The sequence below is a fragment of the Enterococcus durans NBRC 100479 = LMG 10746 genome, from assembly GCF_001544215.1.
In the GTDB taxonomy this organism is placed as follows: Bacteria; Bacillota; Bacilli; order Lactobacillales; family Enterococcaceae; genus Enterococcus_B; species Enterococcus_B durans.
In genome coordinates this window covers 1-103,156 of record NZ_BCQB01000004.1, presented here as the reverse complement: position 1 = coordinate 103,156, position 103,156 = coordinate 1, and the positions used below count along the sequence as shown (strand labels likewise).

The window sequence follows — 103,156 nt, the reverse complement described above, 5'->3', positions numbered from 1 at the left end:
GAAATTTCCGAAAAACCTGACTTTTGGTCGCCGTTTATTTGAGAGAGGCTGGGACAGAAGTGTTTAACTCCGAGAAATAAGAAGAAATGAACGAAAATTGCTTTTCAAATTTTTGTGAATTTCGGCTTATTTCCGAAGGAGTTGCTTTTTGCTCCCGCCGTTTATTCGAGCGTCTGTAGCAAAACTGTTTGTAGATTTGTCCTACATTCTTTATTTTGATTTAGAACATGCAATAAAAGTTTTTCTAACTTATCTCATCCTTTTCAAGGAGTCGATCATTTCACATCGCTTTATTTTCTCGGATTTTTGAACGGTGTTTTAACTGGATCGTGAGGCGATCACTCTTATTGTCTTTTTCTTGCCTCAACGTACCAGCGTATCGTTCAGCGATATCTTTGATCATCGTGAGATCAAACTGTTCTTTTTCTTGCAATTCTTCTGTGATACCGTGAGAAAATAAGTTCGTTTCATAATGAGCGCTGTGTTCACAGTGGATCAGTAATTCATCCTCTTTTTCTTTTAAGTGTAATGAAATTTTTCGTTGCATAGGGTCCTCGATAGCGTGAGTTTCCCGAAAAGAATGCTCTAGTACATGAATCAATAACTGCGTTAGATCATTGTCACTAACAGCCGGTTTTTCTGGAAGATCCGCTTTGAATTCTACTTGGATATTACGCTTAGAAGCAATATCTTGATAGCGAGCTAGAATCAGATTTGTCAGTTGGTGTGCAGAATAAGAGAAGATAAATTTAAAGTTTTGTGCCTCATTCAAGATGCCTCTAATTTCATTTTGTGCTTCTAAAGATTTATTTTCTAAAATTAGATCTTCAATGTTTTCCATATTTTGAATAAATTCGTGTCTTAATGAACTGATTTCTTGGATATGCTCTCGTAGTTGGTCATAGTGCTGTTCTAATAAATCGGACTTCACTTCAAGAAAGCCTACTGCCCTTTGGTGTTGGTCGAAACTGACGATATATTCGATGATATTATAAACAACGATCACAATCAAAATGAGCACGAATAAAATAGTTGACCAATTGATATCTGCTTGATAGATCCCTAATGCAGATTGGATATAAATCATGCAATGGAAAATCGCGATCAGGACGATCCATGGCGTACAAGCCACAAAAAAGCGATTGTTCTTATATGCCTCTCCTATGGAAGCTAATGAGGTAACTAAGGTGCTAATAACACTTACAACGTTGACGATAGGCATCAGTTCCGGAAGTTCATTTGGTGTCATTAAAGAATAAACGAGCACACCTAGTTGTATCGAAATTTGAACGATACAAAATAAACCATATATTTTTTTATAATAGATCATTCGTGTCAGATAGTAAGAGATAATAAGTATTGAAGTTAGAATAATAAAAACATGCGATAAAATCGGATGCACGATCGGTTCGAAGAGAACGCCACTCAAGATGTCTTCTGAAACGGATTGGAATCCAAGAACTAATGCAAAACAACTAAGGATCAGTAAAGAAACATCGAGCTTTCTCTTCTTGTAGAGAATAAATGTCGAGTAGGACAAGGTTCCTATAGCTAAAAATACAGCAATGATCATCGTGACAACTTGGGGAATGGACTGTGAGAAAATAAAGCTGATCATCGGTCCAGTTGTTCCGATATAGACTTTAGGAGGAAACCCAGCATAATTACGATAGGGAGAAGCAACTTCGATTTTTAATATTTTCCCAGCGTAGTCTGTAGGTAGATCGATCACAGCTAAAGAAAGTCCTGGGTTATTTTCTTCTAAAATATGAGAGCGATCATATAAGAGTTGTTTGTCTAGGTATACTCTGATCCATTGATGGTTTCCTTTGATCAATAGATTTGAATCATTTACTTGTTCTTTTAGGGTGGTTTCCATGACAAATGTTTCATTTCGATCGATTTTCGGAAGGTGTGTCACGTAGCGGCTATCAAAATGAAAATCAGGATCACTTTTCGAGTAATAACTCCAAGAATCAGTCAATTCTGTCACGTTACCACGATCTGTAGGGGCAAAGATATAATAAAAAAAGTAAAAAATACTTAATAAAAATAACGAACATAATATAATCAAAAAAATCCATTTTATTTTTAGACTGGATTGTTCTTTTGTATTATTATTGTTATTGAAAATCTTCATAACATTATCCTTTCTGTCATGTAGTTTTTTTCAGATTATATGTTTTTTCATTTATAGTCAATCAAAAATAGCAATAAATTTAGATAACTAGAGTTATTTTTTGGTTTTCGTTTCAATTTAAAGTTATTCTATTATTAATATGTTATGTTTAGGTTTGATAAAAATATTTAGTTATTATATTATTAGATTGGATAATTGAAGAAGGGGAGTGTGAAGCAGTGCCTCTATACAAAAAAATAACTTTTTTCAGCTCGATATCTTTGATTGTACTGTTAGCACTTACCTTAAGTATTATTTTACTTCCTAGGGTTTTTGGCTTGACGCCACAAATTATCGAAGATCACGGAATGAGCCCTTATTATAGTAAAGGTAGCCTGATTTATGTAAGACCAAAAAATTCTAATGAATTATTGGTCGGGGATGTCATCACTTATTATGAAAACTCTGGCGAACACATTATGACAAGAAGAGTTATTGCAGTAGAAGAAGAACATCAAAAATTTTATACGAAAGCGGACAATCAAAGTCAAACGGAATCTGGTGTCGTGTCAAAGAGAAACATTATTGGTGTACCAATCTTTCAAATTCCATACCTTGGAATCATATTATCCAGAACAGCGTTTGTATGGATTCGCTGGTTGTTCTTTGGGATTGCGTTTAGTTTGTCAGCCATCACTGCTTGGAACACACTTGATACGTTTAAAAAAAGGAAAAGAAACCATTCATTTTTGTCTTCGCACAATGTCAACGACTAATAATTTTTCCGTAGCTTGTAGATTTATTTTATTCTTCGTATAATGGAAGGATAAGGAGGAAGATTATGCGTAATGAAATGATGCATCGTCCTGTAGTGAAAGAAGAGTTAGTTGACTTTATGCGGACGAAACAGAAAAAACTTGAAGGTGAGCTTGGCTTGATTGAAGAAGAGGCACATCTTGCAGAAGTTCCAATCATTCCACATGAGACAGTGGTTTTCATGCAATTTTTATTGGGCCAATTACAACCTAAAAAAATTTTAGAAATAGGTGCAGCTATTGGATTTTCGTCTAGTTTAATGGCACAAACGATTGAAAAAGATGGGCATGTCACCACGATCGATCGTTTTGACGTTATGATCAAGAAAGCAAAAGCGACTTATGAAAGACTAAATTTAACAGATAAAGTAACGTTATTAGAAGGACAAGCTGCTGATATTTTACCAACACTGACTGGTCCTTATGATTTCATTTTTATGGATAGCGCTAAATCAAAATATATTGAATTTTTACCCGAATGTTTACGTCTCTTAAAAAAAGGCGGAGTGTTGATGGTAGATGATATTTTTCAGGGAGGAACGATTCTTTTACCAGATGAAGAAATTCCCAGAGGAAAACGGGCGATCCATCGTAAATTGAATGAGTTCTTACGAGTGGTCATGGAGCATCCAGACCTTACTTCTACTTTAGTACCTTTGGGAGATGGAGTAATCCTTATCACTAAAGAAAAAGATCAGATTGTTTTATAGTAAGAGGAGATTGTCGTACATTTTCCTAAAAAAATAAACAATAGGTGAATCTGAACTTTGCGACAATAAGAACAAATGGATGAAAAAATAAAAGAAACTATTTGTTCTTATTGTTTACTATACCTGATAGGATAAGAGCTACCTATTTATTTAGTAGGTTCAAGAAAAAAATCAAAGGATTTAGACGATTGGGCATTTTATCAATAAAATAACTATTTCGTATTGACAGAAACAAAATGATTCTATATAATTATTTTTGTTCCGAAAAAGCTTGTCATAGTAGCTCAGCTGGATAGAGCATCCGCCTTCTAAGCGGACGGTCGGGGGTTCGAATCCCTCCTGTGACGTAATCAAACCGCTAGAAACAAACGTTTCTAGCGGTTTTTCTTTTGTTTTGTGCCAAATTTGTGGCAAAAAAATGAGTATATTTTTTGGTGGATTAATTTAGTTTTGATAGGCTGCTTATAGGAGTGACATTTACAAGATCTTATTTTTAACACAAGAAATCTATTTATGCTTTACAGTTTTGTTACCCTTTGTCAATTACATGATTTCAAGAGTTATTCAATTTCAAAACATTCATATGATATTTTGAAATCGTAAATTTAAAATGTGTTGCAAGCATTAATTGGTTGAATTTAATATATTTATCTCTTCTTTCATTTCTCATTTGTCTATATGAGTATATGAAAAAAGATTTAGTCAAACAACCAACAATGTAAAAGGTTTGATTTTTTATTTTTAGGCTGTTCAGCTATACTATTTTTATTCATCCCTTTTCTTTTGGGATGGTAGAAATATCTTCAAAGGGGGAAGTAGGATGTCAGTCATTTCACAAATTTTGATCACACTTGTTGCGATTGAATTCTTTTATATCATGTATCTTGAAACTTTTGTACCTAGCTCTAAAGCCACAGGCAGGGTCTTCAAAATGAGCCAAAAAGAATTGGCCAATCCAACGGTTCAAACGTTGTTCAAAAATCAAGGAATCTATAATGGGTTGATTGCTGTGGGGCTTTTATACGGAGCTTATTTTGCAACGGCTCAAAAGGAAATTTCACTTTTACTGCTAATCTACATTTTATTCGTCGCTGCGTATGGAAGTTTTACTAGTGATAAAATGATTTTCTTGAAACAAGGCGGACTAGCAGTGATTGCACTTGTGACGCTAGTATTCTAAATAATGAAAATGCAGAAAATTTCATGAAAAAATGGACTAACTTTGTGAAAAATATTACTTTATGGTGGGATATATGCTATCCTAGTACTCGCGTGTTTGAAAAAAACAATAGTAAAAAGGAGTTTATAGGTTGTTCAAAAAGTATGTTTTTTTATTAAAAGAAGAGTTCACAGGATATGATTTTTCAAAGTTTCAAAAGGACTTGCTAGCAGGAATCACTGTGGCGGCGGTAGCCTTACCGCTTGCATTAGCTTTTGGTGTATCTAGTGGGGCGAATGCGGCTGCTGGTTTGATTACAGCAGTGATTGCTGGATTAGTTATTGGTAGTTTATCAGGCGGATTCTATCAGATCTCTGGTCCTACAGGTGCTATGGCTGCTATCTTGATGTCGATTGCGGCAACACAAGGAATGCAAGGTGTATTGCTTGCGACATTTTTAGCCGGTATCTTGTTGCTTCTTGCGGGTATTCTCCGATTAGGGACGTTGACTTCATTTATTCCAGCTCCCGTGATCACTGGTTTTACCTCGGGGATTGCGATCATCATTGCGTTGGGGCAAGTGGATAATTTGTTTGGTGTTCACTCGGAGGGAGCCAATGTCATTGAAAAACTGTCTAGCTATCATACCTTAGGCTTTCCAGTGAATATCGCTTCATTCTTGATGGGATTCGTCGTAATTGTAGGAATGATCCTTTATCCTAAAAAATGGGCTGCGAAAGTGCCAAGTTCACTTTTAGCGATCATTCTCACTACTGTCGTGATGCTGCTGTTCAAGTTACCAATTGCAACAGTTGGGAAGATTCCCCAGACATTAATCAGCAGTGATCGCCTGATGATCAATGCTTTCAATCTTTCTGCATTAAAAGAAGTGATGGTACCTGCTATCAGTATTGCACTTTTAGGTATGGTCGAGAGTTTGCTTTGTGGAGCATCTGCTGGGCGTATGGCCAACAAACCTTTGGATAGTAATCAAGAACTTGTAGCACAAGGAATTGGGAATTTAGTATTACCTTTTTTTGGTGGGATTCCTGCAACAGCCGCGATTGCTAGAACGAGCGTGGCTATCAAATCGGGAGCACAAACTAGATTAGCTGGGATTATCCATGCGTTCGTTTTATTCTTATCAATGATCGTTTTTGCACCGATTATGTCAAATATCCCAATGCCTGCTTTAGCGGGTGTTTTGATCGTTACAGCTTGGCGGATGAATGAATGGAGTACGATAAAAACGTTAGTAGCCAATAAATACTGGTCAGGGATCTTGCTATTTGAACTAACCATGGTTTGTACAGTCATCTTTGATTTGAGTATTGCGATCGTCATCGGTATCATCGGTGGGTGTATTTTCTTTGTTGTCAAAAGTGCAGCTATCACGATTTCTGTTGAAACGATTGATTGGCAAAGAATGAATCTGCCAGAAACAAAGAAACTGGAAAATTGGACAGTTGTTTATATCAGCGGACCACTCTTTTTCATGTCAGCGGAAAAATTAAAAAACAAATTAGCGCAATTGAATCATAAAGATGGCCTGATTTTTTCAATGCGCGGAGTACCAAGCATTGATCTGACAGCAAAAGCAGTTTTTGAAGAGTTTCAAGAGAAGGCGGAAAGCAGAGGACAAACGATCATTTATACTTCCTTACAACCAGAAGTTGAGAAACAGCTACAACATCTTTGGAAAAAAGAGGGAACTGAACAACATCAGACTGTTGCCCATGCACTTTCAGCATTACACGAACAATATACTTAATTTAGGTCATAACAAAAGTATTTAACCCTGTGAAAAAAGAAGCACGAAATTTTTAAAATTTGGAAAACTTGACTTATTTCCCAGGAGTTGCTTATGATCCGCCGTTTATTCGCATTAAGAGCGTGAGGCAAAGTACTTTTTACTTTTGCCTCACGCTCTTAATTTTCTTTTTTCAGATATTCAGCCAGAGTAAGCCAGTCGTGATTGATCATCTCTGCTAAAGAACGATTATAGAAAATGGCAGCTGGATGGAATAGGGGGAAGACGTGATATGTTTTTTCACTCCATTTATAAGCATCCATTTTCTCGTTCAATCTCAAAATAGGGCCAGTATACAATTGACCATGATTTTTTGAAATTTTATATGACTGTCCTAGTAAGCGTTGTAGTCCGATATTTCCCAAAGTTGCAATCAATTGGGGTTGGACATGTTCAATTTCATAATCCAAGATCGGTGCGTGAGCGAATACCTCCGCTTTTGAGGGTGTTCGGTTCGGATAGACAGTTTCCGTTGCTTGTTTGCGTTTGTTCAAGCGGTGTACCGTACGGTAAGGCCGACTTCTGACTGCACTTGTGATATAAACATCCTCGCGTGTCAATCCAGCGAGGGAGAGTGCTTGCATCAATTCTTTGCCAGCTTGTCCGCTAAAAGGAATATGGTTTTCGATTTCTGTTTTTCCAGGAGCCTCTCCTACGAGCATCAGCTTCGGGAAAAGCGGTCCCTGTCCAACCACAAATCCTTCTACTGGACGATTTTGCATCCGTGTTTTTGCTTCTTGGACCAATTCATCTGGATAATGCAATTGGATCTCCTCCTTTATACGACTTATTATAAATAGAAAAGAATAAAATTGCGATTGAACCACATTATGTAAAAAAAGGGAAAGTTACATGTAAACTAGAGTTGACGGATGCGCGTGTTTCTGGTAATCTAGTACTGTTGTAATTGTGGACTCCACAGCTACAACCGCACAGAACGAGTTTATTAAGTACAGTTTACTGTCACTCTGGATGGCGAGTCTAAGTCTATTATAAGGAGGTGCTTTATAGCATGTACGCAATTATTAAAACTGGTGGTAAACAAGTAAAAGTTGAAGTTGGACAAACAATCTACATTGAAAAACTTGACGTTGAAGCAGGCGAAAAAGTTGTTTTTGACGAAGTTATTTTAGTAGGTGGCGAATCTACAAAAGTAGGCGCTCCAACAATTTCAGGTGCAACTGTTGAAGGAACTGTTGAAAAACACGGCAAACAAAAGAAAGTCGTTACTTTCAAATACAAACCTAAAAAACATTCACACCGCAAACAAGGTCATCGTCAACCATACACAAAAGTGGTTATCGACGCAATCAACGCTTAATTAGCGCTTGAGAAAGAAGGCCTGAATAGAATGATCAAAGGAACATTTAAACGTAATGACGCTGGTCAAATCGTTTCATTTACTTTGACAGGGCATGCTGATGCAGGTCCTTATGGTAGTGATATCGTTTGTGCAGGAGTTTCCGCATTAGCTATCAGTACAGTAAACGGAATTGCCTCATTAGCTGGTTTTGAACCGATTGTCGAAATGAATGAAGAAGAAGGCGGCTATTTATATACCGAAGTAACTTCAGGAATGACACAAGAACAAAACAATATTGCCGAGATTCTATTAGAAAATCTCTTGTTGGGATTACAATCAATAGAAGCTGAAAATTCAGAATATATCCAAATTAAAACAATCAATGATAAATAGGAGGTGCAGACCATGTTGTTATCAATGAATCTACAATTATTTGCCCACAAAAAAGGTGGCGGTTCTACATCTAACGGCCGTGACTCAGAATCAAAACGTCTAGGTGCTAAACGTGCTGATGGACAAACAGTTACAGGTGGATCAATTCTTTACCGTCAACGCGGAACAAGAATCTATCCAGGTGTAAACGTGGGTATTGGTGGAGACGACACTTTATTTGCTAAAGTTGATGGCGTAGTACGTTTTGAACGTAAAGGCCGCGACAAAAAACAAGTGTCTGTTTATCCAGTAGCTCAAGAAGCTTAATAAACGACTAGCTCTATTCCTTGTATCGCAAGGAATAGAGCTTTTTTGTATGTTAAAGATATTTTTTGACCATATTTTTGGCTATACTTTTTAAAAATCGAGATAGTTCGATTGTTCATGTAAGTGTCAATCCATACAAATAAAAATATCTCAAATATCGATTGCTTGAAAATTTTTGCTTTTCTTAAATTATAGAGCAATTAAAACCAACTAGGTCATGAAATCATTTTATTCCTTTTTTTGTTATACTATTTGTGGGAATTGCTCATTCTTTTACAAGAGGAGGAAGGTTTTTGGAAAATTTATTTATGACGTTTCTTACTTATTCTTTTATAGGCTGGCTTTGGGAAAGTGTTTTTTGTTCGATCAAGGCAAGGCATTTTGTGTATCGTGGTTTTTTACTTGGTCCGTATTGTCCGGTTTACGGATTTGGTGTAGTGGCTGTACTGACGCTTGTGCCAAGTAATGCGGGAACATTACTGAATCTTTACTTTAATGCAGTGGTGATCGAAACGATCGTGGAATTTGTTACAAGCTGGCTATTAGAAAAATTATTTGGTATGAAATTATGGGACTACACAAAAGTTCCCTTTAATATTGAGGGAAGAGTGGCGGTTCCTGTGTCATTATTTTGGGGGATAGGGTGTCTCTTGTTGATCAAATGGATCAACCCGATGTTTCAAGACGTCATTGAGTTATTCATTAGGAATACAGAAAATATTGGGCCGTTGGTGATTGCGTTTCTTTTCTTACTGGATGTACTTTCTACCTTTGTTTTTACATTTACGACCAAGAAAGAAGTGGCTTCTGTAATTGATGATTCTGATCCTGAAAATGCAGCGATAAAAGAATTCCGCTTAAAACACTTATTGATGAATCGTCGATCTTCTAGAAGTAGAGAAAGAGTCGCTCAGTTCCTTAGAAACCAGCCAATGAAAATAAAACATCACAATTTGAATCGTTTGATCAAAAATTATCCGAATATTCGATTTAAGAAATAATCAGTTTTTCATAATGATTTAATCGTTAATGAGACAACTTTCTAACAGGTACTTTGTTTAGGGAGTGTCTTTTTTTAGTAATTTGTTTTTTTATGAATTAGTTATAGATAATTTGTCATTTTAATAATCTGTTGATTTCAATTGTAAGAAAGATTAAAGTAATAACACGCACTAGTACTAAGGAGAGTGGAACAAAAGAATTTTTATATGAAAAATAGTAGAATCAATAAATGTTTTAATAAACACTGTTTTTTTACGAGGAATCCTATTATAATAGAGTTTTTAAAAGAGAGTATTATGGTAAATAGTTGACGAAATCTAATTAAATCAATAGTATTATGTTTTGAAACCAGTCTAAAAAAAGGAGCGAGAAAATTGGCAAAACGAATTGACCGAATTTATACGTATGTCAAAGAGAAAACCGCTCATCTTACACCTGCTGAATATGATCAAGGCGTAACAACACAAGAAATCGCTGAAGTTTTAGGAATTCAACGAACGAATAGCAGTAAAGATCTTAATCAGCTTGTACGTGAAGGAAAATTGTTGAAGACAGACGGACGACCTGTACGTTACATATATCAAATGCATGTCACTTATAATCAACCAGCTGTTAAACATGTGATCAGCTATAAAGAAACGACGAATGAAATTGAAAAACCAATGATTCAAATCGATACAAAGGATATCTTTGCTAAAATCATCGGTGCAAATGGCAGTATGAAAAATTCTGTCGAACAAGCAAAAGCGGCGATTTTATATCCTCCAAATGGATTGAATTGCTTGATTACAGGACCAACGGGATCAGGGAAGACCTACTTTGCACACGCTATGTTTCACTTTGCTAAGGCCAATAATGTGGTAGGGGAAGAAAATGAGCTGATCGTATTCAATTGTGCAGATTATGCAAATAATCCAGAACTGCTGATGAGTCATCTATTCGGCTATGTAAAAGGTGCTTTTACTGGGGCGGAAGAAGAAAAAATGGGGATCATCGATCAAGCAGATGGCGGGATGCTGTTTCTGGATGAAATCCACCGGTTGCCACCAGAAGGGCAAGAAATGATTTTTTATTTTATGGATCATGGCACGTATAGTCGTTTGGGTGAGACGACAAAATCTCATGAAGCGAATGTTCGGATCGTTGGGGCAACCACAGAAGATCCAGGTTCTTCTTTATTGGAAACTTTTGTTCGCCGTATCCCGATCAATATCAAGTTGCCGGCATTTGAAAAACGACCAGCAAACGAAAAAATCGATTTAGTAAAAATCATGATCGCTCATGAAGCCAATCGCACGCAACGGAAAATCACGTTGACTGAAGATGTTGTCAAAGCTTTAGTAGGCAGTGTGACCTATGGAAATATTGGGCAGCTGAAATCGAATATCCAACTGGTTTGTGCAAGAGGCTTCCTGAATCATATGAATTCACCAGAAATCTCGATCACGATCGATGATTTGACGGAAGGGATCAGAAGTGGTTTGATCCAATTAGCGAGTAACAGAGAAGCGATGTCTGAATTATCAAAGTTACTGGAACCTAAAATCACTGTTTTACCTAATGATATGATCATGAAGATCCAGTCCGATTCCTATGAGCTTCCTTATAATCTTTATGATATCATCGGCGATAAGGCTGCTCTTTTGAAGTCAGATGGATTAGACCAAGAAGCAATCAATCATTTTATTTCGACAGACATCAATATCCATTTGAAATCTTTCTACAAGGATCACGGGTTCTCCATTAATGCGGATAACAAATTAGCAGAATTTGTCGATCCAAAAATCATTGAGGTAACAAACCAAATTTATGTGATGGTCAAAAAAGCATTACCTTATGAATTTCAACAGAATTTCATTTATGCCATGAGCTTGCATATTAGTTCGTTTTTAAAACGCATCAATATTGGCGAGGAACGTCATACGAATGACAATATACGTGAAATGGCGATTGATTTTCCGAAAGAATACACGATCGCACAAGAAGTAAGAAAATATATCGAAACCTATTTTCAAGTGAAGATTCCTGATAGTGAGGATTATTATTTGACGGTCCTACTTGTGTCACTTCGAGCGAACCAAGCGAGTGGAAGAATCGGTGTCGTAGTGGCAGCTCACGGTACAAGCACAGCAAGCAGTATGGTACAAGTAGTCCAACAGTTATTAGATGCTGATAATGTACGAGCAGTCGACATGCCGTTGGATATGGATCCAAAAACTGCGCTTGCTAGGATCGAACGTAATGTTGAAGAAGTGGATGAAGGCAGTGGAACCATCTTATTAGTGGATATGGGCTCCTTAGCTTCGTTCAATACACAGATCCAAAGAGATACTGGGATTCCTGTTCGGACAGTGGATATGGTAACGACTTCCTTAGTTTTAGAAACGGTGCGGAAAGTATCTGTTTTGGGTACAGACTTGGATATGTTGTATGAATCGTTGAAAAATTTCCGCGGCTATGCAGAAATCTCAACAGAGGTTACAGATGATCTATCAGATATTCGCAAAAAAGCTGTTTTCGCTGTTTGCGCATCAGGAGAGGGTACGGCTCAACGAATCAAAGAATTGATTGAACGAGCTGTCAGCAAACGTCAAGAGACGGAGTTAACAGTTTTAGCTTTATCGATCATTGAATTAAAAGATGCATTACCTAAGATCCAAGAAAACTATCAAATCATTGCAACAACAGGGATCACTGATCCACATATTGCAGCTCCATTTATACCTTTAGAACACTTCATTGATCAAAATATCGAACTGATTTTAGATCAATTACTTCTGGAATCGGAATTAGAGGACATGGATGAAGTCTCATTAGATGAAGAAACATCAAAAAAATCTTGTTTGGAGTTCATTACACAAAACTTTACGTTTATCAATGGAGCGAAATTGATCGATCCGCTGTGGGAATTTGCCGGAGATATGGCACATGCCGTAGCGATAGATGAAACAGAATATGGTTTTAAGATCAATCTTGTTTTGCATACTGTAGGGATGATTGAGCGGATCATTTTGAATGAACCCTTGACCGTTGAGGCGGATGAGCTGAAAGGCATGCTTACAGATGAATATTATTTGTTAGTAGAAGGACAGTTGAACAATCTAGAATATCAAATAAAGGTCAAAACACCACCGGCGGAAATCTACTTTTTAGTAAAATTGATCCACAATCATTTGGAAAAAAATGAATACACTAATCTATAAATACACAAAAACGATACACTTTATTAGTGTATCGTTTTTGTGTATTGCTTAAGAAACCTTTAAAATCAACTAGTGTATTATAAAAAAGTTGGCACGCTTCTTGCTTTTAATAAAGTGTGCTAGGAGGTGGTTGTCACACAGAAATGATAGGGGTTTCTGTGAAGTAGTTTGAAAGAAGGAGATTTACTGATGGATATTCGGTTAGCACGTATAGATGATCGTTTGATCCATGGACAAGTTGCAACTGTCTGGTCAAAATTGACTGGCATAGAGCGAATCATCGTTATTAGTGATTTAGTAGCCCAAGATAAATTGCGAAAGTTTCTATTAAAGGAAGCTGCACCGCCTGGGATCATGGCGAATGTGATTACTGTTCAAAAAATGATCCAAGTTTATCAAAGTGGTTTATTAGCGAAAGCTAAGGTCATGTTACTATTTACTAATCCCCAAGACGTTGAGACGATTGTCCGAAGCGGTGTACCGCTACATTCACTGAATATCGGTGGCATGAGTTTTTCTGATGGGAAAACAATGATCACAAATTTTGTTTCAGTTGATCAGCGAGATATTGAATCATTTCACTACTTGGATCGTCAAGGTGTGGAATTGGAGATTCGTAAAGTACCCGCAGATAGAAAGGTCCTTTTGATGGAATTACTAGCGAAAACCAAAAAGGCATAAAAGTTGTTGTTGGGAAATGGTCAAATTCATCTGTTGTAATAGGTAGCAATTATTTTTAATTTTTGATTTTGTTACAACAAAAAGAAACAGGAGGTATAAGTATGGTAGGGATTATCCTTGCAAGTCATGGACAATTTGCTGAAGGAATCTTGCAATCTGGTTCAATGATTTTTGGCGAACAAGAAAACGTCAAAGCAGTCATTTTAAAACCCAGTGAAGGTCCAGATGACTTGAGAGCCAAATTAGAAGAAGCTGTTGCTTCTTTTGATAATCAAGACGAAGTATTGTTCTTAGTTGATTTATGGGGCGGAACGCCATTCAACCAATCAAACACATTGTTTGAAGAACACAAAGACAAATGGGCAATCGTTAGTGGTTTGAACTTGCCTATGTTGATCGAAGCATACGCATCTCGCTTCTCAATGGAATCTGCACATGAAATTGCAGCGCATATCATTGAAACAGCAAAAGAGGGCGTGAAAGTAAAACCAGAAGAATTAGAACCACAAGAAGCACCAAAAGCAGCTGCACAACAAGCAGTAACATCGGGTACTCCTGGTAAATTCAGCTATGTGTTAGCTCGTATCGATTCACGTTTGCTTCACGGACAAGTTGCGACAGCTTGGACGAAAACAACAAATCCAACACGGATCATTGTTGTTTCAGATGCAGTAGCGAAAGATGAACTTCGTAAGAAATTGATTCAACAAGCTGCTCCTCCAGGTGTTAAAGCACACGTGGTACCAGTGGAACAAATGATCAAACTTGCAAAAGACGATCAACATTTTGGTGGTCAACGCGCATTACTATTGTTTGAAAACCCTCAAGACGTTTTACGAGCAGTAGAAGGCGGAGTTCCATTAGAAACAGTTAACGTTGGTTCAATGGCGCACTCACCTGGTAAAGTACAACCAAATAAAGTATTAGCTTTCAGTCAAACAGATATTGATACATTCAATCAGTTAAAAGAAGCTGGAATCAAATTTGATGTACGTAAAGTGCCAAATGATTCAAAAGGAAACATGGATGAAATTTTAAAAAAAGCGCAAGAAGAATTGAACAAACACGCATAATTCAATTATCAGAAAAAATGGAGGATTAATATCATGGAATTAAATATTATTCAAGTGATCTTAGTCGTTATCGTTGCATTTTTGGCTGGTATGGAAGGAATTCTTGATGAATTTCAATTCCACCAACCAGTAGTCGCATGTACGTTAATCGGCTTAGTTACTGGGAACCTACTCCCTTGCCTTATCCTAGGTGGTACATTACAAATGATCGCTCTTGGCTGGGCAAATATCGGTGCTGCTGTAGCTCCTGATGCCGCTTTGGCATCTGTTGCATCTGCAATTATTTTAGTATTAGGTGGTCAAGGAAGAGCTGGGGTTTCTTCAGCTATCGCAATCGCTGTTCCTCTTGCTGTTGCTGGTTTGTTACTAACAATCATCTGTCGTACGATTGCAACTGCCTTCGTTCACTTGATGGATGCTGCTGCAAAAGAAGGTAACTTCAGAAAAGTTGAATTTTGGCATATCGTTGCAATTTGTTTACAAGGTGTTCGTATTGCAATCCCTGCTGGTTTGATCCTAGCAATTGGCGAAGGTCCAGTAAGAAGCTTACTTGAATCTATGCCAGCTTGGTTAACAGACGGGTTAGCAATCGGTGGTGGTATGGTTGTGGCTGTTGGTTATGCAATGGTTATCAACATGATGGCTACTAAAGAAGTATGGCCATTCTTCGCTATCGGTTTCGTTTTGGCAACTGTAACACAAATCACTCTTATCGGACTTGGTGCAATTGGTGTGGCTCTTGCTCTTATCTACTTGGCACTTTCTAAACAAGGTGGCGGTTCAGGTAATGGCGGGAACTCAAACACTGGTGACCCACTAGGCGATATCATTGACAACTATTAAAGGAGGCGTACACGAAAATGGCAGAAGAAAGAATTCAATTATCTAAAAAAGATCGTATTTCTGTTTGGTGGCGTTCGACTTTCATTCAAGGATCTTGGAACTACGAACGTATGCAAAATGGTGGTTGGGCATATTCAATGATCCCAGCGATCAAGAAATTATATAAAACAAAAGAAGACCGTGCGGCTGCATTGGAACGTCATTTAGAGTTCTTCAATACGCACCCATACGTAGCTTCACCAATTATCGGTGTAACATTAGCGTTAGAAGAAGAACGTGCAAATGGCGCACCTGTAGATGACGTAACAATCCAAGGGGTTAAGGTCGGTATGATGGGACCTTTAGCTGGTATCGGAGATCCGGTTTTCTGGTTTACAGTAAGACCTATTCTTGGTGCATTAGCAGCTTCACTAGCGATTAGTGGTAATATCTTAGGACCAATCATCTACTTCTTAGGATGGAACATCATCCGTATGGCTTTCACTTGGTACACACAAGAATTTGGTTATAAAGCCGGTTCTAAAATCACTGAAGATTTATCTGGTGGATTATTGCAAGATATCACTAAAGGGGCTTCGATTTTGGGGATGTTTATCCTTGGATCATTAGTTAACCGTTGGGTATCGATTAAATTCACACCAGTTGTTTCAACTGTAAAACTTGATAAAGGTGCCTACATTGACTGGAATTCACTACCTTCAGGTTCTGCAGGAATCAAGAGTGCATTGGAACAACAAGTAGCTGGATTGTCTCTAACATCTGAAAAAGTAACAACTTTACAAGATAACTTAGACAGCTTGATTCCTGGATTGGCTGCATTATTGTTAACATTGTTCTGTATGTGGCTACTTAAGAAGAAAGTTTCTCCAATCATCATCATTCTTGGTTTATTCGTGGTAGGTATTGTCTTCCACTTAATCGGATTAATGTAATTTGTAGAAATGATTCTGTTGAAGCTGTGGCAAAAGTCATATTTGATTTTTGTCACAGCTTCTTTTATAATCGCTTCGAAGACACTGTCGGATTATGTGAGGTTGGTAAAATATACATTTTTTCTTTAAAATTTACTTAATGCAAGCCTACTTTTCCCAACCTCGGAAATGGAGTATAAGAAATGGTACAATCTATCAATACAAAAGTCGACTTAACAACAAATGCTACTTCTTATTTAGGGATCACAGATTATGGTAAGATCATGATCGGTGATAAGGGTTTTGAATTTTATAATGAACGAGATGCACGTAAATTTGTCCAGATACCTTGGGAGGAAGTAGATCAGGTGATTGCTTCTGTCATGTTCAAGGGAAAATGGATTCCTCGTTTTGCCATCAAATCAAAGAGAAATGGTACGTATACTTTTTCTGCTAAAGACCCTAAAAAAGTGTTGCGTGCGATTAGAAACTATGTTGATCCTAGCAATATGGTTAGATCATTAAGTTTATTAGATGTAGTGAAACGCGGCGTGAAGAATATTTTTAAACGCAAATAAAAATAGGTGAATACGGTCGAGACAAAAGTGTTTCTTACTTTTGTCCCGCGCTCGTTCGTTTTTTTTGTCAGAAGACCACATGCAATCAATCGAATCAACCGATTGAAGGACAAGTATACGCACTGATCCAAAATCATATCATGACCGTGGCACAAAAAATAAGGAATACTTTGGTGCTACGCTTTAAATACGGATAAACATTGGAAATAAAGAAATATCTCGCAAAAAAACAAAATCCACAAAAGTATGAAAAGTGATTATCGTGAATTCTTCTTATTTCTCGGATTTTCACAATGCTACCATAACACCTTCTTGCTACTTGTAGTTCAATCATTTGCTCGCTTTAAAACGTGTATGCTAGAATTGTAACGTACAAAAAGGAGGTTATATTATGGGTTGGTTATGGACATTGATCGTGGGAGCGATTATTGGTGCGATTGCTGGAGCAATTACCAGTAAAGGAAATTCCATGGGATGTATCACAAACATCATTGCCGGATTGATTGGTTCAAGTATAGGACAAGCAATTTTTGGCTACTGGGGACCGAAAGCAGCAGGTATGGCACTTATTCCGTCGATTTTAGGGGCTGTTATTTTAGTAGCGGTTGTTTCATTCTTCTTCGGAAGAAAATCATAAAGGTATAATTATTTTCTATTGGGTATGATAGCTAGGGCAAATCACTAGATGATTTGTTCCAGCTATTTTTTTCTTATAAATTTATCAATAAAATTCGCTTTATTTGTCGTGAAGAAGCGAAAATTTGCTATAATAGAAAAAAGAGGCAAAGAAAGAAGGAGTTTCATTTATGATGCTACGAGTAGAAAAATTACGTAAAAAAATGCGGGAAAACAATTTAGATTCATTTTTGATCACAAGTCCTTATAATCTCCGTTATTTGACAAACTTTACTGGAACAACAGGTTTAGCGGTGATTACATTAGAGAAAGCATTCTTTATTACAGATTTTCGTTATACTGAACAAGCCGCAACACAGGCACAAGGATTTGAGATCATCAAAAATGTCGGACCGATTTTTGATGAAGTAGCTAACTTAGTTCGTAAAGAAGGCTTACGTATGTTAGCTTTTGAAGAATCAACTGTTTCATTTTTAGAATACTCAGTGTTAGAAGAAATCATTGATGCAGAATTGATTCCTGTTTCTGAAATGATCGAAGAATTACGAGAAGTGAAAGATGAAGAAGAAATCGCGATCATTGAGAAAGCTTGTAGCATAGCCGATATGGCCTATGACCATATCTTGAAAATGATCCAACCAGGCATGACAGAGATCGAAGTAGCCAATCAAGTAGATTTCTATATGCGTTCCCTAGGGGCTTCAGGCGTTTCATTTTCTACGATCGTTGCTAGTGGACTACGTTCTGCAATGCCTCATGGTGTAGCAAGCAATAAAGTCATTGAACAAGGCGATATGATCACTTTGGATTTCGGTTGCTACTATGAAGGATACGTTTCTGATATGACACGTACATTTGCAATCGGCGACCCAGGTGAAAAACTTAAAGAAATCTATGAGATTGTATTGGGTGCTCAATTAGCAGTGATCGAAGCTGCTAAGCCAGGTGTTACAGGTATCCAACTAGATGCAGTCGCAAGAGACTATATCACGAAGCATGGTTATGGAGAAGCCTTTGGACATTCCACTGGTCATGGTATCGGACTAGAGATCCATGAAGGACCGAATGTTTCAGCTAGAGCAGAAAAACAATTTATCGTTGGGAATATCATTACAGACGAACCAGGAATCTATCTTCCAGGAATCGGTGGTGTTAGAATCGAAGACGATTTGTTGATCACACCAGAAGGAAATCGAGTATTGACGCATTCACCGAAAGAATTGATTATTTTATAATCTGTTTGATAGATGCAAGACTCATGCGGACTTTGTTATAGAAAATCACTCGATTTAATGATACACTATATAAGAAATCGAGCTTCGACAATTATAGAGAAGCTTGCTTGAAAGAACGAGCTGAAAGAAGCAAGTGAACAGTTTACCTTTGTGTATTGCGAGTAAATCGAAGAAAATATCTTTTACGCGTAAGCAATATGCACATAGGCAAAAGGAGGAATAGATAAAATGGCAGAGGACAAAAATTTGATCTTGAATGCGAGCCAAGAGCTAGGTGAAATCGTTATTGCGCCAGAAGTGATTGAAGTGATCATTGGGATCGCTGCTTCAAAAGTTGAAGGTGTTTATGGGATGCGTGGCACATTTGCCAGCAACGTGACCGAATTGTTAGGACGAGCAGCTCATGGTAAAGGTGTTTACTTAGTAAATGATGAAGACGGCTTGAAAGTAGATCTTTACTGCTATTTAGAATATGGTGTCTCTGTTCCTAAGGTAGCAATGGAAATGCAAGAACGTGTCAACCAGCAAGTTCTTTTCATGACTGACATTGCTTTAGCAGAAGTGAATATCCATGTTGTAGCAGTAGTACCCGAAAAGTTGGAACAACCAGCGATCGAAGAACTTTTTAAAGACGAAGAGGAAGAAAATGAATAAAGAACTATCAAGACACGAGATTCGTGAAATGGCTTTGCAAGCATTGTTTCCATTGGATTTCAATGCTGACCTGACAAAAGAAGATGCAATTTTCCACGCAATTGAACTTGATCATAAAGACATGATCAATGAAGAGGAGTCAGAATTCGTTCCTGTTTATCTAGATACGCTAGTTGGCGGGGTATGTGCCAAAAAAGATGAACTAGATCGTACGATCGAAAAACATCTTCGAGGGAACTGGCGAATCAACCGTATTTCCAAAATGGACTTAGTCATCTTACGTATTGCTATTTTTGAAATGATGTATATTGAGGATGTACCATCCGCCGTTGCATTAAATGAAGCAATCGAATTGACGAAAACTTTTAGTGATGATCAATCACGTAAGTTCGTTAATGGGGTATTATCAAATGTATTGAAGGAAATAGAAGCTGGGGCGTAAGTCCTAGCTTTTTTCTGTTAATGAGTCAAAACGGGTTATAAAACAACGATTATCTATGGTAGAATAAAAGCACAAAAAAATCTGGGAGTGATTGTATGGCAGAATTGATCAATGGAAAAGAATTAGCTGAAAAAATACAAGCAGAGATTGCTATAAAAGTAAATGAACTAAAAGAAAAAGACATCCATCCCGGATTAGTCGTTTTACTAGTGGGTGAAAATCCAGCTAGTCAAGTCTATGTTCGAAACAAGGAACGTTCCGCAAAAACGATCGGTATTTATTCAAAAGTCGAACGATATGCGCAGACGATTTCTGAAGCGGATCTGTTGGCTGAAATTGAAAAGTATAATCAGGATCCTAGATTCCATGGCATCCTAGTTCAGTTGCCACTACCAGAACACATAGATGAAGAGAAAGTCTTACTTGCAATCGATCCTAAAAAAGATGTCGATGGGTTCCACCCAATGAATTTAGGCCGATTATTAGCGGGAAATCCTGACAAGATTCCATGTACACCTTATGGAATCATGAAAATGTTTGAAGCTTATGACATTGATCTTTCTGGCAAACGAGCAGTGGTGATCGGACGAAGCAATATTGTTGGCAAACCGATGGCGCAACTGATGTTGATGGCGGATGCTACTGTTACGATCGCGCATTCAAAAACAAAACAACTTCCAGAGTTAGCTAAAGAAGCAGATATCTTGGTCGTAGCCATTGGTCGTGGTCATTTTGTAACGAAAGAATTTATTAAACCAGGCGCTGTTGTGATTGATGTGGGGATGAATCGTGATGAAAACGGCAAGTTGATCGGTGATGTGAAGTTTGATGAAGTCGAACCTTTGGCAAGCTACATCACACCTGTTCCAAAAGGTGTTGGACCGATGACGATCACGATGTTGATGTATCAAACAGTCATGGCCGCTGAAGCAGGTGAGTAGATGACCCAAGAATATTTAACAGTTACTACGTTAACGAAGTATTTAAGAAGAAAATTTGATGTAGACCCTTATCTTGAAAGGGTCTATTTAACAGGAGAAATTTCTAATTTCCGTTTGCGTGCAAACGCACACCAATATTTTAGTTTGAAAGATGATCATGCCAAAATATCTGCCATCATGTTTAAAGGAGCTTTTCAGAAACTGCGCTTTCAGCCAAAAGAGGGGATGAAAGTATTAGTTGTCGGGAGAATCTCGCTTTATGAAGCTGCTGGATCTTATCAGATCTACGTGGAACACATGGAGCCTGATGGTGTAGGGGCACTTTACCAAGAACTGGAAGAGCGAAAAGAAAAACTGTTGAAAGAAGGACTTTTTCAAGGACCAAAACAGACACTTCCCCGCTTTCCGAAAAGAATCGCTGTTTTGACTAGTCCAAGCGGTGCGGTGATCAGGGATATCATCACTACAGTAAAACGGCGTTATCCGATTGTTCAGTTAGTACTATTTCCAACCGTTGTCCAAGGAAACCAAGCGGCAGATAATATCGTAAAAAATATCCAGCAAGTAGAAAAATTGGGGAATTTTGATACGATGATCATAGGCCGTGGTGGTGGATCAATCGAAGATTTATGGCCATTTAATGAAGAGCGAGTTGCTAGAGCAATCTATGAAGCAAAAACACCTATCATATCCTCCGTTGGACATGAGACAGATACAACAATTGCTGACTTAGTTGCGGATGTGCGGGCTGCGACTCCGACTGCAGCAGCTGAATTAGCTGTCCCAGTGTTATCAGAAGAATTGTTGAAGATCAAGGAGCGACAAGCTAGACTTGAACAGGCATTTATGCGCCAGATTCAGCGCAAACAAGAACGCTTTGAACGGGCAAAACAATCGTATGTCTTTCGTCAACCCGATCGCCTATATGAGGGTCAGACCATCAAATTGGATCAGTTGAAACAACGGTTGATGCAGTCAACACAGCAAATTTACCATCAGAAAGAAAAAGAAACATTGAATTTATCGCATCAGTTGCAACAAGTTGCCCCTCTTTATCGAGTGAAGTCTGCGAAACAAGAAGCAGGTTATCTTGAGAAAAGGTTAGCAGAGAAAATGCAGCAATACATGCAAATGCAAAGGCAACAGTTTCAACAAGCAGTTCAATCTCTGGACCTGTTAAGCCCGCTGAAAATCATGGGACGCGGTTATACGTACACGACCATCAAGGAGCGAGTGGTCAAAAGTGTGACAGAGGTCCAACCAGACGATTCTTTGGTCATCCACTATCAAGATGGGCAAGTAATCGGGAAGGTACAAAAAGTAGAAAAGGAGCATAAACAAGATGGCAAATCCAACATTTGAAGAATCATTGCAAGAGTTAGAAAAAATCGTCATGCAGTTGGAACAAGGAGATGTTCCTTTAGAATCAGCACTAGATGCATTTAAACGTGGAATGGAATTAAGCAAGCAATGTCAGGATACTTTAACAAAGGCAGAAGAAACACTAACGAAAATGATGACAGAATCAAACGAAGAAATTTCTTTTGAAGGAAAAGAGGAAGCCTAATGAAATTAGCTGATTTTTCTGCTATTCATCTTCCTGCAGTCGAAAACGAGATGCTTGCTTTTCTTGACGAGTATACATCTGATGAAAAGTTAAAAGAAAGCATGGTGTATTCGATCCGTGCGGGGGGTAAGAGAATCCGCCCTTTACTTTTGTTGGCTACAGTTGCTTCATTTGAAGAAGTTATCAATACGACTGTTTATCAAGTAGCTGCCGCCCTTGAAATGGTTCATACGTATTCGTTGATCCATGACGATCTGCCAGCGATGGACAACGACGATCTGCGTCGAGGGAAGCCAACGAATCATAAAATCTATGGCGAAGCACTGGCTATATTGGCGGGTGATGGCTTACTCACAGGTGCGTTCCAGCTGATTAGTATGACTCATTTAGCAAATTCACCAAAACTTCTGCTGTTACAACAGTTAGCTGTGAGTGCAGGGACGCAGGGAATGGTTGCTGGCCAAGCTGCCGACATTGAAGGCGAAACAAAACAACTTGCTTTAGAAGAATTAGCGTTCATCCATGAGAGAAAAACAGGGCGGTTGATCCATTATGCGCTACTAGCCGGCGGAGTTTTAGCAGATCAGCCGGAAGAAGTAGTAGGGGAATTGCAACAGTTAGCCAGACACCTAGGACTGGCTTTTCAAATTCGAGATGACTTATTAGATGTGATCAGTACTACTGAGGAGTTAGGAAAAACTGCTGGCAAAGATGCGGAAATGGAAAAAAATACCTATCCCCGATTGCTAGGGATCGAAAAGACAAAAACAGCATTGAAAGCAGAAATCACTAGTGCGAATGAAATCATCGAACGTCTAGAACAAACCGTCTATTCGTTTAAAGGACAACTACTTCGTCAATTAGTACAGCAATTTGATATATAGGAATGAGGAAAAAAATGGAAAAAGAACGTGTGGACGTTTTAGCGGTCAAACAAGGATTATTTGAAACGAGAGAGCAAGCAAAACGTTCAGTCATGGCAGGACTGATTTACAATGAAAAAAATGAACGTTTTGATAAACCAGGTGAAAAGATCCCTGTTACCAATGAATTGAAAATCAAAGGAAAAAAATTACCATATGTTTCCCGCGGCGGGTTGAAATTGGAAAAAGCACTAAACGTTTTTGATCTATCTGTTGCCGATAAAATATTGCTTGATATTGGTGCTTCTACCGGTGGCTTCACGGATGCAGCGTTACAAAATGGCGCCAAAATGAGTTATGCGTTGGATGTTGGCTACAATCAACTGGCGTGGAAGATCAGACAGGACGAGAGAGTAGAAGTAATGGAAAGAGTTAATTTTCGTTATTCAAAACCCGAAGATTTCAAGTTGGGAGCACCTGAAATTGCGGTGATCGATGTTTCGTTCATTTCTTTGAAACTAATGCTTCCTCCTTTACACGACATTTTAACAGATGGTGGCGAAGTGATCACCTTGATCAAGCCACAATTCGAAGCTGGCAGAGATGCGGTTGGGAAAAACGGTATCGTGCGTGATCCGCAAACCCATATACAAGTAGTTGAGGATATCTTGCGTTTTGCTACGGGCCATGGCTATGATGTTTTAGAACTAAGCTATTCCCCGATTACTGGTGGCGAAGGAAATATTGAATTTCTGGCACATTTGAAAAAAGCAAAAGACGAAGGAACGTTATCTCCAACGATCGACGTAGTAAAAATCGTTGAACAAGCCCATGAACAATTCAATCACAAATAAATGCGAGCCAGATGATAAAGAAGTCAACGAATTCTTCTTTATTAAGCGCTTGAAATAAGCTATCATAGTAAAGAAGAATAAACGAAGGAGCGAAGAGCGTATGAGAAAAAAGGATCGACATCGTTTGATTACTCGGTTACTGAACGAAAATGATATCAGAAAACAAGAAGAATTCGTTGAAATCTTAAAAAACAAAGGGATATCTGTGACTCAGGCAACCATCTCTAGAGATATAAAAGAACTCAAACTTATCAAAGTCCCTGCCTCAGATGGCGGTTATCGTTACAGTCTTCCGGCAGAAACAAGTGAAGATGTGAATACGAAATTAGAAAAATTACTGAGAGATGCCTTTGTAGCTGTTGACCAAATGGAAAAATTTGTGATTTTGAAGACATTGCCTGGAAATGCATCAGCAGCCGCTAATCTTATCGATAAGCGCTATAAAAAAGAATTGTTTTCGATCATTAATGATGATGACAACGTGCTGATGATTACGCGTACAGAAGAAGATGCTGTGACATTAAAGAAAGATTTTCTACATTACCTTTGATAGAAGGAGTGAGTGCGATGTTACAAGAAATCAGTATTACTAATTTTGCGATTATTCCTGAACTGCGGTTGTCTTTTCATGAGGGAATGACGGCACTCACAGGTGAAACAGGCGCAGGAAAATCAATTATTATTGATGCTCTTGGGCTGTTGGCAGGAGGAAGAAGCTCAAGTGACTATATCCGACAAGGTGCAGATAAGTGTATTCTGGAAGGTTTATTTGAGTGGCCTAAACAAGACGGTTTTTCTGCATTGATGAATGAGTTAGGGATCGAATCTGATGGAGACAATCTGATTGTTCGAAGAGATATGTCTTTGACAGGGAAAAATATTTGTCGTGTCAATGGGCACATCGTAACATTAGCTAATCTAAGAAAAATAGGTAGTTATTTGGTAGATATCCAAGGCCAAAATGAACATCAGGAATTGTTACAAACAGAAGCACACTTAGTTTTACTCGATCGTTTTGGCGATAATGAATTTCAGCGTAAGAAGAAAAATTATCAGAAAGAGTTTTCGCGCTACCGCGAACTTGAACGGCAAGTTCGTAAGATCCAGAAAAATGAAAAATCTTTTGTCCAACGGATCGACATGCTTCATTTTCAGCAAGAAGAAATCGCTGCGGCACAATTAGAAGTAGGCGAAGAAGAACAGTTAAGTGAAGAGCGAGAAAAATTAAGTAATTATCAAAAAATAGTGGATAGCTTAGCTAGTGGCTATAGTGCGCTGAGCGGGGAAGAGCGGAGTAGTGTAGACAATGTAGGATTGGCAGTAGCTGAGCTGCAAAGTATCGCGCACTTGGATAATGAGTACGAGGCGATTTTTGAAAATGTCCAAAGCGCCTATTATTTATTGCAAGATGCAATCGGCGATATGAGTCGTCAAATCGACTTGCTAGAGTTAGATGAGAATCGCTTAGAAGAAGTGAATCAACGATTAGAGCTGATCCATCAATTAAAGCGTAAATATGGGGAATCAATCGAAGCCATCTTGAACTATTATGATGATATCACTCAGGAACTAGCCTCTTCCGATTTTTCCGAAGGACAACTTGAAAAAATGAAAAGTGAACTGGCTGAAAAAGAAGAGAAACTTCAGAAACAGGCAGTAGAATTACATGAGATACGAAAGAAAATCGCTAAAGGATTAGAGCAATCTATCTTAAAAGAATTAAAAAGTCTTTATATGGAAAATACTGAATTCGAAGTACGCTTTTCAAAATCTGACAAGGCACAACTAGATATGAATGGATTTGACCAAGTGGAGTTCTACATAACCACGAATCCTGGAGAGCCTTTGAAACCTTTAGTCAAAGTAGCTTCTGGCGGAGAGCTTTCTCGGATGTTATTAGCATTGAAGACGATCTTTTCTTCTGAACAAGGAGTAACTAGTATTATTTTTGATGAAGTAGATACAGGGGTCAGTGGAAGAGTCGCACAAGCAATCGCAGATAAGATCTCACAAATCTCACGTTATTCACAGGTGTTATGTATTACACATCTTCCTCAAGTAGCAGCCGTGGCTGACTATCAGTATTACATTAAAAAAGATGTCATCAAAGGGCGCACTCAAACCTCTGTAGCAGAATTGGCGCCAGCACAGCGTGAAGAAGAAATTGCACGGATGTTGGCAGGAAGTGAAATCACCCCTTTAACAATGGAACATGCAAAAGAATTACTACGCTTAGCGAAACAAGACTAAGTATTTTGTTTGATCAATAAGCGGTTGACACTAAGACAGCAATAGATGAGTATTGTGAAAAGAACTGAAACGTGTTTTTCGGTGGTTGAAGAAGCTGTTTTGGGAGCATTGTTTATTCGAAAAAAAGAGAAGGCTGACAAAATCTTTGTCAGCCTTCTCTTTTTTCGTTCAAACAATCGATGTTACATGACACTCATTACAGCAGTTAAAACAACTGAGCCAACAGTTAGAATAAGCATTGTCCAAATGACAATTTTGGTGATCTTGGAAAACGTACTTGTTTGTTTTTTCTCACGCATAGTATCTACCTCGAAATTTTATTGTTGCCCTTAGTTTACATGCTTTTTCTTTATTCGACAAGGGGGGGTGTTTATAAAAACTTCCCCTTTTTTAAATAATAAGCGGTTAGTATACTAATGAGTAGCATAAAAAGGGTCAGCCATAAAAAGGCGTCATCCCGTTCAGCAATAGGAAGTTTGATATTCATCCCGTAGAGACTTCCGATGATTGTCGGGATCGTTAAAATAATTGTAAGAGAAGTTAAAATTTTCATAATATTGTTTAGGTTATTCGATATAATAGCAGAAAATGTTTGATTCATTTGTTCTACGAGATTCAACTGGATGCGGGCAGTCGTTCTAGCTTGTTCCGTTTCAATGATCACGTCATGTAGATGAGCTCTTAGCGCATGATTTTCTTGGATCGCTTTATTTTTTATCAGGGTGTTTAGTGTAGTGGAATTTGCGGCTGTTGCTTCTCTGAAATACACTAAGCTTTTCTGGATATCCATGATTTGATATAGCTGACTATTTTCCGTAGAAACACGTAATTGTTTTTCTAAAACATCACATTGAGATTGCAAAGTAGACAGATACGTGTTGTATGAAAAAGTGATCTGCCAAATGATCTGCATGAAAATATTTAGATTGGTCGATAAATCATTTTTTTCAAACGTTTGGCTGAATACTTTTTTCAAAAAGAGTGGTTCGTGATTCGTAATTGTGATAAGCTTTTTTTGAGGTGTCACTATAATTGAAAAAGGATACGTATCCACTTGGAAATAGCCACTGGGACTTGTTTTTACAAAAGGATATTGTAATAATAATAACGCTGGTTTTGTTAGTTTTGTTTGATTGAATTCCTCTTCTCTTGAGTTCTCAGCATCATCTAGTATCGACGTAATATAATCGGAAGGAATCTGGAATTGATGAGTTAGTGTATTGATTTCTTCTTCGTTTGGACGTTCCACACAATACCAAACTTTTTCAGCAGTTTCTTTTTGTGTATTTACTAGTTGCTGGTTAGTCATAGAAAAATACTTGATCATAGTCGAACCTCCTAAAATCTTTGTTTCTTCTATTATAACGGATAATCCAATCGAACACAGTTGGGGAGATTGGACTAGGCAACTTTTCTGATTGATGTCGTCATTTGAAGTAGAAGACTCGATAAAGCAAAGAAAACTGTATAAATTTAAAATAAATGAAATAGTTGTGTAAAGTTTATAGCGTATACTTGAAACAACTAGAAGAAGGAGTTTTTGTCAGATGGGCACTTTTACGCCAATTGTTTTATTTTGGTATATTTTTCCTGCAATCGTCTTAGTTGGTTGCAACTTTTTGGTAAAACTATTTTCATTGGACCGTCGTTTTAAAATTAAAGCTCCTGATCTTGCTGTCCCTTTTTTGTGGGGAGGCATGCATGCTTTATCACGTAATATGGCCACTTTTTCATTCCTACCATTTTTCATGATTTCCATGCTTTTAATGGCAATATGTATTGCTGTATTCCAAGCTTATTATTATGATGAAATCATTTATTCGCGTTATTTGAAAATGACTTGGCGGTTAGCATTTTTACTGACGATCGTCTTTTATGGACTATTGATCGTTTTAAATATCCTTACGTATCTATGATGAAAAACGGTTTCGAGCTGTAAAAAGTTTTTTTAAAGACTTTTTACAGCTTAATTCTTAAAAAAGTTTTTATGAATAAAAAAGTTATTCTCGGATTTTCCATAAAAGGTGGTAGAAAGTGGGGGATTGTGGTAGACTAATTTTAGTTAGTGGAGGAACGGGGGTAGTTTCAATGTTGATGGGCGAATATCGGCATAATATTGATACAAAAGGTCGTATGATCGTACCTTCGAAACTTCGTGAAGAACTGGGCGAAGAATTTGTCCTTACCAGAGGATTAGATGGCTGTCTTTTTGGCTATCCCATGAGTGAATGGCAGAATCTAGAGTCCAAATTAAACGAAATGCCCTTAGCTAAAAAAGATGCTCGTACGTTCGTGCGTTTTTTTTACTCGGCTGCCACTGAATGTGAATTAGATAAACAAGGACGTATCAATATCCCCAGCACATTGAGAAATTATGCTGCTTTGACAAAAGAATGTGTAGTGATCGGCGTTTCAAATCGAATTGAGATATGGGATGAAGAACGCTGGCAAGAATTTTCCGAAGTTGCAGAAGGAAACTTTGATGAAATTGCTGAAAATATGATTGATTTCGGACTATAAGATAGGAAGAGGCTGACTAATGACTGAAACATTTCAACACTATACAGTCATGTTGAAAGAGACGGTTGATGGATTGAACATCAAACCTGATGGCATTTATGTAGACTGTACACTTGGCGGTGCCGGACATAGTGAATATTTATTGAGCCAACTGAATTCAAATGGGCACCTTTATGCATTTGATCAAGATCAAAAAGCAATCGATCATGCGACAGTACGATTAGCCCCATACGTTGAAAAAGGCATGGTTACTTTTATCAAAGCAAACTTTCGAGAATTAGAAGAGCAGATAACAAAATATGTTTCCCGTGTGGACGGTATTTTGTATGATCTAGGGGTATCTTCGCCTCAACTTGATGAAGCAGAAAGAGGATTTAGCTACCATCAAGACGCACCGCTAGACATGCGTATGGATCAATCAGCGCCTTTGTCTGCGTATCATGTGATCAATGAATATCCTTATAATGAACTAGTAAAAATTTTCTTTCGCTATGGTGAAGAGAAATTTTCAAAACAAATCGCTCGAGAAATTGAACGAGTTAGAAAAATACGCCCAATCGAAACGACTGGCGAGTTAGTAGAAATCATTAAAGATGTGATTCCTGCACCAGCGAGAAGAAAAGGTGGTCATCCGGCAAAACGGATTTTCCAAGCTGTGAGAATCGCAGTCAACGATGAACTGGGTGCGGAAGAAGCATCATTAGAACAAGCGATTCGTCTTTTAAATCAAAATGGTCGTATCAGTGTGATCACGTTCCATTCGTTAGAGGACCGTATTGTCAAAAGCATGTTCAAGGAATATAGTACAGTCCGAGATTTACCGCCAGGATTGCCAGTCATTCCAGAAGAATTTCAACCAGAATTAAAATTGATCAATAGAAAGCCAATCCTTCCTTCTGAAGAGGAATTAGCTGAAAATAACCGATCTCGTAGTGCTAAATTACGAATTGCTGAAAAAATACGTGTGAAAGAGGAGTAGAATAATGGCAGAATTAAGAAAAGCACAAGAATATCCATATGATTTACCAGATATGGTCGAACAACCTGAACATCAGCTGCCAGATTCGAATCAAGAAGTTATTCTTCCTCAATCGCCAGCAAAACGGTTAAAACATATATCCAATTTAGAAAAACTGGCTGTAGTAAGTATTACGCTTTCGGTGATTGCGCTTTGCATACTAACTGTAATGTTGCGTACGAATATCAGTGGTGTAGAAAACGAAATTACAACGATCCAAACTAAAATCGACAAAAAAAATGTCGAAAAAACAAGTTTAGTACAAGAAAAGAACGAGTTGTCACGTACTGAACGAATCAAAAAAATCGCAGAAGAAAAAGGGTTGTCGATCAACGACGACAATTTAAGGAAAGTGAAGTAAATGAGTCCTAAAAATAAATTCCGGCGGTTTATGGAAAAGAAAAATCTAAATCCGATGAACAATCGCAAAAAAGTAGGTATCATTTTATTTGCTACGAGTATTGGATTGTTCTTTTTATTTGCCGTCCGTTTTTCGTATATCGTTATTGGAGGCCATGTCGCTGGGACCTCTCTAGCGGAAAAAACTGAACAGCTCTACAAAGGTAGTGAAGTCGTCAAAGCAAAACGCGGAACGATCTATGACCGCAATGGAGTGGCCCTTGCTGAAGACGCTAAATCTTATTCGATCAAAGCTATCTTATCCAAAACGTATACAACTGGTGATAAAAAATTATATGCCCAAGAAAAGGATTTTGATAAAATCGCTACGATTTTGCATAAAAATCTTTCAATCGAAAAGAGCCAGGCACTAAAGATCCTACAAGATGGCGCGAAAAATGAGCTATACCAAGTAGAGTTTGGAAACTATGGGAAAAACATCTCACAGGAGACCAGACAAACGATCGAATCAGAAATGAAAAAAGAAAATATCGCTGGGTTATATTTTGAAGATCATTCTGCACGGATGTATCCTAATGGTGTATTTTCTTCTCATTTTATCGGGTATGCTGTCCCAAATAAGGACGATACAGGTCTAGTTGGTAAATTGGGATTAGAGGCTGCTTATAATGATGTATTGAGCGGGAAAAATGGGAAAATCATTTATCAAAAAGATAATTACCAAAATGCCTTACCAGGTACAGTCGCTGAAGAAGAAAAAGCAGTGAATGGTCAAGATATTTATACGACTCTAGATAGTCGTCTTCAAAGTTATTTAGAAACCTTGATGGATCAAGTCAATGATGAGTATCAGCCAGAAGAATTGACGGCTGTCTTAATGAAAGCCAAAACTGGTGAGATCTTAGCTATGGGTCAACGACCTACTTTCAATCCAGAAACAATGGAAGGATTACAAGAAAAAGATTCCGTTTGGCGTAATTTCTTGGTTCAAGATAGCTATGAACCAGGCTCTACGATGAAAGTCTTCACGACAGCGGCTGCTATCGAAGAAGGCAAATTCAATGAAAATGAAACGTATCAATCAGGTAAGATCAAAGTTGCAGATGCAACGATCAATGACCACGATTACGGCGCAAAAGGTGTCTTAACAATGAGACAAGCACTTTCTTGGTCAAGTAACGTTGGGATGGTCATGTTGGAACAACGGATGGGTGGTGCATGGTATAACTATCTGCAAAAACTAGGTTTTGGACAAAGTACTCACTCTGGCTTAGATGATGAGGTTTCAGGAGCTTTGCCAACTGAAAACATCGTTGACCGTGCCATGAGTGCTTACGGACAAGCTGTAGGAGTGACGAACTTCCAGATGATGAAGGCATTCACGTCAATAGCAAACAATGGTACGATGATCCAACCACGTTATATCAGCAAAATCGTCGATCCAACGACTGGTGAAGAAAGAGCAACGCAAACAGAAGTATTAGGACAGCCATTTTCAAAGGAAACGACTCAAAAAGTACGCGAATATATGCGTGATGTGGTAGAAAGTGAAAATTATGGTAGTGCGTATGGTGTATATAGTGTACCTGGTTACAATGTTTCGGCTAAAACGGGTACTGCACAGATTGCTTCTGATACTGGTGGTTACCAAACAGGTGAGACAGCTTACTTGTATTCAATCGTTGAAATGGTTCCGTCAGAAGATCCTGAATATGTATTATATCTAACGATGAAACACCCTAAAACATATGACCGTGACGCATTAGCAAAAATCGCTAATCCATTGATGAAACGTGCAATGGACTTTAAAGAAACAGAAACAGATGAAAAAACAGAAGAAGCAACTGAAAAAGTGACAGTAGCTGATTACCGTAACCTAGGTACAGATGTTGCTGCAGCAGATGCACAAAAAAGCGGACTACAACCAATTGTTATTGGTGATGGTAAAAAGGTGAAAAAACAGTCAACAGAACAAGGCGATCAATTGATTTCTGGTGAAAAGATCATCTTATATACTGGTGGCGAGAAACTGATGCCTGATGTCACCGGTTGGTCTAAAGCAGACATCATGAAATTAGGTAAAATATTAGGGATCGAGGTAACTTTCGACGGTGATGGCTATTGCACAAAACAAAGCCTTGCGCCGTATGAAAAAATTACCGATGATAAATTAAGCTTTACATTAGAAGAATAAGAAGAGAATTAGGAGAGAAAAGAGCATGGAGTGGACACAAGCATTAATTCCTATCGTTAGTAGCTGTGCAATGACAGTTGCAGCAATGCCGCTATTTATTGGATATTTTCAAATGAAAAAACAAGGACAAGCAATTCGGAAAGAAGGACCTAAATGGCATAATGTCAAAGCCGGAACTCCTACCATGGGTGGTTTAGTGTTCTTGGTTGCAGCTATATTGACAGGGATTTGGGTAGGTGCTTGGCAAGAGCAACTTACTCCTACTCTTTTCATTCTATTATTTGTTTTAGCACTGTATGGTGTGATTGGTTTTTTAGATGACTTTATTAAAATTTTCAAAAAAAGAAATATGGGTCTAAATTCAAAACAAAAACTGATTGGACAAATCGTCGGCGGCATCATTTTCTATGCAGTCTATCGTTCAGAAAATTATGCCGGTACACTGAACTTCTTTGGTATTGAGATTCCTCTTGGGATCATCTACGGAATTTTTGCTATTTTTTGGTTAGTCGGTTTCTCAAATGCTGTGAACTTAACTGATGGTATTGATGGATTAGTGGCAGGGTTAGGAAGTATTTCATTTGCCACTTATGGAATCATTGCTTGGCATCAACAGCAATATGATGTACTGGTCATTTGTTTGAGTGTACTTGGTGGATTATTGGGATTCTTTGTGTATAACCATAAACCAGCAAAAATCTTTATGGGTGATGTGGGCTCGCTTGCCCTAGGTGGCTTACTGGCAGCAATCTCAATGATGTTGAATCAAGAATGGACATTATTGTTAGTTGGTTTGATCTATGTAGTGGAAACAGCTAGTGTTATGTTGCAAGTGACATCATTCAAACTAACTGGAAAAAGAATTTTTAAAATGTCTCCGATCCATCATCATTTTGAAATGAGTGGTTGGACAGAGTGGAAGATCGATATTGTTTTTTGGGCAATTAGTCTAGTGACTTCTTTGATTACATTATGGTTCATTTGGTAGGAGATGACAGGAAATGAAAAAAATTTCAACGTATGAAAATAAAAAGGTCCTTGTTTTAGGATTAGCAAAGAGTGGATTTAGTGCGGCCAAATTGTTACATGAATTGGGCGCACTTGTCACTGTAAATGATGGGAAACCTTTTGATGAAAACCCTGAAGCACAAGAATTGCTGTCAATGGGGATAAAAGTGATCACAGGGAGTCATCCAATCGAATTATTGGATGAAGAATTTTCGTTATTAGTCAAAAATCCCGGTATCCCTTATAGTCATCCTTTCGTTTCAAAAGCACAAGAACTGGGTATTCCGGTAATTACGGAAGTAGAATTAGCTTACGAGGTAGCGGAATGTCCGATTATTGGCATCACTGGGACGAATGGTAAAACGACAACTACCACCATGACTGGTTTATTATTGAATGCTGAAAAAAATGATGGCATTGCTCGCTTAGCTGGAAATATTGGTTATCCTGCAAGTAGTGTGGCACAAGAAGCAACTAAAGAAGATAAAATCGTGATGGAATTATCAAGTTTCCAATTGATGGGAATCACTGAATTTCGTCCTCACATCGCTGTGATCACGAATATTTATGAAGCGCATATTGATTATCATGGTACGCGTGATGAATATGTCAAAGCCAAATGGCAACTTCAAAAAAATATGACTGAATCAGACTACTTGATCCTCAACTGGAATCAGTCTGAATTAAGAGAACTAAGCAAAACGACAAAAGCAACTGTTTTACCATTTGCAACAGAACAAGAATTGTCGAAAGGTGCCTATTCATTGAATGGAAGTATCTTCTATGATCAAGAAAAAATCATGGATAGTTCTGAACTGGGCGTACCAGGCGCTCACAATGTTGAAAATGCATTGGCCGCCATTTCAGTTGCTAAATTGTATGGGGTATCTAATACCGCAATCAAACAAACATTACAGCTTTTCCATGGTGTACCACACCGTACGCAATATGTAGGGGAAGTTCAAGGACGTAAATTTTATAATGACTCAAAAGCCACGAATATTTTAGCGACAAAAATGGCTTTAAGTGGATTTACACCAGAAACCTTAGTATTGATCGCTGGTGGGCTAGATCGAGGGAATTCATTTGATGCATTGATTCCTTCCTTAACAGGTCTTAAAGCATTAATCGTTTTTGGTGAAACAAAAGAGAAATTGATGGAGGCTGGCAAAAAAGCAGGTATCCCTATTATTGAAACAGCGGAAAATGCTGAATCAGCAGTACCTGTTTCTCTTCGCTTAAGTGGAGAAGGCGACGTGATCTTATTGTCACCAGCTAACGCTAGTTGGGATCAATACCCTAACTTTGAAATCAGAGGCGAACGCTTTATGGACGCTATCAATAAACTAGAAAATGTAGAAGCGAGCGATAATTAATGAAAATTTTGGTTACAGGTGGAGGAACTGGAGGACATATCTATCCAGCATTAGCCTTCGTCAATTATGTTAAAACACAAGTGCCAAATGCTGAATTTATGTATGTTGGTGCACAAAGAGGGTTGGAGAATAAGATTGTTCCAGAAACAGGGATTCCATTTCGTACCTTAGAGATCCAAGGATTTAAACGAAAAATTTCACTGTACAATGTTAAAACAGTCCAACTTTTCTTGAAAAGTATCCGTTCTGCAAAAAAAATTTTAAAAGAATTTCAACCAGATGTTGTGATAGGTACAGGCGGTTATGTTTCAGGAGCCGTCGTCTATGCGGCTGCAAAATCAAATATTCCAACGATCATCCATGAACAAAACAGTGTCCCAGGGATGACGAATAAATTTTTAAGTCGCTACGTGGATCGAATCGCTATTTCCTTTAAGGATGCTCAAGCATTTTTTCCAGAAGAAAAATCTGTGTTAGTGGGCAATCCACGTGCACAAGAAGTAGCGAATATGAATAAGACGGATATCGTCGAATCGTTTGGACTGGACCCCAATAAAAAGACTGTCCTGATCTTTGGTGGAAGCCAAGGAGCGCTAAAAATAAATCAAGCTGTAACAGATTTTTTGACTGATTTTGAAAGTACGGATTATCAAGTGCTTTATGCTTCTGGCGAGCGTTACTATGAAGCAGTGAGAGAAAAAATAAATGCTTCACCAAACGTTAGTGTCCAACCCTATATCTCTAAAATGGCAGAAGTCATGGCTGCGAGTGATTTACTAGTCGGTAGAGCGGGAGCCACTTCCATCGCTGAGCTAACGGCGATCGGTTTGCCAGCGATCTTGATCCCAAGTCCTTATGTGACGAATGATCACCAAACAAAAAATGCCATGAGTTTAGTGCATGCGCATGCAGCTAAGATGATCAAAGATGACGAGTTGACAGGAAAAACATTGAGAAATGCAATCGAAGAAATCATGACAAACGACAAGCTGCAACAAAGCATGTCCGAGGCATCTAAACAACAAGGGATTCCAGATGCCTCAGAACGGCTATATCGATTAGTAGAAGCTGTTATTCAGAAATAAAGGCGGGTGGTCTAAAGTGAGTAAGAAAAAAAAACCAGAAAATTTGCCGAATCAATCTGTTGATGAGAACAATCTAACTCCTTGGCAAAAGGCCAACCGGAAATATTTAGCAGAACATGGTAAAGAAGAAAAAGAAGCAACGAAAAAAGCGGATAATGAAGTTCAACCAGACGAACAAGAAGCGGATGCAGAACCAGCAACTGAAAAGGATGTTCCAGAACATGAGCATGACGCTCCATCCGAAGATGAAACGGAACAAACAAAAGCGGGTGGACCTTACAATGGTTCTTTCCTCAATCGATTGCCCAATCTAAAAAATCAGCGAAATAAAGTATTGTATCGGCGCTTGGCTTTGATTATCACGATTCTAGGTATACCATTGATCTTTTTGATTTATTACGTATCTCCATACAGCAAGTTGCAAGCAGTCACTGTATCGGGCAATGAAAATGTCGCTGCCCAGACAGTCATTACGGATACGAAGTTAACGATGGGTACGAATATTTGGAAACAATATTGGCATAAGGCTGACTACATCAACAATTTGAAAGAAGAACAGCCACGGATCGAAAATGCACAAATCAGTTTTAAAACGCTCAATACGTTTACTTTAAAAGTCAAAGAGTACAAAGAAATTGCTTTAGTAACGAAAAACGGGCAGTATTATCCTGTAATGGAAAATGGGACAGTTCTTAGTGAAAAAGTGGCTAATCCCACAAAAAATCTTCCTATCCTAGATGGATTCACGAACAATGAAAAAATCAAATCATTAACAAAGGAATACAACAAACTGTCAGCTGAATTGCAAAAAGCAATTTCTGAAATCAAATATACACCAAGTGATACGAATAAAAACTTGCTCCGTTTGAATATGAATGATGGCAACCAAGTCATTGTAAATATCCAAAATCTAGCTAGTCAAATGAAATACTACGCTCAAGTAGCAAAAGATATGGATGAAAAAGGTGTGATCGATATGGAAGTCGGTATTTTCTCCTATCCTTATTCAGAAAGTAGTGCAGAAGCAGAACAGACCTCTGGAACAAATTCGATGGAAACAACGACAGAACAAACAAATGGATCCTCTGTGAGTACCGAGCCTTCATCAGAAGAAACAGTACCAAGTGAGTCGGAACAGACAGGGAATACGTCAGGTGATACAAGTGAAACAGATCAAAATGACGATAATTCAAGTTCGTCTTCTTCGATTTCAACAGAAAATTGATAAAACAACTTTAAAAAGTGAGAATCTACTTTCTAAAAACCAGTAATTTATGGTAGAATTGAAAGCAGTGAATATATCTATTAAAGTATATTTAAAAACGGACGTTAGTTGTTCGCTTGTATATGGAATAGTAAGTAGGAGGGAATCCCATTCATGGCAAAAACAGGAATGTATGTAGGCCTTGATATTGGAACGACATCTGTCAAAGTTGTCGTGGCTGAATATATCGACAGCCAAATGAATATTATTGGAGTAGGAAACGCAAAATCAGAAGGGATTAACCGCGGCATTATCGTTGATATCGATAAAACGGTCCAAGCGATACAACGAGCAGTACGACAAGCAGAAGAAAAAGCAGGAATCCAGATCAAGAGCGTAAGTGTTGGTTTGCCCGCAAACATGCTTGAAGTTGAAAATTGCCAAGGAATGATCGCAGTTAACGGAGATTCAAAAGAAATCACCGACGAAGATGTCCGAAATGTGGCTTCAGCTGCCCTAGTTCGTTCAATTCCTCCTGAACGTCAAATCGTATCAATTTTGCCACAGGACTTTACCGTGGATGGATTCGAAGGAATCAAAGATCCACGTGGAATGATCGGTGTCAGACTAGAAATGTATGGTCTATTGTTTACTGGACCAAAAACTATTGTTCACAATATTCGTAAATGTGTAGAAAATGCAGGATTGGTCGTAAATGAATTAGTCATTACGCCATTAGCTTTAACAGAAACAATCCTTTCAGATGGAGAAAAAGATTTCGGTACAATTGTTATTGATATGGGTGGGGGCCAAACAACAACGGCTGTTATGCATGATAAACAATTGAAGTTTACCAGTCTAGATCAAGAAGGTGGAGAATTCGTCACCAAAGATATTTCCATCGTATTGAATACTTCATTCAATAATGCCGAAGCACTAAAAATCAATTATGGCGATGCTTATCCAGAACGGACTTCTGATCAAGAAGAATTTCCAGTTGATGTGATCGGACAATCTGAACCAGTGAAAGTTGATGAACGCTATTTGTCAGAAGTCATCTCTGCACGTATGGAACAGATTTTTAACAAAGCAAAAGCTGCTTTAGATCAAATCGAAGCACTAGAACTACCTGGTGGAGTAGTGCTTACTGGTGGAGCAGCAAGTCTTCCTGGCGTTGTTGATCTAGCCCAAGAAATTTTTGATGTAAACGTCAAATTATATGTACCAAATCAAATGGGTCTACGTAATCCAGTTTTTACTAATGTGATCAGTATAGTTGATTATTCAGCAAACTTGAGTGAAGTTTACCAATTGGCTAAAATTGCTGTAACTGGGGAAACAACTATTGCTCATCATCCGACTGTTGAACAAGAAGTAACTACTTATGACAGTTATGATGTTCAAGAAGAAACTGATTATGACGAATCTGAACAAAAGAAATCTGGCGAAAACGTAACGAATAAAATTAAAGGTTTCTTTTCAAATATTTTTGATTAATTCATCCTGGGAGGAATAAAATATGGAATTCTCAATTGATAATAATATCAATGACGGCGCAGTAATCAAAGTCATCGGTGTCGGTGGCGGCGGAGGAAATGCTGTAAACCGAATGATTGAAGAAAATGTAAAAGGCGTAGAATTTATTACTGCCAACACAGATGTACAAGCTTTGAAAAATTCAAAAGCTGAAACTGTCATCCAATTAGGCCCTAAATATACACGTGGGTTAGGTGCAGGTTCACAACCAGAAGTTGGACAAAAAGCTGCTGAAGAAAGTGAACAATCTTTAAGAGAAGCATTAGATGGCGCAGATATGATCTTTATCACAGCCGGAATGGGTGGCGGAACTGGTACAGGTGCTGCACCTATCGTAGCTGGAATCGCTAGAGAATTAGGCGCTTTAACAGTCGGCGTTGTGACACGTCCATTCACTTTTGAAGGACCAAAACGTGGCCGTTTTGCTGCAGAAGGAATTGCACGTTTGAAAGAAAACGTGGATACATTATTGATCATTTCAAACAACCGCTTATTAGAAGTAGTTGATAAAAAGACACCAATGTTAGAAGCGTTCCGTGAAGCGGACAACGTTTTACGCCAAGGTGTTCAAGGTATCTCTGACTTGATCACAGCTCCTGGTTACGTGAACTTGGACTTCGCTGATGTGAAGACAGTAATGGAAAACCAAGGAACTGCTTTGATGGGTATCGGCGTTGCAAGCGGTGAAGATCGTGTAGTTGAAGCAACGAAGAAAGCTATTTCTTCTCCACTATTAGAAACATCGATCGATGGAGCAGAACAAGTCCTGTTGAACATCACAGGCGGGTTAGATATGACATTGTTTGAAGCACAAGATGCTTCTGATATCGTTGCAAATGCAGCTACAGGAGATGTAAACATCATCCTAGGTACTTCAATCAATGAAGAAATGGGCGATGAAATCCGCGTAACGGTTATCGCAACAGGTATCGACGAATCAAAAAAGGAACGCAAGTCTAGTCGTCCAACTAGACAAACATCTATGCAATCATCTACTCAAAAACCAGTATTGGATATGGATCAAGCAAAACCTACTCCAGTAGACGAAGAAAGTAGTTTTGGAGACTGGGACATCCGACGTGAACAAAATGTCCGTCCTAAAGTTGACGAATCTAATTTTGATACTATTGAAAAAAAAGAATTTGATACATTCAATCGTGAAGAAACAAAATCAAATGGTGATGACGAATTGAATACACCACCGTTTTTCCGTCGTAAAAAATAAGGGAGAGGGAGAGCACATGATTGCTGACAACTTGCTAAAAATCGAGCAAGACATTCAGGATTCGTGTGCTCTTGTTCATCGTAATCCGAAAGAAGTTACTTTAGTGGCCGTGACAAAGTCTGTGGACTCTGACAAGGCAGAAGAATTGATTAAAGCGGGAGTAAACAATTGCGCAGAAAATCGCGTAGATAAGTTATTACAGAAAAAACAAGATTTGCAAAATCATCCTGATATCAAGTGGCATTTAATTGGTAATTTACAGCGCAGAAAGGTAAAATTGATTGTAAATGAAATTGATTACTTTCATGCGTTGGACAGTTTAAGATTAGCAGAAGAGATCCAAAAAAGAGCAGAAAAACAACTTGCTTGTTTTGTAGAAGTGAATGTCTCTGGTGAAGAGTCAAAACAAGGGATATCCCCAGATGAACTTCTTCCTTTTTTAGAATCGTTGGCTTCATTAACTAAGATAAAAGTTGTCGGTTTGATGACAATGGCGCCTAAAGATGCTTCTGCTGACCAAATTCGTAAAGTGTTTGGAACGCTGAAAGAGTTGCGTGATCTTGTTCAGAAGAAAGAACTTCCACATGCACCATGTACAGAATTAAGCATGGGAATGAGTCAAGATTTCCAATTGGCAATCGAAGAAGGTGCTACATTCATTCGTGTAGGGACAGCGTTATTCAAAGACGAGGAGGAACAATAATGCCGCTTTTAAATAGAGGAGCAATTGCTAATTTTTTCGGATTAGCTGATGAAGAAGAGTACGAAGAATACCCTGAAACAACTAATAGAGCTGTAACACAGCCGACTAAGAATAAACCAACACAAGTGCAGATGAGTCAACCCAAAACAACGGTGGTCTCAAAACCACGTGAACAACAAAGGACTACACGTCCTGTGACCCGTGAAACTGCACAACCAGAAACAAAAAAAGTAATTGAATTACATCAATCATCTGCTAAAAATGTCCGTAAAGAAGAAGCTACAAAATCTTCATTTACACCAAAGACAAATTTAGCTGGAAAAATCACGGTCATGGAACCACGTACGTACTCTGAAGCGATGACCATTGCGAAACGGATCATTGCTGGAGAAGCCACGTTAGTTAATTTTCATCTTGTGGAAGAAAAACAAGCAAGAAGAATCGTTGATTTTCTAACTGGAACTGTCTATGCACTAGATGGTGATATCAAGCGTGTGGGAGACGAAATCTTCCTATGTACGCCTACAGGTATGGAAATCGATAGTTCAACGGCTCAATCGTTTGCGGACGTGAACATGTTTGACCTATAAGAGGAGGAACTACGATTTATACTATTTTTATGTTACTTAATTTGCTTGGGCGAGCAGCATATTTTTACAGTATCTTGTTGATGGTCTATGCACTGTTATCTTGGTTTCCGGGAGGATACCAATCAGGAATCGGTCGGTTCCTAGCTAAAATATGTGAACCATATATACAGTTATTCGAACGACTTCCTTTACGGATCGGCGGCTTTGATTTCACGATCTTGGCATCGATTCTCATTTTGAATTTAGCGGTAGAAGGGCTGCAACAAATCGTCCTATGGTTGATGATGGCAGTTTACTGATCAACGAATCAGAGAGAAAAATAGGAGGGGGAAAAATGGACGCAAATGTATATCAGCATTTCCGTGCGGATGAACGTTCTTTCATTGACTCAGTTGGTGATTGGATCGAACAGGTCCAGGGTCAATATGCGCCGTATCTTACAGATTTTCTAGATCCAAGACAATCCTATATATTAGAAACGTTGGTTCGACAAGAGACCGAACTACGCTATTCTTTTTATGGGGGATATGAGCAGGCGGAACGGAAGAGATGTTTGATTTTCCCCGAATATTATCAACCTGAAGATGAGGATTTTGAAGTTTCATTATATGAGATTCACTATCCAAGCAAATTTGTCAGTTTGAGTCATGGAAAAATTCTGGGTACATTGGTTGGTACTGGGATCAAACGTTCTTACTTTGGCGATATCATTTCTGACGGGGAACGTTGGCAAGTCTTCATCGCACAAGAAGTAGAACAGTTTGTTGTAACTCAAGTAACAAAAATTGGTAAGGTCGCTGTTCGTTTAGAACCGAAGAAGTATACAGAATTGATTCTGCCCAAAGATAGTTGGACTGAAGAAAGAGGTACTGTTGCTTCATTGAGACTAGACAGTGTCATCTCAGAGATTTATAATATCTCCAGACAACGTTCAAAACAGTTGATTGAGTCAGGTAAAGTAAAAGTGAATTGGACTGAAAACACTCGACCCGACTTTTTACTTGAGCTACTGGATATTGTTTCGATCAGAGGTTTTGGTCGCATCCAAATACAGGGACTTGAGGGGAAAACTAAAAAAGAAAAGTATAGAGTATTGTTTGGTGTATTACGTAAATAAAACAAGAAGGTGGTTTACTCATGGCTTTAACTCCATTAGATATCCAAAATAAAACATTCCCGACAAAAATGCGGGGATATAATCAAGACGAAGTAGATGATTTCTTAGATTTAGTTGTTCGTGATTACGAAGAAGTAACACAAAGAAATCGTGAACTTGAAAAAGCAGTGAAACATTCAGAAGAAAAACTCGAATATTTCAATGAATTAAAAGATGCGTTGAATCAATCGATCATCGTTGCCCAAGATACTGCAGATAAAGTAAAAACTAGCGCAAGCAAAGAATCAGAAGTGATCGTTACTTCTGCACAAAATAAAGCAGATGAATTGGTAGCCACAGCTGAAAAGCGTGCGCATCAATTGACGACAGATGCTGAAGAAAAAGCAAGAAAAATCTTGACAGATGCTACTGAAAAAGCAAAACAATTAGCAACTGAAACAGAAGATCTGAAGAAAAAAACACGTGTGTTCCATCAAAGAATCAGCTTGATGTTAGAATCACAATTAGAACAAGTGAAGAGTCCAGAATGGGATGAGATTTTACAACCATTCTCAAGTTATGTCACAGATAGTCATGAAGTAATCAAAGAAGTTTTGGCAAAACAACTTGACAATGAAAATCAAACTGATGTAAACTCAGACACAGGAATCATGGAAGCACCAATAACAGCATTCGATACTCAGGCAATCGATATTTCGATCGTTCCTGGAGATCATGAAGAAGAGTAGAACAGAAAAGCCTCTTGCCATTCTTTAAGCGAGCCGATGATAGTGGAAGATCGGTAAGACACTGCAAGATGAAAGATCCTCTACCTGAATTGTTTCTGAACTAAGAGTAGGAAACAGCGGTTGACCTCGTTATGGGTCTTCGAGAGTTACAGCATCATGTAACTGAATTTGGGTGGTACCACGGCATGTTCGTCCCTTGGATGAACATGCTTTTTTGTGTTCTCAAAATTATTAATCAAGGAGTGTAGCGCGTAATGAAAATGAAAGAAACCTTGCAACTAGGTAAAACAAAATTCCCTATGCGTGGGAACTTGCCAAATCGCGAAGCAGATTGGCAAAAAGAATGGGAAGAAAATAAAATCTACCAAAAAAGACAGGAACTAAATGAAGGAAAACCAAGTTTTGTTCTTCATGATGGCCCTCCTTATGCAAATGGAAATATCCATTTAGGTCATTCACTAAATAAAATCAGTAAAGATATTATCATCCGTTCAAAATCAATGTCGGGTTTTCGTGCACCCTATGTTCCTGGTTGGGATACTCACGGCTTGCCGATCGAACAAGTATTAGCCAATAAAGGAATCAAACGTAAAGAAATGTCTAAGGCTGAATATTTGGAAAAATGTCGCGAATACGCACTTTCACAAGTAGACAAACAACGGAATGATTTCAAACGATTGGGTGTCGCAGGTGACTGGGATCATCCATATGTCACTTTAGATCCATCTTATGAAGCTGCCCAAATCAGAGTGTTTGGTAAAATGGCTGAAAAAGGCTATATCTATAAGGGATTGAAACCTATCTATTGGTCACCATCAAGTGAGTCTTCACTTGCTGAAGCTGAAATCGAATATAAAGACGTGAAGTCACCTTCTATCTTTGTTGCTTTTAATGTCAAAGATGGAAAAGGGATCGTTGATGAAGATGCTGCTTTTGTGATTTGGACAACAACACCTTGGACATTACCAGCTAACCAAGGAATTGCAGTAAATCCTAGCTATACGTATGTATTAGTGGAAGCTGATGGCCGTAAATTTGTAGTTGCAAAAGATTTATTAGAAACTGTCCAATCAGAAATCGGTTGGGAAAATGTGAGTGTTTTAAAAGAGTTTTCAGGTCAAGAGATGGAATATATGACTGCTTGGCATCCATTCTATGATCGTGAATCATTAGTGATCTTAGGTGATCATGTCACTTTAGATGCTGGTTCTGGTCTAGTACACACAGCGCCTGGACATGGGGAAGACGATTATATCGCTGGGAATAAATACAAGTTGCCTGTAGTATCACCAGTTGATTCTAAAGGCGTGTTTACAGATGAAGCACCTGGGTTTGAAGGGATCTTTTACGATAAAGTAAATCCAATGGTCACAGATCTATTAAAAGAAAAAGGCGCTTTATTGAAATTAGACTTCTTTACTCATAGCTATCCTCATGATTGGCGTACAAAAAAACCGGTGATCTATCGTGCAACACCTCAATGGTTTGCATCGATTGATGATTTCCGACAAAACATCCTTGATGAAGTCGAAAAAGTGAACTGGATTATTCCATGGGGGAAAACACGTCTTTATAACATGATTCGTGACCGAGGCGACTGGGTCATTTCACGACAACGTGCTTGGGGTGTGCCATTACCAATTTTTTATGCAGAAAATGGGGAAGCAATCATCACACCAGAAACAATTGAACATGTTGCGGATCTATTCGCAGAACATGGATCGATCATTTGGTTTGAAAGAGAAGCAAAAGAGTTACTTCCTGAAGGATTTACACATCCAGGTTCACCGAACGGTCAATTTACGAAAGAAACAGACATCATGGATGTTTGGTTTGACTCAGGTTCATCACATGAAGCAGTTTTACGTCAACGTCCAGAATTGACATTCCCTGCAGATATGTATTTAGAAGGTTCTGACCAATACCGTGGTTGGTTCAATTCAAGTATCACAACGAGTGTAGCAATCAATGGCGTGGCACCATATAAATCAGTTCTTTCACAAGGATTTACTTTAGATGGAGAAGGCCGCAAAATGAGTAAATCACTTGGAAATACGATTTTACCTGAAAAAGTGATCAACCAGTTTGGAGCAGATATTTTGCGTCTTTGGGTAGCAAGTGTCGACTATGAAGCGGATGTCCGCGTATCAATGGATATCTTGAGCCAAGTTGCAGAAGTTTACCGTAAAATCAGAAATACGATGCGTTTCTTGATCGCGAATACAGAAGATTTTGATCCGAAAAAAGACACAGTTTCTTATGAAGAACTACGCTCTGTTGATAAATATATGACAGTTCGTTTAAATGAAGTTATTAAAGAAATTCGTGAAGAAGGATATGAAAAATATAACTTTATGCATATCTATCGTACAGTGATGAATTTCTTGACAGTAGATCTATCTGCATTCTATCTAGATTTTGCCAAAGATGTGGTTTATATCGAATCAGAAAATGATTACCAACGTCGTTGCATGCAAACTGTTTTCTATCAAACAGCTGTGGCATTGACAAAATTATTGACACCGATCATTCCACATACAACGGAAGAAATTTGGTCATTCTTGAAAGAAGAAGAAGAATATGTGCAATTAAGCGAACTTCCTGCATATGAAACATTCGCTAACCAAGAAGAGTTGATGGATACGTGGGCAGCATTTATGGACTTAAGAGATAAAGTATTGAAAGCTCTTGAAGAAGCACGTAACAGTAAATTGATTGGGAAATCTTTAGAAGCTAAATTAACGATCTATCCAAATCAACAAGTACGTGAATTGCTAACAGCGGTGGACGCAGATATTCCACAATTATTGATTATTTCACCTGATTATTTTGAAGTGAAAAATGATCAAACAGATGTACCTGCAGAAGCTGTGACATTCGATGATGTTTCGATTTTAGTTGAAAAAGCAGATGGAGAAACTTGCGATCGTTGTCGCCAAATCCGTAAAGATGTCGGAGTTGATGAAAAATTACCTCATCTATGCGGACGTTGCGCACATATCGTAGAAGAAAATCATCCAGAAGCAGTTGCTGAAGGGTTTGAATAACAGTTAAAAGAACAGAAGTGATAAGGTACCAGAAATCCTCAGAATTCATAAAATCATTTTTCAAATTTTGAGGATTTGGGCTTATTGCTAGAGAATGGGATTCTCGTTCGTTTATAGTGATATAGAGGTCGAGACAAAATTCGTTTAGGTTTGAGAAACTGGATAAAAAAAACGAACAATACATTTTTTTGTATTGTTCGTTTTTTTTTTGAATTTTTCGAAAAACCTGACTTTTGGACTTTCGTTTATTCGAGAGTCTGTAGCAAAACTGTTTTTAGATTTGTCCCACACTCTCGAAACTATTTGAATATTTTTATTGTTTAACACTTTTTGTACTACAAAATCTTCAGATTACTTAGTCTTATAATTTGCCACGTTCACGGTACCATTCATCTGGTTGCCAGATCCATTCAAAGCCATCTTTTTCAAGTAGTTTGAAGGCTGCTTCAGGCCCCATCGTACCTGCTTTATAGTTAGGAAAATCAGGTTTGGTTTGATCCCATGCTTGACGAATGACATCGACGATATGCCAAGACTGTGCGACTTCTTCCCAATGGGAGAAGTTTGTTCCATCACCTTTTAAGGCATCTAATAGTAATTTTTCATAGGCTTCAGGACTGTTTTCGACCATTTCAGAACTATTACGATACTCTAATTTGATTGGTTCGGTATTGAACCCTTGACCGACTTCTTTTCCATTCAAGGATAAGGAGAATCCTTCTGTTGGTTGGATATAGATCGTCAATACATTTGGTGGAAGTGTCGTGTCCTCACAAGGTTCATCAACAGATGTTTTGAAGACATTTACGGGCACTTGTTTGAAAACGATATTGATTCTTGTTCCTTTTTCTGTCAGACGTTTTCCTGTACGAACATAGAAAGGCACACCTGACCAACGGAAATTATCGATCGTGAATTTTCCTGCGACAAAGGTTTCAGTTGTTGATGCAGGATCAACTTTGTCTTCTTCACGATAGCTTTTGAACATTTTACCATCAAGTTGTCCCTGATCATATTGGCCACGAACAAAGTTTTCTAGGACCTCTTGTTGATCGTAGATTCGAACAGCTTTCAGTGCTTTGATTTTTTCAGCGCGAATTTCCTTTTCAGAAAATGCGACAGGTGGTTCCATAGCTAATAAAGCAACGACTTGAAGAATATGGTTTTGGACCATATCTTTCAATGCACCACTGTGGTCATAATAGCCTCCGCGGTCCTCGACACCAAGAGCTTCACCAAAAGTGATCTGGATATTATCAATGTAGCGATTGTTCCATTGAGATTCAAAAATATTATTTGCAAAACGGATAGCAGAAATATTTTGGATCATTTCTTTTCCTAAGTAATGGTCGATCCTAAAGATATCTGGTTCTGGAAAGACCTGACGGATCTTTTCATTTAGATCGTAAGCCGATTGGTAATCTGATCCAAAAGGTTTTTCGATGATCAATCGGTTATAGCCATTTTCAGTGACGATTTTTTGAGATTTTAAATGGGCAACGATAGTACCAAAAAATTGCGGAGCCATAGCAAGATAATAGATACGATTGCCATCTAGTTGGTATCGCTCATCTAATTGATCAGCCAATTCTTTTAATGTTGCATAATGAGTTGAATCATTGACATCATGAGATTGGTAGTAGAAATGACTCGCAAATTCCTTTGCTTCTTCGTCGGAAGGATTTAAGGATTGGATTGTCGAAATGACAACTTCGCGGTAATGTTCATCGCTCCAAGGTCTCCGAGCAGTACCGATGACAGCAAAATGTTTTCCTAGATTGCCTTTTTTGTAAAGACGAAACAAAGAGGGATACAATTTACGTTGAGCTAAATCGCCTGTACCACCAAATATCGTAAATAAAACATTTTTTTCATTAGACATGTAGGTAAGCTCCTTTATAATTTATCGACAAAAATCGTGCTGGCAGCTTTAAAACTGACAGAAATTTTCTTTTGTGCATTTTGGATGGTGATTGGACCTTCATATGCGGCAACATCAATGATTTCATATTCTTCATCGATATTAAGGTCGATCGTTACAAGATAGTCCAATAATTCTTTTTCGTCAAGGACTCGTGCAATCCGAACGGTTGAACCTACTGGATAAGAATCTAGTGTTTGTCGGCGTTCTTCATGGACCACTTCATCTTTGTGAGGAATATTCCCACCATGTGGACAATGTTTAGGATGATTCAAATAGTCTTCTAAATGATCTGCAAGTTGTTCGGATGTTACATGCTCCAAAACCTCTGCATCATCATGTACTTCATTCCAACTGTATTCTAGATGTTCGACTAAAAAAACTTCCCATAAACGATGTTTGCGAATCAAACTGCTTGCTTTTTTCAAGCCACTCTCGGTCAATTGTACACCTTGATAAGGAGAGTGTTCCACAAGTTGTTCCTTCACAAGTTTTGAAATCATTTCACTGACTGAAGCTGGTGAGACAGCAAGACTAGAAACGATTTGCTTGTTATTTACTTTAGTTGTATCTCCGCCTAACTCCAAAATGATTTTCAAATAATCTTCTCGGTTTGGTGTCATATTCGATCATCCTTTCATGGTATGAAACCATCACTAGTAAGTGTACCAAAAAAAAAGTGAATTGACTATTTTTCTAGACAAAAAAACAGAAATAAACATCGATAAATGTCTATTTCGATAGGAAAAAAACGAAAGTCAAGAAATACCTTCTTGTTCTTTCGTTTAGACTATATGGAAATCAATTCTTAATGCCCGATTTTCTTTATCTGATAAGTAGAATCTGTTGATTCATCGTAAAAAGTCATTTTTTCATAAGAAAGAGTCAAATAATAGCCATAGTGATCTCGAACAATCAGTTGTTGCTCATTCAATTCAATCAGTGTGGTCCCTAATGAGTGATCATTGATGGAAAAATCAAAAGTTGGAGAAACACGCAGTTGTTCGTTTTGTTGGTTATCATCTATGAATGACCAAACACCTTGATACTGTGAAGGATCAAAGCTCTTTTCTTGTTTCTTTTTCTTTTTAATTGCGATACTACCACCTACTAAAGTTGCTAAAAAAGCTGCTGCACCATAGATTATTTTTTTCGCATCAGACCACCTCTTCTTTTAACGATTAATTAAAGACAACGAATGTCTTAGTTTCTTCTATTGTACCGAACAATATCTAAAAATTCTCTAAGACTTTCGACTGGTTTTTCAAGAGTTTTTACTCAAATTATGATAGGATACATAGTAGGAAGAAAGGTGACGATTTTTGAAATACCCACAAGTTGAAACTGCATTTTTTATTGAGCGGCCAAATCGATTTATTGCCTATTGCTTAAATCAAAGAGGTGAGGTCATTACCACCCATGTTAAAAATACAGGAAGAGGAAAAGAGGTTTTTGTCCCTGGCGCAAAAGTTGCAGTAAACTATGCCCCTAGCCCAAAACGTAAGACAGACTATGATCTGGTTGCGGTCCAAAAAAAAGATGAGTGGTTCAATATCGATAGCCAGCTTCCCAACAGATTAGCGATGGAGGGAATCCTTGATGGGACCATCCAATTACCAAACCTATCAGGAAAAATCATCAAATATAAGCGAGAAGTAAATTATCGACATTCAAAGTTTGATATTTATTTAGAAACATCAGCGAATCAGAGAGTATTCGTTGAGGTGAAAGGCATGACACTGGAGAACAAAGAAATTGGCGCATTTCCTGATGCACCAACTCTGCGAGGATTGAAACATGTCGAGGAATTAGTTGAAGCTCATTTAGAAGGCTATGAAACTTATGTGCTTTTAATTGCACAGTTTGAGTATCTTCGAGTAGCTACCATCCATGAAGAGATGCAACCAGAGTTAGCACAGAGGATTCGGTATGCGCAACTGAATGGCGTAACCGTTTTAGCGTATAATTGTCAGGTAACGGCTGATCAAGTCAAGATAAAACAGGAAATATCGTTTGATATCGATCAACCCTTTGAAGACCCTAATCTATAGAAAGAAGGTAACGAGCATGATAAATTTAGGAATTATTGGAACCAATTGGATCACACATCAATTTGTTCAAGCTGCACTTGGTACTGGAGAATATGAATTGACAGCGGTCTACTCAAGACATCTAGAAAAAGCACAAGCATTTGGTTCGAAATATGAAGGTGATATTGAATATGCAACTGATTTGACGACATTCTTTCAATTGGAGCATTTAGATACTGTTTACATCGCTTCACCAAATAGTTTGCATTTTCAACAGGCGAAGCAAGGAATTCTAGCTGGTAAGAATGTGATCGTTGAAAAACCAGCATTCAGTACGCCAAAAGAAATGGATGAGATCATTCATTTGGCAAATGAAAAAAAAGTATTCTTCTTTGAAGCTGCACGTAATATCCATGAGTCTGGCTTTAAAAAAATTACTGACTACTTACCTTTAAAAGATGAGATATTAGGGGCTAATTTTAGCTATATGAAGTATTCATCACGTTACGATCAAGTGCTTGATGGAGAAGTGCCAAATATTTTCTCTACTCGATTTTCAGGTGGAGCAATGATGGATCTAGGGGTATATCTCGTATATGCGGCAGTGGCTTGGTTCGGTATGCCCACAGAAGTTCATTATTTCCCAAGAAAGATTTCAACAGGCGTTGATGGACTTGGGTGGGGAATATTACGTTATGAATCGTTTGATGTATCCATCCAGCCTGGCAAAATTGGCGATTCTTATCTACCTTCAGAAATCTATTTCGATTCTGGAACATTAGTGATGAATGGGGTCAATGCCATTGAAACAGCAGAATTCCATGATCGACAACATCAAGAAATCACTACTTTGGAAATCAAAACCGCAGAAAATCCTATGGCTGATGAAGCAAAAGATTTTGCGAATGTGATCAATCATCCAACAGATCCAACTTGGGGATTTCTTTATGAAGAATGGATCGAGTTAGCACGCAGTGTCAATCAAGTAGTTTATGATCTAAGAAAAAATGGGGGCATCAAATTTGATGCCGATAATGAGGAAGATTTTTAATGAATGAATTTGTACAAACATTTCCACAAGCATGGCAAGAAAAATGGCAAGAAAAATCGTTTTTAGAGGCCTCACTGATACAAAAAGCAGTCTTTCAACCACTAAAAGACCAACAAAACGTGATCGGTATTTCTCCGACTGGTTCAGGGAAGACTTTAGCTTATCTGCTTCCCTTACTATTGAATGTTGAAAAGGATCAGGGGAGTTCCTTACTGATCTTGGTTTCATCTCAAGAGTTAGCGATCCAAGTAGCAGAAGTCACACGAGAATGGGCTAAAGCGTTAGACCTAAAAGTCCAATCTTTAGTAGGAGGCGCTAACGTTAAACGACAAGTGGAAGGTCTGAAGAAAAGACCTGAGATCCTAGTGGGTACCCCAGGGCGAGTCTTAGAACTGATGAAATCAAAAAAAGTCAAAGCACATCAATTGAAAACAATTGTCTTTGATGAATCCGATCAGCTGTTAGATGAAGGGAATAGTCCTTTAATCGATCAACTACTGCATCAAGCACCTGTTGAGTATCAATTAGCCTTTTTCTCAGCAACAGCCGATCGTTCGTTGAAACAAATCGAAGAATTGACAAAAAAACAAATCGAAGTAATCGATGTTACCAAAGAAGATGATTCAAGAAAAGGGCAAAAACATTACTTTTTGCATGTACCAGCGCGTAAAAAAGATGACTATCTTAGAAGACTAGCGTATGTTGTCGGCTTTCAAGGTTTAGTCTTCTTCAATCAGCTAAGTGAGTTAGGTGCTATGGAAGAAAAATTGCTTTTTAGAGGAGTTGCTGTTGGAAGTTTAGCTTCTGACCAAAACAAATTAGTACGAAAAGCAGCACTTGAACAATTCAAACATAATAAGATCACAGCTTTATTTACAACTGATGTCGCAGCTAGAGGTTTAGACATCAAGGGTCTACCTTATGTTGTGAATGCGGAAGTTCCTCTTACAGAAGAAGCTTACCTGCATCGATCTGGCCGAACAGGACGAATGGGAAGTGAAGGAATAGTCATCACATTTGTTCAAGATCACACTTTGAGAGATTTGAAGAAAATCGCGCGAAAAGCGGATCTATCAATTAAAGAGATTTTTCTTCATGGCGGTCAATTGTTAGAGGAATCGCCCGAAAAAGAAGAAATGAATCGCGAAAATGAACCACACAAAAAAGCTTCCAACTATCCTTTGAAAAAAGAAACAGCAAAAAAAGAGCCTGTGGATGTTGTACGTAAAAAACGTAAAAATAAACAAAAAAAGGATAAAAATAAAGGAGCAAGGCGCAAATAAGCGCCTTTTTGTGTTATGATAAATGAAAACGGAATCACTGTTATTTAACTAAAGGTGGGATTGCATGAATGAAAGACAAGAAGAAATATTGGACTTATTGCATGAAAATCAGCATGGATTGACAGCTAGCGATGTAGCAGAAAAGCTTTCAATCGATCGAAGCAATGCAAGTCGCTATTTAAGTGATTTATATAAGGATCATTATATTATCAAAAGTCCGGGTCGTCCGGTCGTTTACTCAATGCCTCCTAAAAAGACTGCATCAGACAAAGTTCATGTTGACTACTCTACACAAGTGACATTTGAAACATTAGTTGGAGAGAACGATTCGTTAAAAGTCAGTATCCAACAAGCGAAAGCGGCAATTTTGTATCCGCCTCGCGGGTTACACACCATCATATTCGGAGAAACCGGTACTGGTAAATCCATGTTTGCCGAGTGTATGTATCATTTTGCAATCGACTCAGAAATGCTTTCAGAAGATGCACCATTTGTCTCTTTTAACTGTGCCGATTATGCACAAAATCCTCAGTTGCTATTTGGACATATTTTCGGGATCAAAAAAGGTGCTTATACGGGAGCCTCACAGGATAGCCAAGGATTGATCGCAAAAGCAGATGGTGGGATCTTATTTCTAGATGAAATTCATCGTTTGCCGCCAGAAGGACAAGAAATGCTGTTCACTTTTATTGATAAAGGTGTTTATCGGCCATTAGGTGAAAGTGCCCATACACATGAAGCCTCCGTCCAGATCATCGGCGCGACTACGGAATCCTCAGAAAGTTTCCTTACCACGTTCAACCGCAGGATCCCAATGGCTATCACTTTACCTAACCTTGCTTCTCGGTCATTAGATGAACGCTATGAAATCATCTCACTGTTCATCAAACAAGAAGCGAATCGGTTAAATCAGCGGATAGATATTGAAAAAGAGGCTATTCTAGCATTTATGCTATATGATGCAGAAGGGAATATCGGTCAAGTCAAACGTGATTTGAAGTTGGTATGTGCAAAATCATTCCTCCATTACCGCACGCATAATGAAGAAAAACTGATCATTCGTAAAGAAGAGCTTTCACTTCAAGTCCAAAAGGGGCTATTGAAGATCAAAGAAGTTCCAGAACGTCTTGATCGTTTCATGGATAGCAAAAGTCAGTATCTCACTTTTGAGCCAGGTTTTGCAGATGTAGTCTGGTCGCAAGATCCTGAAAGAAATATGCAGGTATATAACGATATTGAAGAAAAAATGCTTTCCTTATCTGAAACTGGCGTAGAGAACATCGATTTGGAAACCCTGATTTCAAAAGATGTCGATGCGTACTTTCAAACATATGTCAAAGAGTTGACGAAAAGTACGATTCCGAAAGACTTATTACCAGATGACATTTGGCGTTTGACAAATGAGTTATACGATGTGGCGGAAAAGAGGCTTGATCGTATCTATAATGAAAAAGCTCGGTTCGCCTTTGCACTTCATTTACAAAGTACCTTGGATCGTGTGAGGGATGGACATATGATCGTCCACCCTGATTTGAATAATGTACGTAAAAACTTCAAGAAGGAGTTTCAAGTAGCCATCGATCTATCAACGATCATTGAAGAGGAACAGCAAGTGGAGATTCCTTTTGATGAAATCGGCTTTATCAGTATGTTCCTATCGATCAGTCTAGGGGAAAGCGAACCGGTCAAAGAAAACAAAGTAGATGTCCTAGTTTTGATGCATGGCAGACAAACTGCCTCAAGTATGTTGGAAATGGCTCAGGAACTATTGGGAACGAAAATCGGTAAAGCTTTCAATATGCCTCTTTCGATGGAAGTCCAAGCGATGTATGAAGAAGTATTGCATTACGTCCAAAGCCGCCAAGAATACCTGACGAATGGGTTGATTTTACTGACCGATATGGGGTCGCTGAATACCTTTAGCGATTTGATTTTTGAGGAAACGGGTATCCGAACAAAGGCAATTACTATGAGCAGTACGATGGTGGTCATCGAAGCAGTCCGGATGGCAAATGTAGGCAGAAGCTTGGAGGATATTTATCAAAGTATCCAAATTTCTTTTGAAACGATCGTTAGAGATCAGTTTAAAGTCGAGCAACAAGAAATCATTGAACGTAAAAAAGCTGTCATCGTCACTTGCTTTACTGGTGAGGGAGTAGCGGCAAAACTATATCAACGGATCGTTCCAGTGATCGATCAGAAAAAGGTCGAAGTGATCCAGATGCAGTTTTTGGAGCGTGAATCATTCAAAAGACACATCGATGCTCTACTAGAAGAATATGAGATCAAAGCAATTGCTGGAACAGTAGATGTGGATTATCAAAATATTCCTTTCTTTTCTGCGTATGACATATTCAATGATGAAAAATTGAATACATTGAAACGGATTGCAGACGATGAAGTACCAACAGCTAAAATTGTTGATTCATTAAAAGATTCACTCAATTCGATCTCTTCAGTCGACGTATTGATCCACTCATTGCAAAAGACGATCCAACAAATCCAAACGGATCTCTCAATCATTGTAGAACCAGGCGTAGATATCGGGATCGTGATTCACTTAGCGTTCCTATTAGATAGTTTGATGAAGCATGAAAAATCACGAGTGTTTGAAAATCTGGAAACTTTTTCTAAAGTCTACCGCTTGGAAATGGATATCATTCGTACAAACTTAATTAGCTTAGAGCGAAAGTATCGAGTAAATATCCCTGAAAATGAAGTAGCATTTTTGACCCAAATGTTTATTGAAAATAAAATAAAGAAATAACGCACACTAATCACAAGTATTACACACTATTCATCTGTGTGCGCACTGTGCAAAAGAGTTAAAAGGCGTGAAAACGCTATTTTAACTCTTTTTTCATTTGGCATGCTTCTTGCGTTATATTTATGTGTAAAACCAAATAAAGGGAGTGGAACAAATGGCGAAAAAAACGATTATGTTAGTATGCTCTGCAGGAATGAGTACCAGTTTATTAGTAACAAAAATGCAAAAAGCAGCAGAAGAAAAAGGAATGGAAGCAGATATTTTTGCTGTTTCGGCTTCAGATGCGGATAACAATCTTGAATCTAAAAACGTAGATGTCATGTTATTAGGACCGCAAGTTCGTTTTATGAAAGCGCAGTTTGAGCAAAAACTTGCACCAAAAGGGATTCCTTTAGATGTGATCAATATGCAAGATTATGGAATGATGAATGGTGCAAAAGTATTAGAACAAGCAGAAAAATTGATGAAGTAATTACAATTCAATTGGAGGTAGCGAAACGGATTAACAAGTTGGATGGAGAAATACATCCTTCCGGTTGCCGCAAAAATCGGTGCGCAGAAACACTTAGTTGCTTTGCGTGACGCATTTATCGGTACGTTACCGGCAACGATGGCTGGATCAGTCGCTGTAATGATCAACGCAATTATTCGAGATTTACCACAGCAATTTGTCAGCACTTATGCGGATAGCTTAGCAGCTGATAAAGGAATTTTCGCAGTATTGAATGTTATTATTGGTATCAATGGTTTTGTTTGGAATGGTACATTAGCCATTGCAGGTCTGATCTTCGCTTTCTCATGGGGCTATAATTTAGCAAGAGCCTATGGGGTGAATGATCTAGCAGGTGGTATCGTTGGTCTAGCTACGCTTATTCAAGGAATTTCTTTTGGACCAGCTTTATCAGCAGCGTTGAATGTCGATGTTCCAAAAAATGTAGCAGATGCGATCAATGGAACAGAATTAGGTGCGACGATCGCAGACGGTACGTTATCTGTCGGTCTTTGGGGTTGGTTGAAACTTGATCATTTGAATGGTAATGCTTATTTTACAGTCATGATCATGGGTGCCATCTCAGTAATTATTTTCTGTAAATTAATGTTGGCAGATATCACGATCAAAATGCCGGATTCAGTTCCGCCAGCAGTATCAAAAGCTTTTGCAGCAATTTTACCAGCAACGATTGCTTTATATATCATTGCAATTATTAACTATATCGTTGGTCGCTTGGCAGATGGCCAATTGATTATTGATTTGGTCCAAAAATATATCGCTGAACCATTCTTGGGTCTATCACAAGGGATCGGCGCAGTATTGATCGTCACAGTTTTCGTGCAGATTTTCTGGTTCTTCGGTATCCATGGACCAAACGTTTTGGCACCAGTCCTAGAAGGGATTTGGGGACAAGCACAACTGATCAATATCGATATTTTCCAAAAAGGGTACAATGGAAAAACAGGTACTCCAGCAGTATTAGATGCAATTGAAGATGGAAAAGCGTATATGTGGGTTCGTGGATCATTCGATGCCTTTGCTTGGTTCGGTGGATCAGGTGGTACAATCGTTCTCTTGATCGCCATTTTATTATTCTCAAAACGTGCAGACTACTTAACAGTAGCAAAACTATCCATTGGACCTGGCGTCTTCAATATCAATGAACCAGTGATGTTTGGTTTACCAATCGTCTTGAATGCGATCATGTTCATCCCATTCTTAGTTGCCCCTGTTGTCGCAACTGCAATTGGTTGGGTGGCAACTTATCTGGGATTAGTCGCACCTGTTTCTCAACAAGTCACGTGGGTTGTTCCGCCATTCCTGCTATCATTCCTAGCAACCGGGGCAGACTGGCGTGCGCCAATCGTTACACTCGTATGTATGGTAGTCACCTTCCTGATCTGGGCACCATTTGTTATCTCTGCAAATAAAATGGACCCTGCGGCAGGCGAACAGTAAAAAATTAGTGGGGCAGAAGCATTTCCTGCTTCTGCTCACTTATCAATGTAGGAGGAAAAAAGTATGATCTCAATTGCAAGTGCAATGCAACAAGATGCTATCAAAGAGTTATTAGAAGGATACAACGAAGAGGGTATCTCTTTTACATTCAAAGAAAAACAAGGAATCAAATTATTATTCGAAACAACAGCTGAAGATACAGAAGCAGCAGCTAAAAAGGCGAAAGAATTGATTAAAGCACAACCATGGGGCACTGTTTTATATTTCCAAGCAACAGCAGTTTAGTCTTCGTGGCTGAAAGATAGGATGGGTTCAAAATGATAAAAAACGGTTTATTCTTATGTAGTGTTGGTTCACTGATCGTATTATATAGTTTAAATCCTGGTTCACAAAAATATGATCTATACAGTATGGTCACTGGACTTTTTCTGGCAGGTTTAGGTATATATTTCTTTTTGAAAGGGAAAAAAAGAGAAGAAGCAAAGGGGAAAAATAACTAATGGAAATTGTAAAAAAATTAAATATTCCGGCATCGTTTTTCTACGATAAAGTTATGGACTCTGTCCTTTTTGATGTACGTAAAGCGACTGGAAAATCAGTGACTCGTAAACAGTTAGAAAATTTGGAATACGTGAAGCAATTTTCGCAAAATAACCGTGCTCGTATCAAAATCGAAGAGCTCATTGAAAACCAGTCCTATAAATTTCGTACGTCAACAACAAAAAATGATTTTGTTGTCCATTATCAAATCAAGCCTATAGATGATTCTTCCTGTGAAGTGCATTACACAGAACAGATGGAATCTCATGGAATGCTACAAAAATTGAACGATATGATTTTAGGAACATTATTGATGTATTTCAAAAAACGTCGTTTCAAAAAAATATTAGTGATGATTGAAGAAACTTACTAAGCTTTTGCTCAAGAGTAACAGAGCAAAAGACTATAAAATAATTTGAAGAGTCAAAGGTTGTGGCAAAGACGATGGGGAAATAATAAAAATGTTTATTTAAATGATATTGTTTACTAAACTGATTATTATTGAACAAGTCTTGTCACAATTTTGTTGTGTTGATGGAAGGGGTAATAATGATGGCAAATGATGTGAAAAAAGTAGGACTTGATTATGTCGATGAAATGTGTGATCTAGCGATTTATGCATTCAATGCAAAGGATACGGTAGAAAGAAGAGAAAAATTTCGAATGCTTGCTAAACATTCATGGAATTATGGCTTTTTTGATCAGGACGATCAATTAACCAGTCAAGTAATCGCTACCCCTTTTCCTGTTGAATTTCATGGGAAAGAATATTTGATGGCAGGAATCGGTTACGTTGCTTCTTATCCCGAAGCAAGAGGACAAGGCGGGATCAATCAAATCATGGAAAAAATCCTCAAAGATTGTCGTGAAAGAAAGGTCAGCCTGTCCTATCTAGCGCCATTCTCATATCCGTTTTATCGTCGTTATGGTTATGAGCAGGTATTTGATCAAGCAAACTACCAACTAGATAGCAGAGACATACCAAATGTGAAAAAGACATCAGGAAAAATGAAACGTCTGTCATTCGATCAAGCGAAAGAAGCAATGGATACCATCTATTCACAAATGCCTGAGAATAGTCGTGGCGGGTTGAAAAGAGAATCATGGTGGTACAATTATAAGTTTAAAGTCAGAAAAGAAAATCATTACGCCTTATATTATGATGAAACGGGTCAAGCAAAAGGATATGTTGTATACCAATTAACAGCACCAACTTTCAAGATAGTAGAATGGGGCTACTTGACACATGAGGCTTTTAAGGCACTTGTTCGCTTTGTCGGTTCGCATAGTGGGGCGTTTGAATCATTTGAGTATGCTTGCGGATATTCAGGCAATAGCCAAAATTATTTATTGCAAAATCCATTTGCTAAAATGACCGTGGTACCATACATGATGGGACGGATCGTTGACATAGAACGTTTCTTAGAGTCGTACCCCTTCAATGGAAAAAATACGGCATTTGCTGTGGAGATCGTCGAAGATGAGTATGCAAAATGGAATGAAGGAATCTTTGAGGTCCATATCGTTGATGGGAAAAATCAGCTAAAAAAAGTCGAACAAACTGATTTGCCCACCATCAGTGGAAACATCCAGCATATGACTCAGCTATTGATGGCTTATCGTAAGTTAGATGAATTGGTTTTTTATGATAAAATCAAGGTTAGTGAATCGATCGCTGCATTGAACTTGCTTTTTCCTCAGCAACAGCCGATTTTAAATGATTATTTTTAAGTAAAGAGGATATGTTGGGATAAAAAAAGAACGGACAGAATAGCTCCTGTTCGTTCTTTTTCTCAATTTTATAATAAATCGTCTTTTTTTGTAAATTTAAACTTTCGACTCTCTTTTTTCTGAGGTTTGTTTTTTTCATGCTGATTGATTGCCTTTTTTGAAAGTTCTTCTCGTTCTTTCTTCGATGCATCAAAACGTTCAGCATAAACTTTTTCTTTTGGTTTGTCATTCATAAAAAAACCTCCTCTATCACCTGAATTTATAAGTACATTTTATCATTACAGGGTCTGACTTGGAAACGTTTTGCCTCGTTAAAACCAAGAGATTTTAGAATAGAAGCTTGCATGTGGCATATAAACAAGCTAAAATAATAGTATTGAGTTTTTGTTCCTGTAGCTCAGTAGGATAGAGCGATCGCCTCCTAAGCGATAGGTCGCTGGTTCGATCCCAGTCAGGAACGTATATATAGAACGAGACAAAAGTCGTTTAGGTTTGATAAATTGGAGAGAAAAACGAGCGTGGGACAAAAGTAAGAAACACTTCTGTCTCACACTCGTTTTTTTGAAATTTACGAAAGATCTGCCTTTTGGACGACGTTTATTTGAGAGTCTGAAGCAAAACTGATCTTTAGATTTTCCCACATTCTTGTTTTATATTTGTGCAAAAAATGCCAAACAAGTTATCATTTTCATATAAAGTAGTGAACAGTATCGATGTTTTATCTTGAGTCACCGCTTCTCATAGAGGAAGCAAACGAATCATCTCGATACATAAACTGTACTTGGTAGATAAAAATCAACCATAAAATATCAACCTGCTACATGCGTATGCTTCACTCGCCATTGTTCCAGTTTGATATGTAACCAAAAACCGTAAATCCCCAGCGTGATAAATGTCAGAAATAGCCACTTGATCCAATTTCCAAATAATTGCACTGCTGTACCATCGAAATACAGTCTTTTTCCATTGATCACTGTATGCTTGATCTTCCAATTATACAGCAAGCAAATTCCCCACGGTGCACAGATGCCGAAAGTACACACGGTAATCAAGGTAGCTAGGATCGATGTGCCGATATACGTTACTAATCCGCCATCAAAATACGAGTTTCTCATTTCTAATTCCTCTTTTCTAGGTTGGATTTTTTTGTAAAGAATCTGTATAACAAGAACAGTCTGCCGTATGCCAGTTCGAGTACGGATTTTTTTGGTTCCATAAAAAAACTTGGTGCGCTTAGGATAGTAAGAAGTCATTCTGCCTTTTTTTAGAGAAGGTGACAAATCGCTTTTTCTCATTTTTGATAAAGTTGTTTTCATGATTTTTCGAGCACTTTCAATTGTAGAAAAATCAATACATCAAAGAATGTATTCGTACTTCAGTAGGTCTTAGGCTGTCTTTCCAATATTGCTAGCATCAATGTCATTCAAAAGGAATTTTCTCATGGACATGGATAAGATGTGCAGATAGTCAGAAAAAAATAAACTAGCAATCACCACTAGCCAAGAAAATTTCTCCTAGTCAGTGATAGTTGCTAGTTTTTAGGATAATTAATCAGTAAAAAATTCTGATTTCATTCTTTAATGAAGAAGGGGAGCTAACTGATCATGCCCAATTACCATTGCGGAAAACGGGAACAGTTGAGCCGTCTTCACGAATGCCGTCAATATTCATTTTATCTGATCCTACCATGAAATCCACATGAGTTTGACTTCGATTCAAGCCAGCTTCTGCTAGTTCCTCATCGGTCATTTCTGTTCCGCCCTCTACACTGAATGCATAAGCGGCGCCGAGTGCTAAATGATTGGATGCATTTTCATCAAATAATGTGTTATAGAAGATGATACCTGATTGAGAAATAGGAGAGGGATCAGGTACAAGCGCTACTTCTCCTAACGAACGGGCACCTTCATCTGTATCCAATAATTTTGCTAATACGTCTTGACCCTGTTCTGCAGAAAAATCGATGACTTTTCCATCTTTAAATGTGAATGTCATTCCAGAAATAGTAGTCCCAGCATAACTTAGTGGTTTAGTACTAGAAATATACCCATTGATCCGACGATAATCTGGGGCAGTAAAGACTTCTTCCGTTGGCATATTTGCCATGAATTTTTCGCCACGGGCGTTATAGCTTCCAGCGCCTTCCCAAAGATGATTTTTTGGCAACCCTATAATGATGTCTGTACCTGGGGCAGTATAGTGTAAAGCAGAAAACTGTTCTTTATTTAGCTCTGCAGCTTTTTGCGCTAATGTTTCATCATGCTTTTCCCAAGCTAATATTGGATCTTCTTCATACACACGAGTAGTTTTAAAGATCTGATCCCATAAAGCATCGACCTGTTCTTCCTCAGGTAGATCAGGGAAGACTTTTGCAGCCCATTGTTTGCCTGCTGCTGCAACAACTGTCCAACTTACTTTATTTGCTTGTGTCGCTTTTCGAAGATTCATCAAGGCTTTGCCAGAGGCAGCTTGAAATGTGGCTACACGATCGCTATCGATTCCGGCAAATGCTTCAGGATCGGATGAAACGACACTGATTCGACTTGCACCTTTAGCTACCCAATCGTCTGTTTGATCAATTTTATATTGAGGGATTTGTTCGAGACGATCATTTGCTGCATGAGAAAGAAATTCTTTTTGGATGACATCGTCTGTCCATTGAACGATGACTTCAGCTGCACCTGATTGATAAGCTTCTTTTGTAATCAAACGTGCTAGAGGAGCCTGATCAACGTTGATTTGTAGGACAACGGTATGATCCTTTTTTACGCTGACACCAGTTTCAACGATCAAACGTGCGTATTTTTCAAGATTTTCATTAAAATTTGCTAACATAGTTTTTTTCCTCCTCATTATTTATCGGATAACTATTTGTATGATAACACTTAATAAAAGTATATACAATTTGCATAAACATGTAAATGTTAATTTATTGGATAAAAAATAGTGCTTTTTTTTCTTGATAATTGCTTTGATTTGAGTATTTTTATAAATATTCAAAAACAAGTTGTGTATAGTAAAAAAAACATGTTACAATAAAATCAATCAATGGTGGAAGCGTTATAAATAATTTCAAGGAGATTAAAAAATTATGGCAAGAAAAAAGACGATTACAAAGGAGCAGATTTTGTCAGCTGCATATGAAGTGGCTACCACAGAAGGTTTTTCAAGATTTACTGCTAGAAATATTGCAAATAAGATGAATTGTTCCACCCAACCGATTTATCTTGAATTTAAAAACATGGATGACTTAAAACGGGCACTGTTTGTACAAATCTATGATTACTTAAAATATGAAGTGTTTCCTGTAGTACATACTGGGAATACGATTATTGATTTAGCTTATAACTATATCCATTTCGCTAATCGCGAGAAAAAACTATATAGTTCATTGTACTTAGAAGAATATGGTGGGGGAAAGGAGATGCAGGCTTTCTCTTATAATTATTTTGTACAAATGGTCAAGGACGACCCCCAATATGCGTACTTGTCAGATGAACAAATCGAATCCTTGCATAATGGTACTTGGATTATTGCTACAGGTATTGCTGCCTTGATGTCCTCGAACATCATCCACCCCACAGATCACCAGATTGAAAAAATCATCCAAGACAATATTGATGCTATTTTGAATTTGAAAGAACCGATCGAAGTGGATTGATAACCATTCATTGTGCCGTTGAAAATCTTTGCCAAGCGTACCCGTTGATTTCCGAAATTAAATGCTTCTAATGATAAAAAGAGCGCATCCTGTCACTTCTCTCCGACAGGATGCGTTCTTTTTATATTTTTGCTGCGAGTGCTTTTGCGAAAGCTTCAAGATTCTCGATGTCTTCTTCTTCAGCGTTCAGATCGACTTTGACATTCTCTGCACCTTTGACAGCACCAGTTTTGGCGAATGCTGCATCAAAGTCGTCTACCGATTTACAAAATTCATCGTAAAAGGTATCACCTGAGCCGCACACACCATAGGTTTTTCCAGATAAGTCTAATTCTTGTAAGTCTTCATATAGATCAACGATCTCATCTGGTAAATCTCCGTCATCGTATGTATAAGTGGCGACGACACAAATATCTGCATCTTCAAATTCATCTGCATCCACTTGGGTACACTCGTTGATCTCAACTTCGATATCTAAATTTTCAAAAGCTTCTGCTACGATATCCGCAATTTCTTCTGTATTTCCAGTCATACTTGCATATACAATTTTTGCTAAAGCCATGGGTTGTGCCTCCTGATTAATAAATGAAATGAAGTGTTCATTTTTATAAAGTATACCAAAACATCGAGTAAAAGAAAACAGAACTTAGTGATTTGAGAGAATCTGATTTGGCGAAATTCAAGCTACTATGGTAAAATGAAAAGGATTTGTAAAAAGGAGACGAAAGTATGATTACATTAAAATCAGCACGAGAAATTGAAACGATGGCAGAGTCTGGTGCCTTACTAGCGGATGTACATAAAAATCTGCGAGATTTTATCAAACCAGGGATAACAAGTTGGGATATCGAAGTATTTGTTCGTAATTATATCGAAAGCCATGGAGGAATTGCTGCACAAATCGGTTTTGAAGGATACGAATATGCAACATGTATCAGTATCAATGATGAGATTTGTCATGGTTTTCCACGTAAAAAACCGCTAAAAAGCGGAGATCTAGTAAAAGTCGATATGTGTATCGACTTAAAGGGTGGAATTTCCGATTCATGTTGGTCTTACGTCGTTGGCGAATCTACACCTGAAATCGATCGTTTGATGGAAGTAACGAAAAAAGCACTTTATTTAGGGATCGAACAAGCACAAGTAGGCAACCGTATCGGTGATATCGGGCATGCTATCCAGACATATGTAGAAGGGGAAAACTTAGCTGTGGTCCGAGATTTTATTGGTCATGGTGTCGGTCCTACGATCCACGAAGAGCCACCAGTCCCTCATTATGGTGAAGCCGGCAAAGGGTTACGCTTGAAAGAAGGAATGGTCATCACGATCGAACCAATGGTAAATACTGGGACATGGAGAATGAAAATGGATCCTAATGGCTGGACAGCGTATACAAGAGATGGTGGTCTGTCTTGCCAATATGAACATACCTTAGCAATCACAAAAGATGGTCCAAGAATTTTGACATCTCAAGGTGAAGAAGGTACCTATTGATCAACTAAATGAATAGATATGGGAGAATTTTATGAAACTTTTGGCAAGAATCAAACAGAATGAAAACTTGATGCGGTTTATTGAAACAACACAAAAACGTATCACTGATTCAGAGATGGGAACTACGTCTGTTGTTGTAGCGTATTACTTACTCCTATCATTGTTTCCCCTGATTATTGCATTCGGGAATATCTTGCCATTTCTCCATATCGACCAAGAAACAGTCTTGACATATGTACGAGAAGTGATTCCAGAGACGATCTATCAGTTTATCGGTCCGGCAGTTAAAAACCTGCTAACTCAAAGCTCGGGCGGACTTTTGTCAGTGTCTGCTCTGGCAGCTTTGTGGTCTGCGAGTCAAAGTATCAATGCACTACAAATTGCCATGAACAAAGCGTATGGTGTGGAAAACAGAAAAAACTTTTTGATCGTCCGTTTTTTTTCACTTGTAGTGATCCTTTTGTTTATGTTTGCAATCAGTGGAGTGACGATCGTTTTAGGTCTTGGACAGTTGATTTTAGAAGCAATCCAACCTATTTTTAAATTTTCTGTGAACTTCATTGATCAATTCCAAACATTGAAATGGCCAATTACGTTGGTTGCTTTATTCGTTATTATGTTTTTGATTTATTTGATCGTTCCCAATGCGCAACTAAAGCTAAAGGCAGTGATTCCAGGAACGATTTTTGCAACAGTCGGTTGGATGTTGCTCTCACAAGTATTTGGTATTTATGCAAAGTATTTCGCAACACGAGTCAGCGGCTATCAAATCATCGGAAGTTTTATCGTGCTGATGTTGTGGTTGAATTTTGCAGCAACCATCATCATACTTGGCGGGATCATCAATGCTGTTGTGCAGGAATACATAACAGGTAAAGAAGTAAAAAAACGACGAGATCCTACTAACAAATGGATCACTCGTTTGAAAAATAAATTTTCTCATAAAAAAAATTAGATATGAGAGTTCTTCTTGTCAAATGCATAGAAGTGTTTTTATAATACTTTTGAACTCTTAGATTAAAGTAGGTGCCGATATGCTTGTTTCATTTAGTATGGTCATAAGATTTTTCTCAACGATATTATTATCTTTAATATTAACTCCTATATTTAAAATCATTTCAGTACAAACAGTAATGGTCGATAAACCAAATGAACGACGCATCAATAAAGTTCCAATGCCTTCTGCTGGAGGCTTACCTATTTTTCTTTCATTTGTGGCATCGACGCTATTCTTTTTTCGTGATATTATTCCCAAATTTTATATCCTTCCTATTTTATTCGCTGCTTCCGTCATTATCATAACAGGTGTGTTGGATGATAAATTTGAGTTGACACCGAAACAAAAAAGCGTCGGGATATTATTGGCATCCTTGATTATCTATTTTGTTGCAGACATCCATATCGATTCGTTTACGCTACCATTTTTCGGTTATATCGAATTAGGTTGGTTGAGTTTTCCAGTGACCATATTCTGGATATTTGGTATTACAAATGCAGTGAATCTGATAGATGGGCTAGATGGATTAGCAGCTGGGATCTCATTGATCGGATTGATCACGATCGGTATTATTGGGTACTTTTTTTTACATGCTTCTACGGTTTATATACCTATTGTCATCTTTTGTTTGGTAGCAAGTATCATTGGTTTTCTGCCGTATAATTTTTATCCTGCAAAGATTTATCTTGGAGATACAGGGGCACTTTTCTTAGGCTTCATGATGGCAGTTCTTTCTTTACAAGGATTAAAGAATGTGACGTTTGTTTCTTCTATTTCGTTATTGATCGTCATGGGAGTACCCGTCACGGATACATTTTTTGCTATCGTGAGAAGAAAAGCTAATCGTGTGTCATTTTCTACTGCGGACAAAAAACATTTACATCATCGCTTGATGAGCTTAGGCTTTACTCATAAAGGAGCGGTTTTAACGATTTATGCGATAGCACTGATGTTTTCCTTCACAGCGATGATCATGAATTACACTGGAGAACTAGGAACAATCGTTTTGATCATTTCTATGCTTTTTGCAGCGATTCTATTATTCGAATTGATTGGTCTGATCAATGAGAAGCATCAGTATATTCTTAAGACCTTGCGCTTTTTGGGTAATAAAGAATATCGGACACAAGTGATACAGAAATACAAGAAGAAATGGAATAGACGCTAAATGGAAAAAAGAATCGAACAGCCAATTTTAATCAGTATTGTGACGGCAAATAGCCAAAAAATCTTTCAAACCCTAGATACGCTTATTGCAAGTCTTGAGGATCAGCCAAACATCGAAATTCTGATATTTGATAACTGCTCTATGCCAGACTACCAAGAAAAATTAAAAGAGTATCTGCAGTATCCGTATATCAAAATTTATTTCAATGCAGAAAATAAAGGATTTGGGTATGGTCACAATCATAACTTGTTATCAAGCCAATCTCCTTATGCAGTTATTTTTAATCCAGATGTTTTAGTCGAAGAACAAACGATCGTGGAATTAGTTCAACTTTTAAAAGAGCATCCAGAATGTGCGATGCTCGCACCTAAAATATTGAACGAAGATGGTACGACACAGTATTTGATTCGTCAGCGATTGGCTGTGTTCGATTATATCTTACGTTTTATTCCTTTCCACTTTGTCAAACAGATGTTTGAAAAACGACTTGCAACGTTTGAATGTCGGGAATTGCCTGAGGACTCGAATAGCTATGTTCGTATGATCTCTGGGAGTTTTATGGTGATAGATGTCAAAAAATTCAAAGAAATCAATGGTTTTGATGAGCGTTACTTTATGTACTTTGAAGATAATGATCTCTGTTTAAAAGCCGAAAAGGCTGGGTATAAACTTCTTTATACACCAAAGTATTCGATCATCCATTTATATGGTAAAGGCGCCCATCGGAATTTTAAACTTTTCCGCATATTCTTGACTTCGATGGGGAAATTTTTCAATAAGTGGGGGTGGACTTTTTTTTGATGGAAAATCAATTATTAGTTGTGGTTGTTCTTTATCAACAAAGTTTGTCCCACATGCCTTCATATGATCTTTTTTCCAAATCTGTCTTTAATAAAAAGATTCAACTCGTAGTGTATGACAATAGCCGTGAACCACAAGCAGACCCGCTTTTTGAGACAGACAATGTTTTGTATTATCATGATGGGGAAAATCCAGGGCTCGCAAAAGCTTATAATTATGCGTTAGCGCATGCTAAAAAAGAGCATTCTTCTCTTGTTCTATTGGATCAAGATAGTCGATTAAGCGAGTCGTACTTTGATGAGTTATTGCAGATTATTTGGGTAGAGGATCAAGTAGCTGCTGTTCCCATGGTTTATGATCATGGACGTCAAATTTCACCGGTCTATGCAGATCAGTATGTGAATCGCCAAGTCCAAATGGTGGATAAACCACAACTCGTTAGCGACCGATTGATGGCGATTAATTCGGGCGCCGCTTTTTCCATTGATTTTTTAAAAGAAATCGGAGGATTCAATGTTGAATTTCCTCTCGATTTTTTGGATCATTGGTTATTTTGGAAAATACACCAGCGAAAGAAAAAAGTAGCTGTTTTACCTCAGAAAATCGAACATGATCTTTCCGTGCTTGATTATACGAAGGTGAACGTGAATCGATACCGCTCTATTTTACAGGCGGAAACTCTATTTTACCAAAATTATGATCAAGGATTACTAAAAAAACATCGAAAACAATTATTACTGCGTACAGCAAAGCAATTTTTGACAGTCAAAAACAGAAAAATCTGGCGATTGACCTTGCAATCCTTTGCTGAAAATTGGAAGGTGTGAGTTTGTGCATTCAGTTTGTATGGCTACTTTTAATGGTGAAAAATATTTAAAAGAACAACTAGACAGTATTCTAAAACAGCTGTCAACCAATGATGAGTTGGTTGTTTCTGATGACGGTTCCACAGATGGCACATTAGCGATTCTAGCGGAATATGCTGAAAAAGATGCACGGATCAAAATTTTTGAAGGACCAAAAAAAGGTCTTATTGCTAATTTTGGTCATGCCATTGAACAGACAAAAGGCGATATCATCTTTTTAGCAGATCAGGATGATGTGTGGTTAGAAGGAAAGGTCAATAAAATAGCAGCGTATTTTGAAACACATCCAGAACAATTAGTAGTAGTTTCTGATCTTATGATTGTTGATAGTGAATTGAATGAACGTCACTCTTCTTATTTTGCGTATCGTCAGTCAAAAGAAGGTTGGCTGAATAATTTGATCCGCAGTCACTATATCGGGGCGGGAATGGCATTTCGTTCTTCTTTGAAAAAAGACATTTTGCCTATTCCAATCGATGTTCCGATGCATGATATGTGGATCGGTTTATTAGGTGGAAAACATGTCGGCTTTATTCGACAACCGTTGACACTTTATCGCAGGCATGATTTCAATGTAAGTGAAATCAATACCCATTCAAAGATTCGTCAGAAAATTTCTTGGCGGCTCCATTTGCTGAAGGCTCTTGCCAAAAGAAAATGGTTGAGACGTTGATAAAAGATGTATAAATTGTCAAGAATTTCATGACAAATAGATAGTTTGATGAGATAATAACAAAGTAAAATTCCAAATAAAAGGAGAACTTATATTCATGAAGGGAATCATTCTTGCAGGAGGAAGCGGGACTCGCTTGTATCCTTTGACTAAAGCAACTTCGAAACAGTTGATGCCAATTTATGATAAACCAATGATTTATTATCCAATGTCAACTTTGATGTTGGCAGGTATCAAAGAAATTTTGATCATTTCGACACCTCAAGATACACCACGATTCAAGGATCTATTTGGTAATGGTAGTGAATTAGGCCTTCAGATCGAATATGCAGTACAAGAAAGTCCAGATGGTTTAGCACAGGCGTTCATCATTGGAGAAGAATTTATCGGTGATGATAGTGTGTGTCTTGTCTTAGGCGATAATATCTATTACGGCGGCGGATTATCCAAAATGTTGCAACGGGCTGCAGCGAAAGAAAGTGGCGCAACAGTTTTCGGTTATCATGTAAATGATCCAGAACGTTTTGGTGTCGTTGAATTTGATGAAAATATGCATGCTTTATCAATCGAAGAAAAACCGGAAAAACCGAAATCAAATTATGCAGTAACAGGTCTGTATTTCTACGACAATGAAGTCATCGAGATTGCTAAAAATATCAAGCCTTCAGAACGTGGGGAACTAGAAATCACTGATGTGAACAAAGCTTATTTAGAAAAAGGCAATCTCTCTGTAGAATTGATGGGACGCGGTTATGCATGGCTTGATACTGGGACCCATGAGTCATTGCTAGAAGCATCTACCTTTATCGAAACAATCGAAAAACGACAAAATCTAAAGGTCGCTTGCTTAGAAGAAATAGCTTACCGCATGGGCTATATCAATAAAGAACAACTAGCTACGCTAGCTCAACCACTGAAAAAAAATCAATATGGTCAATATCTTTTAAAATTGGCCTCTGAATAGGGAGTCTTTAGTAATGAAAGTAACTAATACAAAATTAACAGATGTTAAAATCATCGAAATGGATGTTTTTGGCGATCATCGTGGTTTTTTTACAGAAAGTTATTCAAAAGCAAAATTTGCTGAATACGGCTTAGACTTCGATTTCGTCCAAGACAATCATTCGCTGTCAGCTGAAGCTGGCGTTCTTCGTGGCCTTCATTTCCAAAAAGGAGAAGCAGCGCAAACAAAACTGATCCGAGTTACGTCAGGGGCTGTTTTAGATGTAGTTGTTGATATCAGAAAAGGAAGTCCTACCTATGGTCAATGGGATGGATTCATCTTGTCTGAACACAATCATCGTCAGTTGTTAGTACCAAAAGGATACGCCCATGGCTTTGTCACACTTACACCAAATGTAAACTTTCTTTATAAATGTGACAACTACTATAATGCTGAGGCAGATGGCGGCATCGCGTTTGATGATCCGGATCTAGCAATTGAATGGCCAATCGATCTTTCAAAGGCAATCATGTCTGAAAAAGACCACAACCATCCGACCTTAAAAGAATTTGAAGCAGAAAATCCATTTGTTTATGGTGAAATCTAACATTTGACGAGGAGTGAGATTCATATGAAAAATATCATTGTTACTGGTGGTGCCGGCTTTATCGGCTCCAACTTTGTCCACTATGTGGTAAATAATCATCCAGAAGTCCATGTAACCGTCTTAGATAAGTTGACATATGCTGGAAACAAAGAGAATCTGGCGGGGCTTCCTAGCGATCGTGTAGAATTAGTCGTAGGAGATATCGCTGATGCGACAATCGTTGATTCTTTAGTAAAAAATGCAGATGCTGTCGTGCATTATGCGGCAGAATCACATAATGATAATTCTTTAAAAGATCCATTTCCATTTGTTCAAACGAACATCATAGGCACGTATACATTACTTGAAGCTTGTCGTAAATACAACGTTCGTTATCATCATGTCTCAACAGACGAAGTCTATGGAGATCTTCCACTACGTGAAGACTTGCCTGGGCATGGAGAAGGAGCAGGCGAAAAATTCACTGCTGAAACACCGTATAACCCATCAAGCCCTTATTCTTCAACGAAAGCTGGCTCAGATTTGTTAGTCAAAGCGTGGGTGCGTTCTTTCGGTTTACAAGCGACGATCTCAAATTGCTCAAATAACTATGGCCCATATCAGCATATTGAGAAATTTATTCCACGACAAATCACCAACGTTTTAAGTGGCATTCGTCCAAAATTATACGGCGAAGGTAAAAATGTTCGTGACTGGATCCATACAAACGATCACTCTTCTGCTGTGTGGTTGATCTTGACTAAAGGAAAGATCGGCGAAACTTATCTGATCGGTGCAGATGGTGAAGAAGACAATAAAACAGTGATGGAATTGATTTTAGAATTGATGGGGCAACCTAAAGATGCTTATGATCATGTCAATGATCGCGCGGGTCATGATCTTCGCTATGCGATTGATTCAACAAAATTACGTGAAGAACTTGGTTGGAAACCAGAATTCACTAATTTCCGTGACGGGTTAGCCGACACTATCAAATGGTATGAAGATCATCAAGACTGGTGGAAAAAAGAAAAAAAAGCTGTTGAAGCAGCTTATGCTAAAAACGGACAGTAGATCCACTACACGTAGCTTGTCGATATCTGAGAAGATGCGGTTGGTAACGTGAAAATATGTTGATTTACTTATGTATCACAAATTATAAAAGGGGAGCTGTGACAATTGTTACAGACCCTTTTTTAAAACGAAAAAAGAGGAGAGAACAACAATGATTTTATTAACAGGAGGAAACGGACAACTTGGAACAGAGTTGCGCCACTTATTAGATGAAAAAGGACTATCTTATGTATCAACAGATGCGAAAGAATTAGACATTACAGATGCTGAAAAAACAATGGCTTATATCACTGAATTGAAACCAGAAATCATTTTCCATTGTGCAGCGTATACTGCGGTAGATAAAGCCGAAGAAGAAGGCAAAGAATTAGATGAAAAAATCAATGTGGATGGAACAAAAAATGTGGCGCTTGCAGCTAAAGCATCAGGGGCTAAATTAGTGTATATCAGCACGGACTATGTCTTTGATGGCAAAAATAAAGACAAAGAATATGAAGTTGATGATGCAACGAATCCTTTGAATGAATATGGCCGTACAAAATTATTGGGAGAACAAGCTGTCCAAGATATTTTAGATGATTACTATATTATCCGTACTTCTTGGGTATTCGGTATTTATGGACATAACTTTGTCTTCACGATGCAACGTTTGGCAGAAACCCATGATCGCTTGACGGTCGTCAATGATCAGTTTGGTCGACCAACATGGACAAGAACACTTGCAGAATTCATGGTCTACGTGATTGAACAACAAGCGCCTTACGGTATTTATCACTTGTCGAATGAAGATAGCTGTTCATGGTATGAATTCGCCAAAGAAATCTTAAAAGAAACAAATGTTGAAGTGGCACCAGTCACTTCAGAAGAATATCCACAAAAAGCCGTTCGCCCACAATATTCTGTCATGAGTTTGAAAAAAGCAGAGGAATTAGGTTTTGTTATCCCTACTTGGCAGGAAGCATTGGAAAAAATGCTAGTGGCAGCCAAAAATAATCAATAGATATGAATGTTTTTCCTCATTATTAAAAGAAAAGAAACAAGAAATTGGAGAATGATATGGAAAAACAAACAAGAAGTGCACGACAGACATCAAAAAGAAAGGAACAGTCAGGTTTTTCTTTTCTTGATGTATTTCTAAAACTTCGATATTTGATTGGTCTTTTAGTCATCGTAGTCATTGTTACGTTCAATCTAAATGGCAGTTCTCTCGGCACATGGGACAAATATATCTCACAACGAGAAGATGGTAAGAAGACAGATGTGATTTTTGGCCAAAATCGAGAGGTGCGGTCAGATGAATGGTTAGTCCAAACGCCATTTTATCTTTCACAAGCTGAAAATGATTATCCCTTAGTAAATGATGATTATTCACTAAATGGTCAAAATATGATCATTGCTTATAATTCGCCAGTAAAAGATATCACAGTGATCGGCAAACCTTTCAACTGGGGCTTCTTTTTCCTTGGAAGAGATCGTGGGCTATCCTTTTATTGGGCGATGAAACTGGTTGTCATGGTGTTATTAGGCTTTGAAGTTTTAATGATCTTAACAAGAAAGAAAAAAGCATTGTCACTGATTGGTTCTTTTGCACTAACCTTTTCACCAGCTGTGCAATGGTGGTTCATGCAGCATGTAGGCGATCTGATATTCTTCACGTTAGGTCTGATGGTCGCTTTTTACCATTATTTTTACCAGCATGAGAAGAAGTGGCTCAGGGCGTTGATGATGTTGTTGGTTGTGATTTTTGGGCTCGGGTTTATCTTAGTCATTTATCCAGCGCATCAAGTGATGCTCGCATATTTGCTTGTCTTTTATTTTATTGGATTGCTGATCTACTACGGGAGAAAAATTACTTGGGATTGGTTCGATGCTGTTTTGATTATCGGAGCTGTTCTTTTCATTGGTGGGATCATGGTCCATTTTTGGCTCACTTCTAAAGATGCCTTGATGGCTTCGTTAAATACATTGTATCCTGGGAAACGTGTCAGTACAGGTGGAAATTGGACAATTGGTAAATTTTTCTATTTTCTGACAAACTGGAAGATTCCTTTTAAAGACATCACTTTTTCTAATAATTCAGAAGTGGCACTCTTTTATCACTTTTTCCCGACCGTTTTTTTGGCTAGTCCATTTGTGTTATTGGGCAAAAAAAATAGTGAACAAAAATTATTTGGTCGAGTTTTGATGTTATTTTGTTTGTTTGCGATTTTTTGGATCACTGTGGGATTACCCAAGGAAATTGCTGAAATCACTCTATTGTCTTATGTACCAACGGCTAGAGCCTATTTAACATTTAGTTTTGCGGCTTGTCTACTGACGATTTGGTTTATTGCGTATATTTGGCAAGAAGATGTTATTCCAACATGGTATAAATTTATCCTATTAATTGTGAATGCAGGGATTTATACGTATGCATTGATGAATTCAAGAATGGCTGATTATTTTTCTGTCATGGAAATCACTACAATAGTTGTGTTGGGGACGTTGATGTTGGCTTTTGTCTTATTCCATCATGCTCGTTTGTTCTATCTCTCGTTTGTAGCATTGATCGTGGCTTCTGGCTGTTTCGTCAATCCAGTCGTAGAAGGAACAGGGGCCATTTTTGAAAAAACATTAGCAAAAGAAATCCAACAAATCAATCAGCAAGATCCTGGAAAAGTGTGGTTGTCAGAAGATGAACTCTATAATTTTACACCAACGTTAGGTGTAAAATCATTTAATACAGTCCGTTTTTATCCAGATATGAACGCTTGGAAAAAAATAGATCCAGATAAAGAGTACGAGAAATACTACAATCGTTATGCCCATACGCGAGCGTTTATTGCGAAGGAGGATACTTCTTATATACTAGACCGCCCAGATATGTTTTCTGTAACGTTGAATTTCAAAGATGCAGAAAAACTAGGGATCCACTACGTAGTAAGCAAGCGTCCGTTAACAGATTATAATTTGCTTGGTGAAGCACAATTTACTCAACTTTATGGTCCAGATAACGACGGGTATAGGATATTTGAAGTGACTTATCCTGAAAATGATTTGAGTAATATCAATAACACCACTACTGATAACGTAGCCAATTGGTGAGAACACGGAAAATACAGTTACTATCGCCATTCTAAAACGATGAGTAAAAAGCTGATTTTCCGTAATAAGACGGATCATTTATAGAAATAGGATGAACTATTTTTAAATGATCTGTCTTTTTTTCTTGGAAATTTCTTGCTATTTGATCGATTGTTAAAATAAAACTTTTGTTTATTTTTCAAAAACAGTATAATCAAATAGAATAGAAGGAGGGAAAGAAAATTCAAACGATAGTAGAAAAATTGATTAATAAAATGAGTGCATTACTGTTATTATTACTTGTATCAGCTATTTTTTTCATTTGGACAGTAGGTCTAAGTGTTCCTTCAGCTACCTTTTTGTATAACAATAGTTCATTATTAGTGACATACGGCATCTTTATTTTATTTGCATTGAATCTCTACAAAATAAGAGGTTTTGACTTTTTCTATCTCGCAATTGCGATAATGATTTATTTCTTTTATGCTCATTTTCGCGATGTTAGAGATAGTTCAATATATATTGACTTATTGATACCTCTTATTGTGGCATTAGTACTGATCGTGAAATGGATCGAATTTGATAAATTGGATCGAGCAGTTTATATGCTGGTTTTTTATATCTTTTTAGGCATTACTGTTTATCGCGTATTCACTGAAATAAAGGTTCCAGAAGGACAAAGTATCTGGATGCCAAGTAACAAATTGTCAGATATATGGATCAATACCAATACGATTGGCAGTTCATTGATGATGCTTTCCTTATTGATCAGCAGCTTTGCTAGTTCATTTGAACGATGGTATGTACACTTGCTAGGGGTACCTGCGTTAGTTGCGGGTATTTTAGGGATTTGGGTCTGTCAATCGAGAGGGGCATTGATTGCCATGATCGTATTTGTTTTATTAGATATCTGGCCAAAGCAATTCTTTAAAACGATCAGAGCTCCATTCCTAGGATACTTTGCCGTTGCTGTGTTGGCGTTACCACTTTCCTTTTTAGCTGCTGTTTCAGAAAAAGTCAATATTTTCACGGGTAGAGAAGAAATCTGGTTGAAATTTTACGACACGATCGCAGAAAAAAGCCAACAGGTTTGGTTTGGAATGAAACCATTTATTTTTCAACGAGGAACGCAATATTTGGGTAACCATAACAGCTATAATTCATTCCTGAACCTCTATGGATTAGTAGGTGTAGTGATCGCAGCGATTCTGCTCCTCATCTATGTTGGAAGACTAACATTAAATGGTGACTTATCAAATGGACAAGTTACCTTCTTGTGGGCTTTTTTTGCAGTGATGATGCAGTCATTCATGGAAGATACACTTACCTCATTTGCTTGGCTACCAATTGTCTACCTACTATTAGCGATGACCACTCATCGTTATGATCTACCGAAACAACAGCCTGAATTGAATGCTATGCCAATAGAAACGGAAGAACCTACGACCTCAAGAGTCGCCCGTCACTATGAAGCGATGCATTAAGAAAATGATTCATAGTGTATCTATTTCTAATCGTTAGTTCAATCAAAGAACCAGATAAAAGCCGCCAATTACTAAAATTTGTGAATCAAATTTTAGTAATTGGCGGCTTTTTCTTAGAGAAAGAGCATTTTGACTGTTGTCTAGGCAAGGGCTGCATTGCAATTACTGGCTATCTTTTGTAAAATAAGAACGTTAGAGTTAAGTTTGCTTAATAGAAAATTAAGAAATAAAGAATATCGCAGTCCGTCAATAAAAATGTGGTAGAATGGCACATGACTGTAATTAACAGAAATTGCTTGGAGGAACACAAATGTTTAAAGATCTGTTTTTATTTATGAAAGATATCTATCAGAACAGAAAGTTATTGCTTCAATTTTCAGTAAATGATTTCAAGTCACGCTATGCGGGCTCTTTTTTAGGAATTTTATGGGCGTTCATCAACCCAGTATTTACTGTCTTGATCTATTGGTTAGTTTTCGGCTTTGGTCTAAAAGCAGCGATGACTGACGGAAAGTATCCCTTTATCGTTTATTTGATCACTGGGATGGTTCCATGGTTCTTTTTCTCTGATGCATTTACTTCGACAACGCTTGTTTTTAGGGAGTATACGTATTTAGTGAAAAAAGTAGTGTTCAATATCCGCATTTTGCCAACGACTAAAATTTTAGCGAACCTTTATACCCATCTTTTCTTTATTTTGATTGGGTTGTTAGTTGCGGCAATTTATGGGATTTTTCCTACTGCGATGACATTGCAATTGATTTATTATTTGTTCTGTATGTGCGCTTTTTTAACAGGATTGACTTGGTTGACTGCATCGATCCAACCCTTTTTACCCGATTTAATGCAGCTGATCACTATTTTACTACAGTTGATCATGTGGACATTGCCAATCCTTTGGAGTCCAGCACAATTTAACCCAATGATCATCAAGATCCTTAAGTTGAACCCACTATATTATGTTGTCCAAGGCTACCGCGAATCATTCTTAAGTCAAGCTTGGTTCTGGGAGCATGGGATGTACACGTTGTATTTCTGGGTCTTCACGTTAGCTATTTTTATAATCGGATCTGCAGTGTTCCGTAGATTGAAACCACATTTTTCAGATGTGTTGTAAGGAGTATAAACATGACAGAGTATGCGATTAAATTAAACAATATTACAAAATCTTATAATATGTATGCAAAACCTTCAGATCGTTTTCGTGAAGCGTTGAATCCCTTTAAAAAATCTTATCATGATGTCTTTTATGCATTGAAAAATATCAATGTTGAAATAAAAAAAGGTGAGATGATCGGATTTGTTGGAGAAAACGGATCAGGAAAATCAACGATGCTTAAAATCATCACCGGGGTATTGACTCCGACTTCAGGCACGATGGAGATTGAAGGAAAAATCTCTGCTTTGCTAGAATTAGGTTCAGGATTCAATCCAGAGTATTCTGGCTATGAAAATATCTATTTAAATGGAATGGTCTTAGGCTTTTCTCGTGATGAGATCGACGGGATGGTGGATGATATCATTGAATTTGCAGATATCGGTGACCATATTTATCAGCCAGTAAAAACATACTCAAGTGGGATGTTCGTACGTTTAGCTTTTGCGGTTGCCATCAATGTCAATCCAGATATTTTGATCGTGGATGAAGCATTAGCTGTCGGTGACTTGGAGTTCCAATTGAAGTGTATGGAAAAATTTACTGAAATCAAAAATTCAGGTAAGACAATTTTATTCGTTTCTCATGACATAAGTTCAGTCCGCCGATTCTGTGATCGTTCTTATTGGTTGAAAAATGGAGAAGTCGTGGAATACGGCGATACAATGGATGTTACCACGAATTATGAGAACTTCTTGAAGAAAAAATCAGTCAAGACAGTTGACCGAAACAAAAACCAAGTAGAACGTTTTGCTGCTCCAGATATTGTTGATGTGCTGAGCGCTGAACTATTAGATAAAGACAAAAAGCCGATCGATGTCCTTCAACAAGGAGAAACGCTTTACGTCAAAGTAACTTACGAAGTAAAAGAAGAAACGATCAAAAATCCAGTGTTGGGGATTGCGTTACGAACAGTAGATAATTTTTATGTTTGTGGATTAAACACGTTGCTTGATGGAATCAAGATTCCTTGGAAGAAAGGGAAGAATGTTTTTTATTTAGAATACAACAAACTTGGCCTATTGGCTGGCGAGTATTATTTTGATGTAGCGGTCTTTGAAGAAAATGCCACTGTTCCTTTAGTCTACAAAACAAAATATATGAATCTATTTGTCAATGGTTCGTATATCGGCGAAGGAATCGTGATCTTGGACCATAAATGGGAAGAAGGTAATCAGAGCGATGAAATATGATTTTGAGATGGATTTAGACGAGCAAAGTAGTGTAGGTAAAATTGCTGCTCAAATCAAACCTGGAAGTAAAGTATTGGAATTTGGCCCAGGTAATGGCCGATTGACGAAACATTTAATCGGCGCAAAAAATTGTCAAGTAAGTATCGTGGAACTAGACAAAGAATTGTTTGATTTTGTCAATGAGTTTTCACAAGATGGCTTCTATGGCGATATCGAAAGTTTTGAATGGGCGAATTACTACGCTGGTCAAACATTTGACTATATCTTATTTGCAGATGTTTTAGAACATTTAGTCAATCCAGGAACAACCTTGAAAAAGGTCAGAGAATTCTTAAATGAAGATGGTGAGATACTCATCACATTTCCAAATCTCGTTCATAATTCAGTGATGATCCACCTCTTCAATAATGAACTACCTTGGGCTTCTTACGGTTTGTTAGATGAAACACATAATTCTTTTTATACGCATGAGGGCTTCCAAAAAGTTTTTGAAAAAGCTGGGTTATATGTCAATATCGAGGATTACCTTTATTTAGCAGTAGGAGATACAGAGTTAAAATCAACTTATGGAGAATTACCTGAAGCGGTCCGTTATGATTTCAAAATGCGCCCATTCGGAGAAGTTTATCAGTATTTCTTCTCGTTGATGAAACATCCGGTGGAAAAGAACAAAGTTTCTGAACCGCAAAATTCAAATTATGTACGACTAATGGACATGAAACAAAAAACTGCCAGTCAAGAAACGAGTCAAACGATTCCGTTCAACAATCATACCGGTGAAAACCAAGTACTCTCTTTTTCTATCCCAGAAGATGTAGAAACTGTTTCCTTCTTGTTTGAAGAACAACCAAGTACCATCGAATTTCAAGTGGAGATTTCTGGAGAGAAAGGCGAGTATCTTCAAACAAATGCGGTGATCCGTACACCAAGTGATTGCTACTTATTTGATGGAAAAGAACGACCAATGTTTCTTCTTTCTAATGTTGCTGGGAAAGAGATAACGGTTCATTGCCATTATCGATTCATTGGTGAACTAACTAAAACGATGGAAGAATTGCTAGCTACGATCAAACCATTAGCAGCAAACCAACAGCAACTTGAAACAAGAATCGATATGCTTGAAAAAGAAAATCAGCAATTAAGAATCGACAAGACGACATTAGATCATTACTTGCAAACAACTACTACTCGTTATTATTCGTTATTAGATGAACAAGAGTTCACGATCAAATCACGTGGAAAACGACTAAAAGAAACACCAAAGAAAATCCAAGCAAAAGAACTATCTTTATGTGTCGATAGTCGATCATGGAATCCTGAAAAGAAACTATTGACGATCATAGGATGGGGGATTTCGAATAGTGATCGTAAACCGTTAGCGTATCATTTGTCAGAAAACCAATCTCCTTATTTTAATGTGTTACAGGTTGAACGTCCTGAAGTCAATCAGGCAGAACAACTCCCAGCAGGAATGAAAGCTGGTTTTGAGTTACAGATACTAAGTGAGCAAGACCAACGCTCATTTATGGTCGAGTTGACAGCTGAGAATGGGCAAACATGGTTTGTAGAAATCTGATCACATTTATTCAAGAAAGATAAAGGAGAACGGAAGATAGTGCAAAAAAAAGAAATTGCCGTATTTATTGATAAAATCACCCGCGAACGAGCAACGGGCGATTTGCTGATCGTCGGTTGGGCAGTCGATGAGGTTACAAAAGAGATTCCTCATATCAAAGTAGATAAAGAAAATGTTATCGCAGAGGTAACAAATGTCGTTCGACTCGATATCAATCATTTATACAACTTAGATGTGAAAACACCAAGCGGTTTTTCGATCCGCTTATCTGGACGATTAAAAGGCAGAGCAATCCTCGACTTCCAGACCAAAAAACATCAAAATGGGATCGCTGTGAAACTAAATAGTCGTTACCCTTATGATGATGGACTAGAAACTGGTTGGGAAAAGAAAAAACGGTTATTGAAAAAAGGCATCAATTATGCCAGAACACATGGTGTAAAAAAAGCAATTCGCCGAGTAAAACTAGAACTAAAACCAGGTTCAATCGATTATGCAGAGTGGATCACTCGCCACGAAAATATCGATTTGAAAAGTCAACAAGAGCAGTCTAAAAAATTTGACTATCGCCCGCTGATTTCCATAGCGATGCCCGTTTACAATGTAGAAATCAAATGGTTAGAAGAGTGTATCGATTCTGTGATAAATCAAACTTATGATAACTGGGAACTGTGTATCAGTGATGATGCATCTACCGATCCCAAAATCAAGAAATGTTTAGAAGCTTATGAGAAAAAAGAGCCACGGATCAAAGTTGTCTTTCGAAAAGAAAATGGGCATATCAGTTTAGCAACAAATTCTGCATTAGAAATCGCAACTGGTGAATTCATTGCTTTGCTGGACAATGATGATGAATTACCACCTCATGCACTTTTTGAAGTAGTGAAAGTTTTAAATGAGCGACCTGAACTTGATGTGATCTATAGTGACGAAGACAAGATCGATGCTGAGGGGAATCGTTTCGATCCACATTTCAAAGCAGATTGGTCACCAGATACTCTAATGGGAAATAATTACATTTCACATTTAGGTGTTTATCGTTCAAGTATCGTCAAGTCCCTTGGTGGATTTAGAAAAGGGTATGAAGGATCGCAAGATTATGATTTAGTCCTACGAGTGACAGAACAGATCCCTGAAGACCATATTTACCATATTGATAAAGTACTTTATCATTGGCGAACGATTCCAGGTTCAACAGCCAGCAGCGGCGAAGCGAAAAGTTATATCTATGATTCTGGCGTGAAAGCTTTAACTGATGCTCTAAATAGAAGAGGGATCAAAGGGACCGTCCGTCCAGGTTTGATCTCAGGTTTCTATGAAGTCACTTATGAGGTATTGCAAGAAGAGCTGGTCAGTGTCATTATCCCAACAAAAAATGGGTATGATGATCTGAAACTATGCGTCGACTCAATCATTGAAAAAACAAGTTATCCAAATTATGAGATCATTATTGCAGATAATGGGAGTACAGATCCTAAGATGCAAGAGCTGTTCGCTGAATACAAAAAGCAATTGGACGAACGATTTATCGTGGAGTTGATCGATATTCCTTTCAATTATTCTCGAATAAACAATTTAGCTGCAGAAAAAGCAAGTGGAAAATATCTCTTGTTTTTAAATAATGATACCGAAGTCATTGAACCAAATTGGATGACGACAATGGTTTCTTATGCTCAGTTTGATCGTATCGGTTGCGTTGGAGCGAAGTTGTATTATCCAGATGATACGACTCAACATGCAGGTGTACTTGTCGGAATTGGTGGGGTTGCAGGGCACGCGTTGAATAACTACGATCGTACCCACTGCGGTTATTTTGGTCGGTTAGTCATCGATGTGAATTATCTAGCGGTCACGGCTGCTTGTATGATGGTTAAAGCAGCTGATTTTAAAGCTGTCAATGGATTCGATGAAACGCTAGAAGTGGCATTCAATGATGTCGATCTATGTTTGAAAATCTATGAATTAGGTAGATACAATGTTTATGCACACCAAGTAGAACTGTATCATTTTGAATCAAAATCCAGAGGGTATGAAGATACCCCTGCAAAGCAAAAACGATTTGCTGGTGAAATCAAAAAAATGCAAGATAAATGGCCAGCATATATTGCACATGATCCATTTTACAATGATAATTTAACAAAAGAAGGAATCGGCGACTTTTCGTTGAGACCAGATTAAACTATAATAAAAAGCTGTTATGTTGTGATTCGCTCGCACATAACGGCTTTTTATATTTTTTTGTCAAAAAAGGCAGAAGGTGCCGACTCCAAAAAATAAGTCGAGGTTGGGACAGAAGTGTTTAACTCCGAGAAATAAGAAGAAATTCACGAAAATTGCTTTTCAAATTTTTGTGAATTTCGGCTTATTTAAGAAGGAGTTGCTTCTGCTCCCAACGTTTATTCGTTTTTAAAGAATGAGACAAAAGTGTTTCTTACTTTTGTCCCACGCTCTTATTCATGCTCAGAGCGCCAATAGATACAAAATCATAGTCAAAGTTTCACGAACCCTAGCTGTCAAAGAATCGATACTTTATTTTAATATAAGCTATTTTAAAATAAATGGTTTAAGGTATTCCTCTACAAAAGCCACTCTATCAATTATCATGGGTTTAAAATAAGAAGTGATAGAAATAACCAGATTATTTTTAGCGTCAATATAAAGTACATTTCCGCTATTGCCAATTGCTGAATATATTTTGTTCTCAGAATCTAATACCCACCATAAATAGCCATATCTCATATTTTGTAAGTCTTCTAAAGCACCGGTTCTAGGTTTGAACATCTCATTTATCCACTTGGGTGGTACGATTTGTTTTCCTTTATACATCCCTTTATTTAGGCATAATACACCAATTTTTGCCAAATCACTTGCCGATAAACACAAACCATATCCTGCTGTCCCGATATTTAGTGGATTACAAAACCAGATATTGGTTTTAGGAGACTTATCCATTGTAAACTGCTTATGTTCTTCAGCTGTTTTAGCATAATAATTGACATGGTTTGGTATCCCTATAGGATCAAATAGATACTTATTGGCAAAATCAACAGTTGTTAGCTTACTTGTCTGATACAACAAGCCAGTTAATATGTGTAAGCAGACAGTTTGATAGTTGAATTCGCCGGTTATACCTTTTCTTCCTCCTAATAAATCTAGTGATGCTTTTGTCCAATCTTCACTTGAACAGACTTTTGTCCATGGATCGCCTTTACATTTATAGGGTGCTTTCATTGTTAGCAAGTGCTTGATTGTAATAGCGTAAATAGTTTTCTCCCCACGTTTCACTTTATATTCTGGAAAATAATCTAATACTTTATCATCGATACTTTTGATTAATCCTTGTTCTAAAGCAATGCCAATCAGCAAAGATACAATACTTTTCGTTGCTGACATGATATGACAAGTATCATCTTTTTTATAACCATTCCATTCATCTGTATAAACTTCTACCCCATCCTTATATGCAACAACTTGACATATATTTGGTTGTCGAAAACCAATAAAATCATGTAACTCTTGTTTATTCATAAGATATTACCTCACTTTCTTCTATAAGCATAATGTCATTAAAAATCGATTTCAATTTTTTTCGATTCTCCATGAAATACAGGTATTCTTATAGGCTAGACAGTGATTTGGGAAGGTGGAGTATCTGAAAAATATAAAGGTAAAGGTTCACTTTATGAGTGGGTAAAAGAAAAAGTAGCAAATACTTCGACTTCTTTAATTTACCAACAATAGTGAAAATCGATTCATCTGGAGATTTGTACTTTAGCGTTCTTATCCTGATTAGAGGTGTATAAAGCTTTTTATTAGACATTTTTAAATTCCATTACAATTTGCTTATAAACTAGGTTTTTAAAGGTGGCTATGGTAAGATAATAGAGGTATTATTTTGTGATTAGGAGTGTATATATGAATAAAAATGGAGAATGGAGTGCTGCACGACGGATATTCATTATATTAATGGATGTTATTGTATACAATGTAGCAATATATAGTAGTTTCTTACTGAAGTTTCGTGGAGAGATCCCATTACGAAATCTAGAAACTTTCCAACACTCAGCAATTATTATTTCAGTGATCTTTATTGCGTTGAACATTTTGTTGGGTGCATATGTTTTTTATAATCGAATGATCAGTGACATCGTGTTTGTCACAGTCATCGGTCAGGTATTGATGACACTAGGGATCATGGTAGTGACTTTTGCGGGCCGTTGGTTTGCTTTTCCACGTCTCGTTATCTTACTTTCATTTGTCCTTGGTACGCTTTTCTTAAGTATCTATCGTATTCTCGTATATAAACTTTATTTACGAGTAAGCCGAGATAAAAAGGTCGTCATCATTGGGTTAGAAAAGGATGTCGCACCAGCAATCCAAAATTTTGGTTCAAAGAAAAACAACAAACATAAAGTCGAAGCAGTCATTCTTGATAACTATTATGCAAATATCAAAAATATGATTAAAGACATCGATATTGTCTATCTTGCTTCTCATATCGAAGAAGCTGAAAAAATCAAAATCTATCAATTAGTTACTAAAAATGAAAAAAAATTATTTTTGAATACAACATTTGAAAACTTGACATTGATCAATCCAAATATTATGAATTTTGAAGATGAAAGTATCATTGAAGCATCTGGATTTAGAATCCAACCTGAATATGAACTATTCAAACGTTTGTTTGATATCATCGTTTCACTTATTTTACTAGTTATTGCTTCACCCTTTATGTTATTCACAGCAATTTTAGTCAAAGTGACATCACCGGGACCAATCATCTATAAACAAGTGCGGATCACAAAAAATCAAAAGGAATTTTCAATCTATAAATTCCGCTCGATGACTGCCACAGCCGAAGCAAAATCTGGACCAGTTTTAGCTAAGAGCAATGATGCACGAGTAACACCTGTAGGCAAATTTATTCGAGCTGTCCGCTTTGATGAATTACCACAAATCTTCAATGTGCTGAAAGGCGATATGTCGATCGTAGGACCACGTCCTGAACGTCCTTTCTTCGTCGATCAGTTCAATGCAGAAAACCCTTATTACTACTTACGGCATAATGTTCGTGCCGGTATCACTGGGTATGCACAAGTCTATGGGAAATATGTCTCTGATTACAACAGTAAATTACGTTTTGATTTACTTTATATCAAAAAATATTCATTGATGCTTGATTTAAAGATCTTACTGCAAACCATCAAGATCCTATTTGATAAAATGTCCTCTCAAGGACTTGAAGAAGACGAAAATGTGATCTCATTGGCAGAAATTGCTTTTCCGAATGAAAAAATCTTTCGCTAGTTGGGAGGCGTAAAAATGAACAATCCGAAATTCAGCATAATCGTACCAGTATATAATGCAGAAGCAACTATTGGTCGAACGATTGATATTCTAAAAGAATTGGATTATGAAGAGTACGAAGTCGTTTTAGTAAATGATGGATCAACGGATCAAACACAGAAAATCATTCAAGAACTGATTGAAAATGATGAACGTTTTGAATTGATTACTACGACCAATCAAGGGCCTGGCTTAGCAAGAAACGAAGGAATAAGACACTCAAAAGGAGAATATCTCTTATTCTTCGATGCAGATGACACGCCAGTAAAAACGATCTTGTCAGATTATGATCATTTGCTAGAAAAGAGTCCAAAAGCGGATCTTGTTGTTAGTTCGTTTGTTTTTCGTACAATGGACGAGGGAAAGATTGTTTCCGAAAAAGAAAACTTAGTTACAGAATATCACTATTTAACTCACGAAGAGTTCATAAAAGACATGTATCAATTAATGAATGAACAGTTGATGTATGTTGTATGGAATAAATGCTATCGCAGCGATATTCTGAAAAATAACCAAATTCTATTTAAAACTTATAATAGTTGTGAGGATCGAATATTTAACTTACATTATTATGAATACTGTCATCAAGTGATCATGAACCCAAAAGTAGAATATATTTATGAATTTGAAGGTGGGAAGGGGATCACTAATCAATACCGACCTAACAAGTTCGAAACATTTAAAGAATTCTATTCATTAGCAAATACTGTAACAGACGGTATTAATAAAGACGGTATGGCGGCGCTTCTTTTAAAAGGGACAACTTCAGTTATTTTTTCTATTTATAGTACCTCCGCAAGAAATTCAAAAGAGAAGAAAGACGAAGCAAAGCAGATATTGAGTGATCCAGTGATCCGAGAAGCCAAGCAAATTGCTAAGACGGATTCTTCAGCAAAAAAAATAACAAAGTTGCTTTACAATATGCCAGCTCCACTATTTTTATCTGCTGTAAAAGTTGGAAGCTTCGTTGAAGTGAAAATGCCAGGGTTAATGGCTGCTTTGAAGCGAGTATATTAGTTAATGGAGGAAAATATAATGAAAAGAATTTTGCACTTTCAGGGACGAATGGGTTTAGGTGGAGCAGAGTCTTTCATGATGAATTTATATCGTAAAATTGATCGTACAAACTATCAATTTGATTTTTTGATTTATGAAGATTATGCAGATGTTCAAGACTATCATTCAGAGATTGAAAGATTAGGAGGCCGTATTTTTGTTGTACCTAATCCTAAGAAAAATATTTTTAAATATTTAATAGAAGTGAATAAGTTACTAAAAAAAGAATCTTTTTCTATAGTTCACAATCAGGTTTATTTTGGCGGGGGAATTAATTTATGGTTAGCCAAAAAGAATGGAATCAGACAGAGAATTGCTCATAGCCATGCAACTGAAGATGGAAAATCTCAAAATATTGTAATGAATGTATTGCGTAAATTTTTAACCAAATTGTTGTTACAAAATGCAACAGACTACCTTGCCGTTAGTCAAGAAGCTGGTGAAAGTCTGTTTCAAAACCATCCCTTTGAGATAGTTCATAATGGTATTGATTTAGAGCTTTATAGTAAAAATTCAGAAGCTAAGGTTAATAAGAGAAAAGAATTGGATATCTCAATGAGTACTTTTGTTGTGGGAAACATTGGACGATTAGAGAAACAAAAAAATCAATCTTATTTGTTAGAGATTTTTTTAGAAATACTAAAAATGAATTCTGATTCTTACTTGATTTTAGTAGGTGAAGGGTCACTTAGAAATAAACTGAAAGCCAAAGCAGTAGAATTGGATATAGAGAAAAGAGTAAAATTTTTAGGAGAAAGAAACGATATTTCCGAGTTATTATCTGTGATGGATGTTTTTGTAATGCCTTCTCTTTATGAAGGCCTGCCAATGGTTGGATTAGAAGCACAAGCAGCAAAATTAAAATTAGTCTTAGCAGATACTATTTCCAAAGATACAAAGTTAACAAATAATGTGGATTTTGTATCATTAGATGAAACACCACAAGAATGGGCAAAAAAAGTAATAAAAGAGCCGTATGCTAATAAAATAACACAAGAACTAAAGAGTTATGATGTTTCGTACACTACTGAACAAATGGAGAGTATATATAGTAGAGATCATTAAAAATGTTCAAGATATTTTAGGAGTGATTATTTTTGAAAATATGTTATTTGATATTGGCATACAATGATATTGGCAACTTAAAGAGATTGGTCAATCGATTGAACGAAAATGCAGTTTTTATTATTCATATAGATAAAAAAACTGATATAGAACCATTTATTGAAGCATTTAAATCATATGATAATGTTGAATTTTTATGTAATAAAAACCGTGTTAAAATTTATTGGGGTGGTTTTTCCATTGTACAAGCAGAAATCAATTTAGTAAAGAGAGCATTACAAAATGAGAAATATTTAAAATATGTATTATTATCTGGTGCTGATTATCCAATCAAAGATAATGAGTATATTTATAATTATTTTAAAAAGAATAGTTCAGTGGAGTTTATTCGTGGAATAGATCTAGATCAAATTAAACATAAAGAATTTTATTATAAACATATAGATGTATATCAAAAACATGATTATCCTAGAATTAATAGGAATAACACAACTGCATTTAAAATTTTTAGAGCTATAATTAATCGTTGTCTGAGGATGATTAAACTTCCCCCAAAAATTAGACACCATAAATTTGATTTGTATCATGGTTCTCAATGGTGGGCTTTGTCGAAAGAATGCCTAACAGAATTAATACAAATGTATGAACAAAATCAACAAGACTACCTGAATTTTAAAATAGGTATGTTTGCTCCAGATGAAAAATTTTTTCATACACTTTTTTTTAATTCCTCGTTCAAAAATAAAAATGTTATTGGAGGACCAGATTTACCACTTGAATTGAAAAATATTGAAGAAACTACTTTACAAACTTCGAAATTAGCAAATATTCATATTATTGATCCTTCCATGAACAAATGGTTTGATGAAAGGGATATAGATCAAATAAAAGAAAGTGAAAAATTATTTGTAAGAAAAGTTAAATCGGATTACTCTGATAAACTATTAAATAGAATTGATAAAGAAATTTTGAAAGTTGGAAATATAGATGAATAGAATAGTACCTGTTTTAGAGAAGAGTTTATTAAGTCGAGATGCGTTTCGAGTAATAAATTTAATCATTTGTCTGCTTTATTTTATGCCTAGTACTTTTAATGTAACTAATATCCCGATGAAAATAGCTTTTGCTTGGGGTGGAATTATAGTTTTGTATGAGGTTTTTATAAAGAAAAATTTTTTTAAAATGCGTTTTTCTTGGCTGTTGATTGTAGCAATGATTAGTTTTATCTTAACTATAATCATTAACAGAGAAAATTTTTTAATTCCGTCTATTTATAATTTTGGATATTTGCTGATTACTTTGATAGTAATTTTTCCTTCAGACTTTTCACAAAGTGAAGAGGAAAAAAAGAAAAAAATGGTGTATTTTAATAATGTTTTCATTATCATAATTTTTTTAGCTGCACTAATATCTATCTATCAATTTATTTTTTTGATTTCTTATCATGTCCCAACAGGAACGCCAGGATTATTTGCAAGACAAGGTTTTATTGAACATCGGTTATTTGGTGTCTATACAAGTCCAAATGTTGGAGCTATGTTTGGATATACTTCTATTATTTTAAGTTTAATTAGTGTATTAATTTCAAAAATAACAAAAACGATTCGTGTTTTTTATATGATGAATTTTATCGTACAAATATTTTATATTACACTTTCTTCGTCTAGAGGTGCCCAGGTAGTAATTTGTTCTTTTTTAGTATTATTTCTTTTGTTGTTTGCCAATTCAAAATTTAGAAAGAGCATTAGGGAAGTACTACCTGTAAAAATCAAATGGATGGTAAGCATATTATTAGTTCTATTGGTATATTTTTCTTTTGGTACTAATTATGCTAAGGATTTTTTAGCAACAATTCCTGTATCGATTGATAGAAAAGTAGAAGTTATAGAGTCAAATGAATCAGATAAAACTCCACTTCCAGAAAAAGAAGTAATATTACAGCATTCTAGTGATAACTCCGAAATTTCAGCTGGTCGTTTTACGATTTGGAAAGCTGCGCTTAAAGTTATAAGACCAACTTTGTTATTTGGCTATGGAGAGACCGATTTCTATGGGAATAGCGATGCAAAATTTTTGAAAAAAGTAGATATTGATACTACAGATGTGAATGAACTAAAAAGAGCACATGGAAACATGCATAATGGATTTCTTCAAGTACTTGTATCAAGTGGTATAATTGCTTTTATATGTATCTATGCTTTCTATGTGTTAAATATCTTTAGTTTACTCAAAACATTTTTTAGAAGTAAAGTGAATTATGCGTTTCTTGGTATTGTTTTAATTTTTATACTATCTATTTTTATAGATGAAATGGTGGAGGCTCATGTACTTTTCAATAAGCGCGATGTCATTTCAATTGTTTTCTGGTATTATTTGGGAAGCATTTCTTACTTGTATTTAAAAAAGGAGAATTAATATGAAGACAGCTTTCATTGCTTGGACTCCTTTACATTTGATTAATATATTAAATGTTTATCAAAATTTTTACCGAGAATCAAAAGGAGATTTATTTATTTATTCTGAATTTGAAAACGCTAGAAGATATAGTGAGCGTATAAAAGAATTAGGGCTATTTAATGATGTTGTTTTTGTGAATCACCGGAAAATCGGTTCTTCCTTTAAACGTAAAATTAACTTGTTAACTAACCATAATCAATTTTTCTCGGATGATTTATCCGTTTATGATGAAATTTTTATACAGGGGGAAAATTATTTCACAAAAATACTTTTCTCCAATGTTTACAAAAAAAATCCAGATGTAAAACTAAATTATATAGAAGATGGTTTGGGTACTTATTTGAAGAAGAGTATATTTTCAACAAGTAAAAACGTTCAAAGAGTTTTTAAAATATTAAATAAAAATAGCATCTTCAAAAAAAAAATTGACGATTATTTTGTCTATTGTCCGGAATTGTTACTTTATGATGTAAAAAATATAAAAAAAATTCCCAAGATAGATGAAAACAGTAAATTGATGAAAAACATACAATCAATCTTTGGGATAGAAGAAGTTTTTGTCGGAGATAAATGTATCTTTTTTGATCAACCTTTATTATCTGATGGTTATGGCATAGATGAAACAGATATTTTCGCTAAAGTAAATAGTATATTTTCTGGAAAAAAAGAAACTTTAATTAAGCTTCATCCTAGAGCAAGGACAAATCGTTATGGTGAAAAAAACATATTGAATTCCAGTTTACCGTTTGAAGTCTTGCTACTTGAAAATGACTTCTCTTCAACACTTTTGATTAGTCCTATATCTACAATTTCTTTTTCACCATCTATGATGTTTGAAAAGACGATCAACTCTATTATGTTGGCTAAATTAATTTTAAATGAATATACAGCATTATCTGAAGATAAAAAAGAAACATTGACAAATATTGTTCTTTTCTGTGAACAATATAACCGTCTATCAGAAGAAAAAATTTTACTCCCAGAAAACTGGGCAGAATTAAGAAAGTTGGTAGAGTATGGGATTATTTAACACACTTTCCAAGTCAAAATTAGTTAAGTCCAGTTTCTGGTATACTATAGGGAATTTTTTTATTAAGGGAATTTCATTCATAACTATTCCTATTTTTGTAAATATTACTACTCAAGCAGAATATGGTTTGATTAATAATTTCACTTCATTTGTATCAATTTTTTCGATTCTTGTTGGGCTAAGCCTAAATTCGGCAATTAATAATGCAAGTTTTGACTATAAAGATGACATAAATGAATTTATGTCATCGGTACTTTCTCTAGCTACACTTTCGTTAATTGTGTTCTTATTAATAGGGAACATATATTTTTTGTTTTCAAATGCTTTTTTTGATATGAACCAACTTGTATTTAATTTGATGTTATTACAAAGTTTTGCTAGTTTTGTAATTAGTTATATCCAGTCTTATTTTACGATTAACTTTAACCATTTTAAATATTTGATTTTATCTTTTATATCTACTTTTTTGAATATTGCAATCTCTGTAGCTTTGATGCAGACATTATATTTTGATGATAAATATGTTGGCAGAGTAGTCGGCGGAACACTGTCATTTGTGTTGATAGGTTTAGTAATTTATTTAAGAATAATGATAAAGGGTGCTCATTTTTTTGATAAAAAACAGTGGAGATACGCTTTAAAAATCTCTTTGCCGCTAATCCCACATTCCTTAGCAAATATAGTTTTAGCACAATTCGATAGAATTATGATTAATTCTTATTTAGGTCCTGCTGCGGGGGGAATATATTCCTACATTAGTAACATAGGTATTATTCTAAGCGTAATATGGATGTCTACTAATAACGCCTGGGTTCCATGGTTCTATGGTGAGATGAGTAAAAATAATGAAAAAAAAGTGAAGAAAGTTAGTAACTATTATTTAGTAGTCTTTACTTTGATTACGATGATTGTAATGGTAGTTTCGATTGATTTAGCAAAATTTATGGCTCCGAAAGACTATTATTCTGGGTTATCTTTAGTGATTCCGATAACCTTAGGCTATTTCTTTCAGTTTTTATATAGTTTACCAGTTAATGCTGAATTTTATGAGAAAAAAACATCGTTTATTGCGATTGGTACAGTAGCAAGTGCTATAGTTAATATACTATTAAACATGATTTTCATACCTAGGTTAGGAATAATTGCTGCTGGATACACAACCGTATTTACGTATTTTTTACTTTTTATTTTTCATTATAATATCGCTAAAAAAATTACGAATAAACAATTATTTGACACAAAAAAAATATGTATCATAATAATTTTTGTATCAATTTTTTCTTTGATACTTCATATTTTAATCAATCAAATGTTGATTCGTTACGTTTTGACATCATTATTGATAATTAGTTTAGTTATATATTTTTTAAAGATTAAGAATCGAATTATAGATGACTATAATTCATAGGAGGAGATATAAGTGTTTAAAGGAAAAACAATATTAGTAACTGGCGGAACTGGTTCCATTGGAAGTGAAATTGTTCGTCAGCTTTTAAAATATGAACCAAAAGCTATCAGAATTTATAGTAGAGGTGAAGAAAAACAATTTTATATGCAACAAGAGCTCTCAAATCACACTAATTTGAGATTTTTAATTGGTGATATCAGAGACTCTCAAAGGATTGATTATGCATGTCGTGATGTGGATATTATTTTTCATGCTGCCGCAATGAAACACGTTCCAGCAAGTGAATATAATCCTATGGAAGCTGTAAAAACAAATGTGATGGGAACTCAAAATGTAATAGATGCAGCGATCAAAAATAATGTAAAACATTTTGTAGGTATCAGTACAGATAAAGTAGTGAGTCCTACTAACACGATGGGTGCGACAAAGTTATTGAGTGAAAAATTAATAATAGCTGCCAATCAGTATAAAGGAAAAACAGAAACAATATTTTCTTGTGTAAGGTTTGGAAATGTCATGGGGTCAAGTGGATCTGTTATTCCTCTTTTTAGTAAACAAATAAAAAACAATAAAGATATTACTTTGACAGATGTTGATATGACACGATTTATGATGTCAATACCGGATGCTGCAAGATTAGTTCTGTCTGCTGCCATGAATTCAAAATTTGGAGAAACATATGTCTTAAAAATGCCGGCAATCAATATTTTAACTTTAGCTCAATCATTAATAAAAATATATAATGATACACATGATGAAAAATATAGAGGTGAAATAAAAGTTGTAGGTATCAGGCCAGGAGAAAAATTATATGAAGAGCTAATGACTACAGACGAAATTGAACGCTCATATGAGAATGATAAAATGTATATCATTCCACCACACTATCATGCTACTGACGAACTGTACAAAGATTATGAAAAAATTAAAATCACTGCATACTCTTCAGATGCAACAGAATTAATGAGTGGACAGGAATTTATTAGAATCGCAAAAGAGAATAATGTCGTGACTTGGTAAGGAGTTTTATGATGAAATCAGAAGTATATGTAATTGCAGAAATTGGTGTAAACCATAATGGAAGTCTAGATTTAGCTTTAGAAAGTATTGATAAAGCTAAAGAATGTGGAGCTAACGCGGTTAAATTTCAAACATTTAAAACGAATAAGCTAGTTTCCAAAAAGGCTCCAATGGCAAAATATCAGAAGGATAATCTTAAAGAGGACAGTTCTCAATTTGAAATGCTAAAAAAATTAGAATTATCTCAATCTGATTTTATTAGAATAAAAGATTATTGTATACAAAATAAAATTGATTTTTTGTCTACTCCTTTTGATGAAGAAAGTGCAGACTTTCTAAAACAAATTGGTGTACAAGGATTTAAAATTGGCTCAGGAGATTTAACAAATTTACCTTTTCTTAGAAAAATAGATATGTATGGGTTGCCAGTTTTATTATCTACAGGTATGGCTGATATTCATGAGGTCAGTGAGGCTGTAGATTGTTTCATAGATAGTCCAGTTACTATTTTACATTGTACTTCAAATTATCCGGCTAGTTCTGAAGATATTAATTTATTGGCGATTAACACATTAAAAGAAATGTTCGGGATACCCGTTGGGTACTCCGATCATTCATTGGGATATGATGTTGGTATTTGTGCTGTTGCAATGGGTGCTAAGGTAATTGAGAAACATTTTACCTTGGATAAGGAACTACCTGGTCCAGATCATAAAGCTTCTTTAGATCCTCAGGAATTTGCAGATTTTGTAAAGCATATTAGAAACACTGAAATATTTTTAGGTGATGGTGTTAAGCGAGCAATGCCTTCTGAACTTAGTACAAAAGAAGTATCAAGAAAAAGCCTAGTGGTCACTGAGAATTTAAATGTGGGAGATATTCTTACAGAGAAATCTCTTACAATAAAACGTCCTGGAAATGGAATAGCTCCTAAGTTTTTATATCAATATATTGGCAAAAAAGTTAAAAGACCAATAAGTGCAGATAGTGTTCTGCTTGAGGAAGATGTTGAATGAAAAAAATACTTATAGTAAGTGGAACACGAGCTGATTATGGAATATATAAACCTGTTGCTGAGAATTTACTACAAGATAATTGGGATGTATCATTTGTTATTTCTGGAATGCATTTATCCCATAAATATGGATTTACTAAAGAATTGATCTTAGCTGACGGATTTAGAATTAGTGGAGAAGTCCAAAGTTTGTTTTTAGAGAACAATAAGGGAAACATGGCTCGGTCTGTGGCATTAGAGATAAATGGTTTCACAAATATATTTGAACAAACTAGCCCTGATTTTGTATTATTACTAGGGGATAGAGGAGAAATGTTGGCAGCTGCGATAGCTTGTTTGTATCTTGGAATCAAAACAGCACATATTCACGGAGGCGAAGTGTCTGGTACTGTAGATGAATCAATAAGACATGCCATAACGAAAATAGCATCTGTTCATTTTGCTGCTACGGAAAAAAGCAAAGAGCGTTTAATAAAAATGGGGGAAGATTCTTGGAGAGTTTTTTCCGTCGGAGCTCCTAGAATAGATACTATTTTAAATAATAGATTACCTAGTTTTAGAGATATAAAAGAAAAATATCATCTAAAATTTGAAAAGAAAAAATACGTTTTGCAAGTATTTCATCCAGTTGTAACCGAACTAGAAAATATAGAAAAACAAGTTTTAGCTTTGATCAATTCAATGGAACAACAATCTCAACCAATTATTTGCATTTTACCTAATAGTGATGCTGGCAGCGAAATTATCAGAAAAATGTACCAGAAATATTTAAAAACGGATATTATTTATATTACGAATTTAGAGCCGGAGGAATACCTGACTATATTAAAAGAGTGCAAATTTATGATCGGAAATTCTTCTTCTGGGATAATTGAAGCTGCATCATTCAAAATACCAGTAATAAATTTAGGAACCAGACAAAATGGACGAGAACAATCTAAAAATATTATAAATGCAAATCTAAATGAAAATGAAATTGAAACTGCTTTGAATAAAATACAAGATCCTCAGTTTATAAAAAGCTTGAAAAATGTTAAGAACATCTACGGTGACGGCAACAGTTCTAGAAGAATAACAAAAACATTGAATCAAATATTGAATGATGGGGAAGATATTAAGTGGATTCAAAAACAAATAGCTTATTAAAATATACTAGTGATCCATATATTATTATTGGGGCTGGCGGACACGCAAAAGTCATTATTGAAACCTTAAGATTAGAAAATAAGTTAATATATGGATTTTTTGATGATAAGCAAAATAAAATGCAAGATCTGAAATATCTTGGGAAAATAAACGAATTGAATAGCTGGGCGGATAGCAAAAAAAAAATCTATAAATTTATTGTAGCTATTGGTGACTGTGTAGTAAGAAAAAAGATTATAAAAAAATTGAATATGCCAAGTGAGCAATATGGAATAGCTGTTCATCCAAGTGCTATAGTGGCAAAAGAAATTTCAATTGGTTATGGAACTGTTATTTTTGCGAATTCTGTAATTAACCCAGGTGCTGTAATTGGAGAGCATGCTATAATAAACACAGGTAGCATTGTTGAGCATGATTGTAGAATTAATAACTATGTTCATTTATCTCCAGGTGTATGCTTAGCGGGTGGAGTACATGTAGGTGTAGGAACTCAAATAGGAATTGGTTCTCAATGTATCCAGATGAAGAAAATTGGATCTTGGTGTATGATAGGCGCAGGGAGCACTATTGTTAAGGATATTCCCTCACATTCCTTAGCTTATGGCAATCCAGCTAAAATTAAGAAAGAAGGAATTAATTTTGAATTCTAGAATTTTATTATCAAGTCCTCATATGGGAGGAACAGAAGAAAAATATGTTGCTAAGGCTTTTAAAGATAATTGGATAGCGCCATTAGGTGAAAATGTGGATAAATTTGAAGAAAGTATTACAAAATATACTGGTTCTAAGGGCGGAGCTTCTGCGTTAAGTTCAGGTACAGCTGCCATACATCTTGCCTTAAGACTGCTTAATGTTGGAAAAAACGATATTGTCTTTGCTCCTTCATTTACTTTTATAGCTACAGTAAATCCTATTTTATATCAAGGGGCTGTACCAGTGTTCATTGACTCAGAACCTAATACATGGAATATGAGCCCTGTTGCACTAGAGAGCGCATTAGAAGAAGCTGAAAGAAACAACCAATTACCTAAGGCAATCATCGTAGTGAATTTATATGGTCAAATGGCTGATTATGAACGAATTTTAGCTATTGCAAACCAATTTAATGTTCCAGTGATAGAAGATGCAGCGGAATCGTTAGGTTCTACTTATAAGGGAATTTCGTCAGGCTTATTTGGGACAATTGGGATCTATTCATTTAACGGTAATAAGATCATCACAACCTCAGGTGGAGGAGCTCTAGTGTCTAGTGATAAAAAATATGTTGAGCATTCAAGATTTTTAGCAACACAAGCAAGAGATCAAGCACCGTATTATCAACATAGCGAAATAGGTTATAATTACCGTCTAAGCAATATTTCTGCCGGTATCGGACGTGGACAAATGGAAGTATTGAATGATAGAGTAGCTAAACGAAGAGAAATTTTCAATCGATATAAGGAAGCTTTTTCTGGAATTGATAGAATTGAAATGATGCCAGAAGTGGATGGCATGGTGCCAAATCGCTGGTTGTCTACTTTAACAATCAATGATTACAATTCTATTGATCAAGTAGTTAACGTAATAAATAAACTAAATGAAAAAAACATTGAAACAAGAGCTTTGTGGAAACCACTACATTTGCAACCAGTATTTCAAGGGGTAAAAATGTATTACCATGATAATAATCTTAGTGTGTCAGAAAAGTTATTTAATAGCGGCTTATGCTTACCTTCTGGAAGTAATATGACAGATAGTGAACAAGAATTTGTTATTGATGAGTTTAAAAAAATATTCAAGTAGGTGTGATATTTTATGAACATAGGAATTATTGGTTTAGGTTCCATGGGGAAAAGAAGACTTAGACTCATTCAAGAACACTTTAATGATATTTTACTATGTGGTGTTGATACTAATGAGGCGAGACGAAAAGAAGTTGAAAAGGAATTTGGAATACCAACTTATAATAGTCTAACAGAGGCAAAAAATTTGTTTGAAATAAATTCAGTTTTTGTTTGTACATCCCCTATAACCCATGAATTTATTATAAAAGAGGCTTTAAATCTAGATTGTAATATCTTTACGGAAATCAATTTATTAAATGAATATTATGATGAAATAATCGAAGTAGCTAAAAAGAAAGATAGATTACTTTATCTATCTTCTACATTTTTGAAGAGAAAAGAGATTCAATACATTAAGTCTAAAGTGACGCATAATAAAAAAATTTCTTATCAATACCATGTAGGACAGTATTTACCCGACTGGCATCCTTGGGAAGATTATCGCAATTTTTTTGTTTCAAACAAAAAAACTAATGGGTGTAGAGAAATATTCGCTATTGAATTACCTTGGATTATAGATACATTTGGGAAAGTTAAATCGTTTACTGTAATGACCCAGAAATTATCCAATCTTGATATTGATTATTCGGATAGTTTCACTCTTATTATTGAGCATGAAACTGGTATAGTTGGAACTTTAAGTGTAGATGTTGTTTCAAGAGTAGCTAAAAGAAATTTAACTATAATTGGTGAAAAGATTTTAATAGAATGGGAAGGTAATCCGGATTCTCTATTTTCATGGAATGAAGAAACTTCTAGTATGACAGATATTCAATTGTACGATGAGGTTATGCATGATAATAATTATTCACATACTATTATTGAAGATGCATATTTAGAGGAGATTAAAGAATTTTTCACGCTTTTGGAAAAGAAATTGGAACCCCAATATACTTTTGAAAAAGATAAGTATATTATTAACTTAATTAACGACATTGAGGTAAATTAATGATGAAAGTAATTTTTTTTGGGTTAGGGTCAATTGGAAAGAGACATCTAAAAAATCTAATAAGCTATGGAAAAAAGAATTCTATTAATTTTGATATAACAGCTTATAGTAGCAGTGGAAAAAAAGAGTTTGAAGAAATAACGTATATTCAAAATAGAGACGATTTGGATACACATTATGATATAGCTTTTATTACAAATCCGACTTTTAAGCATCTGGAAACACTAAATGTAATTGTTGAAAAAGTTGATTACATATTTTTAGAAAAACCTGCTTTTTCTGAGAGTATTGATCTTACTCAATATAATTATGATTACAAAAATATTTATGTTGCTGCTCCACTTAGGTATAAAAATATCATGGAAGTTGTTCGTAATAGTATTCAAAGTAAAAAAGTATATTCTGTAAGAGCTATTTGTTCTACTTATCTTCCTGATTGGAGAAAAGGTACTGATTATAGAAATAATTATTCTGCCTTTAAATCTATGGGGGGAGGAGTGGAATTAGACTGTATACATGAATTGGATTATATTATAAACCTATTTGGTTTCCCTAAATCAGTAAAAAAACAGTTTGGTAAATATTCGAATCTTGAAATTAACAGTAATGATTTAGCAACATATATATTGAGATACGATGATAAAATTATAGAAATTCATTTAGATTATTTTGGAAGAGTTCCTACAAGAAAATTTCAATTGTTTACTTTAGATGAATGTATCAATGTTGACTTATTAAATAATAAAATAAGTTTTAAAGAAAACATTGTTAAAGAAATGCCTGAATCTGCTAATGATATGTATGAGAAGGAGTTGAAATATTTCTTTGAAAACGTAGTAACAGGCAAAGAAAACTGGAATGATTTATATCATGCAAACGAAGTATTGAAAATAGCTGAGGAGAAATAAATGGAAATTTTATTTACTATTTGTGGTAGAGCTGGGTCTAAGGGGTTTAAAAATAAAAATTTGAAATATTTGGCAGGAAAGCCCCTAGTCCATTTCGCTTTAGCAATGATAGATATCTATCAACAAAAACATCCTGAACATAATTGCACGACTTGTTTGAATACGGACAGTAATGAGTTAGTAGAATTGACGACTAAGTTAAATCCGTCTGTGAAAATTGTAGAACGTAAACCTGAATTAGCTACAGATACTGTAGGGAAAATTGAAGTAATACGTGATTCATTCTTACAACTAGAAAGAGAAGATAATATATTTGATTTAATTATAGATTTAGATTTGACTTCACCTTTACGTGAAGTTTCTAATCTTGAAGAATTAATAGATGAACATCTAAAAAATTTAGATAAAGACGTCTACTTTTCAGTTGTTTCTGCAAGACGTAATCCCTATTTTAATATGGTAAAAAGAATTGAAAATGAAGTTACTATAGTTAATAAATCAAGATACACATCTAGGCAACAGACACCTGAAGTTTTTGAAATGAATGCCTCAATGTATTCTTTTAAACCTGAATTTCTAAAAAAAAGTAATTATATTTTTGATGGGCAATGTGGGATAATAAAAATGAGAGATTATCTAATTTTAGATATTGATAGTGAAGAAGATTTTAAATGGTTAGAATTTTTGTTTCCTAAATTTTTAGAAGATTCTTCGGAGCTTCAAGATATCTATAATTATTTATATCGGAGGTAAAAGGATGAGCTGTTATCTTATCACCGGTGGGGCTGGCTTCATTGGTTCTACCTTAGCTAATCATTTAGGAGAAGAACATGTGGTAATCGTCGTTGATGACTTATCAATGGGAAAAGTAGAAAATCTTGATATGACAAAAAATATTACTTTTATTGAGGGGGATGTTGCAGAGAAATCCTTGATGGAAGAGATCATGAAAGCTAATAAATTTGATTATATCTTTCATTTAGCAGCAGTTGCTAGTGTGGCGGATTCAGTTGCTAGACCGGTGGAAACACATCGTGTGAATTTTGAAAGTGTATTAATGATTTTAGAATTGATCCGTAAGTATCAGCATGATTTAAAACGGATCGTATTTAGTTCTTCAGCGGCTGTTTATGGCGATGAACCGACTTTGCCAAAAAAAGAAGAGTCTGTGATTCGCCCATTGACGCCTTATGCGGTTGATAAATTTGCTGCAGAACAATATGTGCTAGATTATTGTCATTTATATGATGTACCTGGTAGCGCAGTTCGTTTCTTCAATGTCTATGGCCCAAATCAAAATCCAAATTCTCCATATAGTGGTGTGATTTCTATTCTCGTAGATCGCTATAAGAAACAAATCGCAGGAGAAGCAACTTCATTTACGATATTTGGTGATGGAAGCCAGTCTAGAGATTTTGTTTATATAGATGATGTAATCCAAGCATTACTTTTAGTTGCGAATGAGGAAGCTGCACTGGGGAAACAATTCAATGTTGGAACGGGTAAAGCAACCACACTTTTGGAATTGATTAATGCAATCAATGAAATTCTCGGTGTAGAATTGACACTTGAATACAAAGAAGAGCGTTCGGGCGATATCCATGACTCTCTAGCAGATATTACTAAGATCCAGTCAATTGGCTATCAACCGAAATATGGTATTTTAAGTGGAATGACTAATTATTTGAAAACTGAAATCAATTAAAACATACTAAGATTAGAGGGTAAATTCAGGCTCTTTGTCAAATGATGTTGGTAAAGAGAAATCTGGCTCTTTGTCAATAAGGACTGATGAGTCTTGTAAAATGAAATCTGGGATAGAAGGACTAACCTTCTGTCTCAGATTTTTTTGTTATTTCACTTGAATCAATTGATTGATCAAAAAAATCCTGATTTTCATGTTCTCAAATGATTTAAATCCGTAAGATAATCGTTTTAGTGTCTTGATATGCGTATTCTTGGCCTCAATTTTGCCATTAGAATAAGGGAAAATCATAGCATTGTAAATGCCTTCCTCATGCGTTAAAAGGTTCTGAAGTTTCGTGCGAAATTGGGCATCAAGCGTTTTAGGAAGATTTTTTAATAAGGTAAAAAATAAGTCAGGTTCTTTGTCTCGAAAGGCTTCGGTCAGCTCATGGAAAAAAGTGTAGGCTTCCTTTAAAGGCGTTGAAAATGCCAGTAATCGATCGATCATCATTGCTTCAGTGAGTAGCGGGTATTTAGGTGCACGAAAACTGCGCCATGTTTTGTAATCATAGTGATTGATTTTTTGACGTTTTTTTAGAAGAAAACGCCAGTTCTTTTTCACTTTCTCAGCTTCTCTCCGTTGCCCTAACTGGTGTAATCTTTTCATTTCTTGTACACGAAAATCATTGAATGCCTGATTCAGATGTTTGATGATGTGAAAACGATCAATGACGACTTTCGCATTCGGTAAGACACGTTTTGTCAATTGAAAATAGGCAGTGTTCATATCTGTCACTAAGTATTCCACAGCTTCAGGATTCGTACATCGACTAAAATAGTGTGTTAATCGCGGTAATTTACGTGTAGGCAAAATATCCATGAGTTTTCCTGTCTCGCCATCCGCACAAATAAAGCTCATTTTATCCTCAATCGAAGCATGCGAACGAAATTCATCCACCATCAATACTTTTGGCAGGGTCCTTTTTGACGGCTTCGGAAGATAGTTTTTCAACTCTTTCAATGTATGAATCATATACCTAAAATAACAATGGGACTGAAGAATCAATTTTGATTCATCAGTCCCATAAATTATAGAGCCTATATTTTGCGAATTGCGCTGCGGTTTCTTCTTTTCTTTTGTCTGTAATATGAATATATAAATCCATAATGATTTGAATAGAAGAGTGGCCTAAACGCTCTTACACATCTTTAATATTTGCACTAGCTTGCTAAAAGCAAGCTAGCATGTGTGTGTCTAAGACCATGAATAGTAATTCGTTTAAGATTGTTTTTCCTGATGATTACATCTAACCATTTTCGAGATTTAGATAATTGAAGGTGTTCATTTCTTTCTGGTAAAAATTTAAATATATAACTACATTTTCTCTACTAACTTTGAAACACTACTTTTGTAATATAAAAAATATTTTATTAATAATAAAATTAATCACAATTTATATAGTGACTAATCTAGTGTTTTAAAAAAATAAATGATACTATATGTAATATAAAAAAACATGAGGTGGTATATGAATTTGAAAAAAAAATTTTTTGTAAAAATATTTATAGTTTATGCATTTGTTAGTTTGTTATATTTATTTCCAGCATTTAAAAACATGGAAATATTTGGCTTTTATGATACGGCATTTCACATTAATCGTGCGTTAAGTTTAGAATCTATTTTTAGCTCCCCTATTAATTTTGAAACGTTTAGATCATATGGCATGCAAGTAAATAATTTTTACCCATGGTTAACTCTATATCCTTTATTTTTATTGATCAAGTTTACTAATTTAGCAATAGGCTATAACCTTTTTCTTTATATTGTTACGCTCATTACTCTATTTATATGTCATTATGTAATGTATGAAATTACCAAAAAACATGTTACTAGCTCCTTTTTCGCTATTATATATACAACATCTTCTTTTAGGAGTGTAGAAATATTTCTTCGAGGGGCAATGGGGGAATTACTCGCAATGTCAATACTTCCTCTTATTTTACTCGGGTTTATAAAGCTTTACGACTCAAAAAAAGAATCTTGGGTTATGCTGGCGATTAGCATGACTTTATTAATTTACACTCATGTTCTTTCTGTAGCTATGACTATGGTAATGATTATAATTGCTTTAATTATTCAATTTTATCGGAAAAAGAAAATAGAAATCTTTTTAATTAT

General features: G+C 36.5%; 98 protein-coding genes, 2 tRNA genes, 2 pseudogenes and 1 other annotated feature. Of the genes and pseudogenes, 89 read left to right on the top strand and 13 right to left on the bottom strand.

Features of this window, described 5'->3' with window-relative positions; translation table 11 throughout:
* Positions 1 to 48 precede the first annotated feature (48 nt).
* Positions 49 to 169, top strand: a pseudogene (locus tag ED2_RS16510) (DUF3788 family protein); the annotation flags it as partial.
* Between the two features lie 111 nt (positions 170 to 280).
* Here the strand turns inward: ED2_RS16510 and ED2_RS02255 are convergent.
* The gene (locus ED2_RS02255) at positions 281 to 2,140 is read right to left on the bottom strand and encodes a GHKL domain-containing protein (protein WP_016177060.1); all 1,860 of its coding nucleotides are present in this window, start codon (positions 2,138 to 2,140) and stop codon (positions 281 to 283) included.
* Positions 2,141 to 2,358: 218 nt separating this feature from the next.
* On the opposite strand from ED2_RS02255, the gene ED2_RS02250 reads away from it, so the two are divergent.
* The 5 genes from ED2_RS02250 to ED2_RS02230 all read left to right on the top strand — a co-directional run bounded on the left by ED2_RS02250 (position 2,359) and on the right by ED2_RS02230 (position 6,574).
* Positions 2,359 to 2,895, top strand: a complete 537-nt coding sequence (locus ED2_RS02250) for a signal peptidase I (RefSeq protein WP_005881114.1) — start codon at positions 2,359 to 2,361, stop codon at positions 2,893 to 2,895.
* Positions 2,896 to 2,960: 65 nt separating this feature from the next.
* Entirely contained in the window at positions 2,961 to 3,644 is a 684-nt protein-coding gene (locus ED2_RS02245) for an O-methyltransferase (RefSeq protein WP_005881112.1), read from the top strand.
* Positions 3,645 to 3,917: 273 nt separating this feature from the next.
* A tRNA-Arg gene (locus ED2_RS02240) sits at positions 3,918 to 3,991 on the top strand.
* Between the two features lie 473 nt (positions 3,992 to 4,464).
* Positions 4,465 to 4,824: a DUF1304 domain-containing protein gene (locus ED2_RS02235; RefSeq protein WP_005881110.1), complete on the top strand. Its 360-nt coding sequence runs from the start codon at positions 4,465 to 4,467 to the stop codon at positions 4,822 to 4,824.
* A 130-nt stretch (positions 4,825 to 4,954) separates the two neighbouring features.
* Positions 4,955 to 6,574 carry a SulP family inorganic anion transporter gene (locus tag ED2_RS02230; RefSeq protein WP_016177061.1) on the top strand — a complete coding sequence of 540 codons (1,620 nt, stop codon included), beginning with the start codon at positions 4,955 to 4,957 and terminating at the stop codon, positions 6,572 to 6,574.
* Between the two features lie 158 nt (positions 6,575 to 6,732).
* Here the strand turns inward: ED2_RS02230 and ED2_RS02225 are convergent, their stop codons facing one another.
* Positions 6,733 to 7,377, bottom strand: a complete 645-nt coding sequence (locus tag ED2_RS02225; RefSeq protein WP_005881106.1) for a uracil-DNA glycosylase — start codon at positions 7,375 to 7,377, stop codon at positions 6,733 to 6,735.
* A gap of 152 nt (positions 7,378 to 7,529) precedes the next feature.
* Positions 7,530 to 7,606: a sequence feature (ribosomal protein L21 leader region), on the top strand.
* 19 nt (positions 7,607 to 7,625) lie between these two features.
* On the opposite strand from ED2_RS02225, the gene rplU reads away from it, so the two are divergent.
* The 21 genes from rplU (at position 7,626) to recN (ending at position 26,348) form a co-directional block, all read left to right on the top strand.
* On the top strand, positions 7,626 to 7,934 hold the full coding sequence (gene rplU / locus ED2_RS02220; protein WP_005881104.1) for a 50S ribosomal protein L21: 309 nt from the start codon (positions 7,626 to 7,628) through the stop codon (positions 7,932 to 7,934).
* 30 nt (positions 7,935 to 7,964) lie between these two features.
* Entirely contained in the window at positions 7,965 to 8,309 is a 345-nt protein-coding gene (locus ED2_RS02215) for a ribosomal-processing cysteine protease Prp (protein ID WP_002289451.1), read from the top strand.
* A 12-nt stretch (positions 8,310 to 8,321) separates the two neighbouring features.
* Positions 8,322 to 8,615, top strand: coding sequence for a 50S ribosomal protein L27 (rpmA, locus tag ED2_RS02210; protein WP_016177062.1), 294 nt, complete (start codon positions 8,322 to 8,324; stop codon positions 8,613 to 8,615).
* Between the two features lie 293 nt (positions 8,616 to 8,908).
* The gene (locus ED2_RS02200; protein ID WP_016177063.1) at positions 8,909 to 9,616 is read left to right on the top strand and encodes a putative ABC transporter permease; all 708 of its coding nucleotides are present in this window, start codon (positions 8,909 to 8,911) and stop codon (positions 9,614 to 9,616) included.
* A gap of 375 nt (positions 9,617 to 9,991) precedes the next feature.
* A complete protein-coding gene (locus ED2_RS02195) occupies positions 9,992 to 12,820 on the top strand; it encodes a sigma-54-dependent transcriptional regulator (RefSeq protein WP_060789683.1) in 2,829 nt (942 codons plus the stop codon).
* 189 nt (positions 12,821 to 13,009) lie between these two features.
* Positions 13,010 to 13,501 (top strand): mannose/fructose/sorbose PTS transporter subunit IIB, encoded by a 492-nt coding sequence (locus tag ED2_RS02190; RefSeq protein WP_016177065.1) that lies wholly within the window; start codon positions 13,010 to 13,012, stop codon positions 13,499 to 13,501.
* A gap of 101 nt (positions 13,502 to 13,602) precedes the next feature.
* Entirely contained in the window at positions 13,603 to 14,574 is a 972-nt protein-coding gene (locus tag ED2_RS02185; RefSeq protein WP_005881096.1) for a mannose/fructose/sorbose PTS transporter subunit IIA, read from the top strand.
* Between the two features lie 33 nt (positions 14,575 to 14,607).
* Positions 14,608 to 15,417 (top strand): PTS mannose/fructose/sorbose transporter subunit IIC, encoded by an 810-nt coding sequence (locus ED2_RS02180; RefSeq protein ID WP_005881095.1) that lies wholly within the window; start codon positions 14,608 to 14,610, stop codon positions 15,415 to 15,417.
* 17 nt (positions 15,418 to 15,434) lie between these two features.
* A complete protein-coding gene (locus ED2_RS02175) occupies positions 15,435 to 16,349 on the top strand; it encodes a PTS system mannose/fructose/sorbose family transporter subunit IID (RefSeq protein WP_016177066.1) in 915 nt (304 codons plus the stop codon).
* Between the two features lie 182 nt (positions 16,350 to 16,531).
* A complete protein-coding gene (locus ED2_RS02170) occupies positions 16,532 to 16,906 on the top strand; it encodes a DUF956 family protein (protein WP_005881093.1) in 375 nt (124 codons plus the stop codon).
* Positions 16,907 to 17,297: 391 nt separating this feature from the next.
* Positions 17,298 to 17,543: a GlsB/YeaQ/YmgE family stress response membrane protein gene (locus ED2_RS02165; protein ID WP_005881092.1), complete on the top strand. Its 246-nt coding sequence runs from the start codon at positions 17,298 to 17,300 to the stop codon at positions 17,541 to 17,543.
* A 169-nt stretch (positions 17,544 to 17,712) separates the two neighbouring features.
* On the top strand, positions 17,713 to 18,777 hold the full coding sequence (locus ED2_RS02160) for a M24 family metallopeptidase (RefSeq protein WP_016177067.1): 1,065 nt from the start codon (positions 17,713 to 17,715) through the stop codon (positions 18,775 to 18,777).
* 228 nt (positions 18,778 to 19,005) lie between these two features.
* Entirely contained in the window at positions 19,006 to 19,431 is a 426-nt protein-coding gene (locus ED2_RS02155) for an Asp23/Gls24 family envelope stress response protein (protein ID WP_005881088.1), read from the top strand.
* Positions 19,424 to 19,873, top strand: a complete 450-nt coding sequence (nusB, locus tag ED2_RS02150; RefSeq protein WP_005881076.1) for a transcription antitermination factor NusB — start codon at positions 19,424 to 19,426, stop codon at positions 19,871 to 19,873. The genes ED2_RS02155 and nusB overlap by 8 nt, the downstream gene beginning before the upstream one ends.
* 95 nt (positions 19,874 to 19,968) lie before the next feature.
* Positions 19,969 to 20,814 carry a bifunctional methylenetetrahydrofolate dehydrogenase/methenyltetrahydrofolate cyclohydrolase gene (locus ED2_RS02145; protein WP_016177068.1) on the top strand — a complete coding sequence of 282 codons (846 nt, stop codon included), beginning with the start codon at positions 19,969 to 19,971 and terminating at the stop codon, positions 20,812 to 20,814.
* Positions 20,815 to 22,176, top strand: coding sequence for an exodeoxyribonuclease VII large subunit (xseA, locus tag ED2_RS02140; protein ID WP_005881072.1), 1,362 nt, complete (start codon positions 20,815 to 20,817; stop codon positions 22,174 to 22,176). It abuts the gene before it with no gap.
* Complete coding sequence (locus ED2_RS02135) at positions 22,157 to 22,381, top strand: exodeoxyribonuclease VII small subunit (protein ID WP_005881069.1); 225 nt, start codon at positions 22,157 to 22,159, stop codon at positions 22,379 to 22,381. Before xseA ends, ED2_RS02135 begins: the two co-directional genes overlap by 20 nt.
* Entirely contained in the window at positions 22,381 to 23,265 is an 885-nt protein-coding gene (locus ED2_RS02130; protein ID WP_005881067.1) for a polyprenyl synthetase family protein, read from the top strand. Before ED2_RS02135 ends, ED2_RS02130 begins: the two co-directional genes overlap by 1 nt.
* Before the next feature lie 14 nt (positions 23,266 to 23,279).
* Positions 23,280 to 24,098, top strand: coding sequence for a TlyA family RNA methyltransferase (locus ED2_RS02125; protein ID WP_005881064.1), 819 nt, complete (start codon positions 23,280 to 23,282; stop codon positions 24,096 to 24,098).
* 100 nt (positions 24,099 to 24,198) lie between these two features.
* A complete protein-coding gene (gene argR / locus ED2_RS02120; protein WP_005881063.1) occupies positions 24,199 to 24,648 on the top strand; it encodes an arginine repressor in 450 nt (149 codons plus the stop codon).
* Positions 24,649 to 24,665: 17 nt separating this feature from the next.
* Positions 24,666 to 26,348: a DNA repair protein RecN gene (gene recN, locus ED2_RS02115; RefSeq protein WP_016177069.1), complete on the top strand. Its 1,683-nt coding sequence runs from the start codon at positions 24,666 to 24,668 to the stop codon at positions 26,346 to 26,348.
* Between the two features lie 182 nt (positions 26,349 to 26,530).
* On the opposite strand, the gene ED2_RS14675 is transcribed toward recN, so the two are convergent.
* Positions 26,531 to 26,647 (bottom strand): DUF4044 domain-containing protein, encoded by a 117-nt coding sequence (locus tag ED2_RS14675; RefSeq protein ID WP_005881061.1) that lies wholly within the window; start codon positions 26,645 to 26,647, stop codon positions 26,531 to 26,533.
* Positions 26,648 to 26,718: 71 nt separating this feature from the next.
* On the bottom strand, positions 26,719 to 27,675 hold the full coding sequence (locus tag ED2_RS02110; protein WP_016177070.1) for a magnesium transporter CorA family protein: 957 nt from the start codon (positions 27,673 to 27,675) through the stop codon (positions 26,719 to 26,721).
* A 220-nt stretch (positions 27,676 to 27,895) separates the two neighbouring features.
* On the opposite strand from ED2_RS02110, the gene ED2_RS02105 reads away from it, so the two are divergent.
* The 17 genes from ED2_RS02105 to ileS all read left to right on the top strand — a co-directional run bounded on the left by ED2_RS02105 (position 27,896) and on the right by ileS (position 46,059).
* Positions 27,896 to 28,264 carry a DUF3397 domain-containing protein gene (locus ED2_RS02105; protein ID WP_016177071.1) on the top strand — a complete coding sequence of 123 codons (369 nt, stop codon included), beginning with the start codon at positions 27,896 to 27,898 and terminating at the stop codon, positions 28,262 to 28,264.
* 172 nt (positions 28,265 to 28,436) lie between these two features.
* Positions 28,437 to 28,868: a division/cell wall cluster transcriptional repressor MraZ gene (gene mraZ, locus ED2_RS02100; protein ID WP_025481366.1), complete on the top strand. Its 432-nt coding sequence runs from the start codon at positions 28,437 to 28,439 to the stop codon at positions 28,866 to 28,868.
* A 19-nt stretch (positions 28,869 to 28,887) separates the two neighbouring features.
* On the top strand, positions 28,888 to 29,847 hold the full coding sequence (gene rsmH / locus ED2_RS02095) for a 16S rRNA (cytosine(1402)-N(4))-methyltransferase RsmH (RefSeq protein WP_005881055.1): 960 nt from the start codon (positions 28,888 to 28,890) through the stop codon (positions 29,845 to 29,847).
* Between the two features lie 4 nt (positions 29,848 to 29,851).
* Positions 29,852 to 30,247, top strand: coding sequence for a cell division protein FtsL (gene ftsL / locus ED2_RS02090; protein WP_005881053.1), 396 nt, complete (start codon positions 29,852 to 29,854; stop codon positions 30,245 to 30,247).
* On the top strand, positions 30,248 to 32,440 hold the full coding sequence (locus ED2_RS02085) for a penicillin-binding transpeptidase domain-containing protein (protein ID WP_016177073.1): 2,193 nt from the start codon (positions 30,248 to 30,250) through the stop codon (positions 32,438 to 32,440).
* A gap of 25 nt (positions 32,441 to 32,465) precedes the next feature.
* A complete protein-coding gene (gene mraY / locus ED2_RS02080; RefSeq protein ID WP_005881050.1) occupies positions 32,466 to 33,428 on the top strand; it encodes a phospho-N-acetylmuramoyl-pentapeptide-transferase in 963 nt (320 codons plus the stop codon).
* A gap of 13 nt (positions 33,429 to 33,441) precedes the next feature.
* Complete coding sequence (murD, locus tag ED2_RS02075) at positions 33,442 to 34,824, top strand: UDP-N-acetylmuramoyl-L-alanine--D-glutamate ligase (RefSeq protein WP_005881048.1); 1,383 nt, start codon at positions 33,442 to 33,444, stop codon at positions 34,822 to 34,824.
* Positions 34,824 to 35,909: an undecaprenyldiphospho-muramoylpentapeptide beta-N-acetylglucosaminyltransferase gene (gene murG / locus ED2_RS02070; RefSeq protein ID WP_005881046.1), complete on the top strand. Its 1,086-nt coding sequence runs from the start codon at positions 34,824 to 34,826 to the stop codon at positions 35,907 to 35,909. Before murD ends, murG begins: the two co-directional genes overlap by 1 nt.
* Before the next feature lie 16 nt (positions 35,910 to 35,925).
* Positions 35,926 to 37,134 (top strand): cell division protein FtsQ/DivIB, encoded by a 1,209-nt coding sequence (locus tag ED2_RS02065; RefSeq protein ID WP_016177074.1) that lies wholly within the window; start codon positions 35,926 to 35,928, stop codon positions 37,132 to 37,134.
* Positions 37,135 to 37,287: 153 nt separating this feature from the next.
* Positions 37,288 to 38,610 carry a cell division protein FtsA gene (gene ftsA, locus ED2_RS02060; RefSeq protein ID WP_016177075.1) on the top strand — a complete coding sequence of 441 codons (1,323 nt, stop codon included), beginning with the start codon at positions 37,288 to 37,290 and terminating at the stop codon, positions 38,608 to 38,610.
* A 22-nt stretch (positions 38,611 to 38,632) separates the two neighbouring features.
* A complete protein-coding gene (gene ftsZ / locus ED2_RS02055) occupies positions 38,633 to 39,874 on the top strand; it encodes a cell division protein FtsZ (RefSeq protein WP_005881040.1) in 1,242 nt (413 codons plus the stop codon).
* A gap of 16 nt (positions 39,875 to 39,890) precedes the next feature.
* Entirely contained in the window at positions 39,891 to 40,577 is a 687-nt protein-coding gene (locus ED2_RS02050) for a YggS family pyridoxal phosphate-dependent enzyme (RefSeq protein WP_016177076.1), read from the top strand.
* On the top strand, positions 40,577 to 41,167 hold the full coding sequence (locus ED2_RS02045) for a cell division protein SepF (RefSeq protein ID WP_005881036.1): 591 nt from the start codon (positions 40,577 to 40,579) through the stop codon (positions 41,165 to 41,167). The genes ED2_RS02050 and ED2_RS02045 overlap by 1 nt, the downstream gene beginning before the upstream one ends.
* Positions 41,168 to 41,196: 29 nt before the next feature.
* Positions 41,197 to 41,466 carry a YggT family protein gene (locus tag ED2_RS02040; protein ID WP_016177077.1) on the top strand — a complete coding sequence of 90 codons (270 nt, stop codon included), beginning with the start codon at positions 41,197 to 41,199 and terminating at the stop codon, positions 41,464 to 41,466.
* Between the two features lie 35 nt (positions 41,467 to 41,501).
* The gene (locus ED2_RS02035; protein WP_016177078.1) at positions 41,502 to 42,284 is read left to right on the top strand and encodes a YlmH family RNA-binding protein; all 783 of its coding nucleotides are present in this window, start codon (positions 41,502 to 41,504) and stop codon (positions 42,282 to 42,284) included.
* 20 nt (positions 42,285 to 42,304) lie between these two features.
* Positions 42,305 to 43,012 carry a DivIVA domain-containing protein gene (locus tag ED2_RS02030; RefSeq protein ID WP_005881030.1) on the top strand — a complete coding sequence of 236 codons (708 nt, stop codon included), beginning with the start codon at positions 42,305 to 42,307 and terminating at the stop codon, positions 43,010 to 43,012.
* Between the two features lie 254 nt (positions 43,013 to 43,266).
* Positions 43,267 to 46,059, top strand: a complete 2,793-nt coding sequence (ileS, locus tag ED2_RS02025; protein ID WP_005881028.1) for an isoleucine--tRNA ligase — start codon at positions 43,267 to 43,269, stop codon at positions 46,057 to 46,059.
* A 361-nt stretch (positions 46,060 to 46,420) separates the two neighbouring features.
* Here the strand turns inward: ileS and zwf are convergent, their stop codons facing one another.
* The 3 genes from zwf to ED2_RS14670 form a co-directional block, all read right to left on the bottom strand.
* The gene (gene zwf, locus ED2_RS02020) at positions 46,421 to 47,941 is read right to left on the bottom strand and encodes a glucose-6-phosphate dehydrogenase (protein WP_016177079.1); all 1,521 of its coding nucleotides are present in this window, start codon (positions 47,939 to 47,941) and stop codon (positions 46,421 to 46,423) included.
* A gap of 14 nt (positions 47,942 to 47,955) precedes the next feature.
* The gene (gene efaR, locus ED2_RS02015) at positions 47,956 to 48,603 is read right to left on the bottom strand and encodes a transcriptional regulator EfaR (RefSeq protein ID WP_005881023.1); all 648 of its coding nucleotides are present in this window, start codon (positions 48,601 to 48,603) and stop codon (positions 47,956 to 47,958) included.
* 185 nt (positions 48,604 to 48,788) lie between these two features.
* The gene (locus ED2_RS14670) at positions 48,789 to 49,073 is read right to left on the bottom strand and encodes a DUF4828 domain-containing protein (protein WP_080391678.1); all 285 of its coding nucleotides are present in this window, start codon (positions 49,071 to 49,073) and stop codon (positions 48,789 to 48,791) included.
* A 229-nt stretch (positions 49,074 to 49,302) separates the two neighbouring features.
* On the opposite strand from ED2_RS14670, the gene sfsA reads away from it, so the two are divergent.
* From sfsA to ED2_RS01965, 10 genes are all read left to right on the top strand, one after another.
* Positions 49,303 to 50,031 (top strand): DNA/RNA nuclease SfsA, encoded by a 729-nt coding sequence (sfsA, locus tag ED2_RS02010; protein WP_016177080.1) that lies wholly within the window; start codon positions 49,303 to 49,305, stop codon positions 50,029 to 50,031.
* A 16-nt stretch (positions 50,032 to 50,047) separates the two neighbouring features.
* The gene (locus ED2_RS02005; RefSeq protein ID WP_005881020.1) at positions 50,048 to 51,061 is read left to right on the top strand and encodes a Gfo/Idh/MocA family protein; all 1,014 of its coding nucleotides are present in this window, start codon (positions 50,048 to 50,050) and stop codon (positions 51,059 to 51,061) included.
* The gene (locus ED2_RS02000) at positions 51,061 to 52,344 is read left to right on the top strand and encodes a DEAD/DEAH box helicase (protein WP_016177081.1); all 1,284 of its coding nucleotides are present in this window, start codon (positions 51,061 to 51,063) and stop codon (positions 52,342 to 52,344) included. Before ED2_RS02005 ends, ED2_RS02000 begins: the two co-directional genes overlap by 1 nt.
* A 64-nt stretch (positions 52,345 to 52,408) precedes the next feature.
* Entirely contained in the window at positions 52,409 to 55,111 is a 2,703-nt protein-coding gene (locus ED2_RS01995) for a sigma-54-dependent transcriptional regulator (RefSeq protein ID WP_005881016.1), read from the top strand.
* A gap of 154 nt (positions 55,112 to 55,265) precedes the next feature.
* Complete coding sequence (locus ED2_RS01990) at positions 55,266 to 55,583, top strand: PTS sugar transporter subunit IIB (RefSeq protein WP_005881015.1); 318 nt, start codon at positions 55,266 to 55,268, stop codon at positions 55,581 to 55,583.
* A gap of 42 nt (positions 55,584 to 55,625) precedes the next feature.
* Positions 55,626 to 57,062 (top strand): PTS sugar transporter subunit IIC, encoded by a 1,437-nt coding sequence (locus ED2_RS01985; protein ID WP_016177082.1) that lies wholly within the window; start codon positions 55,626 to 55,628, stop codon positions 57,060 to 57,062.
* A gap of 63 nt (positions 57,063 to 57,125) precedes the next feature.
* The gene (locus ED2_RS01980) at positions 57,126 to 57,347 is read left to right on the top strand and encodes a hypothetical protein (protein WP_005881009.1); all 222 of its coding nucleotides are present in this window, start codon (positions 57,126 to 57,128) and stop codon (positions 57,345 to 57,347) included.
* A 32-nt stretch (positions 57,348 to 57,379) separates the two neighbouring features.
* On the top strand, positions 57,380 to 57,562 hold the full coding sequence (locus ED2_RS01975; RefSeq protein ID WP_005881007.1) for a DUF3188 domain-containing protein: 183 nt from the start codon (positions 57,380 to 57,382) through the stop codon (positions 57,560 to 57,562).
* On the top strand, positions 57,562 to 57,975 hold the full coding sequence (locus ED2_RS01970; protein WP_005881005.1) for a DUF3284 domain-containing protein: 414 nt from the start codon (positions 57,562 to 57,564) through the stop codon (positions 57,973 to 57,975). The genes ED2_RS01975 and ED2_RS01970 overlap by 1 nt, the downstream gene beginning before the upstream one ends.
* A gap of 179 nt (positions 57,976 to 58,154) precedes the next feature.
* The gene (locus ED2_RS01965) at positions 58,155 to 59,333 is read left to right on the top strand and encodes a GNAT family N-acetyltransferase (RefSeq protein ID WP_025479982.1); all 1,179 of its coding nucleotides are present in this window, start codon (positions 58,155 to 58,157) and stop codon (positions 59,331 to 59,333) included.
* Between the two features lie 68 nt (positions 59,334 to 59,401).
* Here the strand turns inward: ED2_RS01965 and ED2_RS15590 are convergent, their stop codons facing one another.
* The gene (locus ED2_RS15590) at positions 59,402 to 59,566 is read right to left on the bottom strand and encodes a hypothetical protein (protein ID WP_005881001.1); all 165 of its coding nucleotides are present in this window, start codon (positions 59,564 to 59,566) and stop codon (positions 59,402 to 59,404) included.
* Positions 59,567 to 59,719: 153 nt separating this feature from the next.
* On the opposite strand from ED2_RS15590, the gene ED2_RS01960 reads away from it, so the two are divergent.
* A tRNA-Arg gene (locus ED2_RS01960) sits at positions 59,720 to 59,793 on the top strand.
* Positions 59,794 to 60,142: 349 nt separating this feature from the next.
* Here ED2_RS01960 and ED2_RS01955 read toward each other — a convergent pair.
* Together ED2_RS01955 and ED2_RS01950 are read right to left on the bottom strand one after the other, a co-directional pair.
* Positions 60,143 to 60,448 (bottom strand): DUF898 family protein, encoded by a 306-nt coding sequence (locus tag ED2_RS01955; protein ID WP_016177083.1) that lies wholly within the window; start codon positions 60,446 to 60,448, stop codon positions 60,143 to 60,145.
* A gap of 487 nt (positions 60,449 to 60,935) precedes the next feature.
* Positions 60,936 to 62,168: an aminopeptidase gene (locus ED2_RS01950; protein WP_005880997.1), complete on the bottom strand. Its 1,233-nt coding sequence runs from the start codon at positions 62,166 to 62,168 to the stop codon at positions 60,936 to 60,938.
* Between the two features lie 256 nt (positions 62,169 to 62,424).
* On the opposite strand from ED2_RS01950, the gene ED2_RS01945 reads away from it, so the two are divergent.
* On the top strand, positions 62,425 to 62,994 hold the full coding sequence (locus tag ED2_RS01945; protein ID WP_005880995.1) for a TetR/AcrR family transcriptional regulator: 570 nt from the start codon (positions 62,425 to 62,427) through the stop codon (positions 62,992 to 62,994).
* 121 nt (positions 62,995 to 63,115) lie between these two features.
* On the opposite strand, the gene ED2_RS01940 is transcribed toward ED2_RS01945, so the two are convergent.
* Positions 63,116 to 63,556, bottom strand: coding sequence for a flavodoxin (locus ED2_RS01940; protein ID WP_016177084.1), 441 nt, complete (start codon positions 63,554 to 63,556; stop codon positions 63,116 to 63,118).
* A gap of 167 nt (positions 63,557 to 63,723) precedes the next feature.
* Between ED2_RS01940 and map the strand changes: the two genes are divergently transcribed.
* The 16 genes from map to ED2_RS01860 all read left to right on the top strand — a co-directional run bounded on the left by map (position 63,724) and on the right by ED2_RS01860 (position 82,246).
* Positions 63,724 to 64,488 carry a type I methionyl aminopeptidase gene (gene map / locus ED2_RS01935; RefSeq protein WP_005880991.1) on the top strand — a complete coding sequence of 255 codons (765 nt, stop codon included), beginning with the start codon at positions 63,724 to 63,726 and terminating at the stop codon, positions 64,486 to 64,488.
* A 31-nt stretch (positions 64,489 to 64,519) separates the two neighbouring features.
* Positions 64,520 to 65,443, top strand: a complete 924-nt coding sequence (locus tag ED2_RS01930) for a YihY/virulence factor BrkB family protein (RefSeq protein WP_005880989.1) — start codon at positions 64,520 to 64,522, stop codon at positions 65,441 to 65,443.
* A 79-nt stretch (positions 65,444 to 65,522) separates the two neighbouring features.
* Positions 65,523 to 66,653 carry a glycosyltransferase family 4 protein gene (locus tag ED2_RS01925; RefSeq protein WP_016177085.1) on the top strand — a complete coding sequence of 377 codons (1,131 nt, stop codon included), beginning with the start codon at positions 65,523 to 65,525 and terminating at the stop codon, positions 66,651 to 66,653.
* The gene (locus tag ED2_RS01920) at positions 66,654 to 67,454 is read left to right on the top strand and encodes a glycosyltransferase family 2 protein (protein WP_005880985.1); all 801 of its coding nucleotides are present in this window, start codon (positions 66,654 to 66,656) and stop codon (positions 67,452 to 67,454) included.
* Complete coding sequence (locus ED2_RS01915; RefSeq protein ID WP_005880984.1) at positions 67,454 to 68,281, top strand: glycosyltransferase; 828 nt, start codon at positions 67,454 to 67,456, stop codon at positions 68,279 to 68,281. The genes ED2_RS01920 and ED2_RS01915 overlap by 1 nt, the downstream gene beginning before the upstream one ends.
* A gap of 4 nt (positions 68,282 to 68,285) precedes the next feature.
* Positions 68,286 to 68,993 (top strand): glycosyltransferase family 2 protein, encoded by a 708-nt coding sequence (locus ED2_RS01910; protein ID WP_005880982.1) that lies wholly within the window; start codon positions 68,286 to 68,288, stop codon positions 68,991 to 68,993.
* A gap of 97 nt (positions 68,994 to 69,090) precedes the next feature.
* Entirely contained in the window at positions 69,091 to 69,957 is an 867-nt protein-coding gene (gene rfbA / locus ED2_RS01905; RefSeq protein WP_005880980.1) for a glucose-1-phosphate thymidylyltransferase RfbA, read from the top strand.
* 13 nt (positions 69,958 to 69,970) lie between these two features.
* A complete protein-coding gene (gene rfbC / locus ED2_RS01900; RefSeq protein WP_005880979.1) occupies positions 69,971 to 70,543 on the top strand; it encodes a dTDP-4-dehydrorhamnose 3,5-epimerase in 573 nt (190 codons plus the stop codon).
* 24 nt (positions 70,544 to 70,567) lie between these two features.
* Positions 70,568 to 71,596 carry a dTDP-glucose 4,6-dehydratase gene (gene rfbB, locus ED2_RS01895; protein ID WP_005880978.1) on the top strand — a complete coding sequence of 343 codons (1,029 nt, stop codon included), beginning with the start codon at positions 70,568 to 70,570 and terminating at the stop codon, positions 71,594 to 71,596.
* Between the two features lie 151 nt (positions 71,597 to 71,747).
* Positions 71,748 to 72,596, top strand: coding sequence for a dTDP-4-dehydrorhamnose reductase (rfbD, locus tag ED2_RS01890; protein ID WP_005880976.1), 849 nt, complete (start codon positions 71,748 to 71,750; stop codon positions 72,594 to 72,596).
* 56 nt (positions 72,597 to 72,652) lie between these two features.
* Positions 72,653 to 74,680 carry a DUF7657 domain-containing protein gene (locus ED2_RS01885; protein WP_005880975.1) on the top strand — a complete coding sequence of 676 codons (2,028 nt, stop codon included), beginning with the start codon at positions 72,653 to 72,655 and terminating at the stop codon, positions 74,678 to 74,680.
* Positions 74,681 to 74,922: 242 nt separating this feature from the next.
* Complete coding sequence (locus ED2_RS01880; RefSeq protein ID WP_227644963.1) at positions 74,923 to 76,143, top strand: EpaQ family protein; 1,221 nt, start codon at positions 74,923 to 74,925, stop codon at positions 76,141 to 76,143.
* 310 nt (positions 76,144 to 76,453) lie between these two features.
* Complete coding sequence (locus ED2_RS01875) at positions 76,454 to 77,260, top strand: ABC transporter permease (protein ID WP_005880971.1); 807 nt, start codon at positions 76,454 to 76,456, stop codon at positions 77,258 to 77,260.
* 11 nt (positions 77,261 to 77,271) lie between these two features.
* Positions 77,272 to 78,492, top strand: coding sequence for an ABC transporter ATP-binding protein (locus tag ED2_RS01870; RefSeq protein WP_005880969.1), 1,221 nt, complete (start codon positions 77,272 to 77,274; stop codon positions 78,490 to 78,492).
* Positions 78,482 to 80,068: a class I SAM-dependent methyltransferase gene (locus ED2_RS01865; protein WP_005880968.1), complete on the top strand. Its 1,587-nt coding sequence runs from the start codon at positions 78,482 to 78,484 to the stop codon at positions 80,066 to 80,068. The genes ED2_RS01870 and ED2_RS01865 overlap by 11 nt, the downstream gene beginning before the upstream one ends.
* A 39-nt stretch (positions 80,069 to 80,107) precedes the next feature.
* Positions 80,108 to 82,246, top strand: coding sequence for a glycosyltransferase family 2 protein (locus tag ED2_RS01860; protein WP_005880966.1), 2,139 nt, complete (start codon positions 80,108 to 80,110; stop codon positions 82,244 to 82,246).
* Between the two features lie 366 nt (positions 82,247 to 82,612).
* Here ED2_RS01860 and ED2_RS01855 read toward each other — a convergent pair whose 3' ends face one another.
* Positions 82,613 to 83,596: a serine hydrolase domain-containing protein gene (locus ED2_RS01855; protein WP_016177086.1), complete on the bottom strand. Its 984-nt coding sequence runs from the start codon at positions 83,594 to 83,596 to the stop codon at positions 82,613 to 82,615.
* A gap of 387 nt (positions 83,597 to 83,983) precedes the next feature.
* Between ED2_RS01855 and ED2_RS01850 the strand changes: the two genes are divergently transcribed.
* Genes ED2_RS01850 through ED2_RS01775 form a run of 16 tightly spaced genes read left to right on the top strand, consistent with a single transcriptional unit; the run spans position 83,984 to position 100,996 of the window.
* Positions 83,984 to 85,375, top strand: a complete 1,392-nt coding sequence (locus ED2_RS01850; RefSeq protein ID WP_016177087.1) for a sugar transferase — start codon at positions 83,984 to 83,986, stop codon at positions 85,373 to 85,375.
* 15 nt (positions 85,376 to 85,390) lie between these two features.
* Positions 85,391 to 86,431 carry a glycosyltransferase family 2 protein gene (locus ED2_RS01845; protein ID WP_016177088.1) on the top strand — a complete coding sequence of 347 codons (1,041 nt, stop codon included), beginning with the start codon at positions 85,391 to 85,393 and terminating at the stop codon, positions 86,429 to 86,431.
* An 18-nt stretch (positions 86,432 to 86,449) separates the two neighbouring features.
* Positions 86,450 to 87,535 (top strand): glycosyltransferase family 1 protein, encoded by a 1,086-nt coding sequence (locus tag ED2_RS01840; protein ID WP_016177089.1) that lies wholly within the window; start codon positions 86,450 to 86,452, stop codon positions 87,533 to 87,535.
* A gap of 32 nt (positions 87,536 to 87,567) precedes the next feature.
* Complete coding sequence (locus ED2_RS01835; RefSeq protein WP_002289068.1) at positions 87,568 to 88,530, top strand: beta-1,6-N-acetylglucosaminyltransferase; 963 nt, start codon at positions 87,568 to 87,570, stop codon at positions 88,528 to 88,530.
* Complete coding sequence (locus ED2_RS01830) at positions 88,523 to 89,950, top strand: O-antigen ligase family protein (protein WP_016177090.1); 1,428 nt, start codon at positions 88,523 to 88,525, stop codon at positions 89,948 to 89,950. The genes ED2_RS01835 and ED2_RS01830 overlap by 8 nt, the downstream gene beginning before the upstream one ends.
* Position 89,951: 1 nt before the next feature.
* On the top strand, positions 89,952 to 91,022 hold the full coding sequence (locus ED2_RS01825) for a polysialyltransferase family glycosyltransferase (protein WP_002292876.1): 1,071 nt from the start codon (positions 89,952 to 89,954) through the stop codon (positions 91,020 to 91,022).
* Entirely contained in the window at positions 91,009 to 92,430 is a 1,422-nt protein-coding gene (locus ED2_RS01820; protein ID WP_016177091.1) for an oligosaccharide flippase family protein, read from the top strand. Before ED2_RS01825 ends, ED2_RS01820 begins: the two co-directional genes overlap by 14 nt.
* A 12-nt stretch (positions 92,431 to 92,442) precedes the next feature.
* Positions 92,443 to 93,450: a UDP-N-acetylglucosamine 4,6-dehydratase family protein gene (locus ED2_RS01815; protein ID WP_002289359.1), complete on the top strand. Its 1,008-nt coding sequence runs from the start codon at positions 92,443 to 92,445 to the stop codon at positions 93,448 to 93,450.
* Positions 93,451 to 93,461: 11 nt separating this feature from the next.
* Entirely contained in the window at positions 93,462 to 94,466 is a 1,005-nt protein-coding gene (gene neuB / locus ED2_RS01810) for an N-acetylneuraminate synthase (RefSeq protein ID WP_002292874.1), read from the top strand.
* Entirely contained in the window at positions 94,463 to 95,611 is a 1,149-nt protein-coding gene (neuC, locus tag ED2_RS01805) for a UDP-N-acetylglucosamine 2-epimerase (RefSeq protein ID WP_016177093.1), read from the top strand. The genes neuB and neuC overlap by 4 nt, the downstream gene beginning before the upstream one ends.
* Positions 95,584 to 96,261 carry an acetyltransferase gene (locus ED2_RS01800; protein WP_016177094.1) on the top strand — a complete coding sequence of 226 codons (678 nt, stop codon included), beginning with the start codon at positions 95,584 to 95,586 and terminating at the stop codon, positions 96,259 to 96,261. Before neuC ends, ED2_RS01800 begins: the two co-directional genes overlap by 28 nt.
* On the top strand, positions 96,212 to 97,393 hold the full coding sequence (locus ED2_RS01795; RefSeq protein ID WP_002289364.1) for a DegT/DnrJ/EryC1/StrS family aminotransferase: 1,182 nt from the start codon (positions 96,212 to 96,214) through the stop codon (positions 97,391 to 97,393). The genes ED2_RS01800 and ED2_RS01795 overlap by 50 nt, the downstream gene beginning before the upstream one ends.
* Positions 97,394 to 97,405: 12 nt before the next feature.
* Positions 97,406 to 98,383: a Gfo/Idh/MocA family protein gene (locus ED2_RS01790; protein ID WP_060789682.1), complete on the top strand. Its 978-nt coding sequence runs from the start codon at positions 97,406 to 97,408 to the stop codon at positions 98,381 to 98,383.
* Complete coding sequence (locus ED2_RS01785; RefSeq protein WP_016177096.1) at positions 98,383 to 99,291, top strand: Gfo/Idh/MocA family oxidoreductase; 909 nt, start codon at positions 98,383 to 98,385, stop codon at positions 99,289 to 99,291. The genes ED2_RS01790 and ED2_RS01785 overlap by 1 nt, the downstream gene beginning before the upstream one ends.
* The gene (locus tag ED2_RS01780) at positions 99,292 to 100,044 is read left to right on the top strand and encodes an acylneuraminate cytidylyltransferase family protein (RefSeq protein ID WP_002289370.1); all 753 of its coding nucleotides are present in this window, start codon (positions 99,292 to 99,294) and stop codon (positions 100,042 to 100,044) included. It abuts the gene before it with no gap.
* Positions 100,045 to 100,048: 4 nt separating this feature from the next.
* The gene (locus tag ED2_RS01775) at positions 100,049 to 100,996 is read left to right on the top strand and encodes an NAD-dependent epimerase/dehydratase family protein (RefSeq protein ID WP_016177097.1); all 948 of its coding nucleotides are present in this window, start codon (positions 100,049 to 100,051) and stop codon (positions 100,994 to 100,996) included.
* Positions 100,997 to 101,143: 147 nt separating this feature from the next.
* Here the strand turns inward: ED2_RS01775 and ED2_RS01770 are convergent.
* A pseudogene (locus tag ED2_RS01770) lies at positions 101,144 to 102,010 on the bottom strand (ISL3 family transposase); the annotation flags it as partial.
* Positions 102,011 to 102,494: 484 nt separating this feature from the next.
* Here ED2_RS01770 and ED2_RS01765 point away from each other — a divergent pair.
* The coding region (locus ED2_RS01765) for a glycosyltransferase family protein (protein ID WP_217994428.1) at positions 102,495 to 103,156 on the top strand (662 nt) is incomplete at its 3' end.

Bases quoted from the DNA above. Each gene is read 5' to 3' on its own strand.
- ED2_RS01945 (WP_005880995.1), top strand. From the start codon at position 62,425: ATGGCAAGAAAAAAGACGATTACAAAGGAGCAGATTTTGTCAGCTGCA.
- ED2_RS02085 (WP_016177073.1), top strand. From the start codon at position 30,248: ATGAGTCCTAAAAATAAATTCCGGCGGTTTATGGAAAAGAAAAATCTA.
- ED2_RS02145 (WP_016177068.1), top strand. From the start codon at position 19,969: ATGGCAGAATTGATCAATGGAAAAGAATTAGCTGAAAAAATACAAGCA.
- ED2_RS01845 (WP_016177088.1), top strand. From the start codon at position 85,391: ATGAACAATCCGAAATTCAGCATAATCGTACCAGTATATAATGCAGAA.
- ED2_RS01830 (WP_016177090.1), top strand. From the start codon at position 88,523: ATGAATAGAATAGTACCTGTTTTAGAGAAGAGTTTATTAAGTCGAGAT.
- ED2_RS01930 (WP_005880989.1), top strand. From the start codon at position 64,520: ATGAAACTTTTGGCAAGAATCAAACAGAATGAAAACTTGATGCGGTTT.
- ED2_RS01965 (WP_025479982.1), top strand. From the start codon at position 58,155: ATGGCAAATGATGTGAAAAAAGTAGGACTTGATTATGTCGATGAAATG.
- ED2_RS01825 (WP_002292876.1), top strand. From the start codon at position 89,952: ATGAAGACAGCTTTCATTGCTTGGACTCCTTTACATTTGATTAATATA.
- ED2_RS02110 (WP_016177070.1), bottom strand. From the start codon at position 27,675: ATGATCAAGTATTTTTCTATGACTAACCAGCAACTAGTAAATACACAA.
- ED2_RS02215 (WP_002289451.1), top strand. From the start codon at position 7,965: ATGATCAAAGGAACATTTAAACGTAATGACGCTGGTCAAATCGTTTCA.
- ED2_RS01975 (WP_005881007.1), top strand. From the start codon at position 57,380: ATGATAAAAAACGGTTTATTCTTATGTAGTGTTGGTTCACTGATCGTA.
- ED2_RS01920 (WP_005880985.1), top strand. From the start codon at position 66,654: ATGGAAAAAAGAATCGAACAGCCAATTTTAATCAGTATTGTGACGGCA.
- ED2_RS01855 (WP_016177086.1), bottom strand. From the start codon at position 83,596: ATGAATAAACAAGAGTTACATGATTTTATTGGTTTTCGACAACCAAAT.
- ED2_RS02040 (WP_016177077.1), top strand. From the start codon at position 41,197: ATGTTACTTAATTTGCTTGGGCGAGCAGCATATTTTTACAGTATCTTG.
- ED2_RS02155 (WP_005881088.1), top strand. From the start codon at position 19,006: ATGGCAGAGGACAAAAATTTGATCTTGAATGCGAGCCAAGAGCTAGGT.
- recN (WP_016177069.1), top strand. From the start codon at position 24,666: ATGTTACAAGAAATCAGTATTACTAATTTTGCGATTATTCCTGAACTG.
- ED2_RS01775 (WP_016177097.1), top strand. From the start codon at position 100,049: ATGAGCTGTTATCTTATCACCGGTGGGGCTGGCTTCATTGGTTCTACC.
- rfbB (WP_005880978.1), top strand. From the start codon at position 70,568: ATGAAAAATATCATTGTTACTGGTGGTGCCGGCTTTATCGGCTCCAAC.
- ED2_RS01915 (WP_005880984.1), top strand. From the start codon at position 67,454: ATGGAAAATCAATTATTAGTTGTGGTTGTTCTTTATCAACAAAGTTTG.
- ED2_RS14675 (WP_005881061.1), bottom strand. From the start codon at position 26,647: ATGCGTGAGAAAAAACAAACAAGTACGTTTTCCAAGATCACCAAAATT.
- rfbC (WP_005880979.1), top strand. From the start codon at position 69,971: ATGAAAGTAACTAATACAAAATTAACAGATGTTAAAATCATCGAAATG.
- ftsL (WP_005881053.1), top strand. From the start codon at position 29,852: ATGGCAGAATTAAGAAAAGCACAAGAATATCCATATGATTTACCAGAT.
- ED2_RS01795 (WP_002289364.1), top strand. From the start codon at position 96,212: ATGGCAATCCAGCTAAAATTAAGAAAGAAGGAATTAATTTTGAATTCT.
- ED2_RS02190 (WP_016177065.1), top strand. From the start codon at position 13,010: ATGGATATTCGGTTAGCACGTATAGATGATCGTTTGATCCATGGACAA.
- ED2_RS01820 (WP_016177091.1), top strand. From the start codon at position 91,009: ATGGGATTATTTAACACACTTTCCAAGTCAAAATTAGTTAAGTCCAGT.
- ED2_RS02160 (WP_016177067.1), top strand. From the start codon at position 17,713: ATGATGCTACGAGTAGAAAAATTACGTAAAAAAATGCGGGAAAACAAT.
- ED2_RS02035 (WP_016177078.1), top strand. From the start codon at position 41,502: ATGGACGCAAATGTATATCAGCATTTCCGTGCGGATGAACGTTCTTTC.
- rfbD (WP_005880976.1), top strand. From the start codon at position 71,748: ATGATTTTATTAACAGGAGGAAACGGACAACTTGGAACAGAGTTGCGC.
- ED2_RS01780 (WP_002289370.1), top strand. From the start codon at position 99,292: ATGGAAATTTTATTTACTATTTGTGGTAGAGCTGGGTCTAAGGGGTTT.
- ED2_RS02245 (WP_005881112.1), top strand. From the start codon at position 2,961: ATGCGTAATGAAATGATGCATCGTCCTGTAGTGAAAGAAGAGTTAGTT.
- ED2_RS02030 (WP_005881030.1), top strand. From the start codon at position 42,305: ATGGCTTTAACTCCATTAGATATCCAAAATAAAACATTCCCGACAAAA.
- xseA (WP_005881072.1), top strand. From the start codon at position 20,815: ATGACCCAAGAATATTTAACAGTTACTACGTTAACGAAGTATTTAAGA.
- efaR (WP_005881023.1), bottom strand. From the start codon at position 48,603: ATGACACCAAACCGAGAAGATTATTTGAAAATCATTTTGGAGTTAGGC.
- mraZ (WP_025481366.1), top strand. From the start codon at position 28,437: ATGTTGATGGGCGAATATCGGCATAATATTGATACAAAAGGTCGTATG.
- ileS (WP_005881028.1), top strand. From the start codon at position 43,267: ATGAAAATGAAAGAAACCTTGCAACTAGGTAAAACAAAATTCCCTATG.
- mraY (WP_005881050.1), top strand. From the start codon at position 32,466: ATGGAGTGGACACAAGCATTAATTCCTATCGTTAGTAGCTGTGCAATG.
- ftsA (WP_016177075.1), top strand. From the start codon at position 37,288: ATGGCAAAAACAGGAATGTATGTAGGCCTTGATATTGGAACGACATCT.
- ED2_RS01850 (WP_016177087.1), top strand. From the start codon at position 83,984: ATGAATAAAAATGGAGAATGGAGTGCTGCACGACGGATATTCATTATA.
- rsmH (WP_005881055.1), top strand. From the start codon at position 28,888: ATGACTGAAACATTTCAACACTATACAGTCATGTTGAAAGAGACGGTT.
- ED2_RS01875 (WP_005880971.1), top strand. From the start codon at position 76,454: ATGTTTAAAGATCTGTTTTTATTTATGAAAGATATCTATCAGAACAGA.
- ED2_RS01785 (WP_016177096.1), top strand. From the start codon at position 98,383: ATGATGAAAGTAATTTTTTTTGGGTTAGGGTCAATTGGAAAGAGACAT.
- ED2_RS02175 (WP_016177066.1), top strand. From the start codon at position 15,435: ATGGCAGAAGAAAGAATTCAATTATCTAAAAAAGATCGTATTTCTGTT.
- ED2_RS01885 (WP_005880975.1), top strand. From the start codon at position 72,653: ATGGAAAAACAAACAAGAAGTGCACGACAGACATCAAAAAGAAAGGAA.
- ED2_RS02135 (WP_005881069.1), top strand. From the start codon at position 22,157: ATGGCAAATCCAACATTTGAAGAATCATTGCAAGAGTTAGAAAAAATC.
- ED2_RS01985 (WP_016177082.1), top strand. From the start codon at position 55,626: ATGGAGAAATACATCCTTCCGGTTGCCGCAAAAATCGGTGCGCAGAAA.
- neuB (WP_002292874.1), top strand. From the start codon at position 93,462: ATGAAATCAGAAGTATATGTAATTGCAGAAATTGGTGTAAACCATAAT.
- argR (WP_005881063.1), top strand. From the start codon at position 24,199: ATGAGAAAAAAGGATCGACATCGTTTGATTACTCGGTTACTGAACGAA.
- ED2_RS02005 (WP_005881020.1), top strand. From the start codon at position 50,048: ATGATAAATTTAGGAATTATTGGAACCAATTGGATCACACATCAATTT.
- ED2_RS02050 (WP_016177076.1), top strand. From the start codon at position 39,891: ATGATTGCTGACAACTTGCTAAAAATCGAGCAAGACATTCAGGATTCG.
- ED2_RS02000 (WP_016177081.1), top strand. From the start codon at position 51,061: ATGAATGAATTTGTACAAACATTTCCACAAGCATGGCAAGAAAAATGG.
- ED2_RS01870 (WP_005880969.1), top strand. From the start codon at position 77,272: ATGACAGAGTATGCGATTAAATTAAACAATATTACAAAATCTTATAAT.
- ED2_RS02180 (WP_005881095.1), top strand. From the start codon at position 14,608: ATGGAATTAAATATTATTCAAGTGATCTTAGTCGTTATCGTTGCATTT.
- ED2_RS01790 (WP_060789682.1), top strand. From the start codon at position 97,406: ATGAACATAGGAATTATTGGTTTAGGTTCCATGGGGAAAAGAAGACTT.
- ED2_RS02045 (WP_005881036.1), top strand. From the start codon at position 40,577: ATGCCGCTTTTAAATAGAGGAGCAATTGCTAATTTTTTCGGATTAGCT.
- ED2_RS01980 (WP_005881009.1), top strand. From the start codon at position 57,126: ATGATCTCAATTGCAAGTGCAATGCAACAAGATGCTATCAAAGAGTTA.
- rfbA (WP_005880980.1), top strand. From the start codon at position 69,091: ATGAAGGGAATCATTCTTGCAGGAGGAAGCGGGACTCGCTTGTATCCT.
- ED2_RS01955 (WP_016177083.1), bottom strand. From the start codon at position 60,448: ATGAGAAACTCGTATTTTGATGGCGGATTAGTAACGTATATCGGCACA.
- rpmA (WP_016177062.1), top strand. From the start codon at position 8,322: ATGTTGTTATCAATGAATCTACAATTATTTGCCCACAAAAAAGGTGGC.
- map (WP_005880991.1), top strand. From the start codon at position 63,724: ATGATTACATTAAAATCAGCACGAGAAATTGAAACGATGGCAGAGTCT.
- ED2_RS01970 (WP_005881005.1), top strand. From the start codon at position 57,562: ATGGAAATTGTAAAAAAATTAAATATTCCGGCATCGTTTTTCTACGAT.
- ED2_RS02235 (WP_005881110.1), top strand. From the start codon at position 4,465: ATGTCAGTCATTTCACAAATTTTGATCACACTTGTTGCGATTGAATTC.
- ED2_RS02170 (WP_005881093.1), top strand. From the start codon at position 16,532: ATGGTACAATCTATCAATACAAAAGTCGACTTAACAACAAATGCTACT.
- nusB (WP_005881076.1), top strand. From the start codon at position 19,424: ATGAATAAAGAACTATCAAGACACGAGATTCGTGAAATGGCTTTGCAA.
- ftsZ (WP_005881040.1), top strand. From the start codon at position 38,633: ATGGAATTCTCAATTGATAATAATATCAATGACGGCGCAGTAATCAAA.
- ED2_RS02165 (WP_005881092.1), top strand. From the start codon at position 17,298: ATGGGTTGGTTATGGACATTGATCGTGGGAGCGATTATTGGTGCGATT.
- ED2_RS01950 (WP_005880997.1), bottom strand. From the start codon at position 62,168: ATGTTAGCAAATTTTAATGAAAATCTTGAAAAATACGCACGTTTGATC.
- ED2_RS02255 (WP_016177060.1), bottom strand. From the start codon at position 2,140: ATGAAGATTTTCAATAACAATAATAATACAAAAGAACAATCCAGTCTA.
- ED2_RS01990 (WP_005881015.1), top strand. From the start codon at position 55,266: ATGGCGAAAAAAACGATTATGTTAGTATGCTCTGCAGGAATGAGTACC.
- ED2_RS01840 (WP_016177089.1), top strand. From the start codon at position 86,450: ATGAAAAGAATTTTGCACTTTCAGGGACGAATGGGTTTAGGTGGAGCA.
- ED2_RS02130 (WP_005881067.1), top strand. From the start codon at position 22,381: ATGAAATTAGCTGATTTTTCTGCTATTCATCTTCCTGCAGTCGAAAAC.
- ED2_RS02185 (WP_005881096.1), top strand. From the start codon at position 13,603: ATGGTAGGGATTATCCTTGCAAGTCATGGACAATTTGCTGAAGGAATC.
- ED2_RS01940 (WP_016177084.1), bottom strand. From the start codon at position 63,556: ATGGCTTTAGCAAAAATTGTATATGCAAGTATGACTGGAAATACAGAA.
- zwf (WP_016177079.1), bottom strand. From the start codon at position 47,941: ATGTCTAATGAAAAAAATGTTTTATTTACGATATTTGGTGGTACAGGC.
- murD (WP_005881048.1), top strand. From the start codon at position 33,442: ATGAAAAAAATTTCAACGTATGAAAATAAAAAGGTCCTTGTTTTAGGA.
- ED2_RS01925 (WP_016177085.1), top strand. From the start codon at position 65,523: ATGCTTGTTTCATTTAGTATGGTCATAAGATTTTTCTCAACGATATTA.
- ED2_RS01865 (WP_005880968.1), top strand. From the start codon at position 78,482: ATGAAATATGATTTTGAGATGGATTTAGACGAGCAAAGTAGTGTAGGT.
- ED2_RS02105 (WP_016177071.1), top strand. From the start codon at position 27,896: ATGGGCACTTTTACGCCAATTGTTTTATTTTGGTATATTTTTCCTGCA.
- rplU (WP_005881104.1), top strand. From the start codon at position 7,626: ATGTACGCAATTATTAAAACTGGTGGTAAACAAGTAAAAGTTGAAGTT.
- ED2_RS02125 (WP_005881064.1), top strand. From the start codon at position 23,280: ATGGAAAAAGAACGTGTGGACGTTTTAGCGGTCAAACAAGGATTATTT.
- ED2_RS01995 (WP_005881016.1), top strand. From the start codon at position 52,409: ATGAATGAAAGACAAGAAGAAATATTGGACTTATTGCATGAAAATCAG.
- neuC (WP_016177093.1), top strand. From the start codon at position 94,463: ATGAAAAAAATACTTATAGTAAGTGGAACACGAGCTGATTATGGAATA.
- ED2_RS15590 (WP_005881001.1), bottom strand. From the start codon at position 59,566: ATGAATGACAAACCAAAAGAAAAAGTTTATGCTGAACGTTTTGATGCA.
- murG (WP_005881046.1), top strand. From the start codon at position 34,824: ATGAAAATTTTGGTTACAGGTGGAGGAACTGGAGGACATATCTATCCA.